The sequence below is a fragment of the Bradyrhizobium sp. PUT101 genome (assembly GCF_052043945.1).
GTDB lineage: Bacteria > Pseudomonadota > Alphaproteobacteria > Rhizobiales > Xanthobacteraceae > Bradyrhizobium.
This window is the reverse complement of record NZ_CP197207.1, coordinates 2,342,859-2,452,747: the sequence shown is the minus strand read 5'-3', so window position 1 is coordinate 2,452,747 and position 109,889 is coordinate 2,342,859. Positions and strand designations below refer to the sequence as shown.

The window sequence follows — 109,889 nt, the reverse complement described above, 5'->3', positions numbered from 1 at the left end:
TCGCCGATCAGAGCAGGGCCGCGAGCCTTCAGGAAGGAGACGCCGAGCAGCACGACGTCGGGCTTCAGCCAGTCCACGCCCTTCTCGTAGGCCTCCTCCGGAGTGGCGAGCTCATGCGTCTCGATCTCGTCGTGCAGCATGAACTGGAGCGCGGCGCGGGTGATCTCGTCCTCGTCGATCACGAACACGCGCCGCTGGTCGACTGCCTTGGCCGTCTCGACACCGATCTGCATCCGTCATTCTCCTCGAGTTGTTTCACCTCGTGGATTAGCAATTTCCGTTCCGCGTGCACCGCTGCGGAAAACGCGGTGCCTCTGCACCGCAATCGCTGCGATCCTTGTCCGGTTTCTGACAGAGGCCCTACCTCTGTAGGGTTCGACACAGCTTCTGTCGGCGGCCTGGGCTGAAATATTTCGCGAGCGCGATCAGCGTCTTAGTGGGCGAGCCGCGAATGGCACGCCAGTTGCTATTTGGATGCAGCAACAACGAGTGAGGGCTGAGAACACGCCGACGCCGCCGGCGAGCGATGTTCTCCTTCCCGAACCCCGCGGGCCCACGCTTCTGAGAGAGAAGCAATCTCGCGCGAGCAGCGCGGAGTCATTGGCAATCGGTTGATGGAGAGCAACATGTCTTCACTGAGACAAATCGCGTTTTACGGCAAGGGTGGTATCGGCAAATCGACGACGTCGCAGAACACGCTCGCGGCGCTTGCCGAGATGGGCCACAGGATCCTGATCGTCGGCTGCGATCCCAAGGCGGACTCGACCCGCCTGATCCTGCACGCCAAGGCGCAGGATACCATTCTGAGCCTCGCGGCCAACGCCGGCAGCGTCGAGGACCTCGAGATCGAGGACGTCATGAAGGTCGGCTACAGGGACATCCGTTGCGTCGAGTCCGGCGGACCGGAGCCGGGCGTCGGCTGCGCCGGTCGCGGCGTCATCACCTCGATCAACTTCCTGGAAGAGAACGGCGCCTATGAGGACATCGACTACGTGTCCTACGACGTGCTCGGCGACGTCGTCTGCGGCGGCTTCGCGATGCCGATCCGCGAGAACAAGGCGCAGGAGATCTACATCGTGATGTCCGGCGAGATGATGGCGATGTACGCCGCCAACAACATCTCCAAGGGCATTCTGAAATACGCCAACTCCGGCGGCGTTCGTCTCGGCGGCCTGGTCTGCAACGAGCGCCAGACCGACAAGGAGCTGGAGCTGGCGGAAGCGCTGGCCAAGAAGCTCGGCACCCAGCTGATCTATTTCGTGCCGCGCGACAACATCGTGCAGCATGCGGAGCTTCGCCGCATGACGGTGCTGGAATACGCGCCGGAATCGCAGCAGGCCGAACACTATCGCAAGCTCGCGCACAAGATCCACAACAACGGCGGCAAGGGCATCATCCCGACCCCGATCAGCATGGACGAGCTCGAGGACATGCTGATGGAGCACGGCATCATGAAGGCGGTCGACGAAAGCCAGATCGGCAAGTCTGCCGCCGAGCTCGCGACGGCCTGACGATCCTGCCGGCCCCCTTTGTGTGGGGGCCGGCATATCTTCGATGACCCTGCGGCATAACCGGCGGAGCGTTTCGTGATTGCGGCGCAAGCGAGTACGAGCGAAGCGACGGTGCATCCCCCGGCATGGCCCAATGCCAGCGGGAAGCATGCGGGAATAGAATTCTACCGTCTGCTGACCGGCTGCGCCCCCGCGGAAGCCGATATCAGCGCCGACGATGATTTCGATCGTCATGTGCTGGCCTCGATCTTGGCCGCAGCAGTGATGGATGGCGGTGCTCTGGCCGAGCGTGCCGGTCTGTCGGAGCAGGAGCTCAATGACCTGCTCGCTCGCAATTTCCCCTCAGCGACGGTCCGCGCGTTCGCCTGGATGCCGAGATCCGCTTCCGAGAGCGACGACGAGACCATCATGGTGCGCGATCTCCTGCGCGCGCAACGTTCGACCGAAGGCGATGTCGGCCACTGGCTCGCGGCGATGGTGGCGCGGCGTGCGATGGAGCCTAAACACCTCTGGGAAGACCTCGGGTTGCGCGAACGGCCCGAGCTGTCACGCCTCCTGACACGTCATTTTGCCCCGCTGGCCGCCCGCAACACTAGGAATATGCGCTGGAAGCGCTTCTTTTACCGCATGCTGTGCGAGGACGACGGCTTCGTGATGTGCACGACGCCGGTCTGCACGCAGTGCAACGATTTCGACCTCTGTTTTGGCGAGGAGAACGGTGAGAGCCGCATGGCTGAGCGCCGGCGGGAATATTTGCGGGGCGGCAACGATCATGCCGATGCCGGTGGCCGGTTGGCGTGAGGTGCTCATGGATACGTATTCGAAAGGTCATTTGTCGACGTGGCGGACGGAGGGCCATCCGATTGCCACGTGCTCCGGGACGGTGATTGCTCCACGTTCCAGCGGTTGCGCGACGCTGGCCTGCGGCCGACGCGCCAGCGCCTGCTATTGGCAGATTTGTTGTTCGGCCAGGGACACCGTCACGTCACCGCCGAAATGCTCTTTGCCGAGTCGGTGGAGGCCAACATCCAGCTCTCGCTGGCCACCGTCTACAACACGCTGAACCAATTCACCCTGGCCGGGCTGTTGCGCCGCATCGGGCCGGACGGCTCGCGGTCGTTCTTCGACACCAACACGACGGTGCATCCGCATTTCTACCTTCACGACGAGAGTATCCTGATCGATATTCCCGAGACGCTTGTCCTCGAGCAGATGCCCGAGCCTTTGCCGGGCCATGAGATCTCGCGGCTCGACATCATCATCCATGTCCGCCGCAAGTCCGCCGACACCTGACACGCCTGTCTGACGCTGTCGCATTTGCGACAAACCGGGCGATGCCGGGAAGCTGATGAATCTCAATTGCTTGGCGGTCATTCCGACACTGGCACGCAGGTTGCTGAACTCCTGATCGGAATGACTGATTGGAGGACGCGGATGGCGTTTCCCGGCCTAACGACACGATCGGACGGGGTTCAGCCCCGGCCCGTCGTTCTCAACGACACCACCTTGCGCGATGGCGAACAGGCGCCGGGCGTCGCGTTCACCACCGCGGAGAAAGTCTCGATTGCGCGCGCACTGGCCGCGGCCGGCATCACTGAGATCGAAGCCGGCACGCCCGCCATGGGCCATGACGAGGTGAGCGCGATCCGGGCCATCGTCGAGGCCGACTTGCCTGCGACCGCGATCGGCTGGTGCCGGATGCGGACGTCCGACGTCGATGCGGCGATCGACGCGGGCGTCTCCATGGTGAATGTGTCGATCCCTGCCTCCGACGTGCAGATCGCCGCCAAGCTCGGCGGCGGGCGGCTGGCGGCGCTGGAGCAGGTGAGGCGGGTGGTCGGCTACGCCCGCGACAGGGGCCTCGACGTCGCAGTCGGAGGCGAGGATTCCTCGCGTGCCGACGTCGATTTCCTGGTCGAGCTGATCGCCACCGCAAAGGCCGCGGGTGCACGGCGCTTCCGCATTGCCGATACGCTGAGCGTGCTCGATCCTGACGCAGCCTTTGCGTTGCTGGCGGCGGTTCGTGCCACCACCGACCTCGAGCTCGAATTCCACGGCCACGACGATCTGGGCTTGGCGACGGCCAACACGCTCGCCGCGATCAAGGCCGGTGCGACCCATGCCTCGGTCACCGTGATCGGTCTCGGCGAACGGGCGGGCAACGCGCCGCTGGAGGAGGTCGCCGTCGCGCTCAAGCAGCTCTACGGCCGCGAGACCGGCGTGGTGCTGTCCGAACTGGAGCATGTTGCATCCGTGGTCGCGGCCGCGGCCGCGCGCGCCATCCCCCTGAACAAGGCAATCGTCGGCGAGCACGTCTTCACCCACGAGTCCGGCATTCACGTCGACGGCCTCTTGAAGGATCAGCGCACCTACCAGGCGCTGGATCCTCGGCTGCTCGGCCGTTCCAACCGCATCGTGATCGGCAAGCATTCCGGGCTCGCGGCGATCACCGCGCTGCTGGCCGAGCTCCAGCTATCCGTCAGCCCGGAGGAAGCAAAGTCCGTTCTCGCCCGCGTCCGCCAGCATGCCGTCGAGCACAAGGGCGCCGTTGCGCGCGAGACGGTGACGGCGATCTGGCGCGAGGTACGCGAGCGCTCGCTCCTGAATTGCGCGTGAGGATGCCATGGCCTGTGTCGTCGATATTCCGCTCGCCGAACCGTCCCCTCCCGGATCGGTCAAGCCCTCCCTGCTGAAGTTGATCCGCGAGGACGTCAACTGCGTGCGCCAGCGCGATCCCGCCGCGCGCGGCCAGATCGAGACACTCCTGACCTATCCCGGCATCCATGCCGTCATCTGGTATCGGATCGCGAACCGGCTGTGGGCCGGTGGCTGGCGCTTTCCGGCGCGGCTGCTGTCCTGGTTCGGACGCTTCGCGAGCAATGTCGACATCCATCCCGGCGCGCGCATCGGTCGGCGTTTCTTCATCGACCACGGCGCCTGCGTCGTCATCGGCGAGACCGCCGAGATCGGCGACGACGTGACACTCTATCATGGCGTCACCCTTGGCGGCACGTCGTGGTTTCCCGGCAAGCGCCATCCGACGCTGGAAGATCGCGTCGTGGTCGGAGCGGGCGCGAAAATCCTCGGGCCGATCACGGTCGGCGCCGGCTCGCGCGTCGGAGCCAATTCGGTGGTGATCGACGGCACGCCGCCCGACGTCACGGTGGTCGGTATTCCCGCGCGCGTCGTACGTCCGCAGCTCGGTCATCGTCGCGTCGTCGGCCGCATCGATCTCGATCACCATTTGATGCCGGATCCGGTCGGCGACGCCATCGCCGTGTTGCTCGACCGCGTCGAGTTCCTGGAAGCGCGGCTGAGCCACATGCAGAGGCGCGCCAGGGATGCCGGTGCAGCCGCACCGCAGAGCCTGATGGAGACCGACAATGGCTGATGGAATTCTCGCGCAACTCAACAAGGCCTCAGCGGCCGAGGAGTTCTTCACGCTGCTTGGCGTCGACTACGATCCGAAGGTCGTCGACGTGGCGCGGCTGCACATTCTCAGGCGCATGGGCCAGTACCTTGCCGGGGAGGATCTTGCCGGCGTGGCGGACGAGATCGTGGCGGAGCGGTGCAAGACCGTGCTGGAGCGGGCTTATGCGGACTTCGTCGCGTCGTCGCCGATCGACCAGCGCGTCTTCAAGGTCCTGAAGGACGCTGTTGCGCCGGCGCCGAAGCAGACGCCGACATTTGTGCAGATCGGCTCGCTGAAGTGAGCCCGTGCTCTGTCGCATTTGCGACGCATGTCGCAGCGGCATTGTCGGCTCTATGGCTCGAAGCGGATGCAACCGATACCGTCACTCTTCTAAGTCGCTGTGTCCGCATCTGAATTTCATCGTTCGCGCAGTTGGTACGACACTTGCTGTTCTTGCTCTGAACGAGGTTTCCGAAGACGAGTCCTGGAGAAGCGCATGCACATCGTCGTCTGCATCAAGCAGGTCCCCGACTCCGCACAGATTCGCGTGCATCCCGTGACCAACACCATCATGCGTCAGGGTGTGCCGACCATCATCAACCCCTACGACCTCTTCGCGCTGGAAGCGGCACTCGAGCTGCGCGATCAGTTCGGCGGCGAGGTCACGGTGCTGACCATGGGTCCGCCGTCGGCCGAGGATTCCTTGCGCAAGGCGCTGACCTTCGGCGCCGATCGCGCGGTATTGCTGACCGACCGCTTCTTCGCCGGCGCCGATACGCTGGCCACCACCTATGCGCTCGCTACCGCGATCCGCAAGATCTCGACCGAGTTCGGCGCGCCCGATCTCGTGTTCACCGGCAAGCAGACCATCGACGGCGACACCGCGCAGGTCGGCCCTGGCATCGCCAAGCGGCTCGGCCTGTTGCAGCTGACCTATGTCGCCAGGATCAGCGCGCTGGACTTGCAGGCCCGCACCATCGATGCGGAACGGCGCTCCGAGGGCGGCGTACAGCTCCTGCGCACCAGGCTGCCGTGCCTCGTTACCATGCTGGAAGCCACCAACCAGATCCGCCGCGGCGCGATGGCGGACGCCTTGCGTGCGGCGCGCGCGTCCATCGTGAAATGGAGCGCGCAGGAGGCCGGTGTCGAGGACATCTCGAAATGCGGGCTGCGCGGCTCGCCCACCATCGTCAAGCGGGTGTTCGCGCCGGCGGCGCGCAGCGAGAAGGCAGCGTTGATCGAGGCGGGCGAGCAGCCGGCGGAGGCGCTGATCGACGCCATCTTCAAGCGCCAGCCGACGCTGGAGACCGAGCTCGCCGCGTTGGCACGCGGCTATTGAGGCGAGGGGAACGAGCAACATGAGCACCGCACCAAAGACCGCCGCACCCGCCGCGGGCCGCGCCGCGACCAGGAAGGAGCTGCCCGAGCACTTCAAGGCTTACAAGCATGTCTGGGTTTTCATCGAGCAGGAGCGTGGCCAGGTTCACCCAGTCTCCTGGGAGCTGATGGGCGCGGGCCGCAAGCTCGCCGACAAGCTCAAGGTCGATCTCGCTGCGGTCGTGATCGGCCCCGAAGGCGAGGCGACGCAGAGCGCCGCCGCGGAGTCGTTCTGCTACGGCGCCGATCTCGTCTACATGGTAGCCGACAATCTGCTCGCCGATTACCGCAACGAGTCCTACACCAAGGCGCTGACCGACGTCGTCAACAGCCATAAGCCCGAGATCCTGCTGCTCGGCGCCACCACGCTCGGCCGCGATCTCGCAGGTTCGGTGGCAACGACTCTGCTCACAGGGCTGACCGCAGATTGCACCGAGCTCGACGTCGATGCCGACGGCTCGCTCGCCGCGACGCGCCCGACCTTCGGCGGCTCACTGCTCTGCACGATCTACACGCTGAACTACCGGCCGCAGATGGCGACGGTGCGTCCGCGTGTGATGCCGATGCCGGATCGTGTCGCGCGTCCCCTCGGCCGCATCGTCAGCCACCCGCTCGGCCTCATCGAGGACGATATCGTGACCAAGGTGCTGTCGTTTCTGCCTGATCGCGATTCCGCGAAATCCAATCTCGCCTATGCCGACGTCGTCGTCGCCGGCGGCCTGGGGCTGGGGTCGCCGGAGAATTTTCAGCTGGTGCGCCAGCTCGCCACGGTGTTGGGAGCCGAATATGGCTGCTCGCGGCCGCTGGTGCAGAAGGGCTGGGTCACATCCGACCGGCAGATCGGCCAGACCGGCAAGACCATCCGGCCGAAGCTCTATATCGCAGCGGGCATCTCCGGCGCGATCCAGCACCGCGTGGGCGTCGAAGGCGCCGACCTGATCGTCGCCATCAACACCGACAGGAACGCGCCGATCTTCGATTTCGCGCACATGGGCATCGTCACCGACGCCATCAGGTTGCTTCCGGCCCTGACCGCGGCGTTCCGGGCCCGGCTGTCGCCGCATACGCGCGACCGGATCGCCAGCTGAGACAGGAGTACGCCATGATCGAGGAGAAGTTCGATGCCATCGTCGTCGGCGCCGGCATGGCCGGCAACGCCGCGGCGCTCACGCTCGCCCAGCGCGGCCTGAAGGTGCTTCAGCTCGAGCGCGGCGAGTATTCCGGCTCGAAGAACGTGCAGGGCGCGATCCTCTATGCCGACATGCTGGAGAAGCTGATCCCCGACTTCCGCGAGGACGCGCCGCTGGAGCGACATCTGGTCGAGCAGCGCTTCTGGATGATGGACGACCGCTCGCACACCGGCCTGCACTACCGCTCCGACGATTTCAACGAGGAGAAGCCGAACCGCTACACCATCATCCGCGCGCAGTTCGACAAATGGTTCTCGCAGAAGGTTCGCGAGGCCGGTGCGACCGTGTTGTGCGAGACGACGGTGACTGAGCTCGCACAGGACGCCTATGGCAAGGTGATCGGCGTGCGCACCGACCGGGCGGATGGTGAGATCCATGCCGACGTCGTGGTGCTGGCGGAAGGCGTCAATGGCCTGCTCGGCACCCGCGCCGGCCTGCGCGAGCGACCCAAGCCCGACAAGGTCGCGCTCGCCGTGAAGGAGATGCATTTCCTGCCGCGCGAGACCATCGAAGCCCGCTTCAATCTCAGGGGCGACGAGGGCATGGTAATCGAAGCCGTCGGCACCATCTCCCGCGGCATGACCGGCATGGGCTTCATCTACGCCAACAAGGAGTGCATCTCGCTCGGCATCGGCTGCCTCGTCGCCGATTTCCAGCGCACCGGCGAGACGCCGTACGGGCTGCTCGACCGCTTCAAGCGGCATCCTTCGGTCGCCCCGCTGATCGAAGGCTCCGAGGTGAAGGAATATGCCGCGCACCTCATTCCCGAAGGTGGCTTCAAGGCGATCCCGCAGCTCTATGGCGAAGGCTGGGTCGTGGTCGGCGACGCTGCCCAGCTCAACAATGCCATCCACCGCGAGGGCTCGAATCTCGCAATGACTTCCGGCCGGATCGCAGCGGAGGCGATCTTCCAGGTCAAGTCGCGCAAGGATCCGATGACGGCGGAAAATCTGTCACTCTACAAGACGATGCTGGATCAGTCCTTCGTCATCAAGGACCTGAAGAAGTACAAGGACATGCCTGCGCTGATGCACACCCAGTCCCAGAGCTTCTTCCTGACCTATCCGGAGCTCGTCTCGAGGGCGATGCAGAACTTCCTGCGCGTCGACGGTACGCCGAAGGTCGAGAAGGAAAAGACGACGTTCAAATCGTTCATCAAGGCGCGGTCGTGGAGCGGGTTGTTTGGCGATGCCTTCCGCCTCGCGCGTGCCTGGCGGTGACCTCAAGGAAACGCAAAACTGGCGATGGAGATTAGGCCATGTCGATCGAAGCATCCGTGCGTGTCGAGGACAAGCTGTTCTACAACCGTTATCTGGTCGATGCCGGCCGGGCCCACATCAAGGTGCGCCCGCACACCACGCCGTCGCCGGAACTCCTGACGATGCTGAAGGCCTGCCCGGCGCGCTGCTACGAGCTCAATGACAAGGGCCAGGTCGAGATCACAGTCGACGGCTGCATCGAATGCGGGACATGCCGTGTGATCTGTGAGGAGAGCGGCGACATCGAGTGGAGCTATCCGCGCGGCGGTTACGGCGTTCTGTTCAAGTTCGGCTGAACCATGAAGCTCAGTGCACGCAACATTCTACCCGGACGGGTGATCGCCGTCACCAAGGGCACGACGACGGCCCATGTGAAGATCGAGCTCACGCCAGGCCTGGTGGTGTTTTCCGCAATCACCAACGAGGCCGTGGACGATCTCGCGCTGAAGGTCGGCGATACCGTCTCCGCCGTGATCAAGTCATCCGACGTGATGATCGGCAAGTAGCGCCGTGGGCGCATCGGCAGGCAGCCGCGCCGCACGGGCCCGCTTGATGCGCGACGACAGGTCCTGCCACCAGCCGTCGATCGCTCCTCGCTCGCACAACAGACTGGTGCCGATCCCGCCGGTAAAGTCATTCCAGGCTTCCAGGCATTTTTCCGGCACCGCCGTGAGCACGGGGATGCCTGCGCCGATGGCGCAGGCCAGCTCGTCGCGCAGGCCGTCGCCGGCGGCTTCCTGCTTGGAGAATTTGTTGATCACGACGAGATCGACATCGGCCGCGATCGCGCGGGTGACGGCGACCGCCGCTTCGGCAAGGCCCGCAGCGTCGAGTTTGCACGCCATGGCGCCCGAGCCGAGCGGCTGGCAGATCGAGATCTCCGCGCCGGTCATGAGGTCGACCGCCTGCATGCCGATCTGGCAGCCCGCGCCATTCTTGACGTTGTGCTGGACCACGCCGCCGATCCGCTCGCCCGACCGCACGAGGTTCTGAGCAAAGTCGGCGAGTAGGCCGTCGACGTCGTCCTGCGGACGATAGAGGATCGCGGCGACGCGGTTCGGGTCGATGTCGTGAAAGTCGATCGGCATGGAAGTCATCCTCGTCGGGTTTCCTACGCTCTTCCGTCGTCGCGAGCAATCTCCAAGCCGGTCGCGGCTCCCGGCCAGCGGTATCGGGTGGAGGCTGTGCAGCGGGCCGGAACCGACGACGCGGCCTTGCTCCATCAGCACCAGGTGATCGGCAAAGCGCTCGATCTCCGCCATGTCGTGGCTGATATAAAGTACCGGCAGCGACAGCGTCTCGTGCAGCCGTTCGAGGAACGGCAAGATCTCGTCCTTGGTCGTGCGGTCGAGCGCGGCCAGCGGCTCGTCCATCAGAAGGAGCTTTGGCTGCGACAGCAGGGCACGTCCGATCGCGACGCGCTGCCGCTCGCCGCCGGAGAGGCGGTAGGGCGAGCGGTCGAGCAGTGCGGCAAGGCCGAGCAGCTCCGCGACCTCGCCGAACGCGATCTGCGCGCGCGCCGCCTTCGGAGCACCGAACAGCAGATTGCGCCGCACCGAAAGATGCGGAAACAGGCTGGCTTCCTGAAAGACGTAGCCGATCGGCCGCCGGTGCACGGGCCGAAACGATCGATGATCCTGCCAGACTTCGCCGTCCACCGCGCAAAAGCCGTCGGCCATGCGCTGCAAGCCGGCGATACAGCGCGCGACACTGGTCTTGCCGCAACCCGAAGGGCCGAAGATCGCAGTGACGCCGGTGGCGGGCAGGCTGAGCTCTGCGTCGAGCGTGAAACCGCCGAGCCTGCCGCGGAAGGCCGCATTGATGCGGGCGGGTTCGGCCGTTCTCACGCCGCAGCCCTCGCGTTACGCTTGTCGAGGAGCGTCATCGTGAGGATCACGGCGAAGGCGAAGATCACCATGCCGCCGGCGAGCATGCTCGCCTCACGCCAGCGCGAGGTTTCGACATAGTCGAAGAGCGCGACCGACAGCACCTTGGTGCGGCCGGGAATGTTGCCGCCGATCATCAGCACGAGGCCGAACTCGCCGACGGTGTGCGCGAAGCCGAGCACTGCACCAGTCAGGAAGCCGGGCCGCGCCAGCGGCACCGCGACGGTCCAGAAGGTGCGCAGGGGCGAAGCGCGCAAGGTGGCGGCAACCTCGAGCGGACGCTCGCCCATCGCGGCAAAGGCGTTCCGGATCGGTTGCACCACGAATGGCATCGAATACACCACCGAGCCGATGACCAGGCCCTCGAAGGTGAAGGCAAGCGTACGCCCACCCCAGAGACCCGCGAGCCACCCGCCCGGCCCATCCGGACCGAGCAGCACCAGCAGATAGAAGCCGAGTACGGTCGGCGGCAGCACCAGCGGCAGCGCAACCAGGCTCGCGATGATCTCGGTCCACCAGCCCCTGGCGCGCGCCAGCCACCAGGCGAGCGGCGTCGCCAGCACCAGCAGGATCGCGGTCGAGATCGCGGCCAGTTCGACCGTCAGCAGAACCGACTGGCGTATCTCCGCCGACCAGATCTCCATGCGCGTCAGCTCTGCCCGTCCAGCACGTAGCCGTATTTCTCGATGACGGCGCGCGCCTCGGATCCCCTGAGGAAAGTGATGAACGCGCCGGCAGCCTCGTTTCCGGCGCCCGTCTTCAGCAGCACCGCGTCCTGCCGGATCGGATTATAAAGCGCCTGCGGTACAACCCAGCGCGAACCGGTCTCGCTGCCGGTCAGTTGCGACAGCGCCACGAATCCGACCTCGGCATTCCCCGTCTCGACGAACTGATAGGCCTGGGTGATGGTTGCGCCCTCCACCAGCTTCGGCTTCAGGGTGTCGTAAAGATTCAGTGACTTCATGGTTTCCACGGCGGCAAGACCGTAAGGCGCGGCGACCGGATTGCAGATCGAGAGCTTTGCAAAGGAAGCGGCCTTCAGCGTTCCCTCGCCCGTCACGACGCCCGGCGACTTGCTCCACAGCACGAGTTTGCCCATCGCGTAGGTGAAGCGGCTGCCCGCGACCGCGAGGCCGTCCTCGACGAGCTTCTTCGGCCGTGAATCGTCCGCCGACAGGAATACCTGGAACGGCGCGCCCTGGGTGATCTGGGTGTAGAATTGCCCGCTCGCACCGAAGCTCAGCACCGCCTCGTGCCCGGTCTTCTGCTTGAAGATGGCGGCGATCTCCTTGGCGGCGTCGGTGAAATTGGCGGCCACGGCGACGTTGGTCTGTGCTGCTTGCGCCTCGGCAAATGCAAGCAGAAATCCTGCAGCGACGACAATCGAGCGAAACCGTTTCATGATGAACTCCAGCGGCCGGCAATTGCTTCCGCGCAGCCCGATTGCTGCAGGGCGCCGGCCGGAAGCGTCCCAGCAATCGGCGTGCCGGATATGCGGTCGCAGTCTGGTGTGCGCCTTGCAAGAATGGCGTCAAAAGAGGGGGCTTCCCGCCTCTTGCGAACGGCGGGATCGATGATCCGCGTCGGATTTCCGACAATTCGTCGGCAAGTCGACACCAATGAAGGGAAGCACGACATGGCAACCGTCGCATCACGCGCCGAACTGGAACGCCTGCTGGAGGACGACGTCCCGTACGGCGATCTCACCACCGAGGCGCTCGGGATCGGCGGGGCCATCGGCGTGATGAAGTTCGCCGCGCGTGCGCCCATGGTGCTGGCGCTCGCCGAGGATGCCGCCGCGATCATCACGCTCGCCGGCTGCGAGGTGGAACCGTTCGCCGCATCCGGCGCGGCGTTGGAGCAGGGCGCCCCTATCCTTCAGGCGCGCGGTCCGGCCGCGGGCCTGCTGCGGAGCTGGAAGATGGCGCAGACCTTGATCGAGATCTGGTCCGGTGTGGCCAGCGAGACCCGCGCCATCGTCGATGCGGCGAGGGCGGTCGCACCTCATATCCCGGTCGCCTGCACGCGCAAGAACGTGCCGGGTACCAAGCGCTTTGCGGTTGCGGCCGTGAAGGCGGGCGGCGCCGTGATGCACCGGCTCGGCCTGTCCGAGACCGTGCTGGTGTTTCCCGAGCACCGCGTCTTTCTCGGCGAGTTGCCGCTGTTTCAAGCGGTCGAGCGGCTGCGCCGGGCGGCGCCGGAGAAGAAGCTCGTGATCGAGGTGAAGACCGCCGATGCCGCACTTGCCGCGGCGGTGGCCGGTTTCGACGTGATTCAAGCCGAGAAGTTCTCGCCAGCCGAGATAGCTGCATTGGTCAAGCGCATGGCATCCATGGCCTATACGCGCGTTCGGCCGATCATCGCCGCCGCCGGTGGCGTCAATGCGGCAAATGCCGCGGCCTATGCAGAGGCCGGCGCCGATGTCCTGGTCACGTCCTCACCCTATCTGGCGAAGCCGAGGGACGTGCAGGTGCGAATTGCGACAGCCGACGACAGCACGCTCAACGCGCGGCTAAGTCCCAAAATGCGTGCAGCCGTTCCGGCGTCGACGTAGCAGGAGCTGCATGAGATCGAGACCTCGGTCGCAAACCGTCGACGATCTTCTCTGCCTCGGTTCTAACGCGATTCATGGCCCAAGGGAATCGGGCGTCTCCCGCATCGTCGCCGCTATTTGGACAGGCTCTTGGTTTCGGGTTGGCCTCCGAGAAGCAGAACGAGCCCGGCAGTGACAATCGCGATGCCGATCCACTCGATGGCGGTTGGAATCTCCGCAAGCACCGGTATCGCCAACAGCGTTGCACTTGCCGGTACCGCCGCAGCCAGTCCGGCCGACGGCGTTGGCCCGAGAATCCTCGCGGGAATGGAGAACAGGATGACCGCCAGGAAACCGGGACCCAAGCCCTGGAAGGCGGCCTGAAGCAGTATCGTGGACCACGGCGCATCCTGGATGGTGGAGGGAAGAAAGAAAAACCAGACCGGCAGGAAAAGCAACGCGTTCGGCACGCTGACCAGAACCAGCGCCTGGCGCGCCTCGACCTGCCAGTGCTTCACGCCCATCACATAGATCGAGAGCACAGCTGACGCCGCGAGGAAGAACGCGATGGCCGATGCCACACTATTGCCGCCGGCGCGCATGCCTGGAACGCCAATGAGGACTGCGCCGACGAGCAGGATGAGAACTGCGATGAGTTGCCGCCAGGACGGCACACGTCGTGCGAAAAACAAACCCAGCAAAATGGTGAAGATCGGTAACGAACCGTTGGCGAACGCTCCCCCGTATGCTGCCGACGAGCCCTTCAGCCCGAAGTACATCAAAATGTTGTAGAGCGCGCCGGGGCCAAAAACTGATATCGACAGGATTGCGTGCAGCGGCAGGTGGCGCGGCCACCAGGCCTTGGCGAACGGAAGAACCAGGGCGCCGGCGACCATGAACCGAAGCGCCGTCAAGTCGAAGGGTGTCAGGCCGGATTGCATGCCGGCCCTCGAGAAGACGAGAAAGGCGGACCAGATGCAGAACACGCCGGCTGCGCTCAGGAGTCCGAGAATCCGCTCGTTCGATTTGGCTGCAGGAGTCAAGCCGGTGTCCGATCGCTTGAGATTTCTTTGCGCACTTAAAGCACCTGTGAGTTTCAAAATGCTCTCCGCAACATGGTCATCAAAGATGACGCCATGGTGATCGGCCCTCGGGGGATTCTCTAGCCGAGAGTTCGGCAATCCGCTCTGCACCTCCGCCGACCCAGTGAAGGGCAATTCGACCCGCGTTCCCTGCCATGACCAATGTATCCACCGCGAAGCACGGCGCCTGCCGCTTGCACGTCAGACCGGGCGAGCCGGCATTCGCGAGAACCCGAAGGGCATCAAACTCTGGTCGGGGCGGGTAGAGAAAGGAGAGGAGTTTGCGCCTCGACAAAGAGGTTGTGGCTGCAGCTGCCTACCTTTTTCGAGCGCTGGCACGGAATTGCGTGCAGGCGATGGGAAGCAAGCCGGTGATCGGAACCAGCCTCTGTAGATGGACCGTCAGCTACTTCGCGCTCGCAGTCGTGTGGCTCCTGCTCGCGGAAGTTATGATGGTTGCCGGGTTCGGCTTTCCACACGACGACATCGGCGGGCCGGACACGCTCGTCATCGTCCACATGGTTTGCATCGGCTGGTTGAGCATGGTCTTGTGCGGCGCGCTGTTTCAGTTCGTGCCGGTGCTGGTCGCAAAGCCGCTCTATGCGGAGCGCTGGACGCTGCCGGCCCTCGCGCTGCTTACGCTCGGGCTGATTGTCCTGCTCGCAGGCTTTCTGGCTCTGGGCGGCCACTTCGACGGGCCGCGCTGGCTGCTTCCGGCCGGCGCGGGCCTGCTGATGGCCGGTTTCGCATTGGTCGTTGCCAATCTCGGCATGACGCTCTGGTCGGCCCGACCGCTGCCGGAGCCTGCGCGGTTCGTCGCAGTCGGGCTTGCCTGTATCTGTGTCACGGCGGCATTCGGCGGCATGTTCTCTCTGGTGCTGTCCGGGACGGCCGTCGGTGCACTGTGGCCGGACCTGCTGGTATCGGGCGTTCCGATCCACGCGATTGCGGGGCTTGGCGGATGGCTGACGTTCACGGCCATGGGCGTCAGCTATCGCCTGCTTGCGATGTTCATGCTCGCGCCCGATGGCGATGCGAAGCTGGGTCGGCTTGCCCGGCGTGGCGGAGCCGCCGCGCTAGCGGTTACCTTCGTCGGTGGCGTGCTTGCACTCTGGCGCGCGACCGGACTGAATTTGGTGCTTCTGCTTGCTGGAGCTGCGGCCCTGCTATCGCTGGCCGCTTATGGCCGTGACGTGCTCGGCTTGTACAGGACCCGCAAACGCCGCGCGCTCGAGCTCAACACGCGCATGAGCCTGCTTTCGCTGGGGAGCCTCATCGCAGTCGCAATCCTTGGCGCCGCGTTTGTTGCGATCGGTTCTTTACAGTCGCATGCCGGAGCGCTGGCCTTTCTCGTCGCGTTCGGCTGGCTCACTGGCCTCGTGCTCGCCAATCTCTACAAGATCGTCCCGTTCCTGACCTGGCTCGAGACCTACGGTCCGGTGATGGGCAGAGCGCCGACGCCGCGCGTACAGGATCTCGTCGCGGAACGCCGCGCGTCGAAATGGTTCGGCCTGTTCTTTGCCGGGACCTGGGCAGCCACGTTGATGCTGTTGCTGGATGCGGCACTCGGCTTCCGCATGGCCGTCGCCGTCGTGACGCTTGCGACACTTGGCCTCGCTGAGGAGCTCGTCAGGGCCAGGCGGCTTGCGGATGTGGCGGAGCCGTTGCGCCTGCCGGCGGGAGCAGTCGTGCCCCGTCTTCTGGTCTCGCGAAACTGAGAGGAGACTGCAATGACCGAATTCATCGACGTCGACGTTCGGCCGATCCTGCGTGCAGGCGGCGAGCCGTTCTCGATCATCATGGCCGCGCTGGCGCGGCTGGAGCCTGGCGAAGGCCTGCGGCTCTTTGCCCCCTTCAGGCCGGTTCCTTTGTTTGACGTCATGGCGAGCAAGGGCTTCGCGCATCGCGAAGCCGAGCTCGAAGGCGGCGAATGGGAGATCCGGTTCATGCCGGACGACGGCTCGTTCGCAGCGGCCGAACCAGCGCCCGCTGCGACGAGCGACAGCGATTGGCCGGAGCCTGCCGTCCATCTCGACAACCGCGACCTCGATCCGCCGGAGCCGATGGTTCGGATTCTGGCCTCGATGGAGCAACTTGCGCCTGGGCAGACGCTCTCCGCTTTGCTCAGTCGTGAACCGGTGTTCCTGTTTCGGGAGCTGACCAGGCGCGGCCATCAGTGGCGCGGCGGCTTCACACCGCAGAGGGACGCCTATCAACTGACGGTAAGGGTACGCGCATGACTGCCGGCGACGACGATCTCGTGGCCCAGATAAGGCAAGCGCTGAAGGTCGTGATCGATCCGGAACTCGGACACAACATCGTAGATCTGGGCTTTGTCTACGATGTATCGGTCGATGATGGCGTCGCGCACATTACGATGACGGCGACGACGCGAGGTTGTCCTGCCGCCTCCTTTCTCAAGGAGGGCGTTGCCAACAGCGCGGGTCTCGTTCCGGGTGTGGAATCGGTCGACGTCACCATGACGTTCGAGCCGCCCTGGCAGCCCTGGATGATCTCGCCGGGCGTAAAGGCGGCGCTCGGCTTTGCCGAGGTGAATTGATCCCTTGAGGCGGCTTTGACCGAAACCGTTCCGCTGGCTACGCGCCGTCGGGGCTGGAGCCGGACCAGACTTTTGCCGGTGTGCGAAGATTTGTCAGGTCGAGCAGGTTGATCGCCCGGGCGGCGATCTGATCGATCACCTCGTCCAGCGACTGTGGTCTCAGGTAGAACGCCGGCATCGGCGGGGCAATGATCGCGCCGATCTCGGTCGCCTGCAGCATCGCTCGTAGATGCCCGAGATGCAGCGGGCTCTCGCGAACCAGCAACACCAGCCGGCGCCGCTCCTTGAGCTGCACGTCGGCGGTGCGCGTCAGAAGGTCGTCGAGCTGTCCCCAGGCGATGGCCGAGAGCGTACGGATCGAGCACGGCGCCACGATCATGCCCGCGATCGGATAGGAGCCGCTGGCGATCGAGGCGCCGACGTCGGAATGAGGATGGCAGCGGAAGGCGATGGCACGCAGCCGCGCCAGCGCACCGACGCCAACTTCTTCGTTCAGCGTACGCTCTGCCGCGGGCGAAACCACGAGGTGCACTGCGTAGTGCGGATTGTCCGCCAGCCGTTCGACGACGCGAACGCCGATCGCAGCGCCCGAGGCGCCGGTGATGCCGACGACGATGCCTTGCCGCCCGCTCATGTGAGGACCGGAGCGCGCGCGGGCGCGCCGGAAAGGCCAAGGCTCGGCCACATCGCATCGACACGCGCGGCTACGGCAGGATCCATGGCCAGGGGAACGCCCCAGTCCCGATCCGTCTCCGGGGGAATCTTCGTGGTGGCGTCGATGCCGAGCTTGCCGCCGAGGCCCGATTTCGGCGAGGCGAAGTCGAGATAGTCGATCGGCGTGTCTGTGAGTGTGACGAGATCGCGCGAGGAGTCGCTGCGCGTGGAGACGGCCCACATCACGGCACGCCAGTCGCGGATGTCGATGTCCTCGTCGACCACGATCAGGAGTTTTGTGTAGCTGAATTGCGGCAGCATCGACCACAGGCCCAGCATCAGCCGCCGCGCCTGGCCGGGATAGCGCTTTCTGATCGCCGCAACCGCGATGCGGTAGGAGCAGGCCTCCGGCGGCAGCCAGCAATCCGTCACTTCGGGGAATTGCTGACGGATCAGCGGCACGAACAGGCGGTTGAGCGCCTCGCCGATCCGCGACGGCTCGTCCGGCGGCCGGCCCGTGAAGGTCGAGAGGTAGACGGGCTGGCTTCGGCTGGTGATCGCCGTCACGTGCATTACGGGAAATGCCTCGACGGAATTGTAGTACCCGGTGTGATCGCCATATGGTCCTTCGGGCGCGGTTTCGGTCGCGGAGACGAAGCCTTCGATGACGATCTCGGCCTCGGCGGGTACCGCGAGCGGGACGGTGAGGCATGGCGCCAGGTCGGGCCGTTCGCCGCGCAGGATTCCGGCGAAGCGCAGCTCGGACAGCGTCTCGGGCAGCGGCATCACTGCGGCGAGGATCGTGGCGGGGTCGGCTCCAATGACGATCGCGACCGGCATGTCGCGTCCGATAGCCTTCCATTGCTGGTGATGGCGGGCGCCGCCGCGATGCGCGAGCCAGCGGATGATGGCGCGGTCGCGACCGAGCACCTGCATGCGATAGACGCCGACATTTTCGTCCTGGTCAGCCGTCGCGGAGTCAGGCGGTACGGTGATCACGAGCGGCCAGGTGATCAACGGCGCCGGCTCGCCGGGCCAGCAGATCTGTATCGGCAGCTTTGCGAGATCGATATCCGGCCCCATCGTGACGGAGTCCTGGACCGGCGCCGCCGCGCGCGTGCGTGGGCGCGTCGCCAGCGCGGCGCGAGCGAGCGGGAGCTTGTTGAAGGCATCCCTGATGCCTTTCGGGGGCCGCGGCGCGCGTAGTTCGGCCATCAGCGCGCCAAGCTCTTCGAGGCGATCGGGCACGATGCCCATTCCCCATGCGATCCGCTCCATCGTTCCGAACAGATTGGTGAGGAGCGGCATGTCCGACGGACCACCGTCGGCCTTGACGGGCTGCTCGAACAATAGTGCCGGTCCGTGTGCCTCGAGCACGCGCCGGTGGATTTCCGTGATCTCGTGGACGACCGAGACCCTCTCGCGAATGCGTCGCAACTGGCCCCGGCTTTCGACGAAGTGCAGGAAGTCGGACAAGCCGCGAAAGCGGGGTACATCACGTTGCAACTGAACCAGCTCCTCAAAAAGACCAGAGCTAGCCGGGTTGATTTCGGGGTTCATTGTTCCGGCTCAAATACAGCGGCGTGCATTCCGTCCAGAGGTGTGGCCATGAATGATCCGTCCGCCGCATCGCCCGGCCCGTTGCCGACGATTCCGCCGCTCCTCGCACTTGCCATGCGTCCGCTGCCGCTGTTGCCACTGCAGCTCGTTCTCACCGCCGTCCTGCAGCGGATCCATCTGCACAACCCGGCGATGTTCGAGCGGCTCGGCGACCACGCGCGGGCGCGGTTCGGCATCAAGCCCATCGATCTGCCGTTTGCCTTCGTGGTCGAGGCCAGGCCGCCGCGCCTGTCCGTCGTGCGCGACCTGCCGCGAAGTCTGGATGCGCGGATCTCGGCCTCGCTCGCCAATCTCCTGGCTCTGCTCGAAGGCCGGGTCGATGGCGATGCCTTGATGTTTTCGCGCGAGCTCGTCGTCGAGGGCAACGTCGAGGCTGTGCTCGCGCTGCGCAATGCGATCGACGACGCCCAGCTCGATCTTGCCGCCGAGCTGTCCTCGCTGTTTGGCCCGCTGGGCGCGCCGGCGCGGCGCGCCTTCGAGGCCGCCCGCGGCCGCGTGATCGGCTCATCGCAGCAAAGCGAGCAATGGAGATGATGGAGCTGATCTGTCCTGCCGGGACGCCGGCGGCGTTGAAGAGCGCCATCGAGGCCGGCGCCGACGCGGTCTATTGCGGCTTCAACGATGAGACCAATGCACGCAATTTTCCGGGGCTGAATTTCAGTCGCGACGAGCTGCGCAAGGGCATCGCGCTGGCGCATGGCCGCGGCGCGAAGATCCTGGTGGCCATCAATACCTTCCCGCGCGCCTCCGCCGTCGACATCTGGCAGCGCGCGGTGGACGATGCGGTGAGTGCCGGTGCCGATGCGCTGATCCTCGCCGATATCGGATTGATGGACTACGCAGCGAGGCGCCATCCGAACCAGCGGCTGCACGTCTCGGTTCAGGCCGCGGCCGCGAATCCGGATGCCATCGCCTTTTACGCCGAGGCGTTCGGGGCGCGGCGCGTCGTGCTGCCGCGTGTCCTGAGCGTGCCGGAGATCGCCGAGATCACCCGGGAGTCGGTCTGCGAGACCGAGGTCTTCGTGTTCGGCGGGCTCTGCGTGATGGCCGAGGGACGCTGCTCGCTGTCGTCCTATGCGACCGGCAAGTCGCCGAACATGCAGGGCGTTTGCTCGCCCCCAAGCCATGTCGCCTACGAACAGACCGCGGAGGGGACGACGTCCAGGCTGGGCGGCTTCACCATCAACCGGTTCGGGGTGAGCGAGCCGGCGGGCTATCCGACGCTGTGCAAGGGGCGCTTCTCGACCGCACGGGGCACCGGCTACATCTTCGAGGATCCCGTCAGCCTGGATGCCACGACGCTGCTCAAGGGCCTGCGTGATGCCGGGGTGACCGCACTCAAGATCGAGGGCCGCCAGCGCGGCCGCGCCTATGTCGAAAGCGTGGTGCGCCATTTCCGTCATGCGCTCGCGGCGCTCGAGAGCGGACGCGAGGCGGATATTGCGAGCCTGAAGCCGTTCACCGAGGGGCAGGCCTCCACTCTCGGCGCCTATCGCAAGACGTGGCGCTAATCCTTCGAATATGTGAGGTCCAGCGATGCAACTCAGCCTCGGCCCGGTTCTGTACAATTGGGCGCCTGATCGCTGGCGCGATTTCTATTTCCGTATCGCCGACGAAGCGCCGATTGACGTCGTATCTGTCGGCGAGATCGTCTGCTCGAAGCGCTCGCCGTTCTTCGCGCCCCACCTGCCGGACGTGGTCGAACGGCTGCAGAGCGCAGGCAAGCAGGTCCTGCTGGGCTCGCTGATCCTGGTCTCGCTGCGGCGCGAGCGCCGTCAGACCGAACAGCTCGCGGCGGCCGAGGGTGTCCTGGTCGAGGTGAATGATCTGACCTGTCTCAGGGCACTCGCAGGAAGGCCGCACGCCATCGGGCCCTTCGTCAACATCTACAACGAGGCGAGCGCGGCCTTTCACGCCGCACGCGGGGCGAGGCGCATCTGCCTGCCCCCGGAGCTGCCGCTGGCCTCGGTGGCGACGATCGCGAGAGCCGTCCCCGACGTCACGATCGAAATGTTTGCGTTCGGCAGGGTGCCGCTCGCCATCTCCGCGCGCTGCTATCATGCGCGTCTTCACAAGCTCGCCAAGGACAATTGCCGCTTCGTCTGTGAGCAGGATCCGGATGGTCTGCTCCTGAACACGCTGGAGCAGCAGGATTTCCTGGCCGTCAACGGCGTGCAGACACTGTCTCATACCTGCGCCAATTTGCTGGGCGATGCCGGCATATTGCGCGACAGCAACGTCGGCTCGCTGCGCCTGTCGCCGCAGGACTGCGACATGGTCGCAGTCGCCCGGACCTTTCGCGACGTCCTGGACGGTCGCGACGACGTCGATGGCGGCAACCGCCGCCTCGCGGCGGCCTATCCGGGTGTGCCTTTCTCGAACGGTTTCCTGTGGGCGGAGCCGGGGCACGTTTATCGTCGTGCCCAATCAGCGGACGCGCAAATCGGAACTCTGCCAACGCCGTAGAGGCGCGCGAGTCCTTGCATGCGGCGGCGCAAGCCTCGCGGCGCGAGGCCGTAGCTCGCACACGACCAGGAACACTTTCGGCGACGCTCCGTTAGCGCAGCAAACGCCGGGAGTTGTCCATGACCGACTATCCAAAGCCGCCTTATCCCTCGCAGCAGCAACCGATGCCCGGTTCGACGCGTGCGATGCAGCCGCGACCGGATCATGGCGAGGACAGTTACAAGGGCGCCGGACGTCTGGCGGGAAAGAAGGCCATCATCACGGGCGGCGACAGCGGTATCGGCCGCGCGGTGGCGATCGCCTACGCTCGTGAAGGCGCGGATATCGTCGTCTCCTATTTGAACGAGGACGAGGATGCGGCCGAGGTCAAGGCGCTGGTGGAACGGGAGGGACGCAAGGTCGTCTTGATCCCAGGCGATATCAGCAATCCCGAGCACTGCCGCGCCATCGTGCGTTGCACCGTCGAAGAGCTCGGCGGAATTGACATTCTGGTCAACAACGCGGCCCATCAGGCCACGTTCAAGGACATCGCGGATATCAGCGACGAGGAGTGGCAGCGGACGTTCGAGACCAACATCCATGCCATGTTCTATCTGACCAAGGCCGCTGTCCCCCACATGCGGCCGGGAGCCGCGATCATCAACACGGCTTCAGTGAACTCCGACATGCCGAATCCGAGCCTGCTGGCTTACGCCACGACCAAGGGAGCCATTCAGAATTTTACCGGTGGGCTCGCCCAGATGCTGGCCGGCAAGGGCATTCGGGTCAATGCAGTTGCCCCGGGGCCGATCTGGACGCCGCTGATTCCATCGACCATGCCGGAGGAAACCGTCAAGAACTTCGGCAAGCAGGTGCCGATGCAGCGCGCCGGCCAGCCGGCCGAGCTCGCGACGGCCTATGTCATGCTGGCCGATCCGCTCTCGAGCTACACTTCGGGAGCAACGTTGCCCGTCACCGGTGGCAAGCCGTTCATCTGATCGAATGTGCCTGTCCCCGGCGGAGATGAGAAGCGTCGGAAGGACCGGGCGGCGCCGCGAGCGGGGCCGCCCGGTCTCGATCAGGCTGTCTCGATCAGGCTGTCTCGATCAGCCTGCCTCAATCACGCTGCGTCAGAGGCCTTGGCATTGACGCCTTTGCGAAGGGCCACCGTGTTCAGCTTGGTATTGGCAGCCTTCTCCTCGTTCAAATTGGTCGTGAGGAAGCGCACGATGTCGTCGTGGCCGAGCTCTTTCGCCCATGCGATCAGCGTGCCGTAGCGGCACATTTCGTAGTGCTCCACGGCCTGTGCGTTCGCGACGATCGCGGCGTCGAGCACGGCCTTGTCCTCGATCTCCCCGGCGGTCTCGTCGGCTTCCTCGATGAGGCCGTCGATGGCCGGACAATGAGTGCCGCTCGGCTCCTTGCCGAGTTTCGCGAACACCTTGTCGAGGCGTTCGACCTGCTTGTTGGTCTCTTCCAGATGCGCTTTCAGCCCGGCGACGAGGTCCCTGTTGGTCGCCTTTTCGATCATTTTCGGCAGCGCCTTCAGGATCTGCTGTTCCGCGTAATAGATGTCCTGCAGGCCGTGCAGCAGCAGGTCTTCCATCGATTTGATGTCCTTGGTGAAGAATCCCATAAAAGACGTCTCCCTTTCACAATGATGGCAGTGGAACGCCGTGCGGCCGTCGCTGTTCCATTCCCTGTGCAGATCGGGAGAGCTAAATGAGCGATGGAGTGGATCATCTTGCGAGCCTGCTCGGACGCGCGGCGATGGACGTGTGGGGCGACATGCCTCGCGACATCCAGGAAGCGCTGTTCGAGACCGCCATGAAGGGACGCCCGACGGAGCGTGAGGAACTCGCGCGGTTGCTGCACGAGCGGCACCCGCGCACGCTTCATCCGGCCCGGCCAGGCTGACGCCGTGGGGCGGGAACGATCGCCTGAGCTCCTGATTGGCACGCGGGTGCTGCCAGGCCCCGCCAGCATGACGCATTCGCTCTGTGCGGGCTCCGGCGCCCGGCGAATGCCGACATAAAGCATGATCCGGAAAAGTGCGTAGCGGTTTTCCGAAAAGATCATGCTTAAACAACATCCTAAAGCGCGATGACGATTCATCCTAATCGCATCGCGCTTTAGACGATCGCCCCCGCAACGAATTCTCCTTGCCGACGCAGCGACACGAATCGGCAGTTCGGGCAAGTCCCTCGGCTCTCGGCTGGTGCAGGGCACTGCGCTCATCGCAGGTGCCTTGGCGACGCCTTCAGCTGGATTTTGCGCGGGGCAGGCCAGCGTTTCCGTCAACGCTGATCTCGACGACGTCCGGAGCGGATCGGTATATTACCACCTCGATTGCGCCAGTACCGGAACAAGGATCAGACGATGGACGATACGATTGGCTTTCCCGACCCCGGTCTCGACCTGTCGGACGGATTCAAGCCGCACACCTCGCATTGGGGCGTCTTCTCCGCGCGTCAGGGCGCGGCCGGGCTGGAGGTCAGGGCCTATGCGGGCGACCCGGATCCGAACGGCATCATCGACAATTTTCCCGGCGCACTCCGCCACCAGGCGCGCATTGCCCAGCCTGCGATCCGCCGCGGCTGGCTGGAGCGCGGCCCGGGCCCCGACGATCGCCGCGGCCGCGACGAGTTCGTCTCCGTCAGCTGGGAGAAGGCGCTCGATCTCCTGGGGGACGAGCTGTGCCGCATCCGAGACACGCGCGGGCCGGGCGCCGTGTTCGGTGGCTCCTATGGCTGGTCGAGCGCCGGCCGCTTCCATCACGCCCAGAGCCAGGTGCATCGCTTCCTCAACATCGCGATGGGCGGCTATGTGCGATCGGTCAACTCCTATTCATCGGGTGCGTCCTCGGTGCTGCTGCCGCAGATCCTGGCCGGCTACGAGGACATCACCAAGCGCAACGTCACCTGGGAGCAGATCGCTGATCACACCGAGGTCGTGCTGGCATTCGGCGGCATGGCGCTGAAGAATTCCATGGTGGCCGGCGGCTCGATCAGCAAGCATGTCGAGCGCGGCGCGATGGCGGCTGCGCGCCGGCGCGGCTGCGAGTTCGTCCTGGTCAGCCCGCTCCGCGACGATCTGCCGGTCGAGGCCGGCGCCGAATGGATCACCTGCGTGCCCGGCACCGACACTGCGCTGATGCTCGGCATCGTCCACACGCTCGTGAGCGAAAGCCTGCACGACCAGGCCTTCCTCGATCGCTACACCGAGGGCTGGCCGGTCTTCCTGCGCTATCTCACCGGCGAGAGCGATGGGCAAGCAAAGCATGCCGAATGGGCCGCCGCGATCTGCGGCGTCGAGGCGGATACGATCCGCAAGCTGGCGCGGCGTCTTGCCCGGAAGCGCGCGCTCATCACCGTCTCCCATTCGCTTCAGCGCGCCGAGCATGGCGAGCAGCCGGTGTGGATGGGCATGGTGCTGGCGGCAGCGCTCGGCCAGATCGGCCTTTCCGGCGGCGGCTACGCCTATTCGTTGGGTGCGATCGGCTATTACGGCCGCCGTGTCAACGACGTGCCGGGGCCGACGCTGGGGCAGGGCCGCAACGGTGTCGCGGATTTCATCCCGGTGGCGCGCATCGCCGACATGCTGCTCAATCCCGGCAGCACGTATCGCTATAACGGCGAGACGCGCACCTATCCGGACATTCGTCTGGTCTACTGGGCGGGCGGCAATCCCTTCCATCACCACCAGGACATCAACCGCTTGCGCAAGGCGTTCGCGCAAGTAGAAACATTCGTCGTGCACGAGCTCGCATGGACCGCCACAGCCCGTCACGCCGACATCGTGCTGCCCTCGACCATGACGCTCGAACGCGCGGACATCGGCTATTCCAGCAACGATCCGCTCATGGTCGCAATGCACCGGATCGCCGAGCCGTTTGGGCTCGCGCGCGACGACTACGAGATCTTTGCCGATCTCGCCGAACGCCTCGGGGCGCGCGAACCCTTCACCGAAGGACGCACGTCGCGGCAGTGGCTGGAACATCTCTACGAGCCGACCCGCGCCTCGCTGGCCAAGCGCGGCTTCGAAGCTCCGAGCTTCGACGAGTTCTGGGCGCGCGGCAGCCTGGTCGTGCCCCAGCAGCCCGATGACGGTGGCCGGCTGCGCCGCTTCCGCGAGGATCCGGTCAATCACGCGCTGCCGACGCCGAGCGGGCGGATCGAGATCTTCTCGACCAAGATCGCAGGTCATGGCGATGCGGATTGTCCCGGCCATCCGGTCTGGCTCGACAAGACCGATACGCCCAAGCCCGGAGCGCCGTGCTTCCTCGTCGCCAACCAGCCGGTGACGCGCCTGCACAGCCAGCTCGATTTCGGCGGACATTCGCTTGCCGCAAAACATCGCGGCCGCGAGGTCGCGCGTATGAACCCGGTTGATGCGGTCGCGCGCGGCATCAAGGATGGCGACATCATTCGCCTGTTCAACGCGCGCGGCGCGTGCCTTGCCGCCGTCCGCGTCACCGACGGCATCGCGCCCTGCGTGGTCCAGCTTCCGACCGGCGCCTGGTACGATCCGATGGATCCCGAAGACGAGGCGCCGCTCTGCGTCCACGGCAATCCGAACGTGCTGACCCGCGACATCGGCACCTCCTCCCTGGCGCAGGGCTGCACCGGTCAGTTGACGACCGTCGAGGTGGAGAAGTTCACCGGCAATCTGCCGCCGATCCGGGCGTTCGATCCGGTGTAGCGGTTGGCTCAAGGCTGGATTCCCCGTTCTCGCGGGGAATGACAGTGGAACTTTGAGGATGGCGATGTGGAACAGTGCGCCTCGATCCTCGATGCGTGCCCCGGACGCAGCGCAGCGTCTCGTCGACGATGCGCTGCAGAGCCGGGCCCATCTCATTGCGTGCAACGTATAGCCGTGTAGGTTCGCGCCGCAAGCTCGCGTGTTGCAGCTTGTCCGGGATACGAGGACTTGCAGGGGTGAGATCAACGCGGGAGCATCAAACGACAAAAAAGGGGCATCCCCCGGAATCCCCTCGGCCAGCCGTCTGCCGGATCATCTATGCAGCGACGCTGGCGATCCAATCCCGGTCCGGAGACGCGCGCCGCCTCGGCCGCGATTCGACCTCGAGCTGTCCACCCGCGTTGGCAAGGCGCCACCGTGCCGGCGATTGACCGCTGATGCGCTTGAAGACGGTCGAAAAATGCGCCTGCGTGCTGAAGCCCACGGAAAGGGCGATCTCCGCCAATGGCCGCTCGGTGGTCGCGAGGAGCGTCTTGGCATGCTCGACCCGCTGCGTCAGCAGATATTCGCGGGGACGATAACCGGTCGCGGCACGGAATTGCGCCGCAAAGTGCATCCTGGACAGGCCGGCGACATTGGCGAGCTCGGACAGGCTGATGCAGCGGTCGAAATGATCGGCGATGTGCTGCTCGACGCGCCGCAACCGCCATTTCGGCAAGGCATTGACCTTGACGCGCGGCAGCTCCATCCGGGTGAGATGCATCGCCAGGGTCTGGCCGATGCAGCTTGTAAACTGCCGATCCGCGGCATCACCATGTTCGATCAGAGCCTTGGCGAGCTCGGCGGCGAGCGGATCGCGCAACAGCACGAGGTCGTTCAGCCCGTCGGCGTGCGCTCGAAGATGGTCCGTGGAGATGTGGACGTGCAGGAATGCGCACGGCGACTGGAATTGTGCGCCGAGCGGCTTCGACGGGGCGGTGACATAGAGTGACCCGGCCGGCATGGCGCCTTCGAAGACGATCCGGCCATCCCGTGTCAGCTTCGCACGCGTGGCCTTCAGGGCAATGCCGACAAAATAGCGATCGTCCGGCGTCGTCGTTTCGTGCGACGAGTTGCTCCGCGGATCATCCCATCGCGAGATCGTGATGTCTTCGATCATGCCCTCCGGAGTGAGATCGATCTGGCGCCATTGGCTCTCCCGGGCGATCGCCTGTGTGGGGCGAAGACCCTCGTGATCCTGCGGGGCGATCGGAAAATCAATCCAGGCATGCGCCACGTGCAAGTTGCTCGACATCGTTCGTCCTCTCCTGGTTTTGCCGTTGCTTGCAACGACCGGAAGGCGCGCAAACCAGTGCTTTCCATGCTGAGAGGATAAACGTGAGCTGGCCAGGACGCCCGTTAGTGGTGATTAGGAACTGTTAGATTCTGTGGGCGTGCATCAGGTGTGACAGCTCGTCGCAGACGGCCCGGTTAGGACCAATTTGTCATGCATTTGCGCGGGCCGGAGGGGCCTGAGGAGAGCGCATCGCGTAGACCGACGCGCCGGTGCGAGACCGCTGCAATGCCTTCACTGGACCTCGCAGCGGCGCCTTGTATAGTTGCGCCGCGTTTCGAAGAAGCAGGCAAGATGAGCGCGATGTGACCGAGCTTTCGGCAGGACATGGCCGCCGTAGCGGCGACACTGGTCCGATCCTTGATCTCGATGCCGTCTCGTTCGGACCGTTCTCGCTGCGCTCGCGGCTGCTGGAGAAGGACGGCGTACCGGTCAAGCTCGGCAGCCGGGCGATGGACATTTTGCGCCTGCTCGTCAGCCGTGCCGGCGAGGTGGTGCCGAAGAACGAGATTCTCAGCTACGCGTGGTCCGGCCTCTCCGTCGAGGAGATCAGCTTGCGAGTCCATGTCGCGGAGCTGCGCAAGGCGCTCGGCGACGGCAAGGACGGCGCCCGCTACATCACCAACATCCCGAGCCGGGGCTATTGCTTCGTCGCGCCCGTGCGGCGTGGCGAACGTGCAGAGCCGCCTGTGACCGCGTCGCGGCCACCCGAAGCATCCGCCCCGCCACCGGCTCTGCCGCGTCGCCTGGATCGGATGGTCGGGCGGGACGACGTCGTGGCCGATCTGGCAACGCGCCTGCTCCGTGATCGCTTCGTCACGCTGCGGGGGCCGGGCGGCATCGGCAAGACCACCATTGCTGCCGCGCTCGCGCATGACATGTGCGACAGGTTCGAGGGCAGCGTCCATTTTCTCGAATTCGGTCCGCTGCAGGACGCCGCGCTGGTCGCGAGCACGGTTGCCGCCGCGCTGGGCCTCGTCGTGCATCACAACGATCCCGCAGGCAGCATCGTCAATTTTCTGCGCGGCCGACGGCTGCTGCTCGTTTTCGACAGCTGCGAGCACGTCATCGACGAGGTCGCGCGTCTCGCAGAAGCCATCTACCGTGAGGCGCCTGGCGTCGCCATCCTCGCGACCAGCCGCGAGTCGCTGCTGGTGGAAGGGGAGCAGATCCTCGAGTTGGCCCCCTTGCCGGGTCCGCCGCAGGACGCCCGCCTCAGCGCTGGCGAGGTCTTGAACTATCCCGCTGCGCGTCTGTTCGTGGACCGCGCCGTCGCGGCGGGCCATCGGGACGACATCACGGACGAGGATGCGGAGGTCCTGGTCCGGATCTGCGGCAAGCTCGACGGCATCGCGCTCGCGATCGAGCTGGCCGCCGCGCGCGTCGGTCTCTACGGATTGCGCGAGATGGCGGCGATGCTCGACAGCCATCTCCAGCTCGAATGGCGCGGGCGGCGAACGGCGCCGCCGCGCCAGCAGACGCTCGGCGCCACGCTCGATTGGAGCTTTGGCCTGATCGGCGAGAGCGAGCGCATCGTGTTTCAGCGCCTCGCCGTCTTCGCAGCCCCCTTCACGTTGCAGGGTGCGGTCGCGGTGGCGGCTGACGCGGCGACGGCGGAGGATCGCGTCGTCCATGCGCTGGAGCAACTCGTGGTCAAGTCGCTGGTGTCGGCGCAACCGGACGGCGCGTCGCGGCGCTATCGCCTGCTTGACGCAACGCGTGCCTATGCCATGCACAAGCTGGCCGACGGCGGCGAGGCCGATGCAATCGCGCGCCGTCATGCCGTATATGTTCAGCGAACGCTCGAAGCCGGCATGACGGAGCCGGGCAGCCGAGACCAAGCGTCCCGCGCGCAGGAGCGGGCGGGCCTGCTCGCCGACACCCGCGCGGCACTGGCATGGAGCTACGCCAATGCTGACGGCGCCGGCCTGCGCGTGCCGCTCGCGGGTAGCTGCACGAGGCTGTTCGTCGAGCTCAATTTGCTGAACGAAGCGCGCATATGGTCCGATCGGGCACTCGCGGCGCTCGACGAGGCCGAGCGGGGCGGCAGATGGGAGCTCGAGCTCCAGTCGACGCTCGGTCACGCCCTCATGTTCACCGAGCGCAACAGCGAGCATGCGGAAGCGGCGCTCAGGCGTGGCCTGGAGATTTCGGAGGCGCTCGGCGACCACGCAAATACATTCCGGCTGCTGTCGCGGCTGAATATGTTCTACCGTCGGACCGGCGGCTATCGGCATCTGGTGCCGACTGCGCGCCACGCCGAACGGATTGCCCACCTGATCGGCGATACCGCAGGCGTTGCCGGCAGCAAGGCGCTCCTCGGCGTGTCCTATCACCTCGCCGGGGACCAACTCGAGGCCCAGGCCCATCTCGACGAGGGCCTGCGCGACGACGCCGCGCTGCGTGGCACTCAACCCGGACATTTCGCCTATTCGCGCACGCCGCAGATTCCGCTCGCGCGCGTGCTATGGCTGCGCGGCTTTCCCGATCGTGCGCTCGAATGCATTCGCCCGCTCGTCGGCGCGTCAGCGCCGCGCGACGCGGTCATGCATTGTATCGCATTGTGCTGGTCCGCCTCGGTGTTCGGCTGGGTTGGCGACTGGTCCTCCGTCGAGGCCATGACCGGTCGCCTGGCGAGGCATGCGAACCTGCACGGGCTCGTTCCTTACGAAGCCGTCGCGAGCGGCTTTAGGGCGCAGAACATGATCGCCCGCGGCGAGGTCCCTGGCGGCATCGACCTGTTGCGGACTGCGCTCCCGCGTCTGCACGCGGATCGCTACGAACTCTACGCATCGGCGTTCGCTGCCGATCTGTCCAAGGGATTGGCGGCACTCGGACGGCTGCCGGACGCGCGAGAGGTGCTGCACGAGACCATTGCGCGGATCGAGCAGGGAGGCGGCGCCTTCGACATGCCGGAGCTGCTCCGTTTGCGGGGAGAGCTCGAGGCGCATGGCGGAGACCTCGCAGCTGCCGAGGCAAGTCTGGTCGCGTCGGCGACGCTCGCCGAGCACCAGGGCGCATTGTCCTGGCAGTTGCGAACCGAGATGTCGCTGGCGCGGCTGCGAGACCGGCAGGGTGTGCCAGATTCGCTTGAGCGGCTCGCCAGCACCTACGCCCGATTCTCCGAGGGGTTCGAGACCGCCGATCTCAGGGCGGCACGGCTGATGCTGAGTCAGCCGGCCTGATCACACGCGGTCGGAAATCCCGAGCCTAAAGCGCGATGCGATTAGGATGAATCGTCATCGCGCTTTGGGTTGTTGTTTAAGCATGATCTTTTCGGAAAACCGCTGCGCACTTTTCCGGATCATGCCTTAGCCCTTGTCCAGGCGCGCAAGGAAGCCGCGAACGAGCGCGGCGATCTCGTCGGTGGCTTCATCCAGCGCGAAGTGGCCTGCCTCCAGGATGTGAACCTCGGCATCCGGCACATCGTCGCGATAGGCTGTGGCGCCGGCGACGCTGAAAGACGGATCGTATTTGCCCCAGACCACCAGCGTCGGCGGCCGCGTCTTGCGCAACCAGTCCTGCCATTTGGGATAGGAGGCGACGTTGGTCCGGTAATCCAGGAACAGCGTGGCCTGGATCTCGGCCTGGCCGGGACGAGTCAGGAACGCGTATTCGTCGTTCCAGGTGTCGGGGTCGTAGCGTTCGGGGTGCGGACTTGAGCCGAGATGCCGCTGACGCGTCGCCGCCAGCGAGGTGAAATTGGCCTTGAGCGCCTCGAGCTCGTGTGCCGGGTCGGCCCAGTACCTGCGACGCGCCTCCCAGAGCGGGCTCAAGCCCTGCTCGTGCGACACCGCATTCTGGATGATGAATCCGCGGACACGTTCGGAATGCGCCAGCGCCATGCGGAAGCCGACAGGACCTCCGTAGTCCTGCATGAACAGCACGTATTTGCCGAGACCGAGCTTCGTCGTGAGTTCTTCGATCACGCCGGCGATGTTGTCGAACGTGTAGGTGAACGCGGACGGCGGCGGCGCGCTGCTGTTGCCGAAGCCGGGATAGTCAGGTGCGATCACGTGATATCTGTCGGCGAGCAGCGGCAGCAGAGGTTCCCACATCCGCGACGAGGAGGGGAAGCCGTGCAGCAGCAGCACGGTCGGTGCGTCGGCGGGGCCGGCCTCGCGATAGAAGATCTCGAGGCCCTGGATATCGACGGTGTGATAGCTGATCGAACGCCGGCTCGATCGCAGGTCTTGTGCCGAGGCGTGCGCAGTCGTGCAGGCCAGGGCCGCCGAGAGTGCAAGGGTAGCTGGAACCTTCATGTCATTGCTCCGATGTCACGCTGCGGCCCGACCGTCCGCGGCGGCGCTTCGGCGCGCAGCCGCCTCCGCGCGTCGGACCACGTCCGTGAGCTCGGGTGTGAAGCTTTCGTCGTCGTCCTCGATGTGTCCGGTCAGCCGCGCGGTGATCTCCTGGAACACCCAGCCGTTGCCGTCGGGATCGTTGAACGAGGCGTAGGACGCATAGCTCTTCCGCTGCGGATTGGGGCCGGCCGCGAGATCGCTCGCACTGGCATGGTGGAATATGCCAACCGGATCGTGGAATGGTTCGCTGACTGCGATGCAGCGGCGGCGCAGGTCGGCACATGAGGCTTCGATGTCGGACACGATGAGATGGAGCCCCTGCAGCGAGCCGGGCGCCGCCGTGGTCAGGTTGCTGCCAAAAATCACCGAACACCCGGAGCCCGGCGGCGTGAACTGGATGACGCGATAGTTGTTCGTGCCGGCGTAGTCGATGTCGAGCCGCCAGCCGAGATCGGCATAGAAGCGCTTGGCCCGCTCGACGTCCGAGACCGGAAGGACGACGGCCTCGAACTTCATGTCGAGCGTATCAGTGGCTACGGGTTCGTGGAGCCCCGCTTCGAGTATGTCGACGTCCTGCTCGACGGTACCGCCGCTGATACCGATGCCGGCGACAAGCTGTCCGTCGATGTGCAGCGGCGCTCCACCGCCCATCGAGCAGAATCGTCCGCCCGCAACACCCATCAGTGGGAACAATGGCTGTCCGGGTTGCACCATCGGGGAAAGCTCGGTGGTTCGAAGCCCGACCAGCGCGGACGTGTAGGCCTTCCGCTCCGACAGCTCGAGCGAGAAGGCCGGCGCGCCGTTCATGCGGTGCTTGAGAACGGTGTTGCCGTGAATGTCGATGATGCAGATTGCAACCGGTATCTTGGCCTGTACCGAGTGCGCTTCGATGCGCTCTGCGATCGTCTTCGCGTAGGAAAGCAAGTCCATGATCGTGTCCTCTCGAGAGATGTTCCGCGGCGTCGAGAGGCGCCATCGCCGGCGTCTCACCAGATGTGACCGCGGCCGGGATTTACGAAGCCTTCGCCATCGGCTTGCCCCTGAGAGCAGCCAGCAGCGCCTGCGCGGCCGGACCCGACGAATGTGGGTTCTGGCCCGTGATCAGCAGGCCGTCGCTGACGACATGGGGCAACCAATTGGCCTTCTTCGAGAAGGTCGCACCGAGGCGCAGCATCTCGTCCTCGACCAGGAAGGGCACCACCTTGGTGAGTCCGACTTCCTCCTCCTCGCCATTGGTGAAGCCGGTCACCTCCCTGCCCTGGACCAGTGGCTTGCCGTCCGGGGTCTTGACGTGGCGCAGCGCGGCCGGTGAATGGCAGACGATCGCGACGTGCTTGCCGGCGGCAAGGAAGGACTCGATCAGTTTGACCGAGTTCGGGTCTTCGGCGAGGTCCCACATGGGGCCGTGGCCGCCGGGGTAGAACACCGTGTCGAAATCCTCCTGCCTGATGCTGTCGAGGCGAAGCGTCTTGTCGAGCTGTGCCTCCGCCGCCGCGTCCTGCTCGAAGCGCAGCGTCAGGTCGGTGCGGAACTCGGGCTCGTTGCTTTTGGGGTCAAGCGGCGGACGTCCGCCCTTGGGCGAAGCGAGCGTGATCTCCGCACCGGAATCCTTGAACACGTAATAGGGCGCAGCAAGCTCTTCGAGCCAGAAGCCGGTCTTGCGTCCGGTGTTGCCGAGCTGATCGTGGGAGGTGAGGACCATCAATACTTTCATAACCGTTCTCCTTGGGTGCCGTTGCCGCGATGACGCGTTCCAGCGAGGTGGAGACGCATCAGCCTGGGTCTCGTTCGAGCGCACGTCGTTCGTTGCTCGCGAGTGCAGTCTGCCTCCGAGGCCGTCTGTTGGCTCGTTATGTATTGTTAGGCGTTGAGAGGCAGAGTAGCCGCCGCTCCCGCGGGGGCTCGTCCCTACTCGAAGACGGCGTCGAAGATCTCGACGTCCATCAGCACGGGCTTGGCGATTACCGTTCCGTCAGGCTGCAGCGTCTGCACGCGTCGAAGTGTCGGCACTACGATGCCGCCGAAGCTGTCATGAGCCCAGGAGTAATGTGCGACTTTGTTTCCGAAGAGATCGTGGTCCGTCCGCCGTTGCAGGGCGCTCTCGTCGAAATAGAAGATCTGTTCAGGCGCGAGCGTGATAAGGCGCGGGGGGAATTGCGCCCGAAGCCGCCGCCACGTTTCGGCGCCCTCACGCCAGGGCGGCAGCTCCTCGACCGTGACGTCGGGATCGGCGAGCAGGAACGGGTTGGTCAGATAGTTCCAGATCGCGACGCCGCAGAAGAAGACCAGATGCAGTTCGTCCGCAAGCGCCGGCAAGCCGGCCTCGGTAAACGCGAGGCTCGGGTTGCGCCAGGTCCGCAGGACTTCACCATCCAGGCTCTCGATCGTGATCGCGTCGGGTTGAAAGGAGCCGGCGTGTTCACCTCCGGTGATGCCGGTGAACCGGAGCGACTGCGCGCGGGTCGAGCCTTCCGCGGTCACGTCCTTGAATTCCCGGGCATGTCCGGCGCTGGAGAACAGCGATCCGCCGACGGAAAGGTGGAGCGTGAACCGGTTCAAGCTGTTCCAGTGGGCCAAGCCGCCGCTGGCATCGATTACGTCGTCAAGAAGCGCCATGTCCCGCCATATCCACCATGAAGTGTCGCCACCATGGCGGGGCGTAGGCGGCTTGGCGTGTTAGAAGTTGTTAGGACTTGCGAGCGCGCGCGTTGGCGGTATCTCGTTGAAGATGCTCTCAATTCAGGGCGGCGAGGAGGCCCTTTGCTGCGACCAGATCGGGGGTCTGGAGCCCCTCTTGGTAGCGCGCGACGAGCGGGGCGAGCAAGTCGCGTGCGTCGCCGGCTTTTCCGGCCTGGCGCCAGATGCGGCCGAGGCTGATCGCGCCTCGGAGCTCCCAGCCGACCGCGCATTGTCGCTGCGCCAGATCGAGCGATGTGCGCAAGCAGCTCTCGGCCTCCACGGCGCTGCCCGACCGGGCGAGGATGTCGCCCTTGACCCTGAGCATCTCCGGCATGTCAAAGGACTCCCCATGATCGGGGATCTGGGCGATCGCCTCGTTGATCGTCTGCAAGGCTTCGTCGGGCTGATTCTGGGAAGCGAGGCCTTCCGCGAGTGCCGTCGCAAACACGGTCGTCATGATCCGGTGCCGCGTCGCGTACAACGTCGCCTGACTGCGGCGAAGGTGCTCGATGCCCGCGGCAACGTCGCCGCGGCGCAGCAGCAGCTCGCCCTTCTGGCCGATGCCGACCGCGTGATAGGGCCCGAGGAAGTGCCGCGCCGAATGGTCGATCAGCCGCTCGATCAGGATTTCGGCGTTGTCCCAGTCGCCGACCCAGAGGAACACGTAAATCGTCCAGATCAGGGAGATGCCGAGGGTCAGCGGCTGTTCGAGCAGCTCGGCCTCGCGAACGGTGTATCTGGCGGCCTCGACCGCACGCTCGGGCCGGCCGGTGAGCCAGAGTCCGCGCGCCAGCGCCACCAGCGCAACGATGCGGTCGTCATATCCGAGATGGCCGATGTTCAGCCGTTGCGAGCCGGGATTGTGCACCATCGCGCTCTCGCAGAACCGAACCGCCTTGTCCTGGTTGCCGATCAGATGATGCGCGACGCCCAGCATCCATTCGACGTTGAACGTGGCGGCGGGATCGTTGAGTTTTCGCGCGACGCTCTCGCCCTGTTCGCCGATTCCGAGCGCGCCGTGAAAGTCTCCGACCCTGGTGAGATAGATGTGCAATCCGCGCAGCAGCCAGAGCTGCCAGTGCAGGTCCTCGAGCTCCCGGGCAAGCTGGAGACTGCGCGTGAACGCCGACCGGACCGCTTCGGTGTTGCCCTGCGTGAACATCACGGAGACGCCGAGCGCGGCCTGCAAGGTCATCTCCTGGCGGCCGTCCACGGCATTCGTATCGAGTGACGCCAGAGCCTGCCGGGTCCAGCGGTAGCATTCCGTCAGCAAGGTCAGTTCGAGGAAGAACTGCGCCGCCGAGGCCGCCAGATCCACGCCGATCGTCCGATCGCCGCTCTCCGAAAAGCTGAAGGTCAGCGCGGCCCTGACATTCGGCAAATGGTCGGCATAGGGAAGGAAGCCGCCCGCGCTCTGCATGCCCCTGGATTTGAGGGCAATGTCATGCAGGAAGTCGCGGAAATATTCGGCGTGGGCGCGCGCGACGCGGTCCGCTTCCCCATTCTCGACGAGCTTGTCCGCAGCGAAGGCGCGGGTGGTGTCGAGCAGGCGGTAGCGCAGCCGCCGCTCCGCAGGCGAGGTCGCGATCAGGGATTTGGACAGCAGGTTCGAAATCGCCTCGGCGGCTTCGGGCTCGCTTATCCCCTGGCAGGACGCGACGGCAAGCGCGGCCTCCAGCGTGAACGGCCCGACGAACACCGACAATCCGCGCAGCGTCGCGCTTTCGGCCGGCGGCAGCAGGTCGTAGCTCCAGGCGAGCGCCGCGCTCAAGGTCTGATGCCGCGGAATTGCGGTGCGCCGTCCCCGCCACAGCAGCGAGAAGCGACTGTCCAGCAGCGAGGCGGTCCCGGAAATGCCATAGGCGTTCACACGTCCGGCCGCGAGCTCGATCGCGAGCGCAATGCCGTCCAAGCGCCGGCAGATCTCGGCGACGAGCGGCGCGTCCTCCTCGCGGAGTTCGAATTCGCTCAAACTCTCGGCAATGCGTTCCACGAAGAGCTGGCTTGCGGGATAGGCAAGGATGTCAGCGATGCCGAGCCCGTCGCGCTCCGGCGGGCAATCCAGCGGAAACAGCCGATGGACGCGTTCACCTTCTGCGCGAAAGGATTCGCGGCTGGTGGCCAGGATGTGCAACTGCGGGGCCTCGCGGACCAGGCGCTCAGCCACAGGGGCGAGTTCGTCGAGGATATGCTCGCAACTGTCGAGCACAAGCAGGATGCGCCGGCTATGCAGGACCGTCAGCAGATCCGGTATCGGGTCCTCGGAACTGACGGTCAGGCCCAGCGCGGCTGCAATCGTGCCGGGGACGAGCCGGGCATCCGTCAGCGCGCCGAAATCGACGAAACACACCTGGCCGTCGAAGGCCGCGAGCTCGCCCTGCGCGACAGCGAGTGCGACCGACGTCTTGCCGATCCCGCCGGGGCCGACGATCGTGACGAAGCGATGCTGGGCAAGCTCGGCGGAAATCCTCTCGACCGCACCGTCCCGGCCGATCATCTTCGCGAGCGGCGAGGGCAGCGAGGAGGGCGAAGCGGCGGGCGGGCTCGTCCGGTTCTCCGATGCTGCGGGCCGGAGCAGCGGAGCCGTGAAACAATAGCCGCGTCCCGGGACGTTGACGACGTAGCGGGAGCCTTCGCCCGCATCGCCCAAAGCCTTGCGCAGCGTCGTGATGTGGAAGCGCAGGCTGCCTTCGTCCACGTTCACGTCGGCCCAGATGCGCTTGATCAGCTCCCGCTTGTCAATGACCTCTCCGGCGCGCTCGGCAAGAAAAATGAGGATGTCGAGCGCACGGCCGCCGAGGTGAAGCGGGGCGCCGTCCTTTTCGAGCAGCCGCGACTTCACGAACAGGCGGAACGGCCCGAAGGCAATGACCGAATCCTGCTCGTTACTGTCCGGCACGGGCCAACAATTCCAATCAATGAGCTGAAGTCTGCAATTTGATTACCAGATCGAGGCGTCCAGTAAACCGGCCGAAAGTGGCGAAATCGCGTGGCGACCGCTGATCGCACCGGGACGTGTGTCGCAAATTTTGCTTAAACGCGAGCAGTTTGCGACGCGAGTGCGACAATTCGTCAGCGCGCCTGACCCTCGAGGCGCGGGTGTCCGCCGCGAGATCGCGGGCGCCGCCGATCATAACAGAATCTTGCAACGTCTAACGGGCAAAACGCGCGCGATGCGTCCAGTATGGCCTTCGAGTGAGATCCTGTTTCAACGGGGAGGCTATGATGTCCAGTATCGGTGCTCGGCCGAACGACCACGTCGCTCGACCACGATTCGTCGCCAGTCCCGATGATCAGACGCGTGATTGGGAGCTCGTGCTGCGGGAGTCCCACCATCGCATGAAGAACACGCTGACGCTGCTCGGTGCCTCGGTCCGCCGCGACTTCACGCGCGCGAGCAAGAGGGATGTGTCGCTGGTGATGGACCGGCTCGAGCGGCGCATCGTCGCCTTCGGCCGGCTCTATCAGCTGCTGTCCGACAACGACGATCCGTCGACGATCGCCGTGGAGCCGTTCTTCGAAAACCTGTGTGGAGCCCTCTCCGAAGCGGTGCTGGAGCCGGCAGGCATCCGCTGCGAAGCCGCAATCGAGAGCAGCGGGCTGCCGGCCGCTCAATGTCATCGGCTCGCGCTGATGCTCACCGAACTGGTCACCAACGCGGCAAAGCACGCTTTCCCGAACAGGAGCGATGCGCTGATCCGCATCGAATTGGCGAGCCGCGACGGCGCCTGGCTCTGCACGGTGGCCGACAACGGCATCGGTGCGACCGGTCCGCTTCAGGGCACCGGCAGCCGGATCCTCGAAGGACTCGCACGCAGCATCCACGCGCGGTTGCACGGCGAGGCGGGGCAGGGCGGCACGCGGGTGACGATCGTGATGCCGACTGTCGCATGAAGCCCTTCCAGGTATGCAACCGCGTCTCACGTCAAGGGAGTTCGACATGACCACCACCGAAATCGATCGCGAAGCCGGGACCGGGCCCTCGACAGCGCGGAGCGTCGACTTGAAGCTCGAGGTCGTCGTGATCCCCGTGTCCGACGTCGACCGTGCCAAGGCGTTCTACGCGCGCCTCGGCTGGCGGCTGGATGCCGATTTTTCGTCAGGCGAGGACTGGCGCGTGATCCAGTTCACGCCGCCGGGCTCGGCCTGCTCGGTGATCTTCGGCAGGAACGTGACGGCCGCAGCGCCCGGCTCGGCGCGAGGCCTGTACCTGATCGTCTCCGACCTGGAAGCCGCCCGGCAGGAGCTGCTCGGCCGCGGCGTCGAGGTCAGCGAGCCATTCCACGGTGCCGGCGACGTTCATGCCGGGCCCGACGAACCGTATCTGTTCGGCAGCGTTCGGCTCGGCGGTGCCGACCCGAAGCGCGGCAGCTACAGCACGTTCGCATCGTTCAGCGACCCCGACGGCAATGGCTGGCTGTTCCAGGAGGTCACGGCACGACTGCCCGGGCGTATCGCGGGCGGCGCCACGACATTCGCTTCGACGACCGATCTGGCCGCGGCGCTGCGCCGCGCCGCGGCCGCGCATGGCGAGCACGAGACGCGGAGCGGCGGACACGACGAGAACTGGCCGGACTGGTACGCCGACTACATCGTCCGCGAGCAGGCCGGCCAGCCGCGGCCGTCGTGAATTGCAGGCCAACGCAGCTCCTGACTTTAGCCGATACGGCGCGCGACGACTGACCTCGTCGCGCGCCGTGCCGCATCGACATCGCCTGTTCTGGTCGTCGCGCGGACTCGCAAGGGCTAACGAGGCCTAACAAGCCATAACGAGCAAATCGGACTTGCCCGCGCCAATGTCTGCACAGAACGAACCGACGTGCCGCTCTCGAACCCGATCCCCGGCACCGGTCGAAGCAAGGGAGATCCAAATGACGACGCAAGTCCGCACCGACATCCTCAACCCCGATCGCCGTCAATTGCTGAGCCAGGCTGCGATGGGCGCGGTTGCAAGCGTGTCGAGCCTGCTGCCGCTGCAGCCGGCGAGGGCGGCTGCGAACGGCACGATCCGCCCGTTCCACGTGAACGTGCCCGAGGCGGACCTGCTCGACCTCCGTCGTCGTCTCGCGGCCACCCGCTGGCCGGATCGCGAGATCGTCACCGATCAATCGCAGGGGGTGCAACTGAGGACGGTGCAGGAGCTCGTGCGCTACTGGCAGAGCGACTACGACTGGCGCAAGATCGAAGCGCGGCTGAACGCTCTGCCGCAATTCGTCACCGACATCGACGGCGTCGATATCCATTTCATTCACGCCCGCTCGCGGCACGAGAATGCGCTGCCGATGATCGTCACGCATGGTTGGCCCGGCTCGATCATCGAGCAGATGAAGATCGTCGGCCCGCTCACTGATCCGACCGCGCACGGCGCCAGGGCTACGGACGCGTTCGATCTGGTGATCCCCTCGCTGCCCGGCCACGGATTTTCGGGCAAGCCGACGGAGCTCGGCTGGGATCCCCAGCGCATCGCGCGAGCCTGGATTGTGCTGATGAAGCGGCTCGGCTATAGCCGCTATGTCGCGCAAGGCGGCGATTGGGGCAATGCCGTCACCGAGCAGATGGCGCTGATCGCACCGCCCGAGCTGCTCGGCATCCACACCAACATGCCTGCGACCGTGCCCGACGACATCGCCAAGGCGCTTCAGCCGGGCGGAGTGCGGCCGTCGAATCTCTCGACCGACGAGCGCATCGCCTACGACCAGCTCGACGACTTCTACAAGCATGGTCTCGGCTACGCGATCGAGATGTCGAACCGGCCGCAGACGCTCTATGGCCTCGTGGACTCGCCGGCAGGCCTTGCGTCCTGGATGCTCGATCACGATGCGCGCAGCGCCGCGATGATCGCGCGCGTCTTCGACGGCAAGACCGAAGGCCTGTCGCGGGACGATGTGATCGACAACATCACGCTCTACTGGCTCACCAACACAGCGGTGTCGTCGGCGCGGCTGTACTGGGAGAACAAGCTGGTGTTCTTCGCACCGAAGCACGTGAAGATCCCGGTTGCCGTCAGCGTCTTCCCGGACGAGATCTACGCAGCGCCGCGGAGCTGGACCGAGAAGGCCTATCCGAAGCTGATGCACTACAGCCGCCTCGACAAGGGCGGCCACTTCGCAGCCTGGGAGCAGACCACGCTGTTCTGTGCGGAGATGCGCACCGCGTTCCGTCCGCTGCGGCAGTCGATCTGAAATGCGAACACATGCATCAGGAGTGCAAGAGATGAATCGTCCCGAACGCACCTTCACGACCGCAGACATTCGCCTGGAGCGCCGCCTGCCGTCCTACTGGCGTGTCACCTTCGACATGCCGCCGGTGAATATCTTCGGCCCGAAGCAGCTGCCGCTGCTGGGCGACATCATCACGCAGATCGAGACCGATCCGGACGTGAAGGTGGTGGTGTTCGACAGCGCCATCGAGGATTTCTTCATCACCCATTACGATTTCCTCGCGCCGCTGGAAGACTCGCTCAAGATCGCGCCGGGGCCGACCGGCCTTCAGGCGTTGCCCGACATGCTGGTGCGCCTCAGCCGTGCGCCGGTCGTCTCCATTGCCGAGATCCGGGGCCGCGCCACCGGCGTCGGCAGCGAGCTCGCACTCGCCAGCGACATGCGCTTTGCCAGCCGCGAGAAGGCGATCCTGTCGCAATGGGAGGTGGGCGCGGGCCTCGTGCCCGGCGGCGGGCCGATGGCGCGGTTGCCGCGCCTGATCGGCCGCGGCCGCGCGCTCGAAGTGCTGCTCGGCGCGGACGACATCCCCGGCGATCTCGCCGAGCGCTACGGCTATGTCAACCGGTCGCTGCCGGATGCCGAGCTCGACGGTTTCGTCGAGGCGCTCGCGATGCGCATCGCGTCCTTCGACAAGGAGGCAATCGCCGAGACCAAGCGGCTCGTCGACGTCGCGAGCCTGCCGCCCGATGCCGAGATCAAGCCGGAATGGGATGCGTTCCTGGCCGCGCTCGGCCGCCCCGCCAGCCAGACCCGCATCAAAGCGCTGATGGCGCGCGGCTTCCACCGCGCCGGCGATGTCGAGAACCGGCTCGGTTTCCACGTCGGGCAGATCGGCAGCTAGCCGACGGAACCGCTGCGACGTTCGGCCGGTTGGAACGATGATAGGCGGTCGTGCCAATGTCGCCTTCCTCCGGTACCGAGGGCCGGTGCTGAAACCAAACAAGGAGAATTGAGATGATCCGCAAGGCAACGGCAGTCTGGAAGGGCACCGGTCGGGATGGGACAGGTCATTTGACGAGCGAATCCGGCGTGCTCGCGCAGACGCCCTATTCGTTCAAGACCCGCTTCGAGAACGAGAAGGGGACCAATCCCGAGGAGTTGATCGCGGCTGCCCATGCAGGGTGTTTTGCGATGGCGCTGGCCTTTGGCCTTCAGATGGCAGGTTTCACGCCGGACGAACTGTCGACGGAAGCCGCGGTGACACTCGAGCCCGAGGGCAAGGGCTTCAAGATCAGCAAGTCCGCGCTGACCTTGCGTGCAAAAGTGCCGAACCTCGACGAGGCCGGCTTTGCGAAGATCGCCGGCGAGGCCGAGAAGAACTGCCCGGTGTCCAAGGTGCTCAACGCCGCGATCACGCTCGACGCCAAGCTGGGCTGATCGAAACAATGGAGACGCTGCCATGCCGCGCCAGGATCTGCCTCGCCAACATCAGCCGGACGAAGACAGGTTTCGGGCAATCCTGCCCGAGGACGTCGCATGGCAGCCGTTCCCCGCTTTCCCGCCGGGCGCGCGGCTGGCGGTGATGGTCGGCCATCCCTCCGAGCCCGGACCTTACCTGGTCCGGGTGAAGGTGCCCGGCGGCACGAAGCTGATGCCGCACAAGCATCCGGAGGACCGCATCTACACGGTCATGTCGGGCGTCTTCTACATCGGGCTCGGCGAGCGCTTCGATGGCGACAAGGTGAACGCCTATCCGCCCGGCAGCGTCATCGTGCTGCCCGGCGAGACCTGGCATTTTCACTGGGCGAAATCAGGCGAATATGTCACGCAGGTCTCGGCCATCGGGCCGCTGGGCCTCGAATATCACGATGACGTCGATGATCCGCGCTTGCATAGCGCGGGGGACAAGCGCTGAATATCTCAATCAAACCAATGGAGCGGACAGATGACGACAGAACGCGCAGTTTTGGCCGGGGGCTGCTTCTGGGGCATGCAGGATCTCATCCGCAAGCAGCCGGGCGTGGTCTCCACCCGCGTCGGCTATACGGGTGGGCACGTGAAGAACGCCACCTATCGCAATCACGAAGGTCATGCCGAAGCGATCGAGATCATCTTCGATCCCGCAAAGACCAGCTTCCGCAGGATGCTGGAGTTCTTCTTTCAGATCCACGATCCCACCACGCTCAATCGCCAGGGCAATGATCTGGGCACCAGTTATCGCTCCGCGATCTTCTACACGAGCGACGCGCAGAAGCGGATCGCAGAGGACACCATTGCCGACGTCGAGGCGTCCGGCCTGTGGCCCGGGAAAGTGGTGACCGAGGTCGCGCCCGCTGGCGAGTTTTGGGAAGCCGAGCCGGAGCATCAGGATTATCTCGAACGTTATCCTGACGGCTACACCTGCCACTTCATCCGGCCCGACTGGAAGCTGCCGCGGCGTGCGGCTGCTGCCGGAGGTTAGGCTGCCGTCAGGCGCGCAATTGCGCGATCAGGTCGCGCGCAATGCGCATGTCGCGGGTGTCAGCACCCTCGGCGAACGCTCCGCAGACATCGTCGAGAAGCGACAGAGCGTCCGCGCTCCGGCCGGCTCCGGCCATCAATCGCGCGAGACTGGTAGCGCAACGCAGCTGCCAGAAGTGGGCGCCCTGCTGAACCGACATGTCCATGGCCTCGTGCAAGCGTGCCTCGGCGTCGCCTGAGTGCCGCACGCTTCTGAGCATCAGCTCTGCCTTGATGCGAGTCAGCTCCGGCAGATACCAGAGCTCCTGCCGGTCGTTGCAGCGGGTCAGGACGTCGTCGATCACGTCGAGGCCGCGGTCGATCTGGTCGGCTTCCAGGAAACCCGCAGCAAGCTCGCCGAGCAAGGGAAGAAATCGCGGCAGGAAGCGCGCATCGCCGGCGCGATTGAGTTCTTCGCGCAGCAGCGGCAGGCCGATCGCGACCTCGCCGCGCTTGGCGACGACTGCCGCATTGAAGGCCCTTGCCCACAGGCCCCACAGCCGGATCGCGTGCCGATCGGTGTGCTCGAGCAGCTCGCGGCCGTAGCGTTCCGCGGCGTCGAGATCGCCGGCCCAGAAGGCGATCGGGCATGCGGCCTGGCCGAGCACGCTGCAGAAGGTCAGGGCGTGGCCGTTGGCTCGGCCTTCCTCGATGTTTCTTGTCGCCAGCGCCTGCGCCTGGTCGGCGAGGCCTTGAAGCCACAGGATGCGGGCCCGGAAATATTGCGTCGATATTCTGAGGTCGAGCGGGAAGATCTTCGGCTTCTCCGCCAGCACATGCAGCGAGCCGTGGACGCGGTCGATGCGGACCCGGGCCTCGTTCTGGTCGCCGAGATAATGCAGCGCGACGGCCATCAGCCGGTCGCCCAGCATGAGATCGGTTCTGTCGGGCGAGTTCGCCGCCGCATTCGCAAAGCGCTCGGCGAGCACGCGGGCCCTGCCGAACTGCCCGTTGTTGAACTGGTCGATGCACAGGCCCCAGAGCGCGCGCAGCCGGAAATCCTTGTCATCGAGCCTGTCCGCCAGCTCGAGAGTCGTCTCCAGGATCGGGCGCGCCTCGCGCGCGCGACCCTCGCCATACATCAGCGACCAGCCGAGTGCTGACAGCAGCTGCATGTGGATGCGGTCGTTGTCCCTGCCGTCTCCGAGCGCCGCCAATGCCGTTCTGCTGCGTTCTCGGCATTCGGCGAACAGCGAAAGGCGCACCCAAAGAGTGATCGCGGCTGCCGTCAGCGCGATGCCGAGCCTGGCGTCGCCGTCGGGCGCGAAAGCCCAATCGAGCGCGGCGCGCACATTGTCCAGCTCCCCTGCATAGATGCTCAACCATTCGGGCAGCGGTGTCGATGTATCGGCTTCCGCGTGTTCGAAGAAATCTTGAAAATGCTCGGCATGGCGCCGCGCAAACGTCCTGTATTCACCGAGCTCGTTCAGCTTGCCGAGGGCGTAGGTGCGCGTGGTGTCGAGCAGGCGATAGCGTAGCGTCCGCGAACCGGATGGCGAGATCAGCGATTTGGTGACTAGGCTGTCGATCGCCTCCAGGGTCTCCGAGGTGCTGAGGCCCTCGCCGGATGCGACCGCGGCGGCGGCCTCCGGCGCGAATGGCCCGGCGAACACCGACAGTCGCCGCAATGTGGCGCTTTCCGCCGGAGGCAGAAGGTCGTAGCTCCAGTCGAGGGCCGCGGCGAGGGTCTGGTGCCGCGGCACGGCCGTGCGCCGCCCCCGCCATTGCAGCGAAAAGCGGCTGTCGAGCAGGGATGCCGTGCCGGCGATGCCGTACGCATTGACACGGCCCGCCGCGAGCTCGATCGCCAGCGCAATGCCGTCGAGGCGCCGGCAGATGTTCGCCACCAGCGGCGCTTCTTCCGCGCTGAGCTGGAACGAGCCCGAGCTCTGCGCGATGCGCTCGACGAAGAGCTGAGCCGCGGGGTAGGCGAGAACCTCGGCGACATCGAGGCCCTCGCGCTCCGGCGGACAATCCAGCGGGAACAGACGAAAGATCCGCTCGCCGTCGCTCCGGAACGACTCGCGGCTGGTTGCGAGAACGCGAAGCTGCGGCGCTTCGCGAACGATGCGCTCCACGAGTGGAGCCAGCGTATCCAGCACATGCTCGCAACTGTCGAAGATCAGCAGGGTCGGTCCGGTCCTCAGGAATGTCAGGATGGCCGGCGTCGGGTCCTCCGAGTTCACGGTCAGCCCGAGGACCGAGGCGATGGTGGTTGTGACATGACTGGCGTCCCGCAGCGGACCGAAGTCGACGAAGAAGACGCGTCCGCCGAAATCCGCCGAACGGCGATGCCCGACCGTGACGGCAACGGTAGTCTTGCCGATGCCGCCCGGGCCGACCACTGTCATGAAGCGATGCAGGGTCAATCCGTTCGAAATCTTCTCGATGACCTCCTCTCGCCCGATCATCTTTGCGAGCTGAGCAGGCAGGGAGCGAGGAGCGGTGATTTCGGCTGCAACTGAGGTTGAGGTGACCGGCGGAGCTGCTTGAACGAACGGCGCGACAAAGCAATAGCCGCGGCCGGGCACGTTGAGGACGTAACGGGTCGACTTGCCGGTATCGCCGAGCGCCTTGCGCAGCGCTGCGACATGGAAGCGCAGACTGCCCTCGTCGACATTTACGTCGGCCCAGATGCGCTTGACCAGCTCTCTCTTGTCGATGACTTCACCGGGGCGCTCGGCAAGCAGGATCAGAATATCGAGCGCGCGGCCACCGATGTGAAGCGGCTCCCCTTCCTTCTCCAGGAGCCGGGACTTTGGAAACAGCCGAAATGGCCCGAACGAAATGTGCGAGTCGTAATTACTATGAGCCTGCACGTGCCATTGCCCCCTCCACGGGAGTCAAAAGGTATCCTGTTGTGATCTAGCAGAACGACGTGTCCAGTAAACTGGCCGAAAGCCGCATGGCAGACAGACCGGCGCAGATGGCTTGGGTTTGCTTCGGCCCGCCAAAATAATGCCTTTGAAAGAAAGGGTTACGTTGGCATGCCAAGATGAGGAACTGGACCCGCGCTTGCATGGGACCATTGCGGCCGGTGGCGATCCCGGCTCTTCCATCCCGTAAATTCGGCGCAGTGCCGCTCACGCATCGACGCGCGACATCCGGCGCTGCTCCGCCGTGACGATCCGCGACGACAGCGTGACGAGGCCCATCAATGCGGCCAGCAGCCAGAACGCCATTGGCAATCCGCCAAGACCTGCGACGAAGCCCACGCCGGCCGGGCCGATCAGAACCCCCGCGTACCCCGCGGTCGTGATCGCCGCGACCGCAAGCCCGGTAGGCATCACCGTTTGCCGCGCCGCCCGGCGGAACAGCACCGGCACGAGGTTTGACGCGCCGAGCCCGATCAGCAGGAATCCGCCGATGGCGACCGCTGCGATGGGCGCCGTGAGCAGGACCACAAAACCCGCGATCGCCATGAGGCTGCCCCAGAGCAATGTCGCGCGGTCCCCGATGCGCGCAACGACCGCGTCGCCGCCGAGCCGGCCGATTGTCATCGCGATCGAGAACACGATGTAGCCGGCTCCGCCTTGCGCCTCGGTGACGAGCCCCGCGCCGATGACGAGGAGCGCGCTCCAATCGAGCATTGCGCCTTCGACGAGGAAGGTGATGGCGCCGAGCAGCGCAAGCAGCAGCACCGATCCGTGCGGCAGCACGAACAACGGGCCCTCCTGCACCTGCACCGAGCGAAGCAGGCGCGGCCAGGTCACAAACATGGCGATCAGCATCAGGACGGAGCAGATCAATGTGCAGGCGAGCGCGCCGACTTGCAGCGAGAGCAGCACCGTCACCAGCGCGGATCCGGCGAAGCCGCCGATGCTGAACAGGGCGTGGAAGCCGGACATCAGCGGGCGTCCCGCGGCACGCTCCACCTCCACGGCGTGGATGTTCATGGCGACGTCGATCGACCCGAGCGCGGCGCCGAACGCAAAGAGGGCCAGCGCCAGGGATATGGGCGAGCTTGCGATCGCGAGCAGCGGCAGGACCAGCGCGAGGCCGAGCCCGCTTGCGACGATGATCGGTCTGCTGCCGTGGCGCGCGCTGAGAACGCCGGTCAGCAGCATCGCGACGACCGATCCGATACCGAGGCTGAGCAGGAGCAGCCCGAGGACTCCGTCGTCGACAGCGAGCCGCGCCTTCGCGAACGGCACCAGCGGCGCCCAGCACGCGATGCCGAAGCCCGCGACGAAGAAGGCGAGCCTGGTCGCAAGGCGAGTCGCCGGCCGGTCGGCTGAAGACATGAGGACTCCCGGGGAAGCAGGGGTGGGGCGGAGGACAGACCCGAGGAATGCCGCGGCTTTATGGCCGAAGCATGCGCGCATCCAGGAGGGGCGATCATGAGGTCGTCATTTTCGCGAGCCGGGCTTTGCGGTGGACGCGGCAGCGTCGCGCACGAGAGGTCAAGGGCAGGGCGGATTGCTCTCCGTGAGCCCGAGACTGCGTGCGGACGAGCGGCGCTGTCAGGTTCGTCTCGTCTGTAAGTTTCCGGCTCCGTCGACAGGGCTGGGAAAACTGCGGCGAAATGGCGGGCCGTGCGTACGGCAAAACCGTGTGGTCCTGGCCGTCGTTGCTACGGTCAAGCTCTTGCGGAGGCAGCAGTCGCGTCAACCGGCGCGGTGCCGGTGAATTCCGCGGGAGTGAGGGAGGCCAGAACGAACTCGGCTCCCGGGAGAGCACGGCATAAGCCGTCCGACCATCGCGCAGGGAAGGCCGTGTGTTGGGCTTCACCTGTATGCTGCTGTGCGGTCTTCTTGCGCTACATCTTTGCGCAGCGGACCGCGGGTGCCGCCGGCACCCGGCCTTCCCTGCGCCCTTTTGGCTTAGAGGGTGGCGCGACCAAGCAAAGCTCGGGCGAAATCAGCCGCGAGAATGCGAAGGCGTGTCTGCGATTCAAAATGCGTGTTGGAAGAGCGGCATCGCCGCCTCATCCTCCGTCATTGCGAGTTGGGACCAGCATTGAGGAGCAGCAACCCAGAATCTCTCCACAGCGACAGTTTGGATTGCTTCGTAGCAAGAGCTCCTCGCAAGGACGAGGAGGAGGGAGCGTGCGCCAAACCCCACTCTCGTGCCCCGGACGCCGCGCAGCGTCCCTTCGACGGTGCGCTGCAGAGCCGGGGCCCATATCGCTGTTGTCGTACCGTGTGGCCCTGGGTCCCGGCACGCGCGCCGCAACGCTTACGCGTTGCAACTCGTCAGGGACACGGGAGAGCTGCATTGCCGCGCTCGAGCGCGCAACCCGCAGAGGTCGCAGGGCGCCGGCCAATTATCCGGCAATTCCGCCAGCGGCGCCGGTGGACTTGCCCGCCACAATCCGGTTCAATGAAGCCAATTTGAGTTTCCAGGCGACAGCGGTGGCGCCATGATATGCGAGACTCAGAGGGTGTCTCCGCCCCCGCCGGGCCGGACCCAGAGACGCGCCGGAGCGGCATTTTCGTGGGGCCTGCGACCGCAGGTGATGGGGTCTCGCCACTTGCGTGAAACTGTCGGGAATGCTCTTTGCTTGAAAGCTACCCGTGGGGCCACCGGCCCCGATCCAGAGAGATAAGATGAGCAAACTCGTTATCCGCGCCGGCGATTTCACCTTCGATGCCCGCTTCGAGGAGCAATTGGCGCCCAAGACGGTTGCCGCGTTCCGCAAGGCACTGCCGTTCGAAAGCCACATCATCCATGTGCGCTGGAGCGGTGAGGGCGTGTGGATGCCGCTCGGCGACCTCGATTTCGGTGTTGGCTACGAGAACCACACCAGCTATCCAGCGCCCGGCCAGATCATCCTTTACCCGGGCGGCATCAGCGAGACCGAGATCCTGCTCGCCTATGGCGGCGTGCATTTCGCGAGCAAGATGGGCCAGCTCGCCGGCAACCATTTCATCACGCTGACCTCGGGTCTGGAGAATCTGGCGACGCTGGGCAAGAGCGTGCTGTGGAAGGGCGCGCTGCCGATCCGCTTCGAGGAAGTCTGAGTGACCGATACGAGCTACCCTCGCGATCTCCGCGGTTACGGCCGCAATCCGCCGCATCCGGAGTGGCCTGACAACGCGCGGATCGCGGTGCAGTTCGTCGTCAACTTCGAGGAGGGCGGCGAGAACAACATCTTGCACGGCGATCGCGCCTCGGAGGCGTTTCTGTCCGACGTGCTCGGTGCGCAACCCTGGCCGGGCCAGCGCCACGCCAACATCGAATCGATGTTCGAATATGGCTCGCGCGCCGGCTTCTGGCGGCTGTGGCGGATGTTCACCGCGCGCAACTGGCCGACCACCGTGTTCGGCGTCGCCACCGCGCTGAAGCGCAACCCCGAGATCGTCGCGGCGATGAAGGAAGCGGGCTGGGACATCGCGAGCCACAGCCTGAAGTGGATCGAGCACAAGGACATGACGGAGGCGCAGGAGCGCGCCGAGATCGCGGAAGCGATCCGCGTCCACCTCGAGGCGACCGGCTCGCGGCCGCTCGGCTGGTACACCGGGCGCTCCTCGATCAACACCAACCGGCTGCTGATGGAGGAAGGCGGCTTCCTCTATCTCTGCGACTCCTATGCCGACGATCTGCCCTATTGGGTGAAGGGTCCGGGCGGCAAGCAGCTCATCATTCCCTATACGCTGGACGCCAACGACATGCGCTTCATCAACCCGCAAGGGTTCGCGGAAGGCGAGCAGTTCTTCACTTATCTGAAGGACGCCTTCGACGTGCTCTACGCCGAAGGCGAGACCGCGCCGAAGATGATGTCGGTCGGCCTGCACTGCCGCCTTGCCGGCCGGCCCGGCCGCGCGGCGGGGCTGATGCGCTTCCTCGACTATATCGGCAAGCACGAGCGTGTCTGGGTGCCGACGCGGTTGCAGATCGCGCAGCACTGGCACGACAAGCACGACCATCTCGCCGCCGACGCATTCGAGATCGGGTGAGAGGACGATGTCGCAGATATCGCTCGCCGACCTCAACGCCGCAAGCAAGGCCGACTTCGTCGCGGCGCTCGCCAATGTCGTCGAATATTCGCCGTGGATCGCCGAGCGGCTCGGGGCAAAGCGGCCGTTTGCCGGCATCAATCAGCTGCACGCTGCGCTGATGGAGGCGATCCAGAGCGCCGAGCCTGATGTTCAGTTGGCGCTGATCCGGGCGCATCCCGATCTCGCCAACAAGACGCAGCGCGCCGCCGGCCTCACCGCGGAATCGACCGACGAGCAGAACAGCGCCGGACTCGACCGGCTGTCGGAGGCCGAATATGCGGCGTTCGAGCGTGCCAACAACGCCTACCGCGACAAGTTCGGTTTCCCCTATATCGTCTGCGTGCGCCGTCACACCAGGGATTCCGTGCTGCGCGACTTCGAGACGCGACTGCTCAATATCGCCAAGACCGAGACGCGACGTGCGATCGAGGAAATTGGCCGCATCTCCGCGCTGCGGCTGGATCAGCTCGTCATTGCCGACGACAGGCTGAAGGTGCACGGCCGGCTCTCGACCCATGTGCTGGACAATCACATTGGCAAGCCCGCGCCGGGCGTCCCGATCGAGCTCGTGGAGCTCGCGAGCCTTGGCGAGAGCCGCGTCATCGCGCGCGCGGTGACCAATGCGGACGGCCGCACCGACCAGCCGCTGATCGGCGGTCGCCCGCTGCCGATCGGCCGCTACGAGCTCAGATTCCGCGTTGCCAAATACTACGTCGAGCGCAATGTGCCGCTGTCCGATCCGCCGTTTCTCGACGAGATCCCGCTGCGCTTTGCGATCAGCGAGCCGGAAAGCCACTACCACGTGCCGCTGCTGGTCACGCCCTGGAGCTATTCGACCTATCGCGGCAGCTGAAGCACGTAGGTTGGGCTGGTTCACCTCTCCCCGACGGGGAGAGGTCGGATTGCGCAGCAATCCGGGTGAGGGGCTGCGGCGCTCAGTGAAACTTAAACCCCTCACCCGGATCGCATCTTCGATGCGCTCCGACCTCTCCCTACGGGGGAGGTGAAACCCACTCTAGTCGCCAAACTTGTCGTGCAGCGCCGGAAACAGCCGATCCGGTTTGAAGGGCGGTGCGGTGAAGCGGATGCCGGTGGCATCCGCAATCGCGTTGCCGAGCGCGGCCGCAACCGGATTGTACGGGCTCTCGCTCATCGACTTTGCGCCCAGCGGTCCGATCGTGTCGGACGTCTCGGCGAAGAACACCTCCGTGCGCGGAACATCGGCGAAGGAGGGCAGGTGGTAGTCGCGGAATTTCGGGTTGATGACGCGGCCGTTCGCGTCGATCACCATCTCCTCGTAGAGCGCAGCGCCGAGCGCCTGCGCCACGCCGCCTTCGACCTGACCGCGACATTGCATGGGATTGGCGACGACGCCTGCGTCGGCGGCGTGCACGCTCCTGAGAATCCTGAGCTCGCCGGTGCCTTTGTTCACGCCGACGCGGAACCCCTGTACGTTGAAGCCGACGGAACGCGGCGTGCCGCCGGAATGGCCGCTGCCTGTGAACGGCCGTCCGCGTTGGTGCGCGAGCTTTGCCAGTTCCGTCAAGGGCATGCGCCGTACGCCGCTGACGACGGCGTCCCCATCGAGCACGCAGGTTGTCACGTCGCACAGCCACGCGCCGGCGGCCGCCGCCTTCAGCTCGGTCGCAAGCTGCATGGCCGCCGCGTGCGTCGCCTTGCCCGCGACGAAGGTGCCGGCGCTACCATAGGCGCCGGTGTCGTGACCGCCATGGGCGGTGTCGGACTGGCGCAGGCGGATTCTCTCGACCGTGGTCGCCAGCGTGGTCGCGGCGATCTGGAGGTGCACGGTGCTGGTGCCGTTGCCGAACTCGGCCGTGCCGACGGTGAGGTCGAACCCGCCATCATCGCGCAGCGCGATCGTTGCGTCGGCGATGTGGCCGGCCGGTGGCACCGTATCGATCATGGTCAGCGCGATGCCGTCACCGATCAGCCATTCCGGCGACAGGTCCGGCTGCGGGCCATCAGCCTGCATTCCGCGCTCGACGAGGTCGAGGCACTGGTCGAGCCCGTAGGATCCGTAGAGCACGTCGTGATATTCGGACGGCGGCGGCGACAGCATGGGATCGCCAGGCTTGACGATATTGCGCCGGCGCATCTCGTAGGGACTGATGCCGAGTTGCCTGGCCAGTTCGTCGATCGCGGCTTCCACCGCGATCAGTGTCTGCGGCAGGCCATAGCCGCGAAACGCGCCCGCCGGCACGGTGTTGGTATAGACGGCGACGCCGTCCACCCGCTTGTTCGGACAATTGTAGACGCTGATGGACTCGCCCAGAGCGTGGAACATCACGGGGCCGGCATGATTGCCGTAGGCGCCGGTGTTGGAGAGCACGTCGAGCTGGAGCGCGGTGAGCTTGCCGTCGGCATCGGCGCCCGCCTTGATGTGGACCCGCATCGGATGCCGCGTCGAGGTCGCGATGAACTGCTCCTCGCGGGTGAGCTCCAGTTTCACGGGCCGCCCGGTCGTCAGCGCAGCAAGCGCCAGGATGTCCTCGACGAACATCTCCTGCTTGCCGCCGAAGCCGCCGCCGACGCGCTCGCAGAATACGCGGACCTTGTCCATGGGAAGCTGGAAAATGTCCGACAGCGCGCGCCGGGTCAGGAATGGGACCTGCGTCGAGGTGCGGACATTGAGCACGCCTGCGTCATCGAGCCATGCGAGGCCGCCATGGGTCTCCAGTGCCGCATGCTGTACACGGTGACTGTGGAAAGTGGCCGCGTAGGTCACGGCGGACGTGGCGAGCGCGGCCGCGACATCGCCGAACTCGCCGTGCGTTTCCGCGACCAGATTGCGCTGCGCGTCCGCGACGCGGTTCGCAATGGTGCGGTCAGGATGAATGATTGGCGCGCCCGGCTCCATCGCCTGCTCCGGATCGCTCAGCGCCGGCAGAATCTCGTAGCTGACTTTGAGCCTGCGGCATGCCTCCTCGGCGGCGGCTTCGGTCTCGGCGACGACGGCGGCAACCTTCTGGCCGATGAAACGCACGACATCGTCGAGGATTCGGGTGTCCTCGGGGTCCATCCAGTCCTTCTCGTGCCGCGCGGTCGACATCAGCACGGACGGCGCATCCTCATGCGTCAGCACCGCATGCACGCCGGCTACGCGAAGGGCTTCCGACCTGTCGATCGTGAGGATCCTGGCGTGAGCATGCGGCGAACGCAGCAGCTTGATGTGCAGCAGTCCGTCGATGGCGGTATCGAAGGTGTAGCGCGCCTTTCCGCGCACGATGTCTGGACCCGCCGGCGCCGGCAGGCTACGGCCGAACGCGGCGCCGGCCTCGACGCTCGCCTCGACATTCATCTTGCCGAGGATCGCATCCTCGATCGAACGATAACCGGTGCAGCGGCAGATATTGCCCTTCAGCGCTGTGCCGAGATCGGTCCGCTGGGCCTGGTTCAGCGAGGCACAGGTCAGGATCATGCCGGCGGTGCAGAAGCCGCATTGAAAGCCCTGCGCATCGAGGAAGGCCCGCTGCATCGGATGCGTGCCGTCATCTCCGCCAAGACCTTCAATCGTGGTGACGGCGCGTCCCTCGGCACGGAACGCCGGGATCAGGCAGCTGTGCACCGGCTCCCCGTCGAGCAGCACAGTGCAGGCGCCGCAATCGCCGGCATCGCAGCCCTTTTTGACGCCGAAATGGCCGAGCTCGCGCAGGAACGTGCGCAGACACTGGCCGGCGCGCGGCTCCTGAGAAAATGCCTTGCCGTCGACCTCGAAGCTCATGGCCGCGTTGCTCCCAGGAGCTCGCGGCGAATTTCCTCGGCGAGCCGCAGCGTCATGTGCTTGCGCCAGAGTGGCGCGCCATGGATGTCGGCGTGGTACAGATCGTCGGTGATCTGCTGCATGAGAGCGGTGCGGAGTGCGCTCGCGTCCGGGGCTTTGCGAAGGCGTAGCTGGACCGGTCGCACCGTCGACGCGGTGACTGTGAGTGTCAGCGTATCACCGGCTTCGAGACTGCCGATCAGCAGCGCCGCCGAGCGGCCGACCGGCGCCAGCGAGATCTGGCGGAATGCCGTGCGGCGCTTCAGGGCGGCGGTCGGGATATCGATCTGCCGGAGAAGGTCGCCTGGCGTCAGGCGATTGCGCTGGTTGCCGGTGACGAATTCGGCGACGGGAAGCTTCTGTTCACCGCCGCTAGCCTTCCAGATGGTGCAGATGCCGTCGAGCGCGGCGGTGAGCGAGATCATCGGTCCCGCCGGCAGCGACATGCAGAGATTGCCGCCGACGGTCGCGGTCCTCCAGACCTTGAATGAAGCAAGGAAGGCGCGGCAGCACTGGTTGATCAGCGGCGCCGCGAGCCAATCGGATGGGCAGGCTAGTCCATCGAGCTCTGCGATGGTGCAGGTGGCGGCGATGCTGAGGTGGCCGTCGGTGAGTCTCAGCGCCGGCCATTTCAGATCGGTGAGATCGATTAGTCGTGTCAGATGCGTTTGCGGCTCCGAGAACAGCCAGGTGCCGCCCGCAAGCCAAGCATCACCTGCCGTCCAAACGGGTAGCTGCGCGCGCGTTTGCGGATGGGCGACCGCTGTGATGGTATTCAAGTCCATGGCTGCGCCAACGCTTCCGCGGGTGAATCGTCCAGGCGAAAGTGTTGCAAGACAGGAGCCAAGTGGCAACAACAAGTCGGAGCAAGGACGTCGTCGGCCTCCGCCCTGCAGGCCTGCCGTCAGCGAATGTGAGGAGAAGCAGGATCATGAGTGACGCAAGTCCGATCTGGATCAGGGATCCCCTGGCCATCCTCGCCGACGGTGCCGAGCGCGGAATCGTGGTGAAGGACGGCCGGATCGTCGAGCTCGTGCCGGCCGGCGGTGTGCCCGCAACCGCGGATGTCGCGGTGTTCGACGCGGGCGAACACGTCGTGCTGCCGGGCCTGATCAATACTCATCATCATTTCTACCAGACGCTGACGCGGGCGCTGCCGGCCGCGATGGACCGCGAGCTGTTCCCCTGGCTTCAGGCGCTCTATCCGGTGTGGGCGAGGCTGACGCCCGAGGCGCTCGAACTCGGCGTCACGGTGGCGATGTCCGAGCTGCTGCTCTCCGGCTGCACCACCACGACCGATCACCATTATGTGTTCCCGGCCGGGCTCGAAGACGCCGTCGATATCGAGGTGGCGGTGGCGAAGCGTCTCGGCGTGCGGGTGTTGCTCACTCGCGGCTCGATGAACCTGTCGCAGCGCGACGGCGGCCTGCCGCCCGATAGCGTCGTGCAGGACGAGGACACCATTCTCGGCGACAGCGCGCGCGTGGTCGCAAGACATCACCAGCGCGGCGCGGATGCGATGGTGCAGATCGCGCTTGCTCCCTGTTCGCCGTTCTCGGTGACGACGTCGCTGATGCGCGCGACGGCCGATCTCGCCGGCAAGCTCGACGTGCGCCTGCACACCCATCTCGCCGAGACCGAGGACGAGAACAAGTTCTGCCAGCAGATGTATGGCTGCCGCCCGCTCGACTATCTCGAGCAATGCGGCTGGCTCAATGCGCGAACCTGGCTCGCCCATGGAATCTTTTTCAACGACGACGAGATCAAGCGGCTCGGCAAGGCGAAGACGACCATCAGCCATTGCGCGTGCAGCAACCAGCTGCTGGCGTCCGGCTGCTGTCCCGTCTGCGAGATGGAGGAGGCCGGCGTCGGGATCGGGATCGGCGTCGACGGCTCGGCCTCGAACGATGGCTCAAACCTGATGCAGGAGGTTCGCGCCGCCTTCCTGCTGCAACGAGCGCGCTATGGGGTAACGAAAGTCAGCCACAAGGATGCGCTGCGCTGGGCGACCAAGGGCTCGGCGGCCTGTGTCGGGCGGCCGGAACTCGGTGAGATCGCCGTCGGTAGGGCCGCCGATCTCGCTCTATTCAGGCTCGACGAGCTGCGCTTTTCGGGCCACGGCGATCCGCTGGCTGCCCTGGTGCTGTGCGGGGCGCATCGGGCCGACCGGGTCATGGTGGCCGGAAAATGGACGGTGATCGACGGCGCGATTCCGGGCCTCGATGTGGCAGACCTCATCCGCCGCCACGGTTCCGCAGCGCGGGCCATGCGGGCGGGATAGGCCAGGCAAAATGGAAAGAGGGGGCAGCCACAAGTGCCGGGTGCTTCTGGCCACCCCCTCCGAACCTCCTCCGGGAGGAGCAGGTGAATTGAGGAATGCAAGAAGCGTGCTACTTGCCCGGCAGCTTGTCGTCGATGCCTTTCACATAGAAATTCATGCCAAGGATCTGCCCGTCGTCGAGGTGATCGCCGCCCTTGCACTCGACCGGCTTGCCGTCCTGCCCAACGATCGGGCACTTGAACGGATGCAGCTTGCCCGCAATGATCGCGGCCTGGGCATCCTCGGCCATCTTTTTCACATCGTCGGGCATGTTGGTGTAGGGCGCCATCGCGAACATGTGGCTGTCGAGGCCGCCCCAGGTGTTTTCGGACTTCCAGGTTCCGGCGAGCTCGGCCTTGACGCGCTCGATGTAGTAGGGGCCCCAGGTATCCAGGATTGAGGTGAGCTGGGTCTTGGGACCGAACTTGATCATCTCGGAATCCTGACCGAAGGCGAGCTTGCCGCGTTCGCCGGCGATCTGCATGGCGGCGGGCGAATCGGTGTGCTGCATGATGACGTCGGCGCCCTGGTCGATCAGCGCCTTGGCGGCGTCGGCTTCCTTGCCGGGATCGAACCAGGTGTTGGCCCAGATGATCTTGACCTTGATGTTCGGGTTGATGGTCTGCGCCGCCAGCATCGTCGCGTTGATGCCGGAGACGACCTCCGGAATCGGGAACGAGCCGATGTAGCCGAGCACGCCCGACTTCGACATCTTGGCTGCGATCAGACCTTGAATGTAGCGCCCCTGATACCATTTCGCCGAATAGGTCGACATGTTCGGGTTGCGCTTGTAACCGGTGGCGTGCTCGAAATGCACGTTCGGATATTTCTTGGCGACCTTCAGCGTCGAATCCATGTAGCCGAAGGAGGTCGTGAAGATCAGCTTGTTGCCGGCGCGGGCCAGCTGCTCGATCGAGCGCTCGGCGTCGGGACCTTCGGGCACGTTCTCGAGGTAGGTGGTCTCGATCTTGTCGCCCAGTTCCTTCACCAGCGCCTGACGACCGAGGTCGTGCTGATAGGTCCAGCCGAGGTCTCCAATCGGACCCACGTAGATGAAGCCGACCTTCAGCTTGTCGGCGGCAGAGGCTGCACTGACGTTCCCGGCAAGCAAAAGCCCGGCAGTCAGTGCAAGAAGTGATTTCCTCATCATCAATCTCCAGCATCAGGGGAAGGCCACGATCCGCAACGAGGCGCGCCCCATTGCGCCCGCCGCGGAATGAGGTTCAGCGGTCAGGCACGAACACCGTGCCGAGCGCGGCTGGCGCGGTCGAGCCGCCGCTGCGGGCGCGGGAGAGCAGGACCAGGACGACGACGGTCGCCAGATAAGGCAGTGCCGACATGAGTTGCGACGGAATGCCGATGCCCCAGCCTTGCGCGTGCAGTTGCAGGATCGTCACCGCGCCGAACAGATAGGCGCCGACCACGAGCCGGCCCGGCCGCCACGACGAGAACACCACCAGCGCCAGAGCGATCCAGCCGCGGCCGGCGGTCATGCCCGGGATGAAGAACGGCGTGTAGGCGAGCGGCAAATAGGCGCCGGCAAGCCCGGCGCAGGCGCCGCCGAACATCACGGCGAAGGTGCGGATGCGCAGCACGGGATAGCCGAGCGCATGCGCCGAGATATGATTGTCGCCGCAGGCGCGCAGGATCAGTCCCGCCCGCGTGCGGTACAGGAACCACCAGACGCCGACGATTAGCGCGACCGAGAAATAGACGAAGCCGTCCTCGCCGAACAGCACGCGGCCGATCAGCGGAATGTCCGTCAGGACGGGAATATAGAGGTGCACGGCCGGCGTGATGCGTTCGCCGACGAAGCCGGCGCCGATCAGGCCGGACAGCCCGATGCCGAGAATGGTCAGCGCGAGACCGGTCGCGACCTGGTTGACAGCAAGCCCGAGCGTCATCAATGCAAAGATAAGTGACATCAGCGTGCCCGCGCCGATGCCGAACAGCGCGCCGATGAAGATCGATCCGGTCAGCCAGGCGCCGGCAAAGCCGCAGGCCGCGCCGACGATCATCATGCCCTCGACGCCGAGATTGAGCACGCCCGAGCGCTCGGTCACGAGCTCGCCGGTCGCCGCGATCAGCAGTGGCGTCGACGCGGCGAGCACCGCGAGGATGATGGCCTCAACCAGCTCCACGAGTCACCTGTCGGTTTGGGAAGACCAGCTTGAAGCGGTAGAGGATGAGGGAATCGCAGGCGAGCACGTAGAACAGCAGAATGCCCTGAAAGACCTTGGTGACGTCCAACGGGATCTTCATCGCGATCTGCGCCTGCTCGCCGCCGATAAAGGTCAATGCCAGGAAAGGGCCTGCAATGAGTATTCCAAGCGGGTTCAGGCGGCCGAGGAAAGCCACGATGATCGCGGTAAAACCGTAACCAGGCGAGATGCCGGGCTGGAGATGCCCGACTGGACCTGCAACCTCGATGATTCCGGCAAGGCCCGCCAGCGCGCCTGAGACCGCGAAGGTCAGGACGATCAGCTGATTGGCGTTGAAGCCGCCGAACCGCGCCGCACGGGGCGCAGCTCCAACCACGCGGATCTCAAAGCCCTTGATGGTGCGCCGGAGCAGGATGGCTGCCGCCGCGACGACGAGCAGCGCGATGACCGAGCCGAGATGCAACCGGCCACCTTCAATCAGCAGGGGGACTGTCGCCACCGGATCGAACTCCGCCGTGGTCGGGAAATTGAATCCCTGCGGGTCGCGCCATGGCCCACGCACGAGATAGTCGAGGAAGAGGTCGGCGACATAGACCAGCATCAGGCTGGTCAGGATCTCGCTGGCGCCGAACTTGACCTTGCAGATCGCCGGGATCAGCGCATAGAGCGCGCCCGCCGCGGCGGCGAGGACGAGCATGGCCGGCAGCACCCAGGCGCCGGCGTCGGTGCCTTGCGTCTTTACCGCGATCCAGCTTCCGGCGACTGCGCCGATCAGGAATTGCCCTTCGGCGCCGATGTTCCAGGTATTGGCGAGATAGCAGAGCGATAGCCCGATCGCGATCATCACCAGCGGCGTTGCCTTCACCGCGATTTCCTGGAGCGAATAGCTGTCGGTCAAGGGTGTAACGAAATAGGCGTGCAGGGCGAGCAGCGGATTCTTGCCCAGTATCGCAAACAGGATGACCATGGTCAGGATCGTGAGGCCAATCGCGATCAGTGGGGACACCAGCGCGATCGTGCCGGAGCGCTCGGCGCGCTTCTCAAGCACCAGCTGCATGCGCGACCTCCTCCGGCTCCTGGCTGCTGCCGCCCATCAGGAGGCCGAGCCTTTCGCGGCTCGCTTCGCTGGCTGCGAGCGGAGCGGAAAGCTTGCCGTGGAACATCACGGCGATGCGGTCGGCGATCTCCGCGAGCTCGTCGAGATCCTGGCTGGTCACGAGGACGGCGGCGCCTGCGGTTGCGAGATCAAGCAGCGCCTGCCGGATGACAGCGGCGGCGCCGGCGTCGACGCCCCAGGTCGGCTGGCTCACCACCAGCACCGCGGGGGAGCGCAGGATCTCGCGTCCCACGATGAACTTCTGCAGATTGCCGCCGGACAGGCTCGCGGCTTCCGGATCGCGTTTGGCCTTGCGGACGTCGAACGTCTCGGTCGCACGGTCGACCGCTTTCAGCGTGGCCGCGGTATCGATGAAGCCGCGACGGACCATGCCGCTGGCGGCATGGCCGGTGAGCAGCGCGTTCTCCGACAGCTTCATGCGCGGCGCGGTGCCGTGGCCGAGCCGCTCCTCGGGCACGAAAGCGGCGCCCAGCTTGCGCCGCTGGGTGATCGAGAGACGGCCGGCGGCGATGCCTTCGATCACTACCGTGCTAGGGTTGTTCGAGAGGCGCTCGCCGGAGAGCGCGGCGAACAGTTCGTCCTGACCGTTGCCGGCGACGCCGGCGATGCCGAGGATTTCGCCGCCCTTCAGTTTGAACGAGATGTGCTCGAGCCGCACGCCATGCGCGTCCGCGGGGGCCAGCGAGAGATCGTCGACGACGAGCCGTGGTACGGTCGTCTTGCGGCCGGATGAGGCCCTCACTTCCTTGATCTCTCCGCCGACCATCATCCGTGCGAGCGAGGCCGCGGTCTCGAGCCGAGGGTTGCAGGTCTCGACCTTCCTGCCGCCGCGCAGGATCGTCGCGGTGTCACAGAGGCGCTTCACCTCCTCCAGCTTGTGGCTGATATAGAGGATGGCGCGGCCTTCGGCCTTGAGCCGCTCCAGCACGATGAAGAGCTGATCTGCCTCCTGTGGCGTCAGCACCGCGGTGGGCTCGTCCAGGATCAGGAATTTCGGATCCTGCATCAAGGCGCGGACGATCTCGATGCGCTGGCGCTCGCCGACGGATAGTTGCCAGACTTCGCGCTTGGGATCGAGCGGCAGTCCGTAGGTCTTCGACACCTGCTCCAGCCGCGCCGACATGTCCTTGAAGGACTCTTTGCCGTCGAGGCCGAGCGCGACGTTCTCGGCGACGGTAAGATTGTCGAACAGCGAGAAATGCTGGAACACCATACCGATGCCGCGGCTGCGTGCTTCCGACGGACCGGACAGCACGACTGGCTGGCCTTGCCAGCGGATCTCGCCGGCGCTGGGCTGGATCAGCCCGTAGATGGCCTTGACCAGCGTCGACTTGCCGGCGCCGTTCTCGCCGAGCAAGGCGTGAATTTCACTCGGCCAGATGTCGATGTCGATGGAATCGTTGGCGAGGAAATCGCCATAACGCTTGGTGAGGCCGATCGTCCTCAGGAGCGGGGAATCGCCGGAATGCCGGCCGTTGGGCATCGGATCTAACATTCGCTGATGCGCTTGCATGCGTGAAGTGCCTCAATACTGGGCCAGTTTGAAGCGCGGTGTAAGATGTGAAAAAGCATCATCCCTTGCTAAACGCTTCGGCGGGAGATCGGCCCAGTGATCGTCAACTCGGCGTCGCATAGGGCGCGATCTGAAAATGGGCGTCATCTCCTCCTGAATGTGCCGCTACTTCGTCCAAACGCCGTCGTGCAGCGCTTCAGCCTCCTTTTCGAGCAGCGGTCCGATAACCTCCGTCGGGCGCTGGCCGCTGGCAAAGACCTCGCGGCACGGCAGGTCGAGGGTCGGGTTCTCCGGATGGTTGCCGGTGAGGTCGCGCAGGCGATGCTCGCTGAGGCCAAAGACAACGCGGCCGATGCCGGCCCAGTAGATCGCGCCGGCACACATCGCGCAGGGTTCGGCTGACGAATAGAGCGTGGCTCTCGCCAGCACTTCGCGCCCGAGCGTGCGGCAGGCCTGGGTGGCCGCGAGACGTTCGGCATGCGCGGTGCCGTCATGATCCGGCATGTAACCGTTCTCGCTCTCGATGAGGACCTTGCCGTCGGCCGCGACAACGATGCATCCAAAGGGATGATTGCCATGGCTGAGCGAGCGGCGGGCGACCGCGAACGACATGCGCAGGAAGTGTTCGTCACGTTCGGACGCGGCGTCCATCGCTACTCCGCGGTCAATGCCCGCCATGCGCCGGCCGACCACGATGAATGTCGGCTTCGCTGATCCGTGCTTCATACACAATTTGCCGTGAAACATCACCAGCCGGCCGGACGGTTGCTGACGACGGCATTTTCCGGATAACCGATTGAAAAATATCGGTAATGCGGCCCGTCAGATACCTGATTGGGAAGAAATGACAGACGCAATTACAGGCGTTGGGGCACCCGCGTGCATGACCGGCGCGAGGCAGCGTGGCGCGTACTCGCATTCATGCTAATCACGCGCTTGTTGGGGCAGGCGCCGGTAAGTGATTTTGCTGGCACCGAACTCGTGCCGATCGCCAGGACAGCCGTCGCCGCGGTCCAGAGAAGAGGAAGTTTGTCGAGATGGGGCCCGTTGACGCCGTTCAAAATGCACCGCTCGGCGAAGTGATCGTGCGCCGGATCAACGATCTGGCCGCGATCTCGGAAGGCGGTGACAACCTCACCCGCATCTATCTCACCAAGGAGCTGCGCGAGGCAGCGGACCTCATCCTGGGCTGGATGCGCGAAGCCGGCATGAGCGCGCGCCTCGACGCGATCGGCAACGTCTGTGGCCGCTACGAAGGCGACCGGCCGGGGGCGCCCTGCCTGATGCTCGGCTCGCATTACGACACCGTGCGCGATGCCGGCAAATGGGATGGACCGCTGGGTGTGATCACGGCGATCTCTTGCGTCGCCGATCTCAACCGCCGCGGCAAGCGCCTGCCGTTTGCGATCGAAGTGGTCGGTTTTGCCGATGAGGAGGGCGTGCGCTTCGCTTCGACCTTGCTCGGCAGCCGTGCGGTGGCCGGCACCTTTGACGAGAATGTGCTGAACACGCGCGACCGCGATGGGGTGTCGATGCGCGATGCGCTCGTGCGGTTCGGGCTAGACCCCGACCATATCGGCGCGGCCGCGCGAGCGCGGCGGGAGCTGCTCGCCTACCTCGAATTACACATCGAGCAGGGGCCGGTGCTGGAAGCGCAGAACCTGCCCGTGGGAGTCGTCACCGCGATTGCCGGCGCCACACGCCTCGCCGCACGGCTGACGGGCATGGCCGGTCACGCAGGCACCGTACCGATGGAGCTCCGGCGCGACGCGCTCGCCGGGGCGGCCGAATGCATCGGTGCGATCGAGCAATTCTGCCGCACCGACGAGGGCGGCCTGGTCGGCACCGTCGGCTACATCCAGGCGAGGCCCGGCGCGACCAACGTCATTCCGGGCGAAGTATCCTTCACCATCGACATGCGCGCGCCCACCGATCTGCACCGCAAGCGCGCGGTCGCCGATATCGTCCGCCGGATCGAGGAGATCGCCAGGCGCCGGCAACTGGCCCTTCAGCTTGACGTCACCCACGAGAACCGCACCGCACCTTGCGCGCCGTGGCTCAAGGAGCAGATCGCGCAGGCGATCGAAGCCGAAGGCCTCTCCGTGTTCGAGCTGCCGAGCGGGGCAGGGCACGACGGCATGGCGATGATCGACATTGCCGACGTGGGCATGATCTTCGTTCGCTGCCGCGGCGGAATCAGCCATCACCCGGATGAGCACGTCGAGCTCGTCGATGCCGATGCCGGCGCACGGGTGCTGCTGCGGGTGATCGAGAATTTTCAGACCCGGGAGAGCCGCGCCGCTGCGAGCTGAACAGCCGGCCGCCCGCTCGTCATCGTGGCGAGACACGAATCAGTCACGATTGAAATGGTGACCGGCCATCGCCGGGATCGCGAGACACTCGGTGCACATGAAGAGCGACATTCCCCTGCCGTCACATCGCGGAAATCGGTTTTACCAGGGGAGGGTTGCGACCCTTGTCGCCAACGCCCTTCAGGCGGCGAACTTTCTCGGTGATCGGTTCCTGAGAAATTCGCATCATTCGTTGTCGGCTATCGAGGATCTCTATCGGCACTCGATGGACAGCGCATTCTCGGGGACCGAGGCTTTCCTCGTCACTGGCGCGCCTCACGCATCCGCCTATTATCCGCGAGACTTCGCGTGGTTCTATCCCGACGTTCTCGACCCCGAAACCATCATGGATGCGCAGGACGCGGTGCGGCGGGTTCGGTTGCTCGAAAGGAGCGTCCGTTTGTTGCTGGAGGCGGTTCGGGCCGGCGTCGTCACGACGACCATCGTCCCGGCCGGACGCAGTCGGTACCTCGGCGTGAATTATTTCTCGCGCCCGTCGGACACGTTGCTCGGCATTCTCGCCGGTCTCCAGCAGATGATCTCTGCCGAGGACAGGGCCGCCTCGCATCTGGCAATGTCACAATGCGCGCATGCAGGCCGCCTGTTGCTGGCCGAATATGGCGGTGACCTGAAGCGGGCGATCCTCCAGCTCGCGGGCGAGCTCGAACCGTTCAATGATGACGGTGCCAGGTATTTGCTTTGCGATGTCCAGGCACCGCGCTCCGCCGCAACAGACACCCGTGCCGAACGCAGGCGCTTCGTGACCAATGCTTCCGTTTACACGACCTTCGTGTGGGGCGTGCAACTCGGGATTGTCGGCGAGAACGAGCTGAAACGGCTGCTCGGGCGCGATCTCGCGCAGTACAAGAAGGATCTGCTCCGCCTGTTCGGCAAGGACAGCTATATCAGGCATTCCCTGGAAGGCCCTGCGAACTCGCCGGCCTCATCGGTCGCGCTGGATTTCGTCAGCGTGCATCGTGGATTCTGGGACATGAGCGATGCGAGCGAGCGGGCGCTGTTCGTAGCCACGACGGATCTGATTGTTGCGGAGCCGCGGTTTCGCATTCCCGGCACGTTTCATTTCCTGGTCTCAGCCGATAATCCCAGGAGCAAGATGATCCACAAGATTGCGGCACCTGCCTATCAGGGGCGTTCCTGCTGGCCGACCTTCAACGTCGAGTTCGCGGATCGCATGCTGGACTATGATGAATTCACTGGCAGCGATACCTACCGGGCCTGCGCCCAAGGAATATTGAAGGACATTCGGACGGCGACCGAGATTCACGGCGGCTATCAGGAGCTGATCTCTGAACAGGGGCTGAAGTATCGTACCTGGGCCTACAAGGGCGCCGTGGCCCATTCCTGGTTTCCGCGCTTTCTCTCCGTCTGGAGGAGGGCGTATGGAACGCCGCTCCTCCGGTGGATTGACGAAGAATCCAGTCGGTGACGTATCGCTTACGCCACGAGATCCAGCAGCCGGCACGATCCCCGCACCAGCACCTTGCGTCCGGTCTGCGTCATGGCAGGCACGCCGTCATTGATGACGACGAGGCCGAGTGCGACGAGGCTGCCGACGAGATCGCCCTTGAGACGGGCGTTCGACAGCGGGTTGCGAAGTGAGCGCAGGGCTGCCCATTGATCCGGCGAAAGATCCAGTTCGAAATCGTCGTTCATGTTGCCTCGGGCGATCGTAACGTTCACGCGCCGTGTTATCGGCGCTGCATGAAGACCATGCGACGACAATGAGTCCGGAATTCGGTGAGATGTTTAGAACGTCTCTTCACAAATTGCCGCACTTCGTTGCGCCACGGGAGTTAAGATCGTTCGCGCACAAATATCGTCTCGATCTCCGATCACTAATTGATGATCTGCAGTTGATGTTGCAGTGCGAATTGTCGCGGTGCACGGGAAACGTCGCCGTCCATTTTGCGGCGCGATATGTACAGAAATGGTGAGACGAGTTGCTCCGGGCTCTGCTAAGCTAGTTTGCAGGGAATGGCTTCACACGACAGGAGTGTGAGTGCATGAAGAGGCTGGTTGAAATTCGCAATCAGGAATTTCTATGCCGCGAACGCGCGGCGTTCGATTCCGAACGCCGGGTATTCTGGCTCGCACAGGCCGAGGAATGGGAGCAGCGCGCGCTCGACGAAATCGCGTATTACTTTCGGGAGTGCAATCCCGCGCAGGCCGAGCGGAGCGCCGCCTGACGCCGGCGGCTAATATCGCTTACTGATAAGTCGCTACGATGTCGGACACGGCGCGCTCGAGCTGTTGCGCGGTGGCGCATTGGCGCACGACGCTGCAAAAGGTCGCGTAGCGCGGCATCTCGGAATCGCCAAAGCCCCAGGCGAGCCGCCCCTCGGGATTGAGCCAGACCAGCCGCTTCGAGCGATCGGAGATCCGGCGCAAAATGTCGGCACGCGGGTCGAGGTTGTTGCTGCGGGCGTCGCCGAGCACGATCACCGTGGTCTGCGGCGTCAGCGTGCTCATGAACCCCTTCTCGAAATCGACCAGCGAAGAGCCGTAGTCCGACGAGCCGAAACCGACCTTTGACATGATCTCGGACATCGCCTCCTCCGGCGACTTCGATTCCAGGATGTCGCTGACCTCGATCAGATGCGAGGAGAAGGCGAAGGAGCGGACATCGTCGACCACCTCGTGCAGCGAGTGGATCAGCAGCAGAAAGAAATCGGACACTTGCGCAACGGAGCCCGAGACGTCGCACAGCGCTACGATCTTCGGCCGGTCGCGATGCTTGCGCTTCCATGCCGTGAGGAAGGGCACGCCGCCCCAGGCCGCATTGCGGCGGAGCGTGCGACGGACGTCGAGATGGCCGCGGCGCTGGCGTTTGCGCGGCTTCGAGTAGCGCTCGCGCAGCCGGCGCGCGATCTGACGGATGAGGGCGCGCATCTCGGCGACATGGCGTCGCTCGATGCGGGCCAACGGCGCGTTGCGCAGGATTTCGTTGCGGAGATTTTCGGCCTCCTCGCGGGCATAGAGTGCAAGCCCCTGAGAGACCGTATCGCGCACGGTCTCGCGCAAGGCGTCGAGTGCGGCACGTAGACGCTCGGCCAGTGCCGGGTTGGTCGCTGTCAGCCCGTCGAGATCGTCGCGCAGGCGCTGGAGGCCCATGGCGTCGAGGATGCGGCTGGAGAAGATGCCGCGCTGAGTGGAGTAGCGGATGTCGGACAGCGAGGCCGCCCCGGAGGCGCCGGCAATCGCAGCTGCGATCGTATTGCGATCCTGCGACAGCAGCATCTGCGCGAGCGGGCCTAAACCTTCGGGAGGCCGACCTTCGCCGGGATCGCCGGAGGAGGGCGGCTGATCTGCGTCCTGCGGCGCGTTGTCGGCCTCGGGCTGGTCCTGCCGCGGCTCCGGCTGACTGAAGAAGAGATCAAAGCAGTCACCGAGCGCGAGCTTCTCGTCCTGGGACTTGGCAAGTGTCAGGAGCAGCGCGTCGCGCAGGACGGCGCGGTCGGAGATGCCGACCTGCGCGACTGCGCGCATTGCATCGATGCTTTCGGCAGGCGAGACGTGAACGCCGACGCCCCGCGCCGCTCGAAAGAATCGATGGAGGTTCTCGCGCATCGGCCTCAACCGAAGACGTTGGACCGTGCCGCCTTGGCAATGAAGGTCGTCACTTGCGGCGCTGCTGCCTCGATGTCGGCCTCGTATTTCAGGAGCACGTTGAGCGTGTCCTTGACGATCTCGGTATCGAGCTCGGAAGCCTGGAGCAGCACCAGCACGCGCGCCCAGTCGATGGTCTCGCTGACCGACGGCAGCTTCTTCAGATCCAACGAGCGGATTTCGTGGATGAAGCCGACCATCTGCCGGCGCAGCGTCTGGGAGATCCCGGGCACGCGGCTTTCGACGATGCGTTCCTCGAGTCGTTGCTCGGGGAAGCCGATATGCAGATGCAGGCAGCGGCGTTTCAGGGCGTCGCCGAGATCGCGCTCGCTGTTGGAGGTGAGGATCACGGTCGGCGGGGTGATGGCCGAGACAGTTCCGAGCTCGGGGATTGTGACCTGGAAATCGGACAGAATCTCCAGCAGCAGCGATTCGAACTCCGCATCCGACTTGTCGATCTCGTCGATCAAGAGCACGCAGCCGCCCGGTTGCTCCAGCGCCTGGAGCAGGGGACGCGGCTCGACGAACTCCTTGGAGAAGAACACGTCGCCGAAATCGTGAAGCTGGTCGAGCGCGGCATGCAGCGTCTGCGCCCCGCCGAGAACCTCGCCGAGCTTGTCCTTCAGGATCTGCGTATAGAGAAGCTGCTTGGCGTATTTCCACTCATAGAGCGCCTTGGCCTCGTCGAGGCCCTCGTAGCATTGCAGGCGGATCATCTTCATGCCGCGCCAAGCCGCGATCGCTTTGGCGAGTTCGGTCTTGCCGACGCCCGCGGGGCCCTCGACCAGGATCGGCTTCTCGATCTGCTGCGACAAATAGACGGCGGTCGCGATCTGCCGGCTCGCGATATAACCTTGCGCGGCGAGGCCGCTCTCCACTGCCTCGATCGACGTCGAGGCCTTCTGATCAGCCACGAATGGGCGCTCCCAAAGGTCTTGGTTGAGGGTTGTTCTGCCTGCGTTCCCGGCAAAGAACAAGCCTCGTTTGGGAGACATCAGACCCGCGTGAATGGCGTTTTTTCCGCTTAGCGCAAATAGTTAAGCGGTTCGCCGTTCGCGCGATCAGTGCCGCAGCAGCTCCGGCTTGCGGATCGTCTGTCTGAGCTCGGCGCCGCAATCGGCGCATTCATAGACGAAGTCGATTTTGGCAAGGCTCCAATGCGGCTCGACCTCGCGCACATACATCGGCAGGAACCCCATGCAGGTGGGGCAATTCACAGGCGCGATCTCGACGTCCTGATGATGCTGAACGTAAGCTGGCATCGCGGCTCTCCTTCGCAGGCGACCACCAACCCCCGCGCGAAAGCTACTGCCGGTTACCCCGGAGCCCTCATCAACTTTTTCGAACAGAGGCGGAACGGCGGGCGTTTGTGGTTCGCTGTGACATTCCTGTTACGGATCTGTACTGTATCGGGCGGACCAGATGCCTGTTTCGCAGGCCGGTTGGGTTCACTGAATTTCATTGCAACGATAAGGGAGCAACGCCCATGACGCATGCCATTCGCTTTCACAAGACCGGCGGTCCGGAAGTCCTGGTCTGGGAAGAGGTCAGTGTCGGCAAGCCTGGACCCGGCGAAGCGCGCATCCGCCACACCGCTGTCGGCCTCAATTTCGTCGACATCTACAACCGTTCGGGTCTCTATCCGGCGCAATTGCCGAGCGGGCTCGGCAGCGAGGCGGCCGGTGTCGTCGAGGAGGTCGGGCCCGGTGTCACCGATCTGAAGCCGGGCGATCGCGTCGCCTATGGCGCCTCGCCGCTCGGGGCTTATTCCGAGGCGCGGCTGATCCCCGCCGACCGGCTGTTGAAATTGCCCGACGGCGTCGACGACAAGACCGCGGCGGCGATGATGCTCAAGGGGCTCACCACGCAATATCTGATCCGGCAGACCTATCGGGTGAAGGCCGGCGATACAATCCTGCTTCACGCTGCGGCCGGCGGCGTTGGCCTGATCTTGAGCCAGTGGGCCAAGCATCTCGGCGCGACCGTGATCGGCACGGTCAGCAACGACGAGAAGGCGAAACTCGCCAAGGCGCATGGCTGCGACCATGTGATCATCTATACACGGGAAGATTTCGTGAAGCGGGTGGACGAAATCACCGGCGGCAAGAAGGTGCCGGTGGTTTACGACTCCGTCGGCAAGGACACGTTCCTCAAATCGCTGGATTGCCTCGCGCCGCTCGGTGTCGCGGCACTGTTCGGCCAGTCTTCGGGAGCTGTTGAGCCGCTCAATCTCGGCCTGCTGGCCCAGAAAGGGTCGCTCTACGTCACGCGTCCGACGCTGTTCACCTACGCCGCCAAGCGCGAAAGTCTGGTCGCGATGGCGAACGAACTGTTCGACGTCGTCAAGTCCGGCGCGGTCAAGATCGAGGTGCACCAGACCTATCCGCTGAAGGACGCCGCCAAGGCGCATACTGATCTTGCTGCGCGCAAGACCACTGGATCGACCGTTCTTCTGGTCTAGTCTCCAATGCTCGGCCGGACGGTGACGCAAGCTATTTGGCCTGCGTCACGTCCGCTCGTGCTTGCGCAGATCGCGGGCGTGATCAAGGCGGATTGCCTGGAGGTCGACATCCTCGGGCGGGATCTGGGGCAGGGCGGCCTCGGTCAGGATGGCCTCGGTCACGTCCTCGACCATATTCTCGGCGATCTCGTGTATGAACGAGATGTTCCGGTATTCGCCCGAGGCGATGCGGGAGATGACCTCGCGCCTCGTGATTTCGGGGTCGACGACCGCCTCACGGCCCCGCCGCCCATAATCGATCATCACGACGAAATATTGCATGAAACGATCCTGCCGCGCCCCCGTGGTCGGGAACGCGGTACAGTATTTCCGAAAAACGAAATTTTGTCAATCGTAACTTCGGAGAATAAGAAATCACTGGCTGCGAGGTCTCTTATTTGCCTTTCTTGCGAGGACGCGCCGATTTCGCACGCAGCCGCTCGAGTTGCCCCTTCGGCATGGACAGGCAGATCTCCCCCACCCAGTCGAGCTTGACGCCGACGATCGGCTTGGCATTGAAGCTCGTGAGATTGACGACGGAGGGGGATTTTCCCCGCTCGATGGTCTTCAGATAGCGCTCGCCGGTCTTGAGGCGGACCACCGCCTCCTCGCCGTAGAAGCTCGACAGCGGATGGCGCTGGTCCTTGTAGACCACGATCACGTCGCCGCTCTCGTATTTAGGCAGCATCGAATCGCCCACGATCTCGAACGCAACCGTCTCTTCCATGATCGGGAAGGGCAACGTGATGTCGCCGAGACCTTCCGGGGGAACCTGTTCATAGTCCGGCTCGATCACCGCGCCGGCTCCGACGCGACCCATGATCGGCGCGAGATTGAGCTCGAGATATTCCATGATCGGAATGATCTCCGATGCCTTTACCAGACGCTCGCCGCCGAGGATCTCAGAGACCGCGCCGGGGCGCACGCCCATGGCCGCTGCCAGGCCGCCCTTGCTCTTGCCCGTCTTCTCCAGGCCCCGTTCGATCATTGCAACGTCCAACATGGTGATTCCCTCGATTGCGCACCGTCTCGCCTCTTGTAATCCGAAATTCGGAATTGATGCAATTATGAATATCAGAATTATCGCTTGACACCGGCTTCGGAATAACGGAATGTGTGTTCCGCCTGCCGGTCGCGCGACCGGAGGGGCGCATCACAGGACAGCATCATGGAACCGGGCCATTGGCCGTCGGAGCACTCCGACGCGCTTCGCGACTATTTTCTCAAGGGCATGTCTTATGCGGAGATCGGAAGACAGATTAACGCAAGGTTTGGAACGGCTTACACGCGCAGCGCGGTAGTCGGCCGCGCCAGGCGGCTCGGGCTCGTCGTGCCGGAATGGATGACGGGCCCGTCGATCGCGCCATCTTTGCCGGGCGAGGCCTGTCTCATTTCGCCGCGCCGGTCGGCGTTGCCGAACCTGAGCCTGCCGCCGAAGTCGGCAATGAAGCCCGCGGCGCGGGTCAAGTTGCGCTGCGTCGGCGTCCAGCCGCGCCTGATCCAACTGGTCGAACTCGAGCCGGCCGACTGCCGCTATCCCTATGGTGGCGACAAGGACGGCGAGGAAATCACCTTCTGCGGCCACCCGTGCCAGCCGGGCTCCAGCTATTGCGCGCCGCATGCCCGCCTGACGCGCCGCCCCGAGGCGGCGTCCGCCCGTGCCGCAGGCCCCGTCGTGCTGAAGCTGGTCTCGGCCGCCTGAAAGTGCAGCCGTCCGTTCAATCGTCAGTCTTGCAAGGAGTATCCGAGTGGCTCGTGCCCGACGTAACAAGGCCTACAAATTAGCGCAGATCTACGACCGGCGGTCGCGGGAGGTGCCGTTCAATGCCGAGGTGGCGGAGGTGGAGGTCGACAATCCGCTCGCGCTCGATTCAGGCGAGAAGATCCTGGCCATCCGCTCAATCCGCAACGATCCGCTCGGCCGGCTGCATGCACACCACCAGATCGACGAAGCGCAGTACCGCGGCGGGCGCGCCTTCCAGCACGATTGGGAGCAGGCGGAGCGGGGGCCCCAGGCGGTGGATACGACACGCGAATATGTCGATGGTACCGGCACACGCGAGCCGGTCACCGAGAGCCAGCGACAGGCGGTGCTCCGCCTGAACCGGGTCGAGCGCGAGCTCGGCACCGATGGCGCCGCCCTGGTGCACGACGTGCTGGTGCTGGGTCTTACGATGGATCAGATCGGGCAGCGTCGGGCCGTCCGTACGCAGCGCTGGAATGATTATTTTGGGCGGCGCTTTCGCGAATGCCTGGATCGGCTGGCGCTGGTCTACGGCTTTGCGACGGAGGCCGGAACGCAGCGCGCGAACCGGCGCAGATGATTGCGGCACGCCTGCGGCATCGGCCCCAGGCGTGCCGGCCTGCCGCTACGGATGAGGTACAATTCGGTAAGGCGTCGTGTAAGGCTCGACGCGGAGCGAGGCGTTGGCCAAGAGCCCGATCCTGGCGGTCGGCGCCTGCTGCAATTCGCCGTTCGGGCCACGATGCACGTTGTATTGCCAGACAGTGAGGTCGCCCTTCTGTGCCAGCGCGTGTGCAACGGCGCTCGCATCATTGCCGCCGAGCGCCTGAAGCTCCTCTGCCGACAATCCGACGACGATTTCGTCCTTGATGGTGACGATCTTGAACAGGTTCATCCTGGTCTCCTGCGCCCATGTGCCTTGTATCGAGAGGGTGAGAAGCGCGATCGCGGCACCCTTGATGAGATCGCAGCGAGAAAGCATGCCGTTGTCCTTTGGTGCTGACGCGCGCCCAGATCGAAGAGTTTTCAGCCATGGCGCCCGTATCTGCGTGGCCGTGCCGCAACGGCTTGGTCGCTCGCTCGCGGACAGCGGTTCAAGGCGGATTCATATCCGGACGGATGGTTCCGGCTGCGAACAGCCGCGCCAAGATCAGGACGGGCTGCAAGATCGCCCTTCCATGCTGGCGATACAACCAACGAAATCGGGCTCAACAATTACGTGTGCATGCTGAAGCATCGCCAGCTCGCGCGCGCGATGTGCGTTCACACCGGAAACAAGGCGAAACGGTTGCGCGGATTGACAGCGATCACGGCTGTGTGCGTGATTGATGCAACTTCTTGACGCAGGTGGGTGACGGCGGTCGATATTCCTGTTATCCGGAATCGCCGTGGTGCGATGCAGACGAAGCGTCGCTACGCCCCCGGGCTGGGCTTGCCGGATGAGTTGTTCTTTGGCATGGTTACACCAAGCGGTTGAGGCCGTTGTTCGGATGCAGTTCAGTGTGTGAACCCGGCGGCCCCGGCCGAGGTTCGTCGCGATGGGTTCTGTTGCGGCGTTCGGCTCTTGAGCGGATCCCGAAGGCCGGTGCTTGTCATAGGTGCGAGATGAAAAACCTCGATTTCGCGGCTGAGCTTCATCTCAAGCTCGGTGTGCCTGCAAGCAGCACTGTCGAAAGTCTACGCCTGCTCCGCGCGTTCCTGAAGCTCGCGCCTCGACAGCGTTTCGAAGTGATCAAGCTGGTCGAAGATCTCGCCGCCGAAGAAGCTCTTCCCGATCACCCCTTGTCCTAAAGTCCGGCCACGCGCCGGCTAATGCCGTCTCGTTCCTTTTTCTGCCAGAGCCGGGCCCGCCGGCGTCGTTCCACCAAGGCTGGCCGCTGGAAGGCGGTCCGGTAAGTGTGGTATCCAGTTGAAAAAAGGGAGGAGTGCGATCATGATTGACCCGAAGCTCGAAGTTCCGGCCGAACTGCGCGACTTGGCTGAGAAGACGATTGATCAGGCGGAAAAGGCATTCGGCATGTTTTTTGACGCCGCCACCAAATCGATGTCGTCCGTTCCGGGCGCGGGGACGGAGGTGTCGAAGCAGGCGCTGGCTTTCACCGAGCAGAACATGAAGTCGGCGTTCGAGCATGCGCGCAAGCTGGTGCATGCTACCGACATCCAGGAAGCGATGCGAATCCAGTCGGATTTCCTGCGCAGTCAGTTCACCAGCGCCGGAGATCACATGCGCCAGATGACCGGTAGTCTCATGCAACAAGGCAAGGACAAGTCCTGATTCTCGGCGTGTGTACAGGGTGCCCACAAATTGATCTTGTGTGGTGTGGAGATCCGCGCTTCGATACAGGCGCAGGTCCATGATGGGCCACCGAATGACCTCATTCGCCGTCCGTCATCTTTTCTGCTGATCCCTGCCGGCCTCCGGCAGGGATTTGCGTTTGCGGCAGGTCGTGATCGTCCGGCGACTGCTAACGCAGCGACGAGATATAGGCCGCGATATCGCCGGCTTCGCTCCGGCTCAAGGGAAAATTCGGCATCTTCGGGTGCGGATCGAGCAGGAAGAAGGCGAGCCTTTCCGGACTGAAGCCCGGCCTGCGCGCAACGGATGCAAAGGAGGGGACGTCGGCGCTCGCCTGGGTCTGCCCGTTCGCCACGACATGGCAGCTCGCGCACCAGCGCTTGGCGAGATCGGCACCGTGGTCGGCGTCAGCGGCGAGAGCGGACGACGTGCCGACGCCAGAGATTACGCCAAGCAGCAGGCAAATCCGTCTCACATGCGGGGACATAGGGCAATCTTTCTGCGTTCGCACGCGGCCGCCGCGCTCATCCGCAGCATGATCCTGGAAACTGCGAGAGGTCAATGCGGGCGATGATCGACCGGAGCAGCTTGCGGGTCGAACGATAGAGATGCCGTACGAATGCCGGCATTCTTGCCGCGGGCAGGCCAAGGCTTTTCGTATCAAGGCTTTTCGTATCAAGACTTCCGGTATAGTGCGACACGTGTCTCTCCGAGGCCATATCGCTCTTCTATCGTGCCGCTTTGGAGCCGCCTTGATCTGCCGCAAAGCGTTCCCGGCTAGTAGTCGCCTGGATTCATGATCATTGGGCTCTTCGTATCCGCCGGCGCAAGCGCGCTGCTGGCGCTGTCACGCAGGAAGCGGTCGAGCGTCTCCTGGATCCTCTCCTTGACCGAGTCCGGACCACGATCGCTCATCTCCGTGTGCTGCGCGCCGGTGTTGATGATATCGATGCCGCGCGCCTTGGCCTCTTCCGGCGTCGGCAGCACGCCGGGATCTGTCACGAAATGCGGGTCCTTCGAGCGGAACGACAGGATCTTCATGTGGTCGCTGAGTACGAAGGGCACCCGCAGATTGTCGAGCGTGATCACTTTCGACACCAGCTCCGGGTGCTGATGGGCGACGTACATGGAGACATCGCCGCCGTTGGAGTGGCCGACGAGGGTGATGTGGTCGTATTCGACGTTCTCCTGCCGCCTCTTCAGTTCGCCCAGCACGAAGAGAATGTTGGCTTCGCAGCGGATGTAGACGTCACGCCGGCCGACATATGGCTGGCCGACATGGGTCATCAGCGGCGGATCGCTCGGCAAGTCCTGCTGGATGCTGGCGACCAGATAGCCTCGCGCGGCGAGGACGTTGGCGAGGAAGGAATATTCGGTGGCCTTGACGGTATTGCCGTTGCTGATGATGGCGAGCGGGAGCTTCCATAGGCCGAGATTGGCCTTGGTTTCGTAGTCGCGCCGCACGGCAACCTCCACCGAGATCGGCCGCTGGCGCGAGGCGTCGAACAGGGTCAAGGTCTCATGGCGGATTGCGAACTGGCTGACGACGAAATACTGCCCGACACCAAGGACGCAGAGTAAAGCCAGAATTGCAAACACCTTCCTCATGGTTCTGTCTCAAATCACCTTTGACTGAACATGGTGATCGGGAACTCCCGGTCGAGCGATCGCGAGCAGGTTACCGGATTAAATTTAGGCAAGTTTGTGAGCAAAGCCGCAAAAGGGCCGCACACCGGGTCGATCGACCGAAGGAGGGGGCGGCTAGAGACAATGGGCCCTGCCGCGCTCGGGGCAGACCCGGAACGCGCTCGACAGTGTGAAGAGGAAGCGTGGGCTGCGGCGCTCGTTGTCCGGCGCCCGGTAGCTCAAGGGGACAGCCACGCCGAGATCCGCCTGGAGATCGTCCGGCAAGAAGAACCGCACACCGGCCCCGGCCGATGTCAGCGACAGGCCGTCGCTCAGACGGTAACCGTCGTTCCAGACCGCGCCGGCGTCGCCGAAGACGTAGAGCTGATAGCCGGTCCAATAGCGGAAATTGAGCTTCTGATCGAAGCGCAGTTCGAGCGAGCCGGCAAGGGCGTTGTCGCCGCTGATCTCGGCTGCGCCATAGCCCCGGCCGAAGGCTGCGCCGCCAAGATAGAATTGCTGCGAGGCGAATAGGGGCCGAGACGCGGTCTGGCTCGCGGCTGCGAGCTTGAGCGACCAGGCGTCGTTGAATGTCTGGTAGCGCGTGAACCAGAAGTTCAGAACCGAGAAATTCGATGAGGCGCCGTGGCGCGACAACAGAGCGTCGTCGAAATGCGATGCGCCAAAGACGTCGAGGCCTTGGCGGTAGGTCAGCGTCACCAGGTTCGTGCCGCCGAAGCGATCCTGGAGCCGGTAGTCGGCGGTCAGGCTGGCGGTTCTGATGTGGTCGTTGTACCAGGGGCCGTAAATGTCGTGCTCGGACACGTTGCTGAAGCTCCCAGCCAGGGTAAGCGTCAGCCCCGAGGATTGCGACAGGAAGGGCACGCTGCTTGCCCGCACCTCGAAAGCTTCGGTCGTGGTAATGTCGCTGTCGAGACGGCGTGCGTCGCCGGGCCGGACTGCGCTGTACAGGACGGAAGCGCCGAGGCGCACACCGTCGACGGCGATGGGCGCGTCATAGGACAGGCGTGCGAATCCGAGTTCGCGGGGGTCGTTGGCAATGGTCGACATGTTGACGGCCAGCGCGTCGCCGGGCGCGAGGTAGGAGTTGAATGCGCCGGTCGCGTAGGTTTGCCAGGGGCCGACCGACGACGATCCGAGATTATCGAGGGCGAATGAGGAGAAGACGTGCCAAGTCTTCAAATAGATGGTCAGGCGGAAGCGGCCGGTCGTACCGCCGATCTCCTCCAGCGCTGTGTCGGTGATCCGGACGCCCGGCCTGCCGTTGATCAGGAAGAGCTGGCGTTCGAGCGTTGCGAGCCGCGACGGTTGTTCGGCCAGAACCGGCCCGAGCATCGGCCTTACGCCGAACTGCTCGGCGCCATCGCCTTTCAGCTCGGCCTGCACGATGGCGCCTTCGATGACCTGGATGCGGACCCGGCCGTCGACAATGTCCTGCGGCGGCACGATGGCACGGCTTAAGTGGAATCCAGCTTCGCGGTAGAGGTCGCTGATCGCGCCGGCGATCGCGGCGAGATCCGCCTGCGAGACCTTCTTGGCGAGATAGGGCTGATAGACCGCGGCGATGCGCTCGCGGGAGACAGCGTGAGCGCCGATGACGCTAATCCCGCGCAGCATGAACTGCAGCTTGGCATCGCCACCGGTGCTTGGCCGGTCGACTGTGGGCAGCTTGACCGGAGGCCGGCTCTGCGATTCCCGTTCGGTTTGGTTTTCAAAGTATTTCTCGGGCTGACGCGGATCGAAACCCGGCTGGTTCGCCTGTTGTGCGAGTGCCTGCGGAACTCCCGTGAAAATAGGTGCCAACAACGCCAATGCGGTAATGAGATGCCGCTTCCCGCCACGCGCAGCAAGCCCGTCTCCGTAGTCTGACGGAGGGATTGCCATGTGGCGGTAAGGCTTCGTTAGCCGCATGATTTTTCTTAGGTTTTTATGGTCAATGATTGGTTAATGAGGCCGCGCCACTGGCCTCTTCCTGCTAATCCTCTCTTGAGTGATTTCGGATACGCCTCAAGATCCGGCTGTAACGCGGACTGAGGATCGTCATGCTTGGCAAAGTTGGAATGCGGTGCGCCTTCGTGGTGGCGCTGGCTCTGGCACGGGCTTCCGGTGCATTCGCTGCGGATGACGGTGTGTGGTCTGTCAGCAAGTCCTCAGGCGAGGTCTGGCTTGCAACGAGCGGCGCGCAGCCGGTATGGCTGAGCCAGGAAGGGACGCTGAAACCGGGCGATACCGTTCGCACCGGGCGCAACGGACGCGTCCTGCTTGTCCGCGGCGAGGAAACGATTCTGATCTCTCCCAATTCGGTGGTGGGCTTGCCGGCCGAGAAGAAGGAAGGGCTCTCGACCACCATCGTCCAGCAGGCGGGTTCGATCCTGCTCGAGGTCGAGAAGCGCAACGTCAAGCATTTCGAGGTCGAGACGCCGTATCTCGCCGCCGTGGTCAAGGGAACGCAGTTCAGCGTCACGGTAGGTGCGGGCAGCACCAAGGTCGGCGTGCTCCGCGGCCAGGTCGAAGTCTCCGATTTCAAGACGGGCCAGATTGCCCAGCTCATGCCGGGGCAAGCGGCCACGGTCTTTGAGCACGGCAAGCCCGGTCTCAGCCTCAGCGGCGCCGGGTCGTTCAATCCGATCGAGCGCGGCAAGCCTCGCGCCCCGACGATTGAGCGTGTTCCCGTGCCGAAATCGGGCCTGTCGGCGCCGCGCAATGCGGCGAACGGCCATGCGATCCATGCGCTCGGCCCGATCGACAAGGGGGCCAAGACGGCTGGCGCCCCGAAGCCATCGCATCAGGCGGCTGGAGCGCATGCCTCCAAGGCCGGCGTCGTGCGCATTTCGAACTCGCTCGGCGAAGTCAAGCTGAACGTCCACAAGGTCACGCGCGGCCTCGCCCACGGCGGCGCTGCGGCAGGACAGGTGCGCAACGCGAATGCCAGCACCGGCAGCCAGACGGTTTGGAACGATGGCAAGACCAACTCGGCAGCATCCAACAGCGCGGTAACCAGTGGTGCCGCAGCTGCCGCCAATGGCACCTCCAGCGCAAACGCGGCGATCGCCGCAACGACAGCCGGTGCATCCAGCGATAACTCGCGCGCCAACAACGGAAACCTCGGTGGCAACGGCAATTCCGGCAATGGCAGCGGCAACAACGGCAATGGCGGTAACAGTGGTAACAACGGTTACGGCAACGACAACAGCGCCGCAGCCGGCAATGGCATGGGCAACAACGGCAACGGCAATGGGAATGGCGGCGGTAACGGCAGCAGCGGCCATGGCAATGCCTACGGCCACAACAGACGCTGAGACGATTTGCTAGGGGATGACAGGGCGCACCTGCCGACGCGGGTGCGCAGGAGGGTGGAGTGAAAGCCTATCGGCCGCATATTCTCGTCGTGATCGCGCTTGCGGTCGTGCTGTCCACGGGATGGCACGGGGCGCTTCGCAACGCGCTCACCGATCTGCGGTTCAAATGGCAATCGCGTGACGCCAGCGGCAATGTTCTCGTGGTGGCGATTGACGCCCCATCGATCGCGCAGATCGGAGTGTGGCCTTGGCCGCGCCAGTTGCACGCGGAGCTGTTGCGCAAGCTCGAGGCGGCGGGAGCGGGAGACATCGCGATGGATGTCGATTTCAGCACGCCCTCGGATCCGGTTTCGGATGAGGCCTTCCTCAAGGCACTTCGCGACGTCGGCGGTTCGACGATCTTGCCTTCCTTCAAGCAGCCGGCGCCGAATGGTGGCGCGAGCCACATCAATCGGCCCCTGAAGCCGTTCAGCAACCACTCATGGCCTGCCGTGGTCAATGTCGCCGTCGAATCCGACGGACTCGTACGTCGCTATCCGGTCGGCGAGAAGTTTGGCGACGCCTTGATGCCTTCGATGGCGGTTGTGCTGGCGGGACAGGACGCCAATCGGCGGCCCCCCTTCCTGATAGATTTCGGTATTCGGGCGGCTTCCATTCCCGCTGTCTCCTATATTGACGTGCTGCGCGGCGATGCCGCCGTTCTCGGCAAGCTCAAGGACAGGAAGATCGTCGTCGGTGCTACGGCGCTCGAGCTCGGTGACCGGTTCAGCGTTCCGAACGGCAAGATCATCTCAGGGCCGATCCTCCAGGCGCTGGCCGCTGAATCGATCCTGCAGAACCGGATGCTGCGCTGGACGTCCGATATCGGCATGATCCTGGGCCTGGGCGCAATCTGCCTGCTGATGATGTATTCGTGGCGCCGCTTCGCGCCGGGAATTCGCGTCGCAATCCTGATCGCAGCCGGGGCGGCCGTCGAACTGGTCGCAGCCCTCGTGCAGGCAAGATGGCCCCTCGTCATCGACACGTCCCTGTTCCACATCGCGATCGTCGCTTATCTGACGGCAATTGCGCTGGACGAAATCGATTTCCGCGGTCTGCTCGGGCGCGTCGCCGAGAGCCGCTTTCATCGCATCGCGATGTCGCTCGGCGACGGGCTCGTCTGCACCGACGAGGATCACCGGATCACGGTCTGGAATCCCGGCGCGAGCGCGATCTTCGGCTACATGCCGGCCGAGATCATCGGCCGCCCGTTCGAAACGCTGTGCGCTTTGCCGGTGGACGGCGATGCAAGGCCGCCCATGCACGACGCCGCGCGCCAGGCGCTTCTGGTTCCTGGCGGGGCGGTCGTCGTCGAGTTCGAGGGCCGGCGCAAGAACGGGGAAACCTTCCCGGTCGAGGCGAGCTTCTCGGGCTGGCAGGGAGCGGAAGGCTTTCAATACGGAGCGATCCTGCGCGATATTTCGGTCCGCAAACGTGAAGCCGAACGTATTCGCTACCTGGCAGAACACGACGCGCTGACGGGTCTTGCCAACCGGAACATGCTGCATGTGGGCCTCACCGAGCTGATCGGTGCGGCGGAGCGGCGGTCTTCCGGCGTCGCGCTGCTCGTGCTCGGGCTCGACGGTTTCCAAGAGATCAACGATATGCTCGGACATTCCGCCGGCGACCTCGTGCTGCGCGCCGTCGCCGAGCGTCTCCGGGGCGAGGTCGATGGTCAGGCGATCGTCGCACGGCTCAGCGGCGACGAATTCGCCATCGCGATCGATTGCGCGGAAGCCGGCGAGCCCTTCGCGGCCTTTGCCGAGCGGATCGCGCACGCGTTTGAAGCGCCGCTCGCAACCGGCACGCGGCAGCACCGCGTCAGGATCAGCGTCGGCGTTGCCGTCTATCCGGAAGGCGGGCAAAAGGCTGACGATCTCCTGAGCAATGGCCATCTGGCGCTGAGCCGCGCGAAGGCGACGCGGCGTGGCAGCCATGTGATCTTCGAAAGTGCGATCAGGCAGGAGCTCGAGAACCGGCTGACGCTGGAGAGCGAGCTGGCGCTTGCCGCGGACCGCGGCGAGTTCGAACTATTCTACCAGCCGCAGGTTCGTCTGATCGACGGCAGTCTGGTCGGGGCCGAAGCACTCATCCGCTGGCGACATCCGGTGCGCGGCTACGTCTCGCCCGGAGAGTTCATGCCGGTGGTCAACACTTCGGCCCTGTCGGAGCGGATTGCGAACTGGGTGATGGAGACCGCCTGCCGCCAGGCGCGAGCCTGGGAATTGTCCGGTAACAACGTGCGCGTCGCGATCAACCTCTCGCCCTCGCAGCTTCAATCCGGCGACCTCGCGCATTCCGTTGCAGCACTGCTCGAAGCGACGGGGCTGACGCCATCGCTTCTCGAAATCGAAGTCACCGAAGACATCCTGCTCCAGGATGAACGCCGCGTGCTCGCCATCTTCAAGCGAATTCAGGAGCTCGGCGTCCGAGTCCTGTTCGATGATTTCGGTACCGGCTATGCGAGCCTGAGCTATCTCAAGAAATTTCCGCTCGACGGGCTCAAGATCGACCGCTCGTTCGTTTTCGGTCTTCTCGCGAACTCCGACGACGCTGCAATCGTCGGCTCGACAATCGGACTCAGCAAGCAGCTCAGTCTCACGGTCGTGGCTGAAGGCATCGAGAACCGCGCAACTGCCGACCTCCTGGTCAGCATGGGATGCGAGGAAGGGCAGGGATATTTCTTCGGCCGTCCGATACCTGCCGAAGCATTCGAAAAGCAATTCCTGGCGGCTGAGCTCGACGCTGTCAGCGCTGCCTGAACGGGGCGGTTTCGCTTCTACCGCCGGCGCGCGATCGCCACGCCAAAGAGGAAAGCGACGAGCAGGCTGGCAAGCGGTGCTTCGCGCGTGATCGCTGCGATTGTCGAAAGAGCCCCGCCAGGCTTTCGAGCTTCCTCGATTGTAGATGAAAGGCGGTCGACAGCTGCATGCAGGCCTCCGGCGACTTCACCGACCGTGCGGGAGACATCCGTCGCTGCATCGATGGCACGCTCGGCCACGCCGGGTTGGGAAGTGGAATGCGGTATCTCCGTGCTCAAGCGCAAGACCTCCAGGCCTGACGATGGAAGCCGACACCTATGGCTATCCGCGACAGGCGCGTGGCTCACGACGGGTGCCGGCATTGGATGGGCAATTCAGCGCACGGGATTTTGTTCCGGGATACGTCGACGGCGGCGGCGTACTTCGGGAAACGACGGGTGCGAATCTCTGTTAGGCTGGGTCAACCTTGCTGATGTCAGGAGACGGCCGTGACCGATCGGACCATAACGGATCGAGCCCGGCGCATCGCCTTGCTCGGCGCTCCCATCGACATGGGGGCTTCGCAGCGCGGCACCTTGATGGGCCCTGCGGCGCTGCGCACTGCCGGCCTTGCGACACTGCTCGAAAGCTTGGATTTCGAGGTTGTCGACTATGGCGATCTTTCCGTAGCCGAAGTCCGGGACCTCACCGACACGCCGCCCGAAAATGCCAATCACTATCGCGAAATCCAGCGCTGGACGCGCGTCCTGAGCCGCAGAGGCTATGAGATCGCGACAACCGGCGCGCTGCCGATCTTCCTCGGCGGCGATCACACGTTGTCGATGGGGTCGGTCAATGGGATGGCGCGTCATTGGCAGGAATGTGGACGCGAACTCTTCGTGCTCTGGCTCGATGCCCACGCCGACTACAACACGCCGGAGACGACGATCACCGCGAACATGCACGGCATGTCAGCCGCCTTCTTGTGCGGCGAGCCCGGCCTCGACGGCCTGCTCGGCGACGATCCGCGCGCTTCGATCGCCCCGGACAGGCTGGACCTGTTCGGCGCGCGTTCGATCGACAAGCTCGAAAAGGAGTTGATTCGCTTGCGTCGGATCAGGATCGTCGACATGCGCCAGATCGACGAGTTCGGCGTCGCCGTCATGATCCGGCGCGTCATCGAGCGGGTCAAGGCGAGCAATGGCGTGCTGCATGTCAGCTTCGACGTCGATTTCCTCGACCCCTCCGTGGCGCCGGGCGTCGGTACCACCGTGCCGGGTGGCGCCACCTATCGCGAGGCGCACCTGATCATGGAGCTGTTGCACGATTCCGGCATGGTAGGATCGGTCGATATCGTCGAGCTCAATCCCTTCCTGGATGAACGTGGTCGGACGGCGCGTGCTGCAGTCGAGCTGATCGGCAGCCTATTCGGCCAGCAGATCGCCGATCGGCCGACGCCGAGCAACGCGATCGCTCCAGGTGAGTGAAGCGGTAAACGACGTTCGCGCGCCGAAAGCGGAGCGGTCGGAGGCGTGTTCCCAACTGGGATTCGGCCGCACCAGCAGAGTTGACCATCGTTGGCCTGGAACTTGCTTGATTGGGGGCGGGGAACCGGCTGGGGCGCGATTGAGTTAACCTGTGATAGGGAAAAGAGCGGATCCATCGATGACAAGTGGTCGTTTCGCGAAGTCCATCTACACCGCACTCCGCCATCCCGGCGTGATCGCGCTGATCGTCGCGGGGGTGACGATTGCGGCTATGCTGATCGTCGACCACGGACCCTGGAGCCGCGCCAAGACTCAGCCGGCCCATGTCGCAATGTACGCGACCACGGGAGAAGCGGCGCGCGCCGCGGGCGCCGACGTGCTTCCGACCGAACCGAAGTCACCGATCGAGCCGGCGCGGCCGGGGCCCAAGACGTCCCCGACCGTCAATCCCGTGACGCCGTAGCTCAGAAACCCGCGATGTCCGCTTCTTTGCCAACAGCGGCGCAGAAGCGTCATTTTACGAAGGTCCGTTGAGGGCAACGGCGGACGTAGCTTCCGTGCAGCCGGCGGAGTGGTTTTGCCGATCAAGCCGAAGCGAAAGCACTCCAATGTACCGGGTCTTAGGGGCAGTGATGGCGGCGTTCACATTTGGAGCGACGGCGGGACATTGCCAGACCTTGCAGACAGGCACGATCACGTTTCAATCTGCCACCTACAGCGACATGCGCCAGCTTTTGGCGCGCGAGCCTTCGACCGGGCCGGTGACGATAAAGGCCACCCTCGCTCTCCCGGAACAGATGAAGGATCGCTATCCCGCCGTGATCGTTCTGCACACGCTTGCCGGTTATCGCGACGCGCACGAAGGCGATATCGCCGCGGGCTGCGCAAGATCGGATTCGCCACGTTGACCTATGACAGCTTTGCTGCGCGCGGAACCACAGGCGCTGCCCTGCAGGGATCACCAGGCTATCTGCCGATTGGCGTTGCGGATGCATACGCTGCGCTGCGCTTTCTTTCCGCCGAATGCCGGATCGAAGCCGGGCACGTTGCGATCATCGGGTTCTCGTATGGTGCCGAAGTGGCCCATCTTGCGGCTATGGAGGTGGTGCGATCGGCGCTTAATCCAGGAGAGCGATCTGCGGCCCATGTCGCGTTCTATCCCGGAGGAACTTTTGGCGCGATTGCCGGACCTGCCGCCTATACTGGCTCCCCGGTCTTGATGCTGCTCGGCGGCAAGGACGATAATCTGCCGGTAACAAAGATCGAGAGTTACCTGGCTTACGCGCGCGCCGCCGGGGCGCCCGCGCCGATCCAGACTGTAGTCTATCCGGGCGCCTATCATGCATGGACTGCCCTCGATCTCACCACTGCCCGCTTCTACCCGGATCTGGTTAGCACCAAAAAATGTCCGCTCATCCTGCTCGGACCGAAGCAGCCGGCCTTACTGATTGACGGCGAGCTGAAGCCATTCGAGCCTGGCGCTTTTGGCGCCTGCCTCGCCGCAGCGCCCGGTTATTCGATGGGGTTTGACGCTGCGGTTCGCGCCAAATCGGTCGCAGATATGGTTTCCTTCCTTCAACGAAGCCTGCGGCCGTAGAAGGAGCATCAGTGTCTTTGCTGCACATTCAACCCGCGCACCACAATGCCCGCTTCGGGGCATGAGCGCCTGTTCGGAGGGGGCCGGCGGTTGGAGATTCCATGTGGGCGTGCGTTGAGGGTCGCGATGAGAATGTATACCCCGACGGAGAGCGGGCCCAAGTTTCTTCTCTGGTGAAGAAGTGACAGCCAATCGGACCTTTTCTGCAGCATTCGCGAGACGTATCAGGGTCGAGATACTGGTGCTAGATTTCCTGCTCCTGCTGAATAGGAGGACGATATGCCCGATAGCGTCTACAAGGTCATCGAACTGGTCGGTACCAGCTCCGACTCATGGGAGAAGGCGGCCGCCAACGCGGTTGAACAAGCCGCAAGATCTCTCCGGGATCTTCGAGTTGCAGAGGTCGTAAAGCTCGATATGCAACTGGATGACAAGGGTAAAGTCGAGGCCTATCGCGCCAAGCTCAACGTATCGTTCAAGTTCGAGGGCTCCTGAGCCTCGGCACCTCGCCCCCACTTGCGGGGCGAGGATGGCTCACTGGAAAGGCGCGTTGCGCGGCGCCCAACCGGACGCTGTTGCCTATACCAAAAGTTGGTCCTGGTCCGACTGGGGCCGATATGCTTTGATGCGAGAGGGCGTGTGGCGCGTGGTGGCCCCATGTACATGGTCATTCGCAAGTACACCAAGGTTCGTTCGGTAGCGGACGCCGCTCGTCGCTCAAGAGCGGCGTCGGTGAGATCCTAAGGCAATCGCAGGGATTCAGATCCTACCATGTGCTGGATTCGGGCGACGGTGTCGGTATCGCCGTGACGATATTCGACGACCGCGAAAGCGCTAGTCTAGCGCAGCGAACGCCAAGATATTTGCGTTCGTTCAGGCGAGTCTACATGACCTCGACCTTGGGGTTCCCGAAGTCGCGACCGCCGAGGTCTTGGTGGACATAGGGCCCAATGGGTCTTCTGGTGTGAAGTAGCTCCAAGCGTCACCAGTTGGGGGGCGGGTGCTGTCCTGCTCGTGTAATCGATCCGATGTCACCCTCGCGCTTGCTACGATCGAGCCCATTCGCGTGCCGCACGTCGGGAATATTCGACCGCGCGCGCTTTTCGAGGAGCAGCATCTACATGAAGCAACACACCTCCGAAGCATCTTCCACCACAGCCAGCGGCTGGATACCACTCATGCCTATCGGCATCGTGATGCCGCCCCGCGATCCCGATGAAGACGAAGACGACGAAGACGACGAAGACGACGATGAGGAAGGTGATGCTGACGAACCGGCGGTCGTGCGCGAGCCGGACGAAGACTAGACTAGCGCGTCTGGCAATTGGCGCTATAGTATCTCCCATGGGCTGGGATGCGAAAGACATAGCGCTTCTGAAAAGGCTCTGGTTCGCAGGACAGAGCGCGGCGCAGATTGCGCGTCGTCTGGGGTGCAGTCGTGACGCGGTCTGCGGCATGCTGACCCGTCTGAGCCTGAAGCGCGGCCACAAGTCGCCGACAGCACGGCCCAAGATACGGCTGGCCCCGAAGCTGAGGCCGTCGTCGGCACCCTGCGCCCGTTCAGTCACACGGAGGGTGTCGTTGAATACAGCGGAGAGGCAGCAGCCCAAGGAATTCAGCAGGCAGCAGCTTTACGCCATTCTGGCTGAGGCGGTCAGAAACACTGGCTAAGAGACCCGACCGCGAACGTCCTTGCGCCTCCCGTCAGTGTCTTGGCCCCGTTTGACAAGTTCGGCCGTCTGTTCCTTCCCAAGCCTTCGTCGACTTCGGGTCACGGCAATACGCTGGTGGAGCAGAGAATCTCCCCTAAGTCCCAAAAGCCGACGTTGGCGCCTTTATGAGTCCACGCCCTTGTCAGCCCTTGCGGCCGTAATTGAGGAGCCCGCCACTCGTCTTCGCCGGATGCGCGCGCAAGGCTTCCTCATTCGGCTCGGTGCCCCAGCCGGGCCGGTCCGGAACGATCAGATGGCCGTCCTGAAGCTCCGGCTCATGCGTGAACAGCTCGCGGTCCCAGGACAGACGATCGATGTCGATCTCCATGATGCGCAGGTTCGGCACCGCGGCGCAGAAATGCGCGTTCATCATCGAGCAGAGATGGCCGTAGAAATTGTGCGGGGCGACGTTGACCTCGAAGGCTTCCGCAGCGCTTGCGATCTTCATCGATTGCCAGACGCCGTTCCAGGGCGTGTCGATGATCGCGACGTCCATCGCCTGCTCGTGGAAATAGGGCAGGAATTCCCGCAGGCCCAGCAGCGTCTCGCAGGAGGAGATGGGGTGCGGGCTCTGCCTGCGGATATAGCCGAGTGCTTCCGGATTGAAGCTGTCGATCTCGACCCAGAACATGTCGAGGTCGGCAATGGTGCGCAGGATCTTCAGATAGCCTTCGGTCTTGGCGTTGAAGTTGCAGTCGAGCAGGATGTCGACGTCGGGGCCGGCACCGTCGCGGATCGCTTCCAGATGCATGTGCAGGTCGCGCAGGATCTTGCGGTCGACGTTGATCTCGGGCGCGAAAGGTGAGCCGAAGCCGGGGCGCCAGCCGGTCGGCTTGCCGTCGTCATAGGAAAAGATGTTGGTCTTGAGCGCGGTGAACTTCTTTTCGCGCACCTCGCGCCCCATGGCCTTGACGCCATCGAGGCTTTCGATCGGCGGCTTGTACCAGGATGGGTGATTGATGCGCCAAGTGGCGCAATGCGACCAGTAGACCCTGATACGGTCGCGGATCTTGCCGCCGAGCAGCTCGTAGCAGGGGACGCCGAGAGATTTCGCCTTGGCATCGAGCAGCGCGTTCTCGATCGCACCGAGGGCTTGCGCCACCACGCCGCCGGCGGCGGGACGCGTCGCCGCGAACAATTCGGCAAAGATGCGCTCGTGCTGGAAGACGTTCTGCCCGAGGACACGGGCGGAGAGGCGCTGGATGGCAGCTCCGACGCCGGGCGAGCCAAAACCCTCGTCGAATTCGCTCCAGCCGACGACGCCGTCTTCGGTCGTCAGCTTGACGAAATGATAATTTCTCCAGCCGGCGTCGCAGGCAAGAATCTCGATGCTTGTTGTTTTTGATGATTTGGTCATATCGCTCCCTGTCGCCCGGCCGGGCCTCTTTTGTGGCCCGATCTCAGGCCGGGCCCTGACCGCATTGTTAGGCCAAGCGGGGAGCGGAGTGAAGGGCGCAGCGATGCGGCCGGGGAGCGCGTTCCGGCGGCGCTTTCGCCGGTCTCGTCAGCCAACCACCGAAGAGACGAGCAGGGCGAGCACGGCCAGCGCCATCAGCGCAGTGCCGAGCCAGCCCAGCGCGATCAGCCATGAGCGGCCCCTGAAGCGGCCCATGATCACGCGGCTCGAGACGATCAGCATCATCATGGCCATGATGGGGACGGCGACGATGCCGTTGAGCACTGCGCTCCACACCAGCATGTGGATCGAGTCGATCCCGGTGAAGCCGAGGCCGAAGCCGATCAGGGTCGCCGCCGCGATGATGGTGTAGAAGCCGACCGCTTCGTCCGGCTTGGCCTCCAGCGTGGCACGCCAGCCGAAGATCTCCGCAACGCCATAAGCGGCCGAGCCCGCCAGCACCGGGATGGCGAGCAGGCCCGTGCCGATGATGCCGATCGCAAACAGGGCGAAGGTGAAATCCCCGGCGAGCGGCCGCAGCGCTTCGGCCGCTTCGGTGGCCGAATTGATGTTGGTGATGCCGTTGGCATGCAGGACCGACGCCGTGGTGAGGATGATGAAGAAGGCTATGCCGTTGGACAGCAGCATGCCGGAGATGGTGTCGGCCCTGATGCGCGCGAGCTCCGGATTGCCGCCGCGCTTGAGCTGGCGAAGCGGCTTGTCGTGCTTGCCCTGGTTCATCTCCTCCACCTCCTGCGAGGCCTGCCAGAAGAACAGATAGGGGCTGATGGTGGTGCCGAGCACGGCGACCACCATCATGAAATAGTCGCCGCTGACATTCGCCTTCGGCCACACCGCGGCGAGCAGCGCCGTGCTCCAGGGGATATTGACCGTGAAGGCGGTCGCGACATAGGCGAACAGCGCCAGCGTGAGGAATTTCAAGACGGGCGAATAGCGGCGGTAGGGCAGGAACACCTGGAGCAGGGTGGAGCCCGCCGCGAAGATCAGCGCATGTTCGTGGTTGAGGCCGCCGATGACGAGCGAAAGGGCCTCGGCCATCGCGGCGATGTCGGCGGCGATGTTGAATGTGTTCGCGGTCACGAGCATGGCGATGAGGGCCAGAACCGCCCAGCGCGGCGCGATCTGCATGACGTTGGCGGCGAGCCCCTTGCCGGTGACGCGGCCGATCCGCGCGCTGACGAGCTGGATTGCGATCATGAACGGCGTGGTCAGGAATACGGTCCAGAGCAGCCCGTAGCCGAATTGCGCGCCGGCCTGCGAATAGGTGGCGATGCCGGACGGGTCGTCGTCGGCAGCTCCGGTGACGAGGCCCGGCCCCAGTCTTTGCAGCAGCGTCGGCGCGGATTTCGTCGGCGTGAGGGCGCTGTCGCGCATGTACGGGGACCTCGCAGGGGTGCTGGCGTGTCCCTAGCAAATGCGAATGCGGGAACATAGGTTCCTGCCGCGCGAGCGGCGGTATTTCTGATAATGCTAAATTCGCTTGCTCCGTCGGGCAAAACAGGGGTAGATTGCCAGCATCGCAAGACGTCTCGAAATCGGCGGCCATCCGCGGCTCGCAACCGGCGGCGGAAATTCCGTGCGGGATGAAGCTGCCCGGGTCGTCTTACTTCACGCTGACGAACATGCCCCAGGCGGCGGCCAGCGCCGCGCCGGTGAAGAGAACCACCGGATTGTCGCAGAACGTGCCGCCATAGCTGCACACGTCCGCTCCGAATTGGCCGAGCTCATGACGGCTCGCGGAATAGAACAGTCCCGACAGCACCAGCAATGCAGCGGCGACGTAGTACATTGACGATCTCCCGGCTTGCCCCGTCCAGGCGACATGTCCCAGCATGACGCGAAGAGATTTCACTTCGCCCAATCCGCTTTGCTGAATTTGAGATAAAGTTTGACCCGTCGGGCAAAACACTGGCAAGATCAGACCATGGGCGAGTGCTGGCGTCGCCATGATGACCGGCGTTCGGCATGAAAAAGGCCCCGCATCGCGGGGCCTTTGTCGTGTTGGGCCTGCTGCCGGCTTATCGCCGCGAGCCCGCGCCGTACAGCTCGCGTTCGCGCCGGACATCGTCGGGCGCAAGTGGCGGGCTGGCGGCATCGAAGTCGGTCCAGCCGGACTTCTTCCAGGCTGAGCTGCGATCCTGCAAGTTCACGGACCTCTCGTGCAGAAGCGCTTCGAGGCGTGCGCGATCCTGGTCCGGCACCCTGGCTGTGACGAGCGTGCCGCCACGGCGAACGCCCTCGGCATAGAGCGATGCATCCTCCTTGGAGACACCGGCTTCGGTGAGGGCGCCAACGATGCCTCCGGTTGCTGCGCCGGCGGCCGCACCGACAGCGGTCGCAGCGAGCCATCCGGCAGCGACGACCGGCCCGAGGCCGGGAATGGCCAGCAGGCCGAGGCCGGCGAGCAGGCCTGCCGCGCCGCCGATGCCGGCGCCGATGCCGGCACCCGTTCCGGCGCCCTCGGCGCGATCGTCGGTACCGTCGCGATCACGATCGACCTTGCCGCCCGATGTGAGGCCGGCCTTGCCGGACGACGAGTCGTACCAATTGTCCGAATTGTTGGCGACGATGCTGATATCAGAGTGCGGTACGCCGGCGTTTTCGAGCCGCCTGACAGCCTGCTCTGCATCGGAATAATTGTCGTAGAGACGAGAAATGGTGGTCGTCATGCTAATTCCTCCTTACTTGGCGGGATTGACGTTGCCTTGGAAGTCAACGCTGACATCGGTCTTGGTGCCGGCCTTGTCGGCCTTGCCGCGCCAGACGCCTTCGTTGTCCTTCTGCAGGCCGGAGACGTTGGAAAATCCCGCGCCCTCGACCCGCGATTTCGCCTGTCCCTCGGTGAAGCTGTTGCGGCCGGCGACCGGAGCATTTGAGTTGTTCTGGTCCGAGCTGTTGACGGCGTTGTTTCCGGGCCCGCTTTGCGTCGGCTGCGACTGGGCGCCCGCGGGCACCGCGCCGAGCAGCAACAAGGTTGCTGCCAGCAGAGTTAGACGTGACATGTTTTTGTCTCCTGCAAGTGATTGTGCCGGCGACAACATGCGAGATTCGAATTGGTTGCTACTGTTCTGGAGGAGTTTGCCGCGGCTCTTTGGTCGGCAACGTCGAGCGAGCTGTGGCCGTCGTCTGCCGCAGTGGCGTTCGCCGGCAGGCTGCTACTTTGAAGACTTCACAGGCTCGCCTTGGCTCTTGGTGGTTTCCCAGGGAGCTGGAAGTATGACGCGGATGGGGTGGGCTTCGGCGGAGCTTTGAACGACCGGAGCAGCCTGGTCCTTGACGGGCTCAGCTGCTGTTGCAGCCATCAGCGCGACCAGCATCGCCAGAGAAGTTGTCACGAGCCGCACGTTCAGCATCGAAGCCTCCTGTTGGCGCACCAACGCAGTCCGAGCCGTTTGGTTCGAATCTTGGTCCGGGAACAAGTGGCAATCTGTCCTGTTTGTAGATGACAGGCCTGATGACCGGGCTGCTGGAGGAGGACACGATGAACATCAAAGCCATCATTGCAGCCGCTGTGCTGACGTCAGTTGCGTCTCCCGCGTTTGCGCAATCGTTCTACGTGGTTCAGGACGTCAAGACCAAGAAGTGCACCATCACCGAATCCAAGCCGACGACCACGGAAACGACGGTTGTCAGCGGCGACACCGTGTACAAGACCAGGTCTGAAGCCGAGGCCGGCATGAAGACGGTCAAGATCTGCACCTCGCACTGAGGAAATGCCTGTGCTTTTGCTTTGGGCCATCCCGCTGTGATCCTTCTTGGCGGCGCGCCTACCTGATCGGTCACATGCACTGAGACGGGAAGGCGCGGTGGCCGTGGTCCCGCCAGGGCTTCGGCGCCTCCCGAGGCAACAGCGCGATCGATGAAAGCCCGCGCGGAGCAATCCGTCGCGGGCTTTGATTTTGAGGACGCAAACAGGCGGGGCCGTGCGGATGACCTCGATGAAACACGCCTGAAACAGTGCTGAAACCCGATTGTCCTGAACGGCTCGGCTCCGCGCGTCGACCAACGGAACGAACAGGAGAGACAATCATGATCCAGATCGGTTCGAAGGAAGAAGTCGCGTTCCTGCTGGCGCTGTTCGGCACCCATACCCAGCCGGTCAAGCGCCCGAAGCCGAAATCGCAGCAAAGGTGAGAGAACCCATGCCCGGCTTGGCCGAATGCCAGAGCCTGTTGCGACTCCTGATCGCAAGGGGCGATCCCAAGGCCATTCCGCTCGCCAGGGGCGCCATCGATCAGTTCCTGAACACGGCGCCGGCAAGCGCCCGCGGGCGCGGCCTGCGCGTGCTCCAGCGCGACGCGCTCGACCAGCACGATGCCGCAGTCGGCGTGCAGCGTTCGTTCGCCGAGACGGTGGACGCCTATATCGAGCGCAAGCTTGCGGAGGAGTGAGGGGCGAGTGCGCGAGCTCACGCACTCCGGTCCCGGCTGAGCGTGCGCGCTCCGTTCCCAAAACCCATTGATCCCAAGAGAATTTTTGCGTCCTCTTGGAAACCTTTGTTCGCTACCTGAGCTATTACGGCAAAGGATGCGGCCATGCCCCGATACTACTTCGATCTTCGCGACGAGAAGGGAATTGCGCTGGACGAGGAGGGACTGGAATTGTCCGGCCCGCGCGCGGTTCAGGCCGAGGCGGCCAAGTCGGTTGCCGACATGGCGCGCGACGCCGTGCTCTCCGCGCTGCTCACGGGCGGCCGGCAGGAGATGGCGATCGACGTTCGCGACGCCGGCGGCCCCGTCATGCAGGTGACGTTCTGCTTCGAGATCGAAGATCTGACGTCGCGATCGCGGTCACGCGATCATTGATGCATCGGTGTCGATCGGGATCGCGCGTGCAGCGGTGGCCGGGATTGATCGGAGTCCAGCACGGCGACCTTGCGGCCGAGCTGCCAGACTTCGACCTTGCCCAGCCGCGTGAACTGCTTCGCAAAGACCAGCGCGGAGGAATCGGACGGGGCTTCGAACGCTTCGGCGGATCGAAAGACGCCGTTTTCGCCGACGAGATAGGCGCGATATTGCTGCGTCATGTCGGCGCCCTCAGTCCGGGCGAGCGCAGCCATGCCTCGATCTGCATGGCGGTCTCGTCCTGTCGCGCCTGGCGCAACAGCATCTCGCGGCGACGCCCCGGCGTAAGCGTGCGCGCTTCCGCGCGACAGCGGGCGGCTTCGTCCGCGAGTTTGTCGGTCAGGGTCTTGGTCTGTTTGAAACGACGTCGTGTCTGCATGGCGCATCTCCCTCATTCGAGCAGGCGGGAGCGCAACTGGCGTTCTCATCACCGATCTGTGCCACGGGCCTTGCGATGATAGATCAATTCTACGCCGATTGCGGGGGCGAGGTCTGTATCATTTGGTACGCCGCAGATTAAATTTTCGGGTGCAAGTTCAGCCGCTTGAGCCACTTACTCATTTTGCGAGCGACGTGATGCCAGGCTCATTTTTGAACCAAAGCGACCTCCGGTAGGCGACGTCGCTGCACCGGCCGAGGCTTTTCCTCCGTGGGCGCCGGTGGCTGAGAGACCGATCGTGCTCCCGCCTGCAAAGCGAAGGGAGCCCCGAGATGCGCGTCTGTCGGCCGCTGCCTGCCGAGCACGAGCCGACTGAACATGTGCTTCGGATCGCGCGCGAATGCCGCGAGCTATTGAAGCAATCACCACCCGATACGTTTCTTGGGCGCAAGACGCAGGACGCGCCGCCGAGGGAGGAGGCGGATGGCGACGGCGGGTGATGGGTGCTGTGGAATGTCTGCGCCGCCTGGCCACTCGCCTCGGCCTCCTGCATTGACCTGAGGCCGAGACCCCTCTTGCGCTTGCTCGACGCGAGCGTAGAACGTCGATTGACAGTGTTCGCTATTTGTTCTAGGTGGCTTTTGGTTCAACCTGTGGGCGAAATACCGAAGCATCGGTCTCGTCTTGGAATTTTCTGCGGGGCAGTTCATGAGTACGTCTTTTCTCTCTTTCATCCTGTTAGACAGCCCCGTCACGCCCGACATGTCCGCGGTCGCCAAAATCCTTCGCGCGCGACATCCGGATTTGATGACGGGGCCGGACGATCCTGGCGAGCAACAGGTCCAAGCAAGCTCGCCACTCATTCGCTGCGGCAACCAGCTTGTTGCCGTTATGTCGATGCCGGCCCCGATACCGGACGATGACGGTCTGTGGGCGCGCGCTGCCACGATCTGGCCGGAGGGCAAGGCGGTGGCCGCCCGGCATCGCGGTCACCTGATCGTCTCGATGCTGGGAAAGAACGAGAGGCCTCTCGTCGCCGCGCGCGTCACCGCCGCGGTGATCGGCGCGTTGATCGCCGCCATGCCGGAATGTTGCGGCGTGGTGTGGGCCGGCCGGGTGGCGCGGCCGTCCGGTCTTTGGCTGGAAATGTCGAGCCGCTCTTTTGCACCGTTTCCCGACTATCCCTTCATACTATGGGTCGACATTCTTCCCTTCCAGTCGGACAGGAAGATCGGCGCGATCACGGTCGGGTTGTCCACCTTTGTGGGGCGCGAGATCGAGTTCAAGACCGCCAAGCTGACGCTGCCCGCACTGATCGACAAGGTGGCCGGACTTTCGGTCTATCTGGTCGAGCACGGAAACGTGGTGAAGGATGGCGACACGATCGGCGCAAGTGCAACCGAGCGTATCGCAGTTCGGCATCGGAATTCCGAGGTCTTCACTGGTTTGCCCGTGTTTTCATGTACCGACGACGTTGCAGGCTCTCTTCAATGAACTGCTCAGGATTTGCATATCCTGCTTGGTGCGCCTCTCGAGCGCATCGTTTGGCACGTCAGGTAAAACACTGGCAAAATGGCATCATGGAAAGAGTTCGGATCGAGCCCGCGGGATTCCGGGGCTTATTGTTGGGCGCCCATCGTGGTCTTTGCCTGGTGTTCGCTGCGAGTGCAGTGTTCGACTAAGCTTCGGTCGTGAGTAACGAAGAAGCAATTTCTGCTGAAGAATGGACGTCTAAGAGTTCTGAGAACGATGAGCCATACGAACGAAGATATAGTTTATGGCTGCGCCCTCCGATGGATGTCGAAAGAGAAAGGCGCCAAGGCTCTATCGTGTCGAACTCAGGATTCGTACGCCCCCCGGGCTGGAATTGGAGAATCTTGCCGCCTTGGGCGCCGGCCGCGTGCTTCTGTCGCCAAGAGGCGAGCGAAGCTTCTCGCCGCTGTCTGAAACGCCACGGCTGCTGATCGACAAATCGCTTGGGCGGCCGCCGGTGGATTGGGAGATGTTTCACGATTTGGCTCGTATCCGATGGGATGAAGAGCGTTCTCGAGGCCGATGATCGAGAGGGTGTGGCGTTCCTGAGGTGCGAAACGCGGTCGCTGAAGGGAGGTGCGCCCGTTTATTGGCTTTGCGATATCGTACGCCGGCTCGACGTCATCGACGAAGAAAAGTCGATCGTCGAAGTCCTGGACGATGGAACAGATTTCAGGCGATACGATAATATGACGACTTCCGGCTATGCCTTCCGAGAGGAGGCTATCGGTTCGGCTCATATTTTCCGGCCACGCTTTCTGGAGCAGTGGATTATTTATGATCAGGCAATGAAGGACGCATGTAAGGCTGCCGGTGTCAGAGGCCTGAACTTCGGATATGCCTACGGCAATTACAAAGGCCTTCATCCCTAGAGCGTGATGAGATGAGGCTTGATCACTGCAACGACGGAGGTGCGCTCCCTCTCCCGCGCGCGGGAGAGGGTCGGGGAGAGGGTATTTCCGCGCTGGGACAATCCCCAAGAGGAGAAAGCCCTCTCCCGGCGCTTCGCCGACCTCTCCCGCAAGCGGGAGAGGTGAAGGAGCCGCGGCAATCGATTCAACCTAAAGCCATTCCGCTTTAGTTTTTCTCACGTTGAGATTCGTAGAGATCTGACTTGCCCATTCTTGGGCTCGTCTCAAGATCGCTCTCTTGCCGAAGGCATTTGCACGACACCAGCAGAGGGGCGGATGCCCCTGTTGCCCTCGCAGCAATGCGAAGCGCTACCGTCGTTAACCAAACCGAGACGCAACGGCCTTGTAGGCGCCCCGTACCAATCGCCGATGCGGTCCGGCGGCCGCATGAATATCTAGCGCGCGCAAAGAGGCCGGCTTTCGCTGCTGGCCATCCACCAAGAATTCCAGATCAGACCAGCCGGCTGCGATCACCAGCAGCTTCGAATGCCGGCCTGCGTCGGAAAGTAGCACTCGCTTGTTTCAAGATCATCACGTTTTGCCGCGGCAATTTGCAGGCCATCCGGTCATCCAACTCTTGGGAAAACGGTTCAATCCTGATGCGATTCGAAATTTGGTAACGTTGCCGTCCAGGCAGCCTCTGGCGACGGAGCTTAGCTCGAGCCCGCATACGGGAGGACATCTCGGAACGTATTACAAGGGTTTCCACGACTTTCTTAACGAGCTCGAAGTGTCTCCGAAGTTCGACGCTGCTAGTGCGGGCGATGAGCGTGCGCTGGACGAGATTGCTTCCGATGTGAACGCCTTTGTAGCCGCTGCCAAGTACGCGGTAGCAAACGGTCATCTGCTTCCCAATACCCCAAAGGGACTAACGACTGAGGAAGGAAATGGTGAGAACCGCAAATGGTTCTCAAACCGCGGGACATATGCCGCGGACCATGCAGAACAAATCCGGCAGATGCAGGAAACGGTCGAGCAGTTTAACGATGCCGGTCGGCGGGACGCGGCCTTGGCCTTTCCGCTTTTGTCGCCCACGAGTGGTCTCAGCATGGCAGAGAGGATCGAAATATTAAGACGCTTTGGGAAAGGCAACCCTATCTCACTGCAATTCACGGGTGTCGGCCCTGTCCCTACCCCGCCGGGACTCGTTCCCTCTATGATCGAAACTCGCTTGCGAGGCCTCTCTCCACCCGCTCATTCCGACCTCAACGAAGACGAAGGGTTCACACCGAGTGATCCCCGCTTCACACGTGTGCTGCCACCCTTTCCCACGCTAGATCCCAACGAACAGCGGATCGGTCAATTGCCTCCGACAACGACTGCCCCGACAGATCCGCTGGTGCTGCAATTCGATCCGCACTCCGGAACGGCGCTTCCATTCTACGAGAATCCCTTGGCTGGGGGCACGTCTCCCGCGCGCGATCTTCTTCCTTGGTTGGCCGGAGCGGCCGCACTCGGCGCGGCGGCGCCCTTCGTTCCCGCTTGGCTGCTTGCCATTGGGGGCACCTTGGCGCTTACGCGCGCTGCCAACGCGCAGGAAAGTAGTTCCGGCGCGACGATGGGCGCTGGCGCTCCTGGCGGAGGAGTGTTCTCGGCAGGCGCGTCTGCGTTCAACACCAACGGCGATAGGCTTAACGTCCACAACCCGGCTGGCAGCAGCAACTCTTCGGGCTCATCGGCGTTCGGGCCGCAGTTGAGCGAAGCCTCGTCGTTTGATCCAGAGACCGCTAGCAGTTTTGCGGATCGCTTCGGCAATTGGGCCAGCACGGCAGTCGGCACCATGCCTGCCAAAGATTTGCCAGAGGCCGCGCCCACGTCTGCCGCAGGATCAGTCGCGCCCGAAGATGTCCGGCGTCTCGCCCGTGTGAATGAGACGAACGCGGGCAACGTGTTCACATCGGGGAGTGCGCCAGTCCCGCATCTGCCGTCTACCGAATTCAACGAGCGGTTTGGCAGTTGGACCGTGCCGCCCGCTGGTGGCCAGCATCCGCAACCGGGCAAGCCGATCGGTATATTCGCGGATGAGCCGAGCTACCTCATTCCACCACCGATCTTCGGAGTGGACGGCCCGGGCAATCCGCATAATGACGGTGAGGAATGGTTCTCTCGCTGGATACGGCCTTTGCTTCGGCCGGAATGAAGTTTGTGGCGGACTCCTCGTGGGCCGCGAGCACAGCCATTTGACACGTCGGGCAAAACACTGGCAGAGTGGCATCATCGAAAGAGTTCGTATCAAGCCCGCGAGTATGCCGCGGGCTTGTTTGTTTTGGCGGCGCATGAGACGTTCGTGCTTTATGCACCACCCGTCCCGAACCACGTCGTCAGCGCCTCCGCAAGTCCGCATCGGTTCTCGTCTCCCACCCAGGCCACATGGCCATCGGGCCGCACGAGCACGGCCTTGGGCGCGGCGACTTGTCCAATGGCCGGAAGCTCCCATGCGCCGTCGCAATCGGCGTCGACCAACGCGATGCGATCTGCCCAAGGAGCGATGTCGATGCCGCCGCGCTTGCCAAGATTGAGCAACAGGCCGCGCGCGCTGTGCAGCAGCGCGAACAGTCTCAGCTTCTGTCCGTCGACCGTCAAATCGAGATCGGGCATGCGGCGTCCGAGCAGGGCGTGGCCTTCGCCGAGATCATAGCGGATGTCGAGCCCGCTCATCATCGCGCCAAAACGCTTGCGCGGCTCGTCCATGGCGAGAAGCTCGGACACGACGTCGCGCGCGGCCTTGAGGCCGTCGTCGGCGCGGCGGAGCAGGGCGATCTGCGCCCTGGTGTTGCGCAGCACGCGCACGGCGACGGGATGGCGCTCGGCGTGGTAGGTGTCGAGCAGGCTGTCAGGCGAAATGCCCTTGACGACCTGCGCCAGCTTCCAGCCGAGATTGACCGCGTCCTGCAGGCCGATGTTGAGGCCTTGGCCGCCCACGGAGTGATGGATGTGCGCCGCATCGCCGGCGAGCAGCACGCGTCCTTTGCGATACGACACGGCCTGCCGTGCCGCATCGGTGAAACGGGAGATCCAGGTGGCGCTGTGCAGATCGAAGTCGGTGCCGTACACGGCGACGAGGGCCTCGCTGAGATCGCGCAAGGTGGGCTCGCCGGTGCGCTCGCGCATCGCTTCCGTCACGACGACCAGCACGCGCCCGCTCTCGGTCCTGCTGAGGCCGTGGAAGCCGAGCGCGTCGTGACGCAGGCCGAATTCCGGCTCCTCGCGCATCTCGACCTCGGCCATGAGGTTGGTGAGCGTCGGATCGGAGCCGGTGAAGTCGATGCCGGCGGTCTTGCGCACCAGGCTGCGGCCGCCGTCGCAGCCGACGAGATAGTTTGCGCGCAACGTCTCGCCGCCGGAGAGCGTGACATCCACGCCGGTCTCGTCCTGCGCGAAGCTCGTCACCTGGGCGTTGCGATAGATCGGCACTGCGAGCTCCGCGGCCCAGTCGGCCAGGAGGCGCTCGATGTGGCTCTGTCGCAGCGCGAGCCCGTAGGCGTGCCTTGTGGGGAGGTCGCTGATGTCGAGCCGCGTCCAGGCGAAGCCTGCAAGCTGGGTGATTTGTCCTTCGCGCAGGAAGCGCTCGGCGACGCCGCGCTGATCGAGGATCTCGATGCTGCGTGCGTGCAGTCCGCCGGCGCGCGTCTCGACCAGCTCCTGGTTGGCGCGTCGCTCGACCACGGCGACGTCGATATGCGCCAGCGCAAGCTCCGCGGCCAGCATCAGCCCGGTCGGGCCGCCGCCGGCGATGATGACCGCATGGCCGGTGGTTGCCGCGCGTCTTGCGCGCGTTCGGCCGCGCGACCGGGATGTCGGAAGCGATACAGGCATGTCGTGACCCCTCGACTCGTTGTTCGGGTCGAGGCTTCTACGCGATCATCGGGGGCTTGAAGCAAGTCCCTTGCGCACCACATATTGAGTCGGGAGGAGGGGCTTCCGCTTCAGCGCCCGCCGCGTTGACACGTCGGGCAAAACACCGGCAGAATGGCATCATCGAGATGCGCGCCGATCGCCAGACAGCCTAGTCATCCTTCGACAGATCGCCCGGTTCTGTGGGTAGATCGATGGTGCCGCCATCGCCATGCACGAGATCGCGGTTCTTGTCCTCCGTCTCGCCCGCGTCTTCGATGACCGCCGCCTGCGTGTCGCGCTCCCTGTCGATGCGCGGCGTTGACCGCGGAAGATTTCGTGATGCCCTGTTTCGCGATGTCCTGGGTGAGGTCGTCTTGACTGCCATGGCCAGTCCTCCTGATCGCCTAACGCGGCTTGCGCGAATTCGTTCGTTTGACACGTCGGGCAAAACACCGGCATAATGGCATCATCGAGACGAGTTTGGTTGACCCGCGCGGAGACATCCGCCGCGGGTTTTTTCGTTCTCGATTTCGGAATCGGACGGCGGCAACGCATTGCGGCCACGCACTCGTCAAACTTGGAGCGCCCATCGGCGCGCCGCCGTCCGAACCATTGCTGGCCGTGCACGCGCGAACGTGCCGGCCCGCGGCGCAGGGCCCGCTGCCCGCGCCGCTGCGGTCTCCGGTCGCCGAGCTCGGGCGCTGGTACGAGCCGGACAAGCTGATGGGTTATTGCGTCGCGCTCTATTTTGCCAAGCTCCTGGTCTGGGACAAGGTTCTTGGATTGGGCTCGACGGACGCTCTGGCGGGGTTTGCGGCGATCACAGCCAATCTCGTGGTCTCATTCTATTTCGCCAAGCGCGGCTTCGAGAATGTTGCGAGGATCATCAAGCGATGAAGATGGCGGACGACGAGATCAAGGCCATTGTGGCCGAGACGATGGCCCAGCAGCACAGGCTCCAGCAGGAGAGCATCGATGCGATCGTACTGAAGGCAGTGGCGTCGGTGTTCGCCTCTTTTGGAATCGAAGATGACGACCGGAAGGAGCTGAGAGCCGATTTTCAGCACTTGCGGAGGTGGCGAAAGAGCGTGGAGCAGGCCCAGAGCTACACCTTCAAGGCGGTGATCACGGTGATTGCCACCGGTCTCATGGGGGCCGTCTGGCTCGGTGTCAAGGTCGTGCTGGGCAAGTGAGCTTCCGGCGATGGTGACGTCGCCGCGCACCCGATCTCGGTCTTTGCCGCAATGAGCCGCGCCATGTATAGAATTCGTATCGTCGATCCGTCCGATGATGACGTTGCCGACACCTTAGCCGACCTGCATCAACTCACGTTCTTCGATGCCGCAGCTATGCCCGAGTTCGAGCTTGGCGCGTGGTGGCTGGCTTATCACGGTGATGACGCGGTCGCCTTCGCTGGTGTTGTGCCGTCGACGCACGTTCGAAATGGCGGCTATTTCTCCAGGGTCGGGGTCTTGCAGCGGCATTGGGGGCGCGGCCTCCAGCGCAGGCTCATGCGCGTCGTCGAGGCGCGGGGACGGCGCATGGGATGGGAGAGCATCGTTTCCGATACGACGGGTAATCCGATATCTGCCAATAATTTCATCCAGGCGGGCTATCGGCTCTATGAACCCGGATTGCCCTGGGCCTGGTCGCATACGCTGTACTGGCGAAAGTGGCTCCGCTGAGAGAATGGAACGGGGTTTCCCGTGATGCGGAACGTGGCAACGTCGAATAACTGGCGCGAGACGTCGCGCAGCCCATATGCCCGGAATGTCGAAGGGCCCGGCAGCCTGGTGGCTGCCGGGCCCTTTTTTGCGTATTTGGGCAATGCGGGCGAAGCACTTGCGAAGTCGGCAGCGCCGGGCTTTAAGTTTCCTCTTGCGGAAATTCGGCGGCCATAAGCCGATGTAAGGGAGCGCTATCGATGCCCACCAAGCCTCAATTGCCGGTGCGTTCGTCGCGAGGGACTGGAGGGCCGACTGCGCTCGATGGTCTGCTGGTCGTCGATTTCACGCGCGTGGTCGCCGGCCCGGCCTGCACCCAGACGCTCGCCGATTACGGCGCCCACGTCATCAAGATCGAGAACCCCGACGGCGGCGACGACACGCGCGTCTATGAGCATGCCGAGATTGGCGGCGAAAGCGCCGCCTATCTCAGCTTGAACCGCAACAAGCGCGGCATTGCGCTCGACCTTGCCGTGCCGGAGGCTCGAGAGATCGCGCTGGATCTGATCCGCAAGGCAGATGTGGTCGTGGAGAACTTTTCGAGCGGGGTGATGAAGAAGTTCGGGCTCGACTATGAGTCGGTCGCGGCGCTCAATCCGCGGCTGGTCTATTGCTCGATCTCCGCCTATGGACGCACCGGCCCGTTTGCTTCGCGGCCCGGCTTCGATCCCATCACCCAGGCGGAAAGCGGCTTCATGTCGCTCAACGGATTTGCCGACGGCCCGGCGGTCCGTACCGGCCCGCCCATCGTGGACATGGCGACAGGGATGTCCGCTTGCAACGCGATCCTGCTGGCGCTGCTGGCGCGGGACCGGCTCGACCGCGGCCAGCATGTCGAAGTAGCCCTGTTCGACGTTGCGATGGGGATGACCGGCTTCTACGGCATGGCCTATCTCATCAACGGCGAAAACCCCGGCCGGTTCGGCAATTCGCCCAGCGGGTCTCCCACGGTCGGGGTCTATGAGGCCTCCGACGGGCCGCTCTACATGGCCTGCGCCAACGACCGGCTCTACCGCCGGCTCGTGGTGGAGGTCCTGAATCGACCTGATCTCATCACCGATCCGCAGTTTGCCACGCGCAAGGCCCGTTCGGAGAACAAGGAGCGGTTGCGGGCAGCGATTGCAGAGGTCTTTGCTAGCGATACTCTCGAGAATTGGATGGCGAAGATGAAGCTGGCCAATATACCGGTCGGCTATCTCCGCACGGTCGAGGAGGGGTTCAATGCCCCCGAAGCTCGCGAGCGCCATCGCTTGAACCGGATTCCGCATCCTACAGCGGAATGGGTGCCCAACATCGAGCCACCGATTACCATGAGCCTGACCGGCGCGATCGATCCCGTTGCGGCGCCTCTATTGGGCCAGCATACGAAGCAGGTCCTGCATGATACGCTCGGTTACGACGAGTGTCGCATCGCCCAATTTGCCGAGAAGGGCGCCTTTGGCTCGGCCAAGCCTCCGACGCCAGCTTGAGGACATTGCCTCGGCTTGATTTAGCGAAGGTCTCGCCGCATAAATGTGTGAAAGCGAGGGACACGAATGGCGCTCGATCAGGAGCCGCGCATGACTCAACCCACCGGACAGCAAGCCGGCGGAGAAGTCTATGCGGCAATGATTGCGAAGGCTCGAGCGCTATTGCCCCGACTACGCGAGCGCGCCGCGCGGACGGAGGAGCTGCGGCGTCTTCCACCGGAGACCGAAAAGGATCTCCATGACGCTGGCCTGTTCCGGATGCTCCAGCCGGCCCGGATCGGTGGCGCTGAGCTCGACTATGTCGCCCTGGTCGATTGCGCCGAGCTGCTCGGGCAGGCGGATGCGTCGGTAGCCTGGAATCTTGCCAACCTGGCGAGCCATCACTGGATGCTCGGCATGTTCGAGCAAAGGGCACAAGATCTGGTCTGGGGCCATGATCCGGACGCGCTGATCGCATCCTCGTTCATTTTTCCCGCCGGACGCGCCACGCGGGTCGAGGGCGGGTACCGGCTGCACGGCAGCTGGCCATTCTCCTCGGGCGTTGCCTCCTGCGAATGGAATATGCTTGCAAGCGTGGTCTACTCCGACGACGAGGCGGACGGCATCGAGTATCGAATCTTTTTGCTGCCGAAAGGCGACTACAAGGTGCTGGACACCTGGAATGTCGCAGGATTGCGCGGGACCGGCTCGTGCGACGTGGAAGTCAGGGACGCCTTCGTGGCTGACCATATGACGGTCGCCGTCGGTGATCTTGCTGGTGGCCCGACACCCGGAAGCAAGGTCAATCCGAATCCGTTGTATGCGCTGCCGGTGTTCTCGCTGTTCCCTTACGTCCTCTCCGGTGTCGCGCTGGGGAATGCGCAAGCGTGCCTTGATGATTACACAGAGGTCGCGCGTCATCGTATTTCAACCTACAACCGCGCCAAGCTGAGCGATTTTCAAAGCACTCAGATCAAGATCGCGGAGGCCTCGGCTAAGATCGACGCCGCCCGCCTGATCATGCGGTCGGCCTGCCTCGATGCCATGGAGGACGCACGGTGCGGCCGTGTTCCTGACATGGCAACCAAGACCAGATATCGGCGCGACGGATCTTTTTCAGTGAACTTGTGCACGGACGCGGTCTCGATGCTGTTTGCCGCAAGCGGTGCGCGCGGTCTGTTCACGAGCGGCGTGTTGCAGCGGCAGTTCCGCGATGCGCACGCGATCAACTCGCATCTCGCCTTCAACTTCGATGCGGCCGGGACCAACTATGGACGGGTGGCGCTCGGCCTGCCGTCCGAGAATCTCACGCTGTGAGGTCGGCCGATGAATGATCTGCCGAAGCAGCCCCGCGCTCCCGATCCCGCCAACGAGTTCGCGAGCGACAACTCGCAGATCGATCCTCGCGACTTTCGCAACGCGCTCGGAACCTATGCAACGGGCGTGACGATCATCACGGCGGCAGCGCCTGACGGCAAGCCCTACGGACTGACATGCAATTCGTTCGCCTCGGTCTCGCTGAATCCGCCGCTGGTTCTATGGAGCCTGGTCGTCTATTCCTCGAGCCTGGCCATCTTCCAGAACGCCAGCCATTTCACCGTCAACGTGCTTGGCGCTTCGCAACAGGCGCTTGCGAACAAGTTCGCAAAATCGTCGGACGACAAGTTCGCGGGCGTGGAATGGACCCCTGGCCTCGGCAACGCGCCAGTGCTCGCCGAGAGCGTCGCCAACTTTCAATGCCGCTCCGTGAATCGCTACTATGGCGGCGACCACGTGATCTTTCTCGGCGCGGTCGAGGCCTACACCTACAATGCGAAGGAGCCGCTGCTCTTCGCGCGGGGGGCGTTCGGCCGCTTCATGACCGACGATGAACGCAAGAAGGCGCCGTAACGCGCTTCAGGTCGCCTAGACAGCTTGGCGCTCCGGCGCCGAAAGCTTGTAGATCTCCAGCGCGTCCGCTTCCGCACCTCGCGCGGCCTTCGCCAGCCTGAAAATTTGTCCGGCAAGGGTGGCCATTGGCACCGGCGTCGACGTCGCCTGTGCGACATCGGCGACCGTATCGAGATCCTTGAGCATCGTGGCGATGTGACCGAGCGGCGGGCTGTGAATGCCTTGGACCATCCGCGGCACGAACAGTTGGAGCGGGATGGAATCCGCAAAGCCGCCGGCGAGCGCTTCGGGCAACCGGTTGGCGTCAATTCCGGCGTTCACGGCAAGGCGCGTTGCTTCCGCGAGGACGGCCATCGCGCATCCGACGATCACCTGGTTACACAGCTTTGTGGTCTGGCCGGCGCCGACCGGGCCCATATGCGTGAACCTGCGCGCCATGGCCAGCACATAGGGCCGCACCCTCTCGATGTCGCCAGCTTCTCCGCCCGCCATGATGGCGAGTGTGCCTTCCTCGGCGCCCTTCGTGCCCCCGGACACCGGCGCATCGATCCAGTCTGCACCGTTCGCGTCTTTCAGTCGCGTTGCGAGATCGCGCGCCGCGTCGGGATGTATCGACGAGAAGTCGACGACAAGCTTGCCTGCGCCGGGCACCGCTGCCAGACCTTCGGGACCGAAGATCACTTCCTCGACCGCTGCCGCATCGGTCACGCACATGAAGACGATATCCGAGTTCACCAGGAGATCACGAGGCGTGACCGCGCGCTTGGCGCCGGCCTCGGCGAGCGGCGCCACCTTGCCCTCCGAGCGGTTCCAGACAGCGACCTGATAGCCGGCCTTGAGCAGGCGTCGGGTCATCGGCGTACCCATGAGTCCGAGGCCGAGATAGCCGAGCCTTTCGGCGCCTTGCGAGTTTGCCTTGCTCTCATCAGCCATAGGTTGCCTCCTTCTGTCGCATTGTGGCGCCGCTTTACCATACATTGCACATCTGACGGCAAAACCGCCCGGCTCGCATGGCTTGCCTGATTGTTTGAACCATGAAACATTTGCGGCGGTCGGGTTTGGGGGCGCCGGTCGGCGCCGGAGCAGCGGAGTGGGCACGATGCGAACCGTTTCGAAATGGATCCTGGCATTGGGGGCGGCAGCAGCCGCGAGCGCGGGGGCAGGCCCGTCATGGGGGCAGCAGACGATCCGCGTCGGCTGGACGATCCCGGCCGAGGAATCCAAGTACTGGATGATGCGCAGGCCGGCCGAATTTCCCAGTATCGGCAAGACCTACAACATCGAATGGACCCAATTCCAGGGCACCGCGCCGATGACGCAGGCCCTTGCAGCCGGCGCGCTGGATTGCGCGACACAGGCGCCGCTGTCGCTCGCCAACGGCGTGGTCGGCGGCAATCTCAAGGCCTATATCGTGGCCCAGCACGTTTTCGAGAAGCCCGGCGGTTTCTCGGTCTACTGGGCGGTCAAGGATGACTCGCCCATCAAGACAATCGCCGATCTCAAGGGCAAGACGGTCGGCATCTCCGTGATCGGCGGTGGCACGCAAGGGCCATTCAACCTGCTCCTGAAGCAGAATAGCGTCGATCCGGCCAAGGACATCAAGCTGGTCGAGGTCGGCTTTGCCGTCTCCGAGGACGCGCTGCGCCAAGGCCGCGTCGATGCGGTCAACATGAATCAGCCGTTTGCCGCACGCGCGGAGGCCAAGGGCGGCACAAGGAAGCTGTTCTCGCTGTCCCAGGCCATGCCGAACATCGTGCACATCCTGGAAGCCTGCCGTGCCGATTTCGTCGACAAGAACCCGGAGCTGGTCAAGGCCTATGTTCGTGACATCACTTCAGGCATGAAGAAGGCGCTGGCGAACCGTGAAGAGACCTTGAAGGTCGTATCAGAGGTGCTCAAGGCGCCTGTTCCGGTGCTCGAGACCTATCTGCTCAAGGACAATGATTTCGGTCGCGATCCAGGCGCAGCACCAAACTTCCCCGCGATCCAGAAGATGCTGGATATCTATGCAGAGACAGGAATGCTGCCTAAGTTGGATGTCGCGCAGTTCAAGCATCAGACGATCGTCGCTCCGCTGCAATAGAAGCGGGCGAACTATTGAGCGTAAGATCGTAGCGTTCCGGATCATCCGGAACGCTACATGAAGAAGTTGCACATATGAAGAAGTTGCGATCACGGGTCACCACAGACGGGCTCGACCGAGCCCCGCATCGTGCATTCATGCGCGCTATGGGGCTCGACGACGCTGCGATTGCCAAGCCGATGGTGGGCATCGTCAGCATGAAGGGCGAGCAGACGCCCTGCAACATGACCCACGACTTCCAGGTGGCTGCGGCAAAGACCGGAATCGAGGAGGCCGGCGGCACGCCGCGTGAGTTCTCGACCGTCTCGGTCTCCGACGGCATCAGCATGAACCACGAGGGAATGAAATTTTCCCTGTTCTCGCGGGAACTGATCGCCGATTCGATCGAGGCCGTCGTCCATGGGCTGGCCTATGATGCGCTGATCGGATACGGCGGATGCGATAAGACGCTTCCCGGCGTGATGATGGGTATGGTTCGCTGCAACGTGCCGTCCATTTTCATCTATGGCGGCAGTTCGCTGCCGGGTCGCGTGGACGGTCGAACGTTGACGGTGCTCGACTCCTATGAGGCCGTCGGCAGCTTCATGATCGGCGAGATCGACGGCGGCACGCTCGAGCGGATCGAGCGCGCTTGTCTGCCTACGATTGGCGCATGCGCCGGCCAATTCACCGCGAACACCATGGGAATGGTCTCGGAGGCGATGGGGATGACCATTCCCAACGTCTCGATGGTGCCCGGTGTTTATGCCGAGCGGGCGCAGATATCTCGACGCGCCGGGCGGCTGATCATGGCGATGGTGGAGCGGAGTGGACCGCTGCCGCGCGACATCGTGACGCGCAAATCCCTGGAGAACGGCGCGGCGATCGTGGCCGCGACGGGCGGCTCGACCAACGCCGCGCTGCACCTTCCTGCCATCGCGAACGAGGCCGGCATCGCGTTCACAATCGACGACGTCGGCGAGGTTTTTGCCAGGACGCCGCTGATCGGAAATCTGCGCCCCGGGGGCAAGTACACGGCAAAGGATGTCTATGACATCGGCGGTGCGGCGGTTGTGATCCGCGAGCTCATCCAGAGCGGGCATATCGATGGCAGCTGCTTGTCCGTTACCGGCCGCACACTTGCCGAAGAATATGGTGAGGCCAACGCGCCCGATGGAGACGTTGTGCACGCGGCCCGCACGCCAATTATGCCTGACGGCGGCGTGACGGTTTTGAAGGGAAACCTCTGCCCCGATGGTGCGGTGATCAAGGTCGCTGGCCTCAAGAGCCAGTTCTTCGAAGGTGTGGCGCGCGTGTTCGAGGATGAGGAGGCCTGTGTCGCAGCGGTTCGTGACCGCAGCTACAAGGCGGGCGAGGTTCTCGTGATCCGCAATGAGGGGCCGGTCGGTGGACCCGGCATGCGTGAGATGCTCGGCGTCACTGCGCTGATCTACGGGCAGGGTATGGGCGAAAAAGTGGCGCTGATCACCGATGGCCGGTTCTCCGGCGCGACCCGCGGCATGTGCATCGGCTATGTGGCCCCCGAGGCATTTGTTGGCGGTCCGCTGGCGCTTGTCCGCGACGGTGACAGGATCCGGATTGATGCCGCAAATCGGCGGATGGATGTCCTGCTCGACGAACAGGAGCTCACCGCGCGGCGGCGCGATTGGAAGCAACGTCCGCCGCGTCACCGTGCAGGTGCGCTCGCAAAGTATGCGCGACTGGTCGGTCAGGCGCCGGGCGGAGCCGTTACGCATGAAGGCCCGGCAGAATGGCCGTGGTTCGAATGACGGACCGCACGCGTGCGAAGGCGACCGCCTGTCTGGCAGGCTTCTTGCTAAGCTCGTGCCGCTGAATGTTCGCACGAGTGAGACGAGATACGGGATGACGGTAGTGCCTGCGAGATCGAGCGAATGGATGAGACCGGTGACATCACAAGATCCGGCTTCCGCAATCATCGAGATCGATCGCGTCTCGCAGGTCTTTCAGACCTCGGCGCGCAAGGATCATTTGGCGCTATCGGACATCTCGCTGACGATCGAGGAGGGGGCCTTCGTCTCAATCCTTGGTCCGTCCGGCTGCGGCAAGTCGACACTGCTCTATATCGTCGGCGGCTTTGTCGGCCCGACCAGCGGCATCGCGAAGATCAAGGGACATGCGATTACCGGGCCCGGCCCGGATCGCGGGCCGGTGTTCCAGGAGTTCGCCTTGTTTCCCTGGAAGACCGTGCTGGGCAATGTGATGTATGGCCCACGCCAACAAGGTGTGCGCGCCGCCGAGGCCGAAGCGCAGAGCCGAGCCTTGATCGAGATGGTCGGCCTCAAGGGCTACGAGAATTTCTACCCCAAGGAATTGTCCGGTGGCATGAAGCAGCGCGTGGCGCTGGCGCGCACGCTCGCCTACCATCCTGAAGTGCTACTGATGGACGAGCCGTTCGGTGCGCTCGACGCGCACACCCGGACTCGCCTGCAGAACGATCTTCTGACCATCTGGGAGCGCGACCGCAAGACGGTGCTGTTCGTCACTCATTCGGTCGACGAGGCCGTCTTCCTCTCGGACAAGGTCGTCATGATGTCGAAATCTCCCGGCCGCATCCGGCAGGTCATCGAGATCGATCTGCCGCGGCCGCGCCGCCGCAATGAGCTGTTGCTCGACCCGCGCTACCAGAAATACGTCGTCGATATCGAGCGCATGTTCGATGAGAGCGACGAAGCCGGGCTTGTCTCATGATGTCGCCGGCTGTCTTGACCAGACATGCTGCTCCGGTGCTGGCCTGTATCGGATTGCTGGCAGCGTGGCAGGTTGCCTCGCTCGCACTGAAGAACGACAGCTTCCCGACGGCCATCGAGGCGGTCCGGGCAATTCCGGACATTCTCGGCGACAAGGAATCCCTGATCAACATTTTCGCTTCGCTTCGCCGCATGGCGATCGGGTTCGGTGTGGCGGTGCTGGTTTCGATTCCACTGGGCCTGTTGATGGGACGCAGCCGGGGCGTCGCGGCTTTCTTCAATCCACTCCTGATGGTGATCTATCCGGTGCCGAAGGCCGCCTTGATGCCGATTATCATGCTTTGGCTGGGCGTTGGCGACCTCACCAAGACACTGGTGATCTTTCTGGGCGTCAGCCTCCCCGTCATCTACCACAGCTTCGAGGGTGCCAAAGCCGTCGAAGAGAAGATGCTGTGGTCAGGTGCCGCGATGGGGCTTTCGCCCGCACAACGCCTGGTGCGGATCGTGCTGCCCGCGGCGCTGCCGGAAATCCTGACCGGATGCCGCACGGGATTGGTGCTGGCGCTGATCACGATGATCACCAGCGAGATGATCGCCCGTCAGTCGGGCGCCGGCAATATCCTGTTCAATGCGCTTGATATGGGCCAATACGACACCGTTTATGCGATGATCATCATCGTGGGAGCGATGGGAATTTGTCTCGACGCGATTTTTGAAAGGGTTCGCGCCAGACTGGTGCGCTGGTCCGAGCCGCAGTTCGACATGCCGCTGAGCTTCTCATGATGTCGCGCTTTCTCTCCCCGAACGTCTTTCTTGGGATTGTCCCTATCGTACTGGTGATCGCGATATGGCAGGGCCTGGTGTCATTCGGCTTTGCGCCCGCGGTCCTGCTGCCGCCGCCGGGCTTCGTTTTCAGCCGCCTGCTTCAGCAGCTCGTGACGTTTGCGTTTCAGCAGGAGATCGCGGCAACGCTGATCCGGCTGTTTGCCGGATTCGCGATTGCGGTCGTGCTTGGGGTGAGCATCGGTATCGCGG

The 109,889-nt window shown here is 64.2% G+C and carries 112 protein-coding genes and 2 pseudogenes (2 of these 114 cut by a window edge); 68 read left to right on the top strand and 46 right to left on the bottom strand.

The features are described from left to right. A protein-coding gene (locus ACSHT2_RS11970) for a response regulator (protein WP_440641743.1) crosses the window boundary here: on the bottom strand, positions 1 to 233 show its 5' portion. Its footprint begins 202 nt before the window's first position; the window shows 233 of its 435 coding nt (coding positions 1-233); the start codon lies at positions 231 to 233; its stop codon lies off the left edge, out of view. Between the two features lie 393 nt (positions 234 to 626). Here ACSHT2_RS11970 and nifH point away from each other — a divergent pair, with 393 nt between their 5' ends. From nifH to ACSHT2_RS11915, 11 genes are all read left to right on the top strand, one after another. Next, complete coding sequence (gene nifH, locus ACSHT2_RS11965; protein ID WP_440641742.1) at positions 627 to 1,511, top strand: nitrogenase iron protein; 885 nt, start codon at positions 627 to 629, stop codon at positions 1,509 to 1,511. 111 nt (positions 1,512 to 1,622) lie between these two features. Continuing rightward, positions 1,623 to 2,312, top strand: a complete 690-nt coding sequence (locus tag ACSHT2_RS11960) for a nitrogen fixation protein NifQ (protein ID WP_440642823.1) — start codon at positions 1,623 to 1,625, stop codon at positions 2,310 to 2,312. 69 nt (positions 2,313 to 2,381) lie between these two features. After that, a complete protein-coding gene (irr, locus tag ACSHT2_RS11955; RefSeq protein ID WP_440641741.1) occupies positions 2,382 to 2,804 on the top strand; it encodes a Fur family transcriptional regulator Irr in 423 nt (140 codons plus the stop codon). Positions 2,805 to 2,945: 141 nt separating this feature from the next. Continuing rightward, on the top strand, positions 2,946 to 4,127 hold the full coding sequence (nifV, locus tag ACSHT2_RS11950; protein WP_440641740.1) for a homocitrate synthase: 1,182 nt from the start codon (positions 2,946 to 2,948) through the stop codon (positions 4,125 to 4,127). A gap of 7 nt (positions 4,128 to 4,134) precedes the next feature. Next, positions 4,135 to 4,902, top strand: a complete 768-nt coding sequence (gene cysE, locus ACSHT2_RS11945; protein ID WP_440641739.1) for a serine O-acetyltransferase — start codon at positions 4,135 to 4,137, stop codon at positions 4,900 to 4,902. Then, a complete protein-coding gene (nifW, locus tag ACSHT2_RS11940) occupies positions 4,895 to 5,224 on the top strand; it encodes a nitrogenase stabilizing/protective protein NifW (RefSeq protein ID WP_440641738.1) in 330 nt (109 codons plus the stop codon). The genes cysE and nifW overlap by 8 nt, the downstream gene beginning before the upstream one ends. Positions 5,225 to 5,419: 195 nt before the next feature. Then, on the top strand, positions 5,420 to 6,262 hold the full coding sequence (locus ACSHT2_RS11935) for an electron transfer flavoprotein subunit beta/FixA family protein (protein WP_440641737.1): 843 nt from the start codon (positions 5,420 to 5,422) through the stop codon (positions 6,260 to 6,262). Between the two features lie 19 nt (positions 6,263 to 6,281). Further along, positions 6,282 to 7,388, top strand: a complete 1,107-nt coding sequence (locus ACSHT2_RS11930) for an electron transfer flavoprotein subunit alpha/FixB family protein (protein ID WP_440641736.1) — start codon at positions 6,282 to 6,284, stop codon at positions 7,386 to 7,388. A 14-nt stretch (positions 7,389 to 7,402) separates the two neighbouring features. Continuing rightward, complete coding sequence (locus tag ACSHT2_RS11925) at positions 7,403 to 8,710, top strand: FAD-dependent oxidoreductase (protein WP_440641735.1); 1,308 nt, start codon at positions 7,403 to 7,405, stop codon at positions 8,708 to 8,710. 38 nt (positions 8,711 to 8,748) lie between these two features. After that, complete coding sequence (locus ACSHT2_RS11920; RefSeq protein ID WP_239625737.1) at positions 8,749 to 9,045, top strand: ferredoxin family protein; 297 nt, start codon at positions 8,749 to 8,751, stop codon at positions 9,043 to 9,045. Between the two features lie 3 nt (positions 9,046 to 9,048). After that, complete coding sequence (locus tag ACSHT2_RS11915; RefSeq protein ID WP_440641734.1) at positions 9,049 to 9,255, top strand: TOBE domain-containing protein; 207 nt, start codon at positions 9,049 to 9,051, stop codon at positions 9,253 to 9,255. Here the strand turns inward: ACSHT2_RS11915 and ACSHT2_RS11910 are convergent. The 4 genes and pseudogenes from ACSHT2_RS11910 to modA form a co-directional block, all read right to left on the bottom strand. Beyond that, complete coding sequence (locus tag ACSHT2_RS11910; RefSeq protein WP_440642822.1) at positions 9,229 to 9,837, bottom strand: DUF2478 domain-containing protein; 609 nt, start codon at positions 9,835 to 9,837, stop codon at positions 9,229 to 9,231. The genes ACSHT2_RS11915 and ACSHT2_RS11910 overlap by 27 nt on opposite strands. A 60-nt stretch (positions 9,838 to 9,897) precedes the next feature. Then, positions 9,898 to 10,596: pseudogene (gene modC, locus ACSHT2_RS11905) on the bottom strand (molybdenum ABC transporter ATP-binding protein); the annotation flags it as partial. Continuing rightward, positions 10,593 to 11,279: a molybdate ABC transporter permease subunit gene (modB, locus tag ACSHT2_RS11900; RefSeq protein ID WP_440641733.1), complete on the bottom strand. Its 687-nt coding sequence runs from the start codon at positions 11,277 to 11,279 to the stop codon at positions 10,593 to 10,595. The gene modB and the pseudogene modC, both read right to left, overlap by 4 nt. Before the next feature lie 5 nt (positions 11,280 to 11,284). Then, positions 11,285 to 12,037: a molybdate ABC transporter substrate-binding protein gene (modA, locus tag ACSHT2_RS11895; RefSeq protein ID WP_440641732.1), complete on the bottom strand. Its 753-nt coding sequence runs from the start codon at positions 12,035 to 12,037 to the stop codon at positions 11,285 to 11,287. Positions 12,038 to 12,271: 234 nt separating this feature from the next. On the opposite strand from modA, the gene modD reads away from it, so the two are divergent. Further along, positions 12,272 to 13,189, top strand: coding sequence for a ModD protein (gene modD / locus ACSHT2_RS11890; RefSeq protein ID WP_440641731.1), 918 nt, complete (start codon positions 12,272 to 12,274; stop codon positions 13,187 to 13,189). A 113-nt stretch (positions 13,190 to 13,302) separates the two neighbouring features. Here the strand turns inward: modD and ACSHT2_RS11885 are convergent, their stop codons facing one another. Then, positions 13,303 to 14,268, bottom strand: a complete 966-nt coding sequence (locus tag ACSHT2_RS11885; protein ID WP_440641730.1) for a DMT family transporter — start codon at positions 14,266 to 14,268, stop codon at positions 13,303 to 13,305. A 353-nt stretch (positions 14,269 to 14,621) separates the two neighbouring features. Here ACSHT2_RS11885 and ACSHT2_RS11880 point away from each other — a divergent pair, with 353 nt between their 5' ends. From ACSHT2_RS11880 to ACSHT2_RS11870, 3 genes are read left to right on the top strand one after another with little or no spacing between them, the layout of a single operon-like run. Further along, entirely contained in the window at positions 14,622 to 15,968 is a 1,347-nt protein-coding gene (locus tag ACSHT2_RS11880; protein WP_440641729.1) for a hypothetical protein, read from the top strand. A 12-nt stretch (positions 15,969 to 15,980) separates the two neighbouring features. Continuing rightward, positions 15,981 to 16,490 (top strand): DUF2249 domain-containing protein, encoded by a 510-nt coding sequence (locus tag ACSHT2_RS11875; protein WP_440641728.1) that lies wholly within the window; start codon positions 15,981 to 15,983, stop codon positions 16,488 to 16,490. Further along, positions 16,487 to 16,810 (top strand): metal-sulfur cluster assembly factor, encoded by a 324-nt coding sequence (locus ACSHT2_RS11870; RefSeq protein WP_440641727.1) that lies wholly within the window; start codon positions 16,487 to 16,489, stop codon positions 16,808 to 16,810. Before ACSHT2_RS11875 ends, ACSHT2_RS11870 begins: the two co-directional genes overlap by 4 nt. Before the next feature lie 37 nt (positions 16,811 to 16,847). On the opposite strand, the gene ACSHT2_RS11865 is transcribed toward ACSHT2_RS11870, so the two are convergent. Together ACSHT2_RS11865 and ACSHT2_RS11860 are read right to left on the bottom strand one after the other, a co-directional pair. Then, entirely contained in the window at positions 16,848 to 17,444 is a 597-nt protein-coding gene (locus ACSHT2_RS11865; RefSeq protein ID WP_440641726.1) for a UbiX family flavin prenyltransferase, read from the bottom strand. Next, a complete protein-coding gene (locus ACSHT2_RS11860) occupies positions 17,441 to 18,940 on the bottom strand; it encodes a UbiD family decarboxylase (RefSeq protein WP_440641725.1) in 1,500 nt (499 codons plus the stop codon). Before ACSHT2_RS11860 ends, ACSHT2_RS11865 begins: the two co-directional genes overlap by 4 nt. Between ACSHT2_RS11860 and ubiT the strand changes: the two genes are divergently transcribed. The 4 genes from ubiT to ACSHT2_RS11840 all read left to right on the top strand — a co-directional run bounded on the left by ubiT (position 18,848) and on the right by ACSHT2_RS11840 (position 22,527). Next, positions 18,848 to 19,618, top strand: coding sequence for a ubiquinone anaerobic biosynthesis accessory factor UbiT (ubiT, locus tag ACSHT2_RS11855; RefSeq protein WP_440641724.1), 771 nt, complete (start codon positions 18,848 to 18,850; stop codon positions 19,616 to 19,618). The genes ACSHT2_RS11860 and ubiT overlap by 93 nt on opposite strands. Then, positions 19,618 to 20,595 carry a ubiquinone anaerobic biosynthesis protein UbiU gene (gene ubiU / locus ACSHT2_RS11850; RefSeq protein WP_440642821.1) on the top strand — a complete coding sequence of 326 codons (978 nt, stop codon included), beginning with the start codon at positions 19,618 to 19,620 and terminating at the stop codon, positions 20,593 to 20,595. The genes ubiT and ubiU overlap by 1 nt, the downstream gene beginning before the upstream one ends. Positions 20,596 to 20,620: 25 nt before the next feature. Then, positions 20,621 to 21,550, top strand: a complete 930-nt coding sequence (gene ubiV, locus ACSHT2_RS11845; protein WP_440641723.1) for a ubiquinone anaerobic biosynthesis protein UbiV — start codon at positions 20,621 to 20,623, stop codon at positions 21,548 to 21,550. 119 nt (positions 21,551 to 21,669) lie between these two features. After that, entirely contained in the window at positions 21,670 to 22,527 is an 858-nt protein-coding gene (locus tag ACSHT2_RS11840) for an SDR family oxidoreductase (protein WP_440641722.1), read from the top strand. A 122-nt stretch (positions 22,528 to 22,649) separates the two neighbouring features. Here ACSHT2_RS11840 and ACSHT2_RS11835 read toward each other — a convergent pair whose 3' ends face one another. Then, complete coding sequence (locus tag ACSHT2_RS11835) at positions 22,650 to 23,165, bottom strand: YciE/YciF ferroxidase family protein (protein ID WP_440641721.1); 516 nt, start codon at positions 23,163 to 23,165, stop codon at positions 22,650 to 22,652. 86 nt (positions 23,166 to 23,251) lie between these two features. Between ACSHT2_RS11835 and ACSHT2_RS11830 the strand changes: the two genes are divergently transcribed. Further along, positions 23,252 to 23,446, top strand: a complete 195-nt coding sequence (locus tag ACSHT2_RS11830; RefSeq protein ID WP_194392743.1) for a hypothetical protein — start codon at positions 23,252 to 23,254, stop codon at positions 23,444 to 23,446. Between the two features lie 462 nt (positions 23,447 to 23,908). Beyond that, a complete protein-coding gene (locus tag ACSHT2_RS11825; protein WP_440641720.1) occupies positions 23,909 to 26,230 on the top strand; it encodes a molybdopterin guanine dinucleotide-containing S/N-oxide reductase in 2,322 nt (773 codons plus the stop codon). Positions 26,231 to 26,546: 316 nt separating this feature from the next. Here the strand turns inward: ACSHT2_RS11825 and ACSHT2_RS11820 are convergent, their stop codons facing one another. Next, on the bottom strand, positions 26,547 to 27,524 hold the full coding sequence (locus ACSHT2_RS11820) for a helix-turn-helix domain-containing protein (RefSeq protein WP_440641719.1): 978 nt from the start codon (positions 27,522 to 27,524) through the stop codon (positions 26,547 to 26,549). Positions 27,525 to 27,868: 344 nt separating this feature from the next. Between ACSHT2_RS11820 and ACSHT2_RS11815 the strand changes: the two genes are divergently transcribed. After that, positions 27,869 to 30,748, top strand: coding sequence for an ATP-binding protein (locus ACSHT2_RS11815; protein ID WP_440641718.1), 2,880 nt, complete (start codon positions 27,869 to 27,871; stop codon positions 30,746 to 30,748). A gap of 126 nt (positions 30,749 to 30,874) precedes the next feature. On the opposite strand, the gene ACSHT2_RS11810 is transcribed toward ACSHT2_RS11815, so the two are convergent. The 5 genes from ACSHT2_RS11810 to ACSHT2_RS11790 form a co-directional block, all read right to left on the bottom strand. Next, complete coding sequence (locus ACSHT2_RS11810) at positions 30,875 to 31,825, bottom strand: alpha/beta fold hydrolase (protein WP_440641717.1); 951 nt, start codon at positions 31,823 to 31,825, stop codon at positions 30,875 to 30,877. 15 nt (positions 31,826 to 31,840) lie between these two features. Beyond that, positions 31,841 to 32,797 carry a heme-binding protein gene (locus tag ACSHT2_RS11805; protein ID WP_440641716.1) on the bottom strand — a complete coding sequence of 319 codons (957 nt, stop codon included), beginning with the start codon at positions 32,795 to 32,797 and terminating at the stop codon, positions 31,841 to 31,843. Positions 32,798 to 32,879: 82 nt separating this feature from the next. Then, entirely contained in the window at positions 32,880 to 33,581 is a 702-nt protein-coding gene (locus ACSHT2_RS11800; protein WP_440641715.1) for a type 1 glutamine amidotransferase domain-containing protein, read from the bottom strand. 194 nt (positions 33,582 to 33,775) lie between these two features. Continuing rightward, positions 33,776 to 34,483, bottom strand: a complete 708-nt coding sequence (locus ACSHT2_RS11795) for a hypothetical protein (protein ID WP_440641714.1) — start codon at positions 34,481 to 34,483, stop codon at positions 33,776 to 33,778. Between the two features lie 118 nt (positions 34,484 to 34,601). Then, positions 34,602 to 37,445 carry an ATP-binding protein gene (locus tag ACSHT2_RS11790; RefSeq protein WP_440641713.1) on the bottom strand — a complete coding sequence of 948 codons (2,844 nt, stop codon included), beginning with the start codon at positions 37,443 to 37,445 and terminating at the stop codon, positions 34,602 to 34,604. A 326-nt stretch (positions 37,446 to 37,771) separates the two neighbouring features. Between ACSHT2_RS11790 and ACSHT2_RS11785 the strand changes: the two genes are divergently transcribed. From ACSHT2_RS11785 to msrA, 7 genes are all read left to right on the top strand, one after another. Then, the gene (locus ACSHT2_RS11785; RefSeq protein ID WP_440641712.1) at positions 37,772 to 38,440 is read left to right on the top strand and encodes a sensor histidine kinase; all 669 of its coding nucleotides are present in this window, start codon (positions 37,772 to 37,774) and stop codon (positions 38,438 to 38,440) included. A gap of 46 nt (positions 38,441 to 38,486) precedes the next feature. Beyond that, positions 38,487 to 39,176 (top strand): VOC family protein, encoded by a 690-nt coding sequence (locus ACSHT2_RS11780; protein ID WP_440641711.1) that lies wholly within the window; start codon positions 38,487 to 38,489, stop codon positions 39,174 to 39,176. 241 nt (positions 39,177 to 39,417) lie between these two features. Continuing rightward, entirely contained in the window at positions 39,418 to 40,728 is a 1,311-nt protein-coding gene (locus tag ACSHT2_RS11775) for an epoxide hydrolase family protein (protein WP_440641710.1), read from the top strand. Positions 40,729 to 40,759: 31 nt separating this feature from the next. Continuing rightward, positions 40,760 to 41,608 (top strand): enoyl-CoA hydratase/isomerase family protein, encoded by an 849-nt coding sequence (locus ACSHT2_RS11770; protein ID WP_440641709.1) that lies wholly within the window; start codon positions 40,760 to 40,762, stop codon positions 41,606 to 41,608. Between the two features lie 113 nt (positions 41,609 to 41,721). Continuing rightward, complete coding sequence (locus ACSHT2_RS11765; RefSeq protein ID WP_440641708.1) at positions 41,722 to 42,144, top strand: OsmC family protein; 423 nt, start codon at positions 41,722 to 41,724, stop codon at positions 42,142 to 42,144. A gap of 22 nt (positions 42,145 to 42,166) precedes the next feature. Further along, positions 42,167 to 42,622 carry a cupin domain-containing protein gene (locus ACSHT2_RS11760; RefSeq protein WP_440641707.1) on the top strand — a complete coding sequence of 152 codons (456 nt, stop codon included), beginning with the start codon at positions 42,167 to 42,169 and terminating at the stop codon, positions 42,620 to 42,622. Positions 42,623 to 42,652: 30 nt separating this feature from the next. After that, positions 42,653 to 43,168, top strand: coding sequence for a peptide-methionine (S)-S-oxide reductase MsrA (gene msrA / locus ACSHT2_RS11755; RefSeq protein ID WP_440641706.1), 516 nt, complete (start codon positions 42,653 to 42,655; stop codon positions 43,166 to 43,168). A 7-nt stretch (positions 43,169 to 43,175) separates the two neighbouring features. Here msrA and ACSHT2_RS11750 read toward each other — a convergent pair whose 3' ends face one another. Both ACSHT2_RS11750 and ACSHT2_RS11745 read right to left on the bottom strand, forming a co-directional pair. Further along, complete coding sequence (locus ACSHT2_RS11750) at positions 43,176 to 46,025, bottom strand: ATP-binding protein (protein WP_440641705.1); 2,850 nt, start codon at positions 46,023 to 46,025, stop codon at positions 43,176 to 43,178. A gap of 264 nt (positions 46,026 to 46,289) precedes the next feature. Then, positions 46,290 to 47,450, bottom strand: coding sequence for an MFS transporter (locus ACSHT2_RS11745; protein WP_440641704.1), 1,161 nt, complete (start codon positions 47,448 to 47,450; stop codon positions 46,290 to 46,292). A 1,305-nt stretch (positions 47,451 to 48,755) separates the two neighbouring features. On the opposite strand from ACSHT2_RS11745, the gene ACSHT2_RS11740 reads away from it, so the two are divergent. The 3 genes from ACSHT2_RS11740 to uraD are packed head-to-tail and all read left to right on the top strand — an operon-like array spanning position 48,756 to position 51,000. Continuing rightward, complete coding sequence (locus ACSHT2_RS11740; protein ID WP_014493672.1) at positions 48,756 to 49,169, top strand: DUF3830 family protein; 414 nt, start codon at positions 48,756 to 48,758, stop codon at positions 49,167 to 49,169. Continuing rightward, positions 49,170 to 50,105: an allantoinase PuuE gene (gene puuE, locus ACSHT2_RS11735; RefSeq protein WP_440641703.1), complete on the top strand. Its 936-nt coding sequence runs from the start codon at positions 49,170 to 49,172 to the stop codon at positions 50,103 to 50,105. A 7-nt stretch (positions 50,106 to 50,112) separates the two neighbouring features. Further along, a complete protein-coding gene (gene uraD, locus ACSHT2_RS11730) occupies positions 50,113 to 51,000 on the top strand; it encodes a 2-oxo-4-hydroxy-4-carboxy-5-ureidoimidazoline decarboxylase (protein ID WP_440641702.1) in 888 nt (295 codons plus the stop codon). A 162-nt stretch (positions 51,001 to 51,162) separates the two neighbouring features. Here the strand turns inward: uraD and ACSHT2_RS11725 are convergent, their stop codons facing one another. Together ACSHT2_RS11725 and ACSHT2_RS11720 are read right to left on the bottom strand one after the other, a co-directional pair. Beyond that, positions 51,163 to 53,889, bottom strand: a complete 2,727-nt coding sequence (locus tag ACSHT2_RS11725) for a molybdopterin-dependent oxidoreductase (RefSeq protein ID WP_440641701.1) — start codon at positions 53,887 to 53,889, stop codon at positions 51,163 to 51,165. Beyond that, on the bottom strand, positions 53,886 to 54,713 hold the full coding sequence (locus ACSHT2_RS11720; protein WP_440641700.1) for an FAD binding domain-containing protein: 828 nt from the start codon (positions 54,711 to 54,713) through the stop codon (positions 53,886 to 53,888). The genes ACSHT2_RS11725 and ACSHT2_RS11720 overlap by 4 nt, the downstream gene beginning before the upstream one ends. 146 nt (positions 54,714 to 54,859) lie before the next feature. Here ACSHT2_RS11720 and ACSHT2_RS11715 point away from each other — a divergent pair, with 146 nt between their 5' ends. After that, positions 54,860 to 56,209, top strand: a complete 1,350-nt coding sequence (locus tag ACSHT2_RS11715) for an 8-oxoguanine deaminase (protein WP_440641699.1) — start codon at positions 54,860 to 54,862, stop codon at positions 56,207 to 56,209. A 109-nt stretch (positions 56,210 to 56,318) separates the two neighbouring features. Here the strand turns inward: ACSHT2_RS11715 and ACSHT2_RS11710 are convergent, their stop codons facing one another. The 5 genes from ACSHT2_RS11710 to ACSHT2_RS11690 all read right to left on the bottom strand — a co-directional run bounded on the left by ACSHT2_RS11710 (position 56,319) and on the right by ACSHT2_RS11690 (position 61,691). Then, on the bottom strand, positions 56,319 to 57,395 hold the full coding sequence (locus ACSHT2_RS11710; protein WP_440641698.1) for a BMP family ABC transporter substrate-binding protein: 1,077 nt from the start codon (positions 57,393 to 57,395) through the stop codon (positions 56,319 to 56,321). A gap of 76 nt (positions 57,396 to 57,471) precedes the next feature. Next, a complete protein-coding gene (locus tag ACSHT2_RS11705; protein WP_440641697.1) occupies positions 57,472 to 58,389 on the bottom strand; it encodes an ABC transporter permease in 918 nt (305 codons plus the stop codon). Continuing rightward, positions 58,376 to 59,467, bottom strand: coding sequence for an ABC transporter permease (locus ACSHT2_RS11700; protein ID WP_440641696.1), 1,092 nt, complete (start codon positions 59,465 to 59,467; stop codon positions 58,376 to 58,378). The genes ACSHT2_RS11705 and ACSHT2_RS11700 overlap by 14 nt, the downstream gene beginning before the upstream one ends. Next, positions 59,451 to 61,040: an ABC transporter ATP-binding protein gene (locus ACSHT2_RS11695; protein ID WP_440641695.1), complete on the bottom strand. Its 1,590-nt coding sequence runs from the start codon at positions 61,038 to 61,040 to the stop codon at positions 59,451 to 59,453. The genes ACSHT2_RS11700 and ACSHT2_RS11695 overlap by 17 nt, the downstream gene beginning before the upstream one ends. A gap of 165 nt (positions 61,041 to 61,205) precedes the next feature. Further along, positions 61,206 to 61,691 (bottom strand): nucleoside deaminase, encoded by a 486-nt coding sequence (locus tag ACSHT2_RS11690; protein WP_440642820.1) that lies wholly within the window; start codon positions 61,689 to 61,691, stop codon positions 61,206 to 61,208. A gap of 386 nt (positions 61,692 to 62,077) precedes the next feature. Between ACSHT2_RS11690 and ACSHT2_RS11685 the strand changes: the two genes are divergently transcribed. Both ACSHT2_RS11685 and ACSHT2_RS11680 read left to right on the top strand, forming a co-directional pair. Next, positions 62,078 to 63,352, top strand: coding sequence for an allantoate amidohydrolase (locus tag ACSHT2_RS11685; RefSeq protein ID WP_440641694.1), 1,275 nt, complete (start codon positions 62,078 to 62,080; stop codon positions 63,350 to 63,352). Between the two features lie 97 nt (positions 63,353 to 63,449). After that, on the top strand, positions 63,450 to 64,838 hold the full coding sequence (locus ACSHT2_RS11680; RefSeq protein WP_440642819.1) for a hypothetical protein: 1,389 nt from the start codon (positions 63,450 to 63,452) through the stop codon (positions 64,836 to 64,838). A gap of 8 nt (positions 64,839 to 64,846) precedes the next feature. On the opposite strand, the gene ACSHT2_RS11675 is transcribed toward ACSHT2_RS11680, so the two are convergent. Beyond that, positions 64,847 to 65,065 carry a hypothetical protein gene (locus ACSHT2_RS11675; protein WP_440641693.1) on the bottom strand — a complete coding sequence of 73 codons (219 nt, stop codon included), beginning with the start codon at positions 65,063 to 65,065 and terminating at the stop codon, positions 64,847 to 64,849. A gap of 350 nt (positions 65,066 to 65,415) precedes the next feature. On the opposite strand from ACSHT2_RS11675, the gene ACSHT2_RS11670 reads away from it, so the two are divergent. Continuing rightward, positions 65,416 to 65,598, top strand: a complete 183-nt coding sequence (locus ACSHT2_RS11670; protein WP_440641692.1) for a hypothetical protein — start codon at positions 65,416 to 65,418, stop codon at positions 65,596 to 65,598. A gap of 19 nt (positions 65,599 to 65,617) precedes the next feature. Here the strand turns inward: ACSHT2_RS11670 and ACSHT2_RS11665 are convergent, their stop codons facing one another. The 3 genes from ACSHT2_RS11665 to ACSHT2_RS11655 form a co-directional block, all read right to left on the bottom strand. Continuing rightward, the gene (locus ACSHT2_RS11665) at positions 65,618 to 66,979 is read right to left on the bottom strand and encodes a vWA domain-containing protein (protein WP_440641691.1); all 1,362 of its coding nucleotides are present in this window, start codon (positions 66,977 to 66,979) and stop codon (positions 65,618 to 65,620) included. Between the two features lie 5 nt (positions 66,980 to 66,984). After that, positions 66,985 to 67,932: an AAA family ATPase gene (locus ACSHT2_RS11660; protein ID WP_199763130.1), complete on the bottom strand. Its 948-nt coding sequence runs from the start codon at positions 67,930 to 67,932 to the stop codon at positions 66,985 to 66,987. 147 nt (positions 67,933 to 68,079) lie between these two features. Then, positions 68,080 to 68,280 carry a hypothetical protein gene (locus tag ACSHT2_RS11655; protein WP_036007702.1) on the bottom strand — a complete coding sequence of 67 codons (201 nt, stop codon included), beginning with the start codon at positions 68,278 to 68,280 and terminating at the stop codon, positions 68,080 to 68,082. Between the two features lie 224 nt (positions 68,281 to 68,504). Between ACSHT2_RS11655 and ACSHT2_RS11650 the strand changes: the two genes are divergently transcribed. Beyond that, positions 68,505 to 69,479: a quinone oxidoreductase family protein gene (locus ACSHT2_RS11650; RefSeq protein ID WP_440641690.1), complete on the top strand. Its 975-nt coding sequence runs from the start codon at positions 68,505 to 68,507 to the stop codon at positions 69,477 to 69,479. A 45-nt stretch (positions 69,480 to 69,524) separates the two neighbouring features. Here ACSHT2_RS11650 and ACSHT2_RS11645 read toward each other — a convergent pair whose 3' ends face one another. Together ACSHT2_RS11645 and ACSHT2_RS11640 are read right to left on the bottom strand one after the other, a co-directional pair. Beyond that, a complete protein-coding gene (locus ACSHT2_RS11645; RefSeq protein WP_440641689.1) occupies positions 69,525 to 69,800 on the bottom strand; it encodes a hypothetical protein in 276 nt (91 codons plus the stop codon). A 112-nt stretch (positions 69,801 to 69,912) separates the two neighbouring features. Further along, positions 69,913 to 70,521, bottom strand: coding sequence for a S24 family peptidase (locus ACSHT2_RS11640; RefSeq protein ID WP_035705094.1), 609 nt, complete (start codon positions 70,519 to 70,521; stop codon positions 69,913 to 69,915). Positions 70,522 to 70,686: 165 nt separating this feature from the next. Here ACSHT2_RS11640 and ACSHT2_RS11635 point away from each other — a divergent pair, with 165 nt between their 5' ends. Together ACSHT2_RS11635 and ACSHT2_RS11630 are read left to right on the top strand one after the other, a co-directional pair. Further along, positions 70,687 to 71,220, top strand: a complete 534-nt coding sequence (locus ACSHT2_RS11635) for a GcrA family cell cycle regulator (protein ID WP_440641688.1) — start codon at positions 70,687 to 70,689, stop codon at positions 71,218 to 71,220. A gap of 46 nt (positions 71,221 to 71,266) precedes the next feature. Further along, a complete protein-coding gene (locus tag ACSHT2_RS11630; RefSeq protein WP_440641687.1) occupies positions 71,267 to 71,842 on the top strand; it encodes a hypothetical protein in 576 nt (191 codons plus the stop codon). Between the two features lie 45 nt (positions 71,843 to 71,887). Here the strand turns inward: ACSHT2_RS11630 and ACSHT2_RS11625 are convergent, their stop codons facing one another. Next, positions 71,888 to 72,244, bottom strand: coding sequence for a hypothetical protein (locus ACSHT2_RS11625; RefSeq protein ID WP_440641686.1), 357 nt, complete (start codon positions 72,242 to 72,244; stop codon positions 71,888 to 71,890). A gap of 623 nt (positions 72,245 to 72,867) precedes the next feature. Here ACSHT2_RS11625 and ACSHT2_RS11620 point away from each other — a divergent pair. Further along, positions 72,868 to 73,053: a hypothetical protein gene (locus ACSHT2_RS11620; protein WP_319337714.1), complete on the top strand. Its 186-nt coding sequence runs from the start codon at positions 72,868 to 72,870 to the stop codon at positions 73,051 to 73,053. 142 nt (positions 73,054 to 73,195) lie between these two features. After that, a complete protein-coding gene (locus ACSHT2_RS11615) occupies positions 73,196 to 73,537 on the top strand; it encodes a phasin (RefSeq protein ID WP_440641685.1) in 342 nt (113 codons plus the stop codon). A gap of 190 nt (positions 73,538 to 73,727) precedes the next feature. On the opposite strand, the gene ACSHT2_RS11610 is transcribed toward ACSHT2_RS11615, so the two are convergent. From ACSHT2_RS11610 to ACSHT2_RS11600, 3 genes are all read right to left on the bottom strand, one after another. Next, positions 73,728 to 74,045, bottom strand: a complete 318-nt coding sequence (locus ACSHT2_RS11610; protein ID WP_440641684.1) for a c-type cytochrome — start codon at positions 74,043 to 74,045, stop codon at positions 73,728 to 73,730. A gap of 290 nt (positions 74,046 to 74,335) precedes the next feature. Continuing rightward, positions 74,336 to 75,166 (bottom strand): alpha/beta fold hydrolase, encoded by an 831-nt coding sequence (locus ACSHT2_RS11605; RefSeq protein ID WP_440641683.1) that lies wholly within the window; start codon positions 75,164 to 75,166, stop codon positions 74,336 to 74,338. Between the two features lie 153 nt (positions 75,167 to 75,319). Then, positions 75,320 to 77,116 (bottom strand): ShlB/FhaC/HecB family hemolysin secretion/activation protein, encoded by a 1,797-nt coding sequence (locus ACSHT2_RS11600; protein WP_440641682.1) that lies wholly within the window; start codon positions 77,114 to 77,116, stop codon positions 75,320 to 75,322. A gap of 131 nt (positions 77,117 to 77,247) precedes the next feature. On the opposite strand from ACSHT2_RS11600, the gene ACSHT2_RS11595 reads away from it, so the two are divergent. Both ACSHT2_RS11595 and ACSHT2_RS11590 read left to right on the top strand, forming a co-directional pair. After that, positions 77,248 to 78,504: a FecR domain-containing protein gene (locus tag ACSHT2_RS11595; protein WP_440641681.1), complete on the top strand. Its 1,257-nt coding sequence runs from the start codon at positions 77,248 to 77,250 to the stop codon at positions 78,502 to 78,504. A 59-nt stretch (positions 78,505 to 78,563) separates the two neighbouring features. Next, entirely contained in the window at positions 78,564 to 81,305 is a 2,742-nt protein-coding gene (locus tag ACSHT2_RS11590; protein ID WP_440641680.1) for an EAL domain-containing protein, read from the top strand. A gap of 17 nt (positions 81,306 to 81,322) precedes the next feature. Here ACSHT2_RS11590 and ACSHT2_RS11585 read toward each other — a convergent pair whose 3' ends face one another. Beyond that, positions 81,323 to 81,583 (bottom strand): hypothetical protein, encoded by a 261-nt coding sequence (locus ACSHT2_RS11585; RefSeq protein ID WP_440642818.1) that lies wholly within the window; start codon positions 81,581 to 81,583, stop codon positions 81,323 to 81,325. Between the two features lie 210 nt (positions 81,584 to 81,793). On the opposite strand from ACSHT2_RS11585, the gene rocF reads away from it, so the two are divergent. The 8 genes and pseudogenes from rocF to ACSHT2_RS11545 all read left to right on the top strand — a co-directional run bounded on the left by rocF (position 81,794) and on the right by ACSHT2_RS11545 (position 86,039). After that, a complete protein-coding gene (rocF, locus tag ACSHT2_RS11580) occupies positions 81,794 to 82,771 on the top strand; it encodes an arginase (RefSeq protein ID WP_440641679.1) in 978 nt (325 codons plus the stop codon). Positions 82,772 to 82,949: 178 nt separating this feature from the next. Continuing rightward, the gene (locus ACSHT2_RS11575) at positions 82,950 to 83,234 is read left to right on the top strand and encodes a hypothetical protein (protein WP_440641678.1); all 285 of its coding nucleotides are present in this window, start codon (positions 82,950 to 82,952) and stop codon (positions 83,232 to 83,234) included. Between the two features lie 169 nt (positions 83,235 to 83,403). After that, the gene (locus tag ACSHT2_RS11570) at positions 83,404 to 83,679 is read left to right on the top strand and encodes a hypothetical protein (RefSeq protein WP_440641677.1); all 276 of its coding nucleotides are present in this window, start codon (positions 83,404 to 83,406) and stop codon (positions 83,677 to 83,679) included. Next, complete coding sequence (locus ACSHT2_RS11565) at positions 83,676 to 84,368, top strand: dienelactone hydrolase family protein (RefSeq protein WP_440641676.1); 693 nt, start codon at positions 83,676 to 83,678, stop codon at positions 84,366 to 84,368. The genes ACSHT2_RS11570 and ACSHT2_RS11565 overlap by 4 nt, the downstream gene beginning before the upstream one ends. Positions 84,369 to 84,647: 279 nt before the next feature. Next, positions 84,648 to 84,863 (top strand): dodecin family protein, encoded by a 216-nt coding sequence (locus ACSHT2_RS11560; protein ID WP_440641675.1) that lies wholly within the window; start codon positions 84,648 to 84,650, stop codon positions 84,861 to 84,863. Between the two features lie 162 nt (positions 84,864 to 85,025). Further along, positions 85,026 to 85,341 (top strand): annotated as a pseudogene (locus ACSHT2_RS11555) (hypothetical protein). A gap of 148 nt (positions 85,342 to 85,489) precedes the next feature. Further along, positions 85,490 to 85,675 (top strand): hypothetical protein, encoded by a 186-nt coding sequence (locus ACSHT2_RS11550; RefSeq protein ID WP_440641674.1) that lies wholly within the window; start codon positions 85,490 to 85,492, stop codon positions 85,673 to 85,675. Further along, complete coding sequence (locus ACSHT2_RS11545; protein WP_440641673.1) at positions 85,620 to 86,039, top strand: GcrA family cell cycle regulator; 420 nt, start codon at positions 85,620 to 85,622, stop codon at positions 86,037 to 86,039. The genes ACSHT2_RS11550 and ACSHT2_RS11545 overlap by 56 nt, the downstream gene beginning before the upstream one ends. Positions 86,040 to 86,222: 183 nt before the next feature. Here ACSHT2_RS11545 and ACSHT2_RS11540 read toward each other — a convergent pair whose 3' ends face one another. The 6 genes from ACSHT2_RS11540 to ACSHT2_RS11515 form a co-directional block, all read right to left on the bottom strand. Next, entirely contained in the window at positions 86,223 to 87,437 is a 1,215-nt protein-coding gene (locus ACSHT2_RS11540) for a mandelate racemase/muconate lactonizing enzyme family protein (RefSeq protein WP_440641672.1), read from the bottom strand. A 147-nt stretch (positions 87,438 to 87,584) separates the two neighbouring features. Next, positions 87,585 to 88,871 carry an NRAMP family divalent metal transporter gene (locus ACSHT2_RS11535; protein ID WP_440641671.1) on the bottom strand — a complete coding sequence of 429 codons (1,287 nt, stop codon included), beginning with the start codon at positions 88,869 to 88,871 and terminating at the stop codon, positions 87,585 to 87,587. A gap of 229 nt (positions 88,872 to 89,100) precedes the next feature. Then, positions 89,101 to 89,286, bottom strand: coding sequence for a hypothetical protein (locus tag ACSHT2_RS11530; protein WP_035676373.1), 186 nt, complete (start codon positions 89,284 to 89,286; stop codon positions 89,101 to 89,103). 229 nt (positions 89,287 to 89,515) lie between these two features. Next, positions 89,516 to 90,166, bottom strand: coding sequence for a general stress protein (locus ACSHT2_RS11525; protein ID WP_028178922.1), 651 nt, complete (start codon positions 90,164 to 90,166; stop codon positions 89,516 to 89,518). A gap of 12 nt (positions 90,167 to 90,178) precedes the next feature. After that, the gene (locus tag ACSHT2_RS11520) at positions 90,179 to 90,499 is read right to left on the bottom strand and encodes a hypothetical protein (RefSeq protein WP_440641670.1); all 321 of its coding nucleotides are present in this window, start codon (positions 90,497 to 90,499) and stop codon (positions 90,179 to 90,181) included. A 153-nt stretch (positions 90,500 to 90,652) separates the two neighbouring features. After that, positions 90,653 to 90,850: a hypothetical protein gene (locus ACSHT2_RS11515; protein ID WP_440641669.1), complete on the bottom strand. Its 198-nt coding sequence runs from the start codon at positions 90,848 to 90,850 to the stop codon at positions 90,653 to 90,655. A gap of 128 nt (positions 90,851 to 90,978) precedes the next feature. Here ACSHT2_RS11515 and ACSHT2_RS11510 point away from each other — a divergent pair, with 128 nt between their 5' ends. From ACSHT2_RS11510 to ACSHT2_RS11500, 3 genes are all read left to right on the top strand, one after another. Beyond that, positions 90,979 to 91,206, top strand: a complete 228-nt coding sequence (locus ACSHT2_RS11510; protein WP_028178924.1) for a hypothetical protein — start codon at positions 90,979 to 90,981, stop codon at positions 91,204 to 91,206. A gap of 433 nt (positions 91,207 to 91,639) precedes the next feature. Then, a complete protein-coding gene (locus tag ACSHT2_RS11505) occupies positions 91,640 to 91,888 on the top strand; it encodes a hypothetical protein (RefSeq protein WP_028178925.1) in 249 nt (82 codons plus the stop codon). 144 nt (positions 91,889 to 92,032) lie between these two features. Then, positions 92,033 to 92,302 carry a DUF6894 family protein gene (locus tag ACSHT2_RS11500; protein WP_440641668.1) on the top strand — a complete coding sequence of 90 codons (270 nt, stop codon included), beginning with the start codon at positions 92,033 to 92,035 and terminating at the stop codon, positions 92,300 to 92,302. On the opposite strand, the gene ACSHT2_RS11495 is transcribed toward ACSHT2_RS11500, so the two are convergent. Continuing rightward, a complete protein-coding gene (locus ACSHT2_RS11495) occupies positions 92,296 to 92,556 on the bottom strand; it encodes a hypothetical protein (protein ID WP_440641667.1) in 261 nt (86 codons plus the stop codon). The two genes, ACSHT2_RS11500 and ACSHT2_RS11495, sit on opposite strands and share 7 nt — an antisense overlap. Beyond that, positions 92,520 to 92,720: a hypothetical protein gene (locus tag ACSHT2_RS11490; protein WP_440641666.1), complete on the bottom strand. Its 201-nt coding sequence runs from the start codon at positions 92,718 to 92,720 to the stop codon at positions 92,520 to 92,522. Before ACSHT2_RS11490 ends, ACSHT2_RS11495 begins: the two co-directional genes overlap by 37 nt. A gap of 684 nt (positions 92,721 to 93,404) precedes the next feature. Between ACSHT2_RS11490 and ACSHT2_RS11485 the strand changes: the two genes are divergently transcribed. From ACSHT2_RS11485 to ACSHT2_RS11475, 3 genes are all read left to right on the top strand, one after another. Further along, complete coding sequence (locus ACSHT2_RS11485; RefSeq protein WP_440641665.1) at positions 93,405 to 94,214, top strand: DUF4261 domain-containing protein; 810 nt, start codon at positions 93,405 to 93,407, stop codon at positions 94,212 to 94,214. A gap of 539 nt (positions 94,215 to 94,753) precedes the next feature. Next, a complete protein-coding gene (locus ACSHT2_RS11480) occupies positions 94,754 to 95,125 on the top strand; it encodes an imm11 family protein (protein ID WP_440641664.1) in 372 nt (123 codons plus the stop codon). Positions 95,126 to 95,681: 556 nt separating this feature from the next. Continuing rightward, positions 95,682 to 97,304, top strand: a complete 1,623-nt coding sequence (locus ACSHT2_RS11475; protein ID WP_440641663.1) for a hypothetical protein — start codon at positions 95,682 to 95,684, stop codon at positions 97,302 to 97,304. Between the two features lie 152 nt (positions 97,305 to 97,456). Here the strand turns inward: ACSHT2_RS11475 and ACSHT2_RS11470 are convergent, their stop codons facing one another. Together ACSHT2_RS11470 and ACSHT2_RS11465 are read right to left on the bottom strand one after the other, a co-directional pair. Then, positions 97,457 to 98,980 (bottom strand): FAD-dependent monooxygenase, encoded by a 1,524-nt coding sequence (locus ACSHT2_RS11470; protein ID WP_440641662.1) that lies wholly within the window; start codon positions 98,978 to 98,980, stop codon positions 97,457 to 97,459. 190 nt (positions 98,981 to 99,170) lie between these two features. Continuing rightward, positions 99,171 to 99,386: a hypothetical protein gene (locus ACSHT2_RS11465; protein ID WP_440641661.1), complete on the bottom strand. Its 216-nt coding sequence runs from the start codon at positions 99,384 to 99,386 to the stop codon at positions 99,171 to 99,173. Between the two features lie 29 nt (positions 99,387 to 99,415). Between ACSHT2_RS11465 and ACSHT2_RS11460 the strand changes: the two genes are divergently transcribed. From ACSHT2_RS11460 to ACSHT2_RS11435, 6 genes are all read left to right on the top strand, one after another. Continuing rightward, positions 99,416 to 99,898 (top strand): hypothetical protein, encoded by a 483-nt coding sequence (locus ACSHT2_RS11460; RefSeq protein ID WP_440641660.1) that lies wholly within the window; start codon positions 99,416 to 99,418, stop codon positions 99,896 to 99,898. Next, positions 99,895 to 100,194 (top strand): hypothetical protein, encoded by a 300-nt coding sequence (locus ACSHT2_RS11455; RefSeq protein WP_440641659.1) that lies wholly within the window; start codon positions 99,895 to 99,897, stop codon positions 100,192 to 100,194. The genes ACSHT2_RS11460 and ACSHT2_RS11455 overlap by 4 nt, the downstream gene beginning before the upstream one ends. 63 nt (positions 100,195 to 100,257) lie before the next feature. Beyond that, a complete protein-coding gene (locus ACSHT2_RS11450; RefSeq protein WP_440642817.1) occupies positions 100,258 to 100,686 on the top strand; it encodes a GNAT family N-acetyltransferase in 429 nt (142 codons plus the stop codon). Positions 100,687 to 100,925: 239 nt separating this feature from the next. Continuing rightward, positions 100,926 to 102,194, top strand: coding sequence for a CaiB/BaiF CoA transferase family protein (locus ACSHT2_RS11445; protein WP_440641658.1), 1,269 nt, complete (start codon positions 100,926 to 100,928; stop codon positions 102,192 to 102,194). A 66-nt stretch (positions 102,195 to 102,260) separates the two neighbouring features. Then, on the top strand, positions 102,261 to 103,490 hold the full coding sequence (locus ACSHT2_RS11440; RefSeq protein ID WP_440641657.1) for an acyl-CoA dehydrogenase family protein: 1,230 nt from the start codon (positions 102,261 to 102,263) through the stop codon (positions 103,488 to 103,490). Between the two features lie 9 nt (positions 103,491 to 103,499). Further along, positions 103,500 to 104,063, top strand: coding sequence for a flavin reductase family protein (locus tag ACSHT2_RS11435; RefSeq protein ID WP_319337624.1), 564 nt, complete (start codon positions 103,500 to 103,502; stop codon positions 104,061 to 104,063). 15 nt (positions 104,064 to 104,078) lie between these two features. Here ACSHT2_RS11435 and ACSHT2_RS11430 read toward each other — a convergent pair whose 3' ends face one another. Further along, positions 104,079 to 104,996, bottom strand: a complete 918-nt coding sequence (locus ACSHT2_RS11430; protein WP_440641656.1) for an NAD(P)-dependent oxidoreductase — start codon at positions 104,994 to 104,996, stop codon at positions 104,079 to 104,081. A 166-nt stretch (positions 104,997 to 105,162) separates the two neighbouring features. Between ACSHT2_RS11430 and ACSHT2_RS11425 the strand changes: the two genes are divergently transcribed. The 5 genes from ACSHT2_RS11425 to ACSHT2_RS11405 all read left to right on the top strand — a co-directional run. Beyond that, a complete protein-coding gene (locus ACSHT2_RS11425) occupies positions 105,163 to 106,146 on the top strand; it encodes an ABC transporter substrate-binding protein (RefSeq protein WP_440641655.1) in 984 nt (327 codons plus the stop codon). Positions 106,147 to 106,220: 74 nt separating this feature from the next. Beyond that, the gene (gene ilvD / locus ACSHT2_RS11420; protein ID WP_440641654.1) at positions 106,221 to 107,915 is read left to right on the top strand and encodes a dihydroxy-acid dehydratase; all 1,695 of its coding nucleotides are present in this window, start codon (positions 106,221 to 106,223) and stop codon (positions 107,913 to 107,915) included. Positions 107,916 to 108,009: 94 nt separating this feature from the next. Next, positions 108,010 to 108,855, top strand: a complete 846-nt coding sequence (locus ACSHT2_RS11415; protein WP_440641653.1) for an ABC transporter ATP-binding protein — start codon at positions 108,010 to 108,012, stop codon at positions 108,853 to 108,855. Beyond that, positions 108,852 to 109,637, top strand: a complete 786-nt coding sequence (locus tag ACSHT2_RS11410; protein WP_440641652.1) for an ABC transporter permease — start codon at positions 108,852 to 108,854, stop codon at positions 109,635 to 109,637. The genes ACSHT2_RS11415 and ACSHT2_RS11410 overlap by 4 nt, the downstream gene beginning before the upstream one ends. Continuing rightward, on the top strand, positions 109,634 to 109,889 hold the beginning of the coding sequence (locus ACSHT2_RS11405) for an ABC transporter permease (RefSeq protein ID WP_319337608.1). The gene runs 512 nt beyond the window's last position; the window shows 256 of its 768 coding nt (coding positions 1-256); it begins with the start codon at positions 109,634 to 109,636; the stop codon falls past the right edge of the window. Before ACSHT2_RS11410 ends, ACSHT2_RS11405 begins: the two co-directional genes overlap by 4 nt.

Coding starts and splice junctions, on each gene's coding strand:
- nifH (WP_440641742.1), top strand. CDS start 627: ATGTCTTCACTGAGACAAATCGCGTTTTACGGCAAGGGTGGTATCGGC.
- nifV (WP_440641740.1), top strand. CDS start 2,946: ATGGCGTTTCCCGGCCTAACGACACGATCGGACGGGGTTCAGCCCCGG.
- cysE (WP_440641739.1), top strand. CDS start 4,135: ATGGCCTGTGTCGTCGATATTCCGCTCGCCGAACCGTCCCCTCCCGGA.
- nifW (WP_440641738.1), top strand. CDS start 4,895: ATGGCTGATGGAATTCTCGCGCAACTCAACAAGGCCTCAGCGGCCGAG.
- ACSHT2_RS11935 (WP_440641737.1), top strand. CDS start 5,420: ATGCACATCGTCGTCTGCATCAAGCAGGTCCCCGACTCCGCACAGATT.
- ACSHT2_RS11930 (WP_440641736.1), top strand. CDS start 6,282: ATGAGCACCGCACCAAAGACCGCCGCACCCGCCGCGGGCCGCGCCGCG.
- ACSHT2_RS11925 (WP_440641735.1), top strand. CDS start 7,403: ATGATCGAGGAGAAGTTCGATGCCATCGTCGTCGGCGCCGGCATGGCC.
- ACSHT2_RS11920 (WP_239625737.1), top strand. CDS start 8,749: ATGTCGATCGAAGCATCCGTGCGTGTCGAGGACAAGCTGTTCTACAAC.
- ACSHT2_RS11915 (WP_440641734.1), top strand. CDS start 9,049: ATGAAGCTCAGTGCACGCAACATTCTACCCGGACGGGTGATCGCCGTC.
- ACSHT2_RS11910 (WP_440642822.1), bottom strand. CDS start 9,837: ATGCCGATCGACTTTCACGACATCGACCCGAACCGCGTCGCCGCGATC.
- modB (WP_440641733.1), bottom strand. CDS start 11,279: ATGGAGATCTGGTCGGCGGAGATACGCCAGTCGGTTCTGCTGACGGTC.
- modA (WP_440641732.1), bottom strand. CDS start 12,037: ATGAAACGGTTTCGCTCGATTGTCGTCGCTGCAGGATTTCTGCTTGCA.
- modD (WP_440641731.1), top strand. CDS start 12,272: ATGGCAACCGTCGCATCACGCGCCGAACTGGAACGCCTGCTGGAGGAC.
- ACSHT2_RS11875 (WP_440641728.1), top strand. CDS start 15,981: ATGACCGAATTCATCGACGTCGACGTTCGGCCGATCCTGCGTGCAGGC.
- ACSHT2_RS11870 (WP_440641727.1), top strand. CDS start 16,487: ATGACTGCCGGCGACGACGATCTCGTGGCCCAGATAAGGCAAGCGCTG.
- ACSHT2_RS11865 (WP_440641726.1), bottom strand. CDS start 17,444: ATGAGCGGGCGGCAAGGCATCGTCGTCGGCATCACCGGCGCCTCGGGC.
- ubiU (WP_440642821.1), top strand. CDS start 19,618: ATGGAGCTGATCTGTCCTGCCGGGACGCCGGCGGCGTTGAAGAGCGCC.
- ubiV (WP_440641723.1), top strand. CDS start 20,621: ATGCAACTCAGCCTCGGCCCGGTTCTGTACAATTGGGCGCCTGATCGC.
- ACSHT2_RS11840 (WP_440641722.1), top strand. CDS start 21,670: ATGACCGACTATCCAAAGCCGCCTTATCCCTCGCAGCAGCAACCGATG.
- ACSHT2_RS11835 (WP_440641721.1), bottom strand. CDS start 23,165: ATGGGATTCTTCACCAAGGACATCAAATCGATGGAAGACCTGCTGCTG.
- ACSHT2_RS11830 (WP_194392743.1), top strand. CDS start 23,252: ATGAGCGATGGAGTGGATCATCTTGCGAGCCTGCTCGGACGCGCGGCG.
- ACSHT2_RS11825 (WP_440641720.1), top strand. CDS start 23,909: ATGGACGATACGATTGGCTTTCCCGACCCCGGTCTCGACCTGTCGGAC.
- ACSHT2_RS11820 (WP_440641719.1), bottom strand. CDS start 27,524: ATGTCGAGCAACTTGCACGTGGCGCATGCCTGGATTGATTTTCCGATC.
- ACSHT2_RS11810 (WP_440641717.1), bottom strand. CDS start 31,825: ATGAAGGTTCCAGCTACCCTTGCACTCTCGGCGGCCCTGGCCTGCACG.
- ACSHT2_RS11805 (WP_440641716.1), bottom strand. CDS start 32,797: ATGGACTTGCTTTCCTACGCGAAGACGATCGCAGAGCGCATCGAAGCG.
- ACSHT2_RS11800 (WP_440641715.1), bottom strand. CDS start 33,581: ATGAAAGTATTGATGGTCCTCACCTCCCACGATCAGCTCGGCAACACC.
- ACSHT2_RS11795 (WP_440641714.1), bottom strand. CDS start 34,483: ATGGCGCTTCTTGACGACGTAATCGATGCCAGCGGCGGCTTGGCCCAC.
- ACSHT2_RS11785 (WP_440641712.1), top strand. CDS start 37,772: ATGTCCAGTATCGGTGCTCGGCCGAACGACCACGTCGCTCGACCACGA.
- ACSHT2_RS11780 (WP_440641711.1), top strand. CDS start 38,487: ATGACCACCACCGAAATCGATCGCGAAGCCGGGACCGGGCCCTCGACA.
- ACSHT2_RS11775 (WP_440641710.1), top strand. CDS start 39,418: ATGACGACGCAAGTCCGCACCGACATCCTCAACCCCGATCGCCGTCAA.
- ACSHT2_RS11770 (WP_440641709.1), top strand. CDS start 40,760: ATGAATCGTCCCGAACGCACCTTCACGACCGCAGACATTCGCCTGGAG.
- ACSHT2_RS11765 (WP_440641708.1), top strand. CDS start 41,722: ATGATCCGCAAGGCAACGGCAGTCTGGAAGGGCACCGGTCGGGATGGG.
- ACSHT2_RS11760 (WP_440641707.1), top strand. CDS start 42,167: ATGCCGCGCCAGGATCTGCCTCGCCAACATCAGCCGGACGAAGACAGG.
- msrA (WP_440641706.1), top strand. CDS start 42,653: ATGACGACAGAACGCGCAGTTTTGGCCGGGGGCTGCTTCTGGGGCATG.
- ACSHT2_RS11745 (WP_440641704.1), bottom strand. CDS start 47,450: ATGTCTTCAGCCGACCGGCCGGCGACTCGCCTTGCGACCAGGCTCGCC.
- ACSHT2_RS11740 (WP_014493672.1), top strand. CDS start 48,756: ATGAGCAAACTCGTTATCCGCGCCGGCGATTTCACCTTCGATGCCCGC.
- uraD (WP_440641702.1), top strand. CDS start 50,113: ATGTCGCAGATATCGCTCGCCGACCTCAACGCCGCAAGCAAGGCCGAC.
- ACSHT2_RS11725 (WP_440641701.1), bottom strand. CDS start 53,889: ATGAGCTTCGAGGTCGACGGCAAGGCATTTTCTCAGGAGCCGCGCGCC.
- ACSHT2_RS11720 (WP_440641700.1), bottom strand. CDS start 54,713: ATGGACTTGAATACCATCACAGCGGTCGCCCATCCGCAAACGCGCGCG.
- ACSHT2_RS11715 (WP_440641699.1), top strand. CDS start 54,860: ATGAGTGACGCAAGTCCGATCTGGATCAGGGATCCCCTGGCCATCCTC.
- ACSHT2_RS11710 (WP_440641698.1), bottom strand. CDS start 57,395: ATGAGGAAATCACTTCTTGCACTGACTGCCGGGCTTTTGCTTGCCGGG.
- ACSHT2_RS11700 (WP_440641696.1), bottom strand. CDS start 59,467: ATGCAGCTGGTGCTTGAGAAGCGCGCCGAGCGCTCCGGCACGATCGCG.
- ACSHT2_RS11695 (WP_440641695.1), bottom strand. CDS start 61,040: ATGCAAGCGCATCAGCGAATGTTAGATCCGATGCCCAACGGCCGGCAT.
- ACSHT2_RS11690 (WP_440642820.1), bottom strand. CDS start 61,691: ATGGACGCCGCGTCCGAACGTGACGAACACTTCCTGCGCATGTCGTTC.
- ACSHT2_RS11685 (WP_440641694.1), top strand. CDS start 62,078: ATGGGGCCCGTTGACGCCGTTCAAAATGCACCGCTCGGCGAAGTGATC.
- ACSHT2_RS11680 (WP_440642819.1), top strand. CDS start 63,450: ATGAAGAGCGACATTCCCCTGCCGTCACATCGCGGAAATCGGTTTTAC.
- ACSHT2_RS11675 (WP_440641693.1), bottom strand. CDS start 65,065: ATGAACGACGATTTCGAACTGGATCTTTCGCCGGATCAATGGGCAGCC.
- ACSHT2_RS11670 (WP_440641692.1), top strand. CDS start 65,416: ATGAAGAGGCTGGTTGAAATTCGCAATCAGGAATTTCTATGCCGCGAA.
- ACSHT2_RS11665 (WP_440641691.1), bottom strand. CDS start 66,979: ATGCGCGAGAACCTCCATCGATTCTTTCGAGCGGCGCGGGGCGTCGGC.
- ACSHT2_RS11655 (WP_036007702.1), bottom strand. CDS start 68,280: ATGCCAGCTTACGTTCAGCATCATCAGGACGTCGAGATCGCGCCTGTG.
- ACSHT2_RS11650 (WP_440641690.1), top strand. CDS start 68,505: ATGACGCATGCCATTCGCTTTCACAAGACCGGCGGTCCGGAAGTCCTG.
- ACSHT2_RS11645 (WP_440641689.1), bottom strand. CDS start 69,800: ATGCAATATTTCGTCGTGATGATCGATTATGGGCGGCGGGGCCGTGAG.
- ACSHT2_RS11640 (WP_035705094.1), bottom strand. CDS start 70,521: ATGTTGGACGTTGCAATGATCGAACGGGGCCTGGAGAAGACGGGCAAG.
- ACSHT2_RS11635 (WP_440641688.1), top strand. CDS start 70,687: ATGGAACCGGGCCATTGGCCGTCGGAGCACTCCGACGCGCTTCGCGAC.
- ACSHT2_RS11625 (WP_440641686.1), bottom strand. CDS start 72,244: ATGCTTTCTCGCTGCGATCTCATCAAGGGTGCCGCGATCGCGCTTCTC.
- ACSHT2_RS11620 (WP_319337714.1), top strand. CDS start 72,868: ATGAAAAACCTCGATTTCGCGGCTGAGCTTCATCTCAAGCTCGGTGTG.
- ACSHT2_RS11615 (WP_440641685.1), top strand. CDS start 73,196: ATGATTGACCCGAAGCTCGAAGTTCCGGCCGAACTGCGCGACTTGGCT.
- ACSHT2_RS11610 (WP_440641684.1), bottom strand. CDS start 74,045: ATGTCCCCGCATGTGAGACGGATTTGCCTGCTGCTTGGCGTAATCTCT.
- ACSHT2_RS11605 (WP_440641683.1), bottom strand. CDS start 75,166: ATGAGGAAGGTGTTTGCAATTCTGGCTTTACTCTGCGTCCTTGGTGTC.
- ACSHT2_RS11600 (WP_440641682.1), bottom strand. CDS start 77,116: ATGCGGCTAACGAAGCCTTACCGCCACATGGCAATCCCTCCGTCAGAC.
- ACSHT2_RS11595 (WP_440641681.1), top strand. CDS start 77,248: ATGCTTGGCAAAGTTGGAATGCGGTGCGCCTTCGTGGTGGCGCTGGCT.
- ACSHT2_RS11575 (WP_440641678.1), top strand. CDS start 82,950: ATGACAAGTGGTCGTTTCGCGAAGTCCATCTACACCGCACTCCGCCAT.
- ACSHT2_RS11570 (WP_440641677.1), top strand. CDS start 83,404: ATGGCGGCGTTCACATTTGGAGCGACGGCGGGACATTGCCAGACCTTG.
- ACSHT2_RS11560 (WP_440641675.1), top strand. CDS start 84,648: ATGCCCGATAGCGTCTACAAGGTCATCGAACTGGTCGGTACCAGCTCC.
- ACSHT2_RS11550 (WP_440641674.1), top strand. CDS start 85,490: ATGAAGCAACACACCTCCGAAGCATCTTCCACCACAGCCAGCGGCTGG.
- ACSHT2_RS11545 (WP_440641673.1), top strand. CDS start 85,620: ATGAGGAAGGTGATGCTGACGAACCGGCGGTCGTGCGCGAGCCGGACG.
- ACSHT2_RS11540 (WP_440641672.1), bottom strand. CDS start 87,437: ATGACCAAATCATCAAAAACAACAAGCATCGAGATTCTTGCCTGCGAC.
- ACSHT2_RS11535 (WP_440641671.1), bottom strand. CDS start 88,871: ATGCGCGACAGCGCCCTCACGCCGACGAAATCCGCGCCGACGCTGCTG.
- ACSHT2_RS11530 (WP_035676373.1), bottom strand. CDS start 89,286: ATGTACTACGTCGCCGCTGCATTGCTGGTGCTGTCGGGACTGTTCTAT.
- ACSHT2_RS11525 (WP_028178922.1), bottom strand. CDS start 90,166: ATGACGACCACCATTTCTCGTCTCTACGACAATTATTCCGATGCAGAG.
- ACSHT2_RS11520 (WP_440641670.1), bottom strand. CDS start 90,499: ATGTCACGTCTAACTCTGCTGGCAGCAACCTTGTTGCTGCTCGGCGCG.
- ACSHT2_RS11515 (WP_440641669.1), bottom strand. CDS start 90,850: ATGCTGAACGTGCGGCTCGTGACAACTTCTCTGGCGATGCTGGTCGCG.
- ACSHT2_RS11510 (WP_028178924.1), top strand. CDS start 90,979: ATGAACATCAAAGCCATCATTGCAGCCGCTGTGCTGACGTCAGTTGCG.
- ACSHT2_RS11505 (WP_028178925.1), top strand. CDS start 91,640: ATGCCCGGCTTGGCCGAATGCCAGAGCCTGTTGCGACTCCTGATCGCA.
- ACSHT2_RS11500 (WP_440641668.1), top strand. CDS start 92,033: ATGCCCCGATACTACTTCGATCTTCGCGACGAGAAGGGAATTGCGCTG.
- ACSHT2_RS11495 (WP_440641667.1), bottom strand. CDS start 92,556: ATGGCTGCGCTCGCCCGGACTGAGGGCGCCGACATGACGCAGCAATAT.
- ACSHT2_RS11490 (WP_440641666.1), bottom strand. CDS start 92,720: ATGCAGACACGACGTCGTTTCAAACAGACCAAGACCCTGACCGACAAA.
- ACSHT2_RS11480 (WP_440641664.1), top strand. CDS start 94,754: ATGAAGAGCGTTCTCGAGGCCGATGATCGAGAGGGTGTGGCGTTCCTG.
- ACSHT2_RS11470 (WP_440641662.1), bottom strand. CDS start 98,980: ATGCCTGTATCGCTTCCGACATCCCGGTCGCGCGGCCGAACGCGCGCA.
- ACSHT2_RS11465 (WP_440641661.1), bottom strand. CDS start 99,386: ATGGCAGTCAAGACGACCTCACCCAGGACATCGCGAAACAGGGCATCA.
- ACSHT2_RS11455 (WP_440641659.1), top strand. CDS start 99,895: ATGAAGATGGCGGACGACGAGATCAAGGCCATTGTGGCCGAGACGATG.
- ACSHT2_RS11450 (WP_440642817.1), top strand. CDS start 100,258: ATGTATAGAATTCGTATCGTCGATCCGTCCGATGATGACGTTGCCGAC.
- ACSHT2_RS11445 (WP_440641658.1), top strand. CDS start 100,926: ATGCCCACCAAGCCTCAATTGCCGGTGCGTTCGTCGCGAGGGACTGGA.
- ACSHT2_RS11440 (WP_440641657.1), top strand. CDS start 102,261: ATGGCGCTCGATCAGGAGCCGCGCATGACTCAACCCACCGGACAGCAA.
- ACSHT2_RS11435 (WP_319337624.1), top strand. CDS start 103,500: ATGAATGATCTGCCGAAGCAGCCCCGCGCTCCCGATCCCGCCAACGAG.
- ACSHT2_RS11430 (WP_440641656.1), bottom strand. CDS start 104,996: ATGGCTGATGAGAGCAAGGCAAACTCGCAAGGCGCCGAAAGGCTCGGC.
- ACSHT2_RS11425 (WP_440641655.1), top strand. CDS start 105,163: ATGCGAACCGTTTCGAAATGGATCCTGGCATTGGGGGCGGCAGCAGCC.
- ilvD (WP_440641654.1), top strand. CDS start 106,221: ATGAAGAAGTTGCGATCACGGGTCACCACAGACGGGCTCGACCGAGCC.
- ACSHT2_RS11415 (WP_440641653.1), top strand. CDS start 108,010: ATGACGGTAGTGCCTGCGAGATCGAGCGAATGGATGAGACCGGTGACA.
- ACSHT2_RS11410 (WP_440641652.1), top strand. CDS start 108,852: ATGATGTCGCCGGCTGTCTTGACCAGACATGCTGCTCCGGTGCTGGCC.